105 protein-coding genes and 1 tRNA gene (1 of these 106 cut by a window edge) are annotated in these 113,113 nt (G+C 67.9%); 59 read left to right on the top strand and 47 right to left on the bottom strand.

The features are described 5' to 3' along the window. The 3 genes from C5C07_RS00535 to uvrB form a co-directional block, all read right to left on the bottom strand. Nucleotides 1-587, bottom strand: the 5' portion of a protein-coding gene (locus C5C07_RS00535) for a sulfite exporter TauE/SafE family protein (protein WP_008090981.1). It extends 499 nt beyond the left edge of the window; 587 of the gene's 1,086 nt are visible here — the first part of the coding sequence; it begins with the start codon at nt 585-587; its stop codon lies beyond the left edge, outside the window. Nucleotides 588-995: 408 nt separating this feature from the next. After that, nucleotides 996-1,388, bottom strand: a complete 393-nt coding sequence (locus tag C5C07_RS00525) for an NUDIX hydrolase (RefSeq protein WP_115804361.1) — start codon at nt 1,386-1,388, stop codon at nt 996-998. Between the two features lie 6 nt (nt 1,389-1,394). Next, the gene (gene uvrB, locus C5C07_RS00520) at nt 1,395-3,491 is read right to left on the bottom strand and encodes an excinuclease ABC subunit UvrB (protein ID WP_115804360.1); all 2,097 of its coding nucleotides are present in this window, start codon (nt 3,489-3,491) and stop codon (nt 1,395-1,397) included. Nucleotides 3,492-3,579: 88 nt separating this feature from the next. Between uvrB and C5C07_RS00515 the strand changes: the two genes are divergently transcribed. After that, nucleotides 3,580-3,849 carry a hypothetical protein gene (locus tag C5C07_RS00515; RefSeq protein ID WP_004974013.1) on the top strand — a complete coding sequence of 90 codons (270 nt, stop codon included), beginning with the start codon at nt 3,580-3,582 and terminating at the stop codon, nt 3,847-3,849. Nucleotides 3,850-4,106: 257 nt separating this feature from the next. Here C5C07_RS00515 and C5C07_RS00510 read toward each other — a convergent pair whose 3' ends face one another. After that, nucleotides 4,107-4,706 carry a hypothetical protein gene (locus C5C07_RS00510; RefSeq protein WP_004974015.1) on the bottom strand — a complete coding sequence of 200 codons (600 nt, stop codon included), beginning with the start codon at nt 4,704-4,706 and terminating at the stop codon, nt 4,107-4,109. Nucleotides 4,707-4,891: 185 nt separating this feature from the next. On the opposite strand from C5C07_RS00510, the gene C5C07_RS00505 reads away from it, so the two are divergent. Beyond that, nucleotides 4,892-6,334, top strand: coding sequence for a short-chain fatty acid transporter (locus C5C07_RS00505; RefSeq protein ID WP_004974016.1), 1,443 nt, complete (start codon nt 4,892-4,894; stop codon nt 6,332-6,334). Nucleotides 6,335-6,387: 53 nt separating this feature from the next. Here the strand turns inward: C5C07_RS00505 and C5C07_RS00500 are convergent, their stop codons facing one another. Beyond that, a complete protein-coding gene (locus C5C07_RS00500) occupies nt 6,388-7,248 on the bottom strand; it encodes a sulfurtransferase (RefSeq protein WP_004974017.1) in 861 nt (286 codons plus the stop codon). 251 nt (nt 7,249-7,499) lie between these two features. On the opposite strand from C5C07_RS00500, the gene C5C07_RS00495 reads away from it, so the two are divergent. Then, nucleotides 7,500-8,276: a sulfurtransferase gene (locus C5C07_RS00495; protein ID WP_115804359.1), complete on the top strand. Its 777-nt coding sequence runs from the start codon at nt 7,500-7,502 to the stop codon at nt 8,274-8,276. Between the two features lie 12 nt (nt 8,277-8,288). On the opposite strand, the gene C5C07_RS00490 is transcribed toward C5C07_RS00495, so the two are convergent. Then, nucleotides 8,289-9,323: an AI-2E family transporter gene (locus C5C07_RS00490; RefSeq protein ID WP_049905001.1), complete on the bottom strand. Its 1,035-nt coding sequence runs from the start codon at nt 9,321-9,323 to the stop codon at nt 8,289-8,291. A gap of 130 nt (nt 9,324-9,453) precedes the next feature. Here C5C07_RS00490 and C5C07_RS00485 point away from each other — a divergent pair, with 130 nt between their 5' ends. From C5C07_RS00485 to C5C07_RS00475, 3 genes are all read left to right on the top strand, one after another. After that, entirely contained in the window at nt 9,454-10,596 is a 1,143-nt protein-coding gene (locus tag C5C07_RS00485; RefSeq protein ID WP_004974020.1) for a thiamine ABC transporter substrate binding subunit, read from the top strand. A gap of 9 nt (nt 10,597-10,605) precedes the next feature. Next, nucleotides 10,606-12,321 carry an iron ABC transporter permease gene (locus tag C5C07_RS00480; protein ID WP_115804358.1) on the top strand — a complete coding sequence of 572 codons (1,716 nt, stop codon included), beginning with the start codon at nt 10,606-10,608 and terminating at the stop codon, nt 12,319-12,321. 94 nt (nt 12,322-12,415) lie between these two features. Beyond that, nucleotides 12,416-13,552, top strand: a complete 1,137-nt coding sequence (locus C5C07_RS00475; protein ID WP_115804357.1) for an ABC transporter ATP-binding protein — start codon at nt 12,416-12,418, stop codon at nt 13,550-13,552. A gap of 42 nt (nt 13,553-13,594) precedes the next feature. On the opposite strand, the gene C5C07_RS00470 is transcribed toward C5C07_RS00475, so the two are convergent. Next, on the bottom strand, nt 13,595-14,275 hold the full coding sequence (locus tag C5C07_RS00470; protein ID WP_004974023.1) for a class I SAM-dependent methyltransferase: 681 nt from the start codon (nt 14,273-14,275) through the stop codon (nt 13,595-13,597). Nucleotides 14,276-14,401: 126 nt separating this feature from the next. Between C5C07_RS00470 and C5C07_RS00465 the strand changes: the two genes are divergently transcribed. Both C5C07_RS00465 and C5C07_RS00460 read left to right on the top strand, forming a co-directional pair. Then, nucleotides 14,402-14,860, top strand: coding sequence for a DUF2391 family protein (locus tag C5C07_RS00465; RefSeq protein WP_004974024.1), 459 nt, complete (start codon nt 14,402-14,404; stop codon nt 14,858-14,860). A 98-nt stretch (nt 14,861-14,958) separates the two neighbouring features. After that, nucleotides 14,959-15,537: an ATPase involved in flagella biogenesis gene (locus tag C5C07_RS00460; RefSeq protein WP_050458408.1), complete on the top strand. Its 579-nt coding sequence runs from the start codon at nt 14,959-14,961 to the stop codon at nt 15,535-15,537. Between the two features lie 21 nt (nt 15,538-15,558). Here C5C07_RS00460 and C5C07_RS00455 read toward each other — a convergent pair whose 3' ends face one another. Then, nucleotides 15,559-16,419 (bottom strand): hypothetical protein, encoded by an 861-nt coding sequence (locus C5C07_RS00455; RefSeq protein ID WP_115804356.1) that lies wholly within the window; start codon nt 16,417-16,419, stop codon nt 15,559-15,561. Nucleotides 16,420-16,672: 253 nt separating this feature from the next. Further along, nucleotides 16,673-16,918, bottom strand: a complete 246-nt coding sequence (locus C5C07_RS00450; protein WP_004974040.1) for a ferredoxin — start codon at nt 16,916-16,918, stop codon at nt 16,673-16,675. Between the two features lie 161 nt (nt 16,919-17,079). On the opposite strand from C5C07_RS00450, the gene C5C07_RS00445 reads away from it, so the two are divergent. Continuing rightward, nucleotides 17,080-19,560, top strand: a complete 2,481-nt coding sequence (locus C5C07_RS00445) for an ATP-dependent DNA helicase (RefSeq protein WP_115804355.1) — start codon at nt 17,080-17,082, stop codon at nt 19,558-19,560. Beyond that, nucleotides 19,557-20,051, top strand: coding sequence for a KEOPS complex subunit Cgi121 (gene cgi121 / locus C5C07_RS00440; RefSeq protein WP_004974044.1), 495 nt, complete (start codon nt 19,557-19,559; stop codon nt 20,049-20,051). Before C5C07_RS00445 ends, cgi121 begins: the two co-directional genes overlap by 4 nt. Before the next feature lie 161 nt (nt 20,052-20,212). Here cgi121 and C5C07_RS00435 read toward each other — a convergent pair. Further along, nucleotides 20,213-20,285: transfer RNA gene (locus C5C07_RS00435), tRNA-Gln, on the bottom strand. A 132-nt stretch (nt 20,286-20,417) separates the two neighbouring features. On the opposite strand from C5C07_RS00435, the gene C5C07_RS00430 reads away from it, so the two are divergent. Together C5C07_RS00430 and C5C07_RS00425 are read left to right on the top strand one after the other, a co-directional pair. Then, nucleotides 20,418-20,990 carry an IMP cyclohydrolase gene (locus C5C07_RS00430; protein ID WP_115804354.1) on the top strand — a complete coding sequence of 191 codons (573 nt, stop codon included), beginning with the start codon at nt 20,418-20,420 and terminating at the stop codon, nt 20,988-20,990. An 84-nt stretch (nt 20,991-21,074) separates the two neighbouring features. After that, a complete protein-coding gene (locus tag C5C07_RS00425; RefSeq protein WP_050458403.1) occupies nt 21,075-21,734 on the top strand; it encodes a metallophosphoesterase in 660 nt (219 codons plus the stop codon). A gap of 57 nt (nt 21,735-21,791) precedes the next feature. Here the strand turns inward: C5C07_RS00425 and C5C07_RS00420 are convergent, their stop codons facing one another. Next, nucleotides 21,792-23,138: a tryptophanase gene (locus tag C5C07_RS00420; protein ID WP_115804353.1), complete on the bottom strand. Its 1,347-nt coding sequence runs from the start codon at nt 23,136-23,138 to the stop codon at nt 21,792-21,794. A gap of 216 nt (nt 23,139-23,354) precedes the next feature. Then, nucleotides 23,355-24,533, bottom strand: coding sequence for an aspartate kinase (locus C5C07_RS00415; protein ID WP_004974053.1), 1,179 nt, complete (start codon nt 24,531-24,533; stop codon nt 23,355-23,357). 187 nt (nt 24,534-24,720) lie between these two features. On the opposite strand from C5C07_RS00415, the gene C5C07_RS00410 reads away from it, so the two are divergent. Both C5C07_RS00410 and C5C07_RS00405 read left to right on the top strand, forming a co-directional pair. Beyond that, nucleotides 24,721-25,149: a hypothetical protein gene (locus C5C07_RS00410; RefSeq protein ID WP_004974055.1), complete on the top strand. Its 429-nt coding sequence runs from the start codon at nt 24,721-24,723 to the stop codon at nt 25,147-25,149. A gap of 153 nt (nt 25,150-25,302) precedes the next feature. Then, the gene (locus C5C07_RS00405; RefSeq protein WP_115804352.1) at nt 25,303-26,112 is read left to right on the top strand and encodes a ZIP family metal transporter; all 810 of its coding nucleotides are present in this window, start codon (nt 25,303-25,305) and stop codon (nt 26,110-26,112) included. 124 nt (nt 26,113-26,236) lie between these two features. Here C5C07_RS00405 and C5C07_RS00400 read toward each other — a convergent pair whose 3' ends face one another. Further along, on the bottom strand, nt 26,237-27,364 hold the full coding sequence (locus tag C5C07_RS00400; protein WP_115804351.1) for an NADH:flavin oxidoreductase: 1,128 nt from the start codon (nt 27,362-27,364) through the stop codon (nt 26,237-26,239). 134 nt (nt 27,365-27,498) lie between these two features. Next, complete coding sequence (locus tag C5C07_RS00395) at nt 27,499-29,091, bottom strand: DNA-directed DNA polymerase II small subunit (protein ID WP_050458399.1); 1,593 nt, start codon at nt 29,089-29,091, stop codon at nt 27,499-27,501. A 78-nt stretch (nt 29,092-29,169) separates the two neighbouring features. Here C5C07_RS00395 and C5C07_RS00390 point away from each other — a divergent pair, with 78 nt between their 5' ends. After that, entirely contained in the window at nt 29,170-30,003 is an 834-nt protein-coding gene (locus C5C07_RS00390; protein ID WP_199522714.1) for a S26 family signal peptidase, read from the top strand. A 104-nt stretch (nt 30,004-30,107) separates the two neighbouring features. On the opposite strand, the gene C5C07_RS00385 is transcribed toward C5C07_RS00390, so the two are convergent. After that, entirely contained in the window at nt 30,108-31,781 is a 1,674-nt protein-coding gene (locus tag C5C07_RS00385; protein ID WP_004974065.1) for a Cdc6/Cdc18 family protein, read from the bottom strand. A gap of 1,610 nt (nt 31,782-33,391) precedes the next feature. Between C5C07_RS00385 and C5C07_RS00380 the strand changes: the two genes are divergently transcribed. From C5C07_RS00380 to C5C07_RS00365, 4 genes are all read left to right on the top strand, one after another. Beyond that, nucleotides 33,392-34,033, top strand: a complete 642-nt coding sequence (locus C5C07_RS00380; protein ID WP_004974066.1) for an Era-like GTP-binding protein — start codon at nt 33,392-33,394, stop codon at nt 34,031-34,033. Nucleotides 34,034-34,039: 6 nt separating this feature from the next. Next, nucleotides 34,040-34,432, top strand: coding sequence for a DUF2073 domain-containing protein (locus C5C07_RS00375; protein WP_004044951.1), 393 nt, complete (start codon nt 34,040-34,042; stop codon nt 34,430-34,432). Between the two features lie 48 nt (nt 34,433-34,480). Further along, a complete protein-coding gene (locus C5C07_RS00370; RefSeq protein ID WP_115804350.1) occupies nt 34,481-35,467 on the top strand; it encodes a Zn-ribbon containing protein in 987 nt (328 codons plus the stop codon). Between the two features lie 345 nt (nt 35,468-35,812). Next, nucleotides 35,813-38,380 carry a DEAD/DEAH box helicase gene (locus tag C5C07_RS00365; RefSeq protein ID WP_115804349.1) on the top strand — a complete coding sequence of 856 codons (2,568 nt, stop codon included), beginning with the start codon at nt 35,813-35,815 and terminating at the stop codon, nt 38,378-38,380. 85 nt (nt 38,381-38,465) lie between these two features. Here C5C07_RS00365 and C5C07_RS00360 read toward each other — a convergent pair whose 3' ends face one another. Next, nucleotides 38,466-39,158, bottom strand: coding sequence for an Sjogren's syndrome/scleroderma autoantigen 1 family protein (locus C5C07_RS00360; protein ID WP_004974079.1), 693 nt, complete (start codon nt 39,156-39,158; stop codon nt 38,466-38,468). Between the two features lie 206 nt (nt 39,159-39,364). Between C5C07_RS00360 and mdh the strand changes: the two genes are divergently transcribed. Further along, entirely contained in the window at nt 39,365-40,279 is a 915-nt protein-coding gene (gene mdh, locus C5C07_RS00355; RefSeq protein WP_049905028.1) for a malate dehydrogenase, read from the top strand. 65 nt (nt 40,280-40,344) lie between these two features. Here mdh and C5C07_RS00350 read toward each other — a convergent pair whose 3' ends face one another. Beyond that, on the bottom strand, nt 40,345-42,084 hold the full coding sequence (locus C5C07_RS00350; RefSeq protein ID WP_115804348.1) for an excinuclease ABC subunit C: 1,740 nt from the start codon (nt 42,082-42,084) through the stop codon (nt 40,345-40,347). A gap of 147 nt (nt 42,085-42,231) precedes the next feature. Between C5C07_RS00350 and C5C07_RS00345 the strand changes: the two genes are divergently transcribed. From C5C07_RS00345 to C5C07_RS00330, 4 genes are all read left to right on the top strand, one after another. After that, the gene (locus C5C07_RS00345) at nt 42,232-43,752 is read left to right on the top strand and encodes a methyl-accepting chemotaxis protein (RefSeq protein ID WP_004974085.1); all 1,521 of its coding nucleotides are present in this window, start codon (nt 42,232-42,234) and stop codon (nt 43,750-43,752) included. A gap of 66 nt (nt 43,753-43,818) precedes the next feature. Then, the gene (locus tag C5C07_RS00340; RefSeq protein WP_004974087.1) at nt 43,819-44,094 is read left to right on the top strand and encodes a hypothetical protein; all 276 of its coding nucleotides are present in this window, start codon (nt 43,819-43,821) and stop codon (nt 44,092-44,094) included. A 174-nt stretch (nt 44,095-44,268) separates the two neighbouring features. Beyond that, the gene (locus C5C07_RS00335) at nt 44,269-45,249 is read left to right on the top strand and encodes an ABC transporter ATP-binding protein (RefSeq protein WP_004974090.1); all 981 of its coding nucleotides are present in this window, start codon (nt 44,269-44,271) and stop codon (nt 45,247-45,249) included. After that, the gene (locus tag C5C07_RS00330; protein WP_004974092.1) at nt 45,246-46,169 is read left to right on the top strand and encodes an ABC transporter permease; all 924 of its coding nucleotides are present in this window, start codon (nt 45,246-45,248) and stop codon (nt 46,167-46,169) included. Before C5C07_RS00335 ends, C5C07_RS00330 begins: the two co-directional genes overlap by 4 nt. Before the next feature lie 63 nt (nt 46,170-46,232). Here the strand turns inward: C5C07_RS00330 and ligA are convergent, their stop codons facing one another. The 4 genes from ligA to C5C07_RS00310 form a co-directional block, all read right to left on the bottom strand. Further along, nucleotides 46,233-48,332 carry an NAD-dependent DNA ligase LigA gene (gene ligA, locus C5C07_RS00325; RefSeq protein ID WP_004974095.1) on the bottom strand — a complete coding sequence of 700 codons (2,100 nt, stop codon included), beginning with the start codon at nt 48,330-48,332 and terminating at the stop codon, nt 46,233-46,235. A 96-nt stretch (nt 48,333-48,428) separates the two neighbouring features. After that, a complete protein-coding gene (locus C5C07_RS00320) occupies nt 48,429-48,647 on the bottom strand; it encodes a hypothetical protein (protein WP_004974097.1) in 219 nt (72 codons plus the stop codon). A gap of 100 nt (nt 48,648-48,747) precedes the next feature. Beyond that, nucleotides 48,748-50,100, bottom strand: a complete 1,353-nt coding sequence (locus tag C5C07_RS00315; protein WP_049905029.1) for a cytochrome P450 — start codon at nt 50,098-50,100, stop codon at nt 48,748-48,750. Nucleotides 50,101-50,199: 99 nt separating this feature from the next. Next, nucleotides 50,200-50,853, bottom strand: coding sequence for a helix-turn-helix domain-containing protein (locus C5C07_RS00310; RefSeq protein ID WP_115804347.1), 654 nt, complete (start codon nt 50,851-50,853; stop codon nt 50,200-50,202). Nucleotides 50,854-51,023: 170 nt separating this feature from the next. Here C5C07_RS00310 and C5C07_RS00305 point away from each other — a divergent pair, with 170 nt between their 5' ends. From C5C07_RS00305 to C5C07_RS00265, 9 genes are all read left to right on the top strand, one after another. After that, the gene (locus C5C07_RS00305; RefSeq protein WP_004974102.1) at nt 51,024-52,343 is read left to right on the top strand and encodes an O-acetylhomoserine aminocarboxypropyltransferase/cysteine synthase family protein; all 1,320 of its coding nucleotides are present in this window, start codon (nt 51,024-51,026) and stop codon (nt 52,341-52,343) included. Beyond that, complete coding sequence (metX, locus tag C5C07_RS00300) at nt 52,340-53,587, top strand: homoserine O-acetyltransferase (protein ID WP_004974103.1); 1,248 nt, start codon at nt 52,340-52,342, stop codon at nt 53,585-53,587. Before C5C07_RS00305 ends, metX begins: the two co-directional genes overlap by 4 nt. Nucleotides 53,588-53,713: 126 nt before the next feature. Next, a complete protein-coding gene (locus C5C07_RS00295; protein WP_004974105.1) occupies nt 53,714-55,006 on the top strand; it encodes an O-acetylhomoserine aminocarboxypropyltransferase/cysteine synthase family protein in 1,293 nt (430 codons plus the stop codon). Between the two features lie 143 nt (nt 55,007-55,149). After that, nucleotides 55,150-56,271, top strand: coding sequence for an inorganic phosphate transporter (locus C5C07_RS00290; RefSeq protein ID WP_193493500.1), 1,122 nt, complete (start codon nt 55,150-55,152; stop codon nt 56,269-56,271). Between the two features lie 140 nt (nt 56,272-56,411). Then, on the top strand, nt 56,412-56,801 hold the full coding sequence (fer, locus tag C5C07_RS00285) for a ferredoxin Fer (RefSeq protein ID WP_004974109.1): 390 nt from the start codon (nt 56,412-56,414) through the stop codon (nt 56,799-56,801). Nucleotides 56,802-56,922: 121 nt separating this feature from the next. Continuing rightward, nucleotides 56,923-57,864, top strand: coding sequence for a hypothetical protein (locus tag C5C07_RS00280; RefSeq protein ID WP_115804346.1), 942 nt, complete (start codon nt 56,923-56,925; stop codon nt 57,862-57,864). Nucleotides 57,865-57,937: 73 nt separating this feature from the next. Continuing rightward, nucleotides 57,938-58,987, top strand: a complete 1,050-nt coding sequence (locus C5C07_RS00275; protein WP_115804345.1) for an A24 family peptidase — start codon at nt 57,938-57,940, stop codon at nt 58,985-58,987. A gap of 78 nt (nt 58,988-59,065) precedes the next feature. Beyond that, nucleotides 59,066-59,434 (top strand): phosphoribosyl-AMP cyclohydrolase, encoded by a 369-nt coding sequence (gene hisI, locus C5C07_RS00270; RefSeq protein WP_050459858.1) that lies wholly within the window; start codon nt 59,066-59,068, stop codon nt 59,432-59,434. A gap of 99 nt (nt 59,435-59,533) precedes the next feature. Further along, complete coding sequence (locus tag C5C07_RS00265; RefSeq protein ID WP_004974117.1) at nt 59,534-59,785, top strand: hypothetical protein; 252 nt, start codon at nt 59,534-59,536, stop codon at nt 59,783-59,785. A gap of 45 nt (nt 59,786-59,830) precedes the next feature. On the opposite strand, the gene glmM is transcribed toward C5C07_RS00265, so the two are convergent. Further along, nucleotides 59,831-61,195, bottom strand: a complete 1,365-nt coding sequence (glmM, locus tag C5C07_RS00260; protein WP_004974119.1) for a phosphoglucosamine mutase — start codon at nt 61,193-61,195, stop codon at nt 59,831-59,833. 174 nt (nt 61,196-61,369) lie between these two features. Here glmM and hisA point away from each other — a divergent pair, with 174 nt between their 5' ends. After that, nucleotides 61,370-62,086, top strand: a complete 717-nt coding sequence (gene hisA, locus C5C07_RS00255; RefSeq protein ID WP_008090905.1) for a 1-(5-phosphoribosyl)-5-[(5-phosphoribosylamino)methylideneamino]imidazole-4-carboxamide isomerase — start codon at nt 61,370-61,372, stop codon at nt 62,084-62,086. A 29-nt stretch (nt 62,087-62,115) separates the two neighbouring features. Here the strand turns inward: hisA and C5C07_RS00250 are convergent, their stop codons facing one another. Further along, the gene (locus C5C07_RS00250; RefSeq protein ID WP_115804344.1) at nt 62,116-62,304 is read right to left on the bottom strand and encodes a hypothetical protein; all 189 of its coding nucleotides are present in this window, start codon (nt 62,302-62,304) and stop codon (nt 62,116-62,118) included. A 45-nt stretch (nt 62,305-62,349) separates the two neighbouring features. Continuing rightward, nucleotides 62,350-62,508, bottom strand: coding sequence for a hypothetical protein (locus C5C07_RS21840; protein WP_231608289.1), 159 nt, complete (start codon nt 62,506-62,508; stop codon nt 62,350-62,352). Between the two features lie 121 nt (nt 62,509-62,629). On the opposite strand from C5C07_RS21840, the gene hisB reads away from it, so the two are divergent. After that, nucleotides 62,630-63,223: an imidazoleglycerol-phosphate dehydratase HisB gene (gene hisB / locus C5C07_RS00240; RefSeq protein WP_004974124.1), complete on the top strand. Its 594-nt coding sequence runs from the start codon at nt 62,630-62,632 to the stop codon at nt 63,221-63,223. A gap of 43 nt (nt 63,224-63,266) precedes the next feature. Here the strand turns inward: hisB and C5C07_RS00235 are convergent, their stop codons facing one another. Continuing rightward, a complete protein-coding gene (locus C5C07_RS00235) occupies nt 63,267-63,992 on the bottom strand; it encodes a hypothetical protein (protein ID WP_115804343.1) in 726 nt (241 codons plus the stop codon). 162 nt (nt 63,993-64,154) lie between these two features. Between C5C07_RS00235 and C5C07_RS00230 the strand changes: the two genes are divergently transcribed. Together C5C07_RS00230 and C5C07_RS00225 are read left to right on the top strand one after the other, a co-directional pair. Beyond that, nucleotides 64,155-64,658, top strand: coding sequence for an ACT domain-containing protein (locus tag C5C07_RS00230; protein WP_004974129.1), 504 nt, complete (start codon nt 64,155-64,157; stop codon nt 64,656-64,658). A gap of 323 nt (nt 64,659-64,981) precedes the next feature. Next, complete coding sequence (locus tag C5C07_RS00225) at nt 64,982-65,614, top strand: YigZ family protein (RefSeq protein ID WP_004974131.1); 633 nt, start codon at nt 64,982-64,984, stop codon at nt 65,612-65,614. Between the two features lie 24 nt (nt 65,615-65,638). Here the strand turns inward: C5C07_RS00225 and C5C07_RS00220 are convergent, their stop codons facing one another. From C5C07_RS00220 to C5C07_RS00190, 7 genes are all read right to left on the bottom strand, one after another. Next, nucleotides 65,639-68,518: a TRAP transporter fused permease subunit gene (locus tag C5C07_RS00220; protein WP_004974138.1), complete on the bottom strand. Its 2,880-nt coding sequence runs from the start codon at nt 68,516-68,518 to the stop codon at nt 65,639-65,641. 6 nt (nt 68,519-68,524) lie between these two features. Beyond that, entirely contained in the window at nt 68,525-69,010 is a 486-nt protein-coding gene (locus C5C07_RS00215; protein WP_049905033.1) for a DUF1850 domain-containing protein, read from the bottom strand. Nucleotides 69,011-69,061: 51 nt separating this feature from the next. After that, nucleotides 69,062-70,090, bottom strand: a complete 1,029-nt coding sequence (locus tag C5C07_RS00210; protein ID WP_004974141.1) for a TAXI family TRAP transporter solute-binding subunit — start codon at nt 70,088-70,090, stop codon at nt 69,062-69,064. A gap of 450 nt (nt 70,091-70,540) precedes the next feature. Next, complete coding sequence (locus tag C5C07_RS00205) at nt 70,541-70,744, bottom strand: hypothetical protein (protein ID WP_004974143.1); 204 nt, start codon at nt 70,742-70,744, stop codon at nt 70,541-70,543. Nucleotides 70,745-70,875: 131 nt separating this feature from the next. Next, nucleotides 70,876-71,556, bottom strand: coding sequence for a uracil phosphoribosyltransferase (gene upp / locus C5C07_RS00200; RefSeq protein WP_004974145.1), 681 nt, complete (start codon nt 71,554-71,556; stop codon nt 70,876-70,878). Nucleotides 71,557-71,664: 108 nt separating this feature from the next. Beyond that, nucleotides 71,665-71,901 carry a hypothetical protein gene (locus tag C5C07_RS00195; RefSeq protein ID WP_004974147.1) on the bottom strand — a complete coding sequence of 79 codons (237 nt, stop codon included), beginning with the start codon at nt 71,899-71,901 and terminating at the stop codon, nt 71,665-71,667. Then, nucleotides 71,898-73,220, bottom strand: a complete 1,323-nt coding sequence (locus C5C07_RS00190) for a GTP-binding protein (RefSeq protein ID WP_004974148.1) — start codon at nt 73,218-73,220, stop codon at nt 71,898-71,900. The genes C5C07_RS00195 and C5C07_RS00190 overlap by 4 nt, the downstream gene beginning before the upstream one ends. A gap of 101 nt (nt 73,221-73,321) precedes the next feature. Between C5C07_RS00190 and C5C07_RS00185 the strand changes: the two genes are divergently transcribed. The 3 genes from C5C07_RS00185 to C5C07_RS00175 all read left to right on the top strand — a co-directional run bounded on the left by C5C07_RS00185 (nt 73,322) and on the right by C5C07_RS00175 (nt 76,537). Further along, nucleotides 73,322-73,618 carry a hypothetical protein gene (locus C5C07_RS00185; RefSeq protein WP_004968702.1) on the top strand — a complete coding sequence of 99 codons (297 nt, stop codon included), beginning with the start codon at nt 73,322-73,324 and terminating at the stop codon, nt 73,616-73,618. Between the two features lies 1 nt (nt 73,619). Then, entirely contained in the window at nt 73,620-74,585 is a 966-nt protein-coding gene (locus C5C07_RS00180) for a TRC40/GET3/ArsA family transport-energizing ATPase (RefSeq protein WP_004974149.1), read from the top strand. A 134-nt stretch (nt 74,586-74,719) separates the two neighbouring features. Beyond that, nucleotides 74,720-76,537: a carbon starvation protein A gene (locus C5C07_RS00175; RefSeq protein ID WP_004974150.1), complete on the top strand. Its 1,818-nt coding sequence runs from the start codon at nt 74,720-74,722 to the stop codon at nt 76,535-76,537. Nucleotides 76,538-76,568: 31 nt separating this feature from the next. On the opposite strand, the gene C5C07_RS00170 is transcribed toward C5C07_RS00175, so the two are convergent. Both C5C07_RS00170 and C5C07_RS00165 read right to left on the bottom strand, forming a co-directional pair. Further along, on the bottom strand, nt 76,569-77,222 hold the full coding sequence (locus tag C5C07_RS00170) for a hypothetical protein (protein WP_115804342.1): 654 nt from the start codon (nt 77,220-77,222) through the stop codon (nt 76,569-76,571). Continuing rightward, nucleotides 77,219-77,599: a cupin domain-containing protein gene (locus C5C07_RS00165; RefSeq protein WP_004974156.1), complete on the bottom strand. Its 381-nt coding sequence runs from the start codon at nt 77,597-77,599 to the stop codon at nt 77,219-77,221. Before C5C07_RS00165 ends, C5C07_RS00170 begins: the two co-directional genes overlap by 4 nt. Nucleotides 77,600-77,687: 88 nt before the next feature. On the opposite strand from C5C07_RS00165, the gene C5C07_RS00160 reads away from it, so the two are divergent. From C5C07_RS00160 to C5C07_RS00135, 6 genes are all read left to right on the top strand, one after another. Next, nucleotides 77,688-77,897, top strand: a complete 210-nt coding sequence (locus C5C07_RS00160; protein WP_004974158.1) for a hypothetical protein — start codon at nt 77,688-77,690, stop codon at nt 77,895-77,897. Nucleotides 77,898-77,970: 73 nt separating this feature from the next. Further along, entirely contained in the window at nt 77,971-78,663 is a 693-nt protein-coding gene (locus C5C07_RS00155; protein WP_004974159.1) for a DUF5828 family protein, read from the top strand. Nucleotides 78,664-78,762: 99 nt separating this feature from the next. After that, entirely contained in the window at nt 78,763-79,002 is a 240-nt protein-coding gene (locus C5C07_RS00150; protein ID WP_004974161.1) for a hypothetical protein, read from the top strand. A gap of 78 nt (nt 79,003-79,080) precedes the next feature. After that, entirely contained in the window at nt 79,081-79,452 is a 372-nt protein-coding gene (locus C5C07_RS00145; protein ID WP_004044838.1) for a helix-turn-helix domain-containing protein, read from the top strand. A 96-nt stretch (nt 79,453-79,548) separates the two neighbouring features. Beyond that, complete coding sequence (gene thrC, locus C5C07_RS00140; protein WP_004974165.1) at nt 79,549-80,808, top strand: threonine synthase; 1,260 nt, start codon at nt 79,549-79,551, stop codon at nt 80,806-80,808. Between the two features lie 135 nt (nt 80,809-80,943). Continuing rightward, entirely contained in the window at nt 80,944-81,468 is a 525-nt protein-coding gene (locus tag C5C07_RS00135) for a hypothetical protein (protein ID WP_115804341.1), read from the top strand. Nucleotides 81,469-81,507: 39 nt separating this feature from the next. Here C5C07_RS00135 and serA read toward each other — a convergent pair whose 3' ends face one another. After that, nucleotides 81,508-83,085, bottom strand: coding sequence for a phosphoglycerate dehydrogenase (gene serA, locus C5C07_RS00130; protein WP_004974170.1), 1,578 nt, complete (start codon nt 83,083-83,085; stop codon nt 81,508-81,510). Between the two features lie 139 nt (nt 83,086-83,224). On the opposite strand from serA, the gene C5C07_RS00125 reads away from it, so the two are divergent. Beyond that, nucleotides 83,225-83,890, top strand: coding sequence for a hypothetical protein (locus C5C07_RS00125; RefSeq protein WP_115804340.1), 666 nt, complete (start codon nt 83,225-83,227; stop codon nt 83,888-83,890). A gap of 90 nt (nt 83,891-83,980) precedes the next feature. Here C5C07_RS00125 and C5C07_RS00120 read toward each other — a convergent pair whose 3' ends face one another. Then, a complete protein-coding gene (locus C5C07_RS00120; protein ID WP_004974180.1) occupies nt 83,981-84,418 on the bottom strand; it encodes a hypothetical protein in 438 nt (145 codons plus the stop codon). Between the two features lie 144 nt (nt 84,419-84,562). On the opposite strand from C5C07_RS00120, the gene serB reads away from it, so the two are divergent. Then, a complete protein-coding gene (gene serB, locus C5C07_RS00115; protein ID WP_004968687.1) occupies nt 84,563-85,210 on the top strand; it encodes a phosphoserine phosphatase SerB in 648 nt (215 codons plus the stop codon). Nucleotides 85,211-85,261: 51 nt separating this feature from the next. After that, nucleotides 85,262-85,453, top strand: coding sequence for a hypothetical protein (locus C5C07_RS00110; RefSeq protein ID WP_004974182.1), 192 nt, complete (start codon nt 85,262-85,264; stop codon nt 85,451-85,453). Between the two features lie 27 nt (nt 85,454-85,480). On the opposite strand, the gene lpdA is transcribed toward C5C07_RS00110, so the two are convergent. The 5 genes from lpdA to lipA all read right to left on the bottom strand — a co-directional run bounded on the left by lpdA (nt 85,481) and on the right by lipA (nt 91,795). Next, nucleotides 85,481-86,908 carry a dihydrolipoyl dehydrogenase gene (lpdA, locus tag C5C07_RS00105; protein WP_115804339.1) on the bottom strand — a complete coding sequence of 476 codons (1,428 nt, stop codon included), beginning with the start codon at nt 86,906-86,908 and terminating at the stop codon, nt 85,481-85,483. Beyond that, nucleotides 86,908-88,473 carry a 2-oxo acid dehydrogenase subunit E2 gene (locus C5C07_RS00100; protein ID WP_115804338.1) on the bottom strand — a complete coding sequence of 522 codons (1,566 nt, stop codon included), beginning with the start codon at nt 88,471-88,473 and terminating at the stop codon, nt 86,908-86,910. The genes lpdA and C5C07_RS00100 overlap by 1 nt, the downstream gene beginning before the upstream one ends. Before the next feature lie 3 nt (nt 88,474-88,476). Next, nucleotides 88,477-89,460, bottom strand: coding sequence for an alpha-ketoacid dehydrogenase subunit beta (locus C5C07_RS00095; protein WP_004974191.1), 984 nt, complete (start codon nt 89,458-89,460; stop codon nt 88,477-88,479). Continuing rightward, nucleotides 89,457-90,563: a pyruvate dehydrogenase (acetyl-transferring) E1 component subunit alpha gene (gene pdhA / locus C5C07_RS00090; protein WP_004974193.1), complete on the bottom strand. Its 1,107-nt coding sequence runs from the start codon at nt 90,561-90,563 to the stop codon at nt 89,457-89,459. The genes C5C07_RS00095 and pdhA overlap by 4 nt, the downstream gene beginning before the upstream one ends. 296 nt (nt 90,564-90,859) lie before the next feature. Next, nucleotides 90,860-91,795 (bottom strand): lipoyl synthase, encoded by a 936-nt coding sequence (lipA, locus tag C5C07_RS00085; protein ID WP_049905034.1) that lies wholly within the window; start codon nt 91,793-91,795, stop codon nt 90,860-90,862. Between the two features lie 630 nt (nt 91,796-92,425). On the opposite strand from lipA, the gene C5C07_RS00080 reads away from it, so the two are divergent. Then, entirely contained in the window at nt 92,426-94,765 is a 2,340-nt protein-coding gene (locus C5C07_RS00080; protein ID WP_004974197.1) for a DEAD/DEAH box helicase, read from the top strand. A gap of 49 nt (nt 94,766-94,814) precedes the next feature. On the opposite strand, the gene C5C07_RS00075 is transcribed toward C5C07_RS00080, so the two are convergent. Further along, nucleotides 94,815-95,465, bottom strand: a complete 651-nt coding sequence (locus C5C07_RS00075; RefSeq protein ID WP_004974198.1) for an HAD family phosphatase — start codon at nt 95,463-95,465, stop codon at nt 94,815-94,817. A gap of 102 nt (nt 95,466-95,567) precedes the next feature. On the opposite strand from C5C07_RS00075, the gene C5C07_RS00070 reads away from it, so the two are divergent. The 3 genes from C5C07_RS00070 (at nt 95,568) to C5C07_RS00060 (ending at nt 99,099) form a co-directional block, all read left to right on the top strand. Further along, a complete protein-coding gene (locus C5C07_RS00070; RefSeq protein ID WP_115804337.1) occupies nt 95,568-96,299 on the top strand; it encodes an Sjogren's syndrome/scleroderma autoantigen 1 family protein in 732 nt (243 codons plus the stop codon). Between the two features lie 194 nt (nt 96,300-96,493). Beyond that, on the top strand, nt 96,494-97,513 hold the full coding sequence (endA, locus tag C5C07_RS00065) for a tRNA-intron lyase (RefSeq protein ID WP_004974201.1): 1,020 nt from the start codon (nt 96,494-96,496) through the stop codon (nt 97,511-97,513). Continuing rightward, on the top strand, nt 97,510-99,099 hold the full coding sequence (locus C5C07_RS00060) for a tryptophan--tRNA ligase (protein ID WP_004974203.1): 1,590 nt from the start codon (nt 97,510-97,512) through the stop codon (nt 99,097-99,099). Before endA ends, C5C07_RS00060 begins: the two co-directional genes overlap by 4 nt. 36 nt (nt 99,100-99,135) lie before the next feature. Here C5C07_RS00060 and C5C07_RS00055 read toward each other — a convergent pair whose 3' ends face one another. Then, nucleotides 99,136-100,167, bottom strand: coding sequence for an ornithine cyclodeaminase family protein (locus C5C07_RS00055; RefSeq protein ID WP_115804336.1), 1,032 nt, complete (start codon nt 100,165-100,167; stop codon nt 99,136-99,138). 91 nt (nt 100,168-100,258) lie between these two features. Between C5C07_RS00055 and C5C07_RS00050 the strand changes: the two genes are divergently transcribed. Beyond that, nucleotides 100,259-101,401 carry an FAD-binding oxidoreductase gene (locus tag C5C07_RS00050; RefSeq protein WP_050459844.1) on the top strand — a complete coding sequence of 381 codons (1,143 nt, stop codon included), beginning with the start codon at nt 100,259-100,261 and terminating at the stop codon, nt 101,399-101,401. A 19-nt stretch (nt 101,402-101,420) separates the two neighbouring features. On the opposite strand, the gene C5C07_RS00045 is transcribed toward C5C07_RS00050, so the two are convergent. Continuing rightward, nucleotides 101,421-101,693, bottom strand: a complete 273-nt coding sequence (locus C5C07_RS00045; RefSeq protein ID WP_004974211.1) for a hypothetical protein — start codon at nt 101,691-101,693, stop codon at nt 101,421-101,423. A gap of 319 nt (nt 101,694-102,012) precedes the next feature. On the opposite strand from C5C07_RS00045, the gene C5C07_RS00040 reads away from it, so the two are divergent. From C5C07_RS00040 to C5C07_RS00025, 4 genes are all read left to right on the top strand, one after another. Next, a complete protein-coding gene (locus C5C07_RS00040) occupies nt 102,013-103,512 on the top strand; it encodes a phenylalanine--tRNA ligase subunit alpha (protein ID WP_004974214.1) in 1,500 nt (499 codons plus the stop codon). Then, a complete protein-coding gene (pheT, locus tag C5C07_RS00035; RefSeq protein ID WP_004974215.1) occupies nt 103,512-105,224 on the top strand; it encodes a phenylalanine--tRNA ligase subunit beta in 1,713 nt (570 codons plus the stop codon). The genes C5C07_RS00040 and pheT overlap by 1 nt, the downstream gene beginning before the upstream one ends. A 234-nt stretch (nt 105,225-105,458) precedes the next feature. Beyond that, nucleotides 105,459-106,664, top strand: coding sequence for a PLP-dependent aspartate aminotransferase family protein (locus C5C07_RS00030; RefSeq protein ID WP_049905035.1), 1,206 nt, complete (start codon nt 105,459-105,461; stop codon nt 106,662-106,664). A gap of 90 nt (nt 106,665-106,754) precedes the next feature. Continuing rightward, nucleotides 106,755-109,367 (top strand): valine--tRNA ligase, encoded by a 2,613-nt coding sequence (locus C5C07_RS00025; RefSeq protein WP_115804335.1) that lies wholly within the window; start codon nt 106,755-106,757, stop codon nt 109,365-109,367. Between the two features lie 66 nt (nt 109,368-109,433). Here C5C07_RS00025 and C5C07_RS00020 read toward each other — a convergent pair whose 3' ends face one another. The 3 genes from C5C07_RS00020 to C5C07_RS00010 all read right to left on the bottom strand — a co-directional run bounded on the left by C5C07_RS00020 (nt 109,434) and on the right by C5C07_RS00010 (nt 112,155). Beyond that, entirely contained in the window at nt 109,434-110,744 is a 1,311-nt protein-coding gene (locus C5C07_RS00020) for a DUF6498-containing protein (protein WP_255564052.1), read from the bottom strand. A 97-nt stretch (nt 110,745-110,841) separates the two neighbouring features. Further along, nucleotides 110,842-111,897 (bottom strand): quinone-dependent dihydroorotate dehydrogenase, encoded by a 1,056-nt coding sequence (locus tag C5C07_RS00015; protein ID WP_004974225.1) that lies wholly within the window; start codon nt 111,895-111,897, stop codon nt 110,842-110,844. Between the two features lie 60 nt (nt 111,898-111,957). Beyond that, entirely contained in the window at nt 111,958-112,155 is a 198-nt protein-coding gene (locus tag C5C07_RS00010) for a hypothetical protein (protein ID WP_004044784.1), read from the bottom strand. A gap of 238 nt (nt 112,156-112,393) precedes the next feature. On the opposite strand from C5C07_RS00010, the gene C5C07_RS00005 reads away from it, so the two are divergent. Then, nucleotides 112,394-112,708 carry a non-histone chromosomal MC1 family protein gene (locus tag C5C07_RS00005; RefSeq protein ID WP_004044781.1) on the top strand — a complete coding sequence of 105 codons (315 nt, stop codon included), beginning with the start codon at nt 112,394-112,396 and terminating at the stop codon, nt 112,706-112,708. Nucleotides 112,709-113,113 lie beyond the last annotated feature (405 nt).

The following is a 113,113-nucleotide window of genomic DNA, read 5'->3' as shown; positions in this document are numbered from 1 at the left end:
AGGCTCGCGGAGACGGTGCCGCCGTCGGTGGCCGCGGCGTGGTCGGAGTCCGACGAGCCGGGTTCGTCGTGGCCGAGGTCGGCGTTGAACAGCAGGTAGGACGCGGCGAGCAGCGCGATTCCGAGCAGCGCGTGGAACACCACGTCGGGGATGACGAACGACAGGAGCGCGCCGCCGACGACGAACGGAATCGAGCCGCCGACGAGCGTCAGCGCCAGTCGACGGTCGACGAGGCCGTACTGGATGAAGGCGACGGCCGAACTGGAGAGGCCGAACGCCTCGCTGATGAGGCCCACCTTCACCAGCGTCGACGAGTCGAGCGGGTGCGCGAAGATGGGGAAGATGAAGATGAGGAACGGGACGAAGAGCGCCGACCCGCTGATGCCGACCGTGTTCACGATGGTCGCGCCGGTGAGGAACACCGGGAACAGCCACCAGTACTGGAGCCAGTACTCCATGCCTGCACCCGACGGCGTCGGTGCCATGGTGAACACCGAGGCGAGGAACAGCAGGGGAGCGATGAACACGAGGATGTGTTGGTACTTCAGGAACGACTTCTGGACGTGACTGAGAGACTGAGAGCTCATGGTTCTCGTTGTTATCAGTACGCAGTAGCGTTCGCGTGCACTCGCGTGGAGTGGCACGCCGAAAACAGCCCGTTTGCCGAGTCATCAGCGGCACCGACCCGCGCGTGTTCACCGTCTCCCGAAGATGCGACCGCGTCGCACACCGGGGAGACCGGCGTGCGGTGGTCGCCCGAACTGTCGAGCACGGAGTGCTCGAATCCGCGGACCATTCAGGTAATGCCTCCGTTGGGGTAGGCGTGGTGAACGGTGTGGGTTGCAGGCTCGTCCGCCGAGGTGCGGATCACGGTGGAACGGGCATAGCGAGGTCGGGCTAATAAGTCTTGATGTCGACCCCCCAATTTGGGTACGGTCCACACACCGACGCGCGTCGAAAAACCAGTAACATGTGTTTCTATCCAAAATCTGTGCTCAGTCGTTGGGTTCGAACGCCCGTCTGACCAGCGCCCGTTCGGTCTCGTAGGTGAGCCGTTCGAGCGCTTCGGCGGGGGTGACCCACTGGCGCGCGTCGACCTCGCCGTCGGGTTCGAACGGGCGCTCGTCGGCGACGCGCATGTGCCAGACGAACACGCCCTTCGGGACGCGGTACTCGTAGCGCCCGGCGAACCGGCCGCAGTCGACCTCGCACCTCGTCTCCTCGCGGACCTCTCTGACGGCGGTCTCGACCAGCGTCTCGCCCGGTTCGAGTTTCCCCTTCGGGAGCGACCAGTCGTCGTAGCGCGGCCGGTGGACGAGACAGAGTCGGCCGTCGTCGCGGCGGAGGACCCCGCCGGCCGCGAACGTCAGAGTCGATGGTGAGGACACGACCGGTCAGAACTCGTCCGGGGGCGTCAGGCCGTCGTCGGCCTCGCCGTCGTGTTCGTCGGGGTACTCCGGCGCGACGCCGTCTTCGAGGGCGTCCACGTCGAACTCTCGGCGGAGGTTCTGGATACGGTCGCGGATGTCGGCGGCGAGTTCGAACTCGAGGTTGTCGGCGGCCTCCTGCATCCGGTCTTCGAGGAAGGCGATCTGTTCTACCGCCTCGTCGGCGTCGGCGGGTTCGTCGCCGGAGACGCCGCGGGTGTCGGTCTTGCTCCCCGGCAGGTTCGTCTCGCCGACCTCCTTTTCGATGGTCGTCGGCGTGTAGCCGTGTTCCTCGTTGAACTCCTGTTGGATGCGGCGGCGGCGCTGCGTCTCGGAGATGGCGGCCTCCATCGCGTCCGTCATCTCGTCGGCGTAGAGCACGACCTCGCCGTTGACGTTGCGGGCGGCGCGGCCCATCGTCTGGACGAGCGTGGTCTCGGAGCGCAGGAAGCCCTGCTGGTCGGCGTCGAGAATGGCGACGAGCGAGACTTCGGGGATGTCGAGGCCTTCGCGGAGGAGGTTGATGCCGACGAGCACGTCGATATCGCCGAGGCGGAGCGACCGGATGAGTTCGTGACGTTCGAGCGTGTCGGTCTCGTCGTGCATGTAGGCCACGTCGACGCCGGCCTCTTCGAGGTACTCGGTGAGGTCCTCGGCCATCCGCTTCGTGAGCGTCGTGACGAGCACGCGCTCGTCGCGGTCGATGCGCTCGTCGATGCGGGCCATCAGGTCGTCGACCTGCCCGGTCGCCTCCGTCACCTCGACCTTCGGGTCCACGAGGTGGGTCGGTCGGACGATTTGCTCGACGATTTGGTCGGAGTGCTCGCGCTCGTAGTCGCCGGGGGTCGCGGAGACGAAAAGCGCCTGCCCGACGGTCTCTTCGAACTCCTCGAAGGTGAGCGGGCGGTTGTCGTAGGCCGTCGGAAGGCGGAAGCCGTTTTCGACGAGCGAGTCCTTTCGGGACTTGTCACCGGCGTACTGGCCCTTAATCTGCGGGAGCGTGACGTGCGACTCGTCGATGACGGTGAGGAAGTCGTCGGGGAAGTAGTCGAGGAGGGTGTAGGGCGCGTCGCCCGGCTCGCGGTCCGAGAGGTGGACCGAGTAGTTCTCGATGCCGGAGCAGTGGCCCGTCTCGCGGAGCATCTCGATGTCGAAGGTGGTTCGCTCTTCGATGCGCTGGGCGGCCACGAGGTCGCCCTGTCGCTGGAAGTGCTTCACCCGCTGTTCCATCAGCTCCTCGATTTCCGAGATGGCTCCTTCGAGCTGCTCTTCGGGGATGGAGTAGTGCTCTGCCGGATAGATGAGCACCGCCGGCTCGGACGACTTGACCTCGCCCTCCAGCGGGTCGAGCTTCAGCATCCGGTCGATTTCGTCGCCCCAGAACTCGATGCGGACGGCGTAGCGGCCGTACATCGGGAACACCTCGACGGTGTCGCCGCGGACGCGGAACGTCCCTTGCCGGAAGTCCACGTCGTTGCGCTCGTAGTTGAGGTCGACGAGACCACGGAGGAGTTCGTCGCGGTCCATCTGCTGGCCGACCTCCAGTCGGAGGGACATATCGGCGTAGTTCTTCGGGTCGCCGAGGCCGTAGATAGCCGACACCGAGGCGACGACGATAACGTCGTCGCGGGTGAGAAGCGACCGGGTCGCGGAGTGGCGGAGCCGGTCGATTTCCTCGTTTATCGACATGTCCTTATCGATGTAAGTGTCGGTCTGTTCGATGTACGCCTCGGGCTGGTAGTAGTCGTAGTAGGAGACGAAGTACTCGACCGCGTTGTCGGGGAAGAGACTCTTGAACTCCTCGTACAACTGGGCGGCGAGCGTCTTGTTGTGCGCGAGGACGAGCGTCGGCTTCTGAATCTCCTCGACCACCCACGAGACGGTGTTTGTCTTGCCGGAACCGGTGACACCGAGCAGGGTCTGCACGTCGGCACCCTCGCGGAAGCCGCGGGCCAGCGCCTCGATTGCCTCGGGTTGGTCGCCCGCGGGGTCGAAGGGGGCGTCGACGCGGAATTCGCGGTCTGCGTCGGGTCTGTCGGCGGACAGGGGACCGGACTCGCTCATTGCCCCTCCTTGGGTCGCGGCGTACTTGAGCGAGGCGGTGCTTGTCGCCGGAGGAACGGTTTTGGGCCGGGCTGTCGAACCGTCCAGTATGACGCGAGCCGAACTCGAACGCGCGAGCAACCTGCTCAAGGAAGCCGCCGAGGCGACCGAGGGCGACGTGCAGGAGCGACTCTACGAACAGTCCGACCAGCTCGCGAAGCTGGCGACGCGCGAGCAGGGACCGGACCACGGGCGACTCGCCCGCCACATGACGGTCCTCCACGAACTCGCCGAGGACCTCGACGGCGACGTCGCCGAGACGGTCCGCGAGGCCCGAAGCGAAGTCCTCGAATACCGCAAGGGCGTCCCCGGCGTCTGACGACCGGCTGACAAACCCCCTCGTTTCTACTGGAACTCGCCCGCTACGCCGCGAGTCGTCGCTGTCGGCACTGGGCGAACGAAGACACAAGTTCCGAGCATACCGCACCGCGAGCGGGGCCGAAGTCGAGTCTCGCGACCGGTTTTCTCCACCGTGAGACGCAGCGCGTCTCACGAGCCGTCGTTCCGCTACCGTTCGCGGAGACGGTCTACGCCGGGTCGGTCGCCAACGGCGACCCCTGTGAGTGAAGAGGGGGCTTAGCAGACGTTCTTCGGCTTGACGCCCATGCCTTCCAGCGTCTCGACGTACTCGTCGTAGGCGGCTTCGACCACCGCGTCGGCGGCCTCGCGGGCGACGGCGTCGTCCTCGACGAGGTCGTCGATGGCGGCTTCGAGCGTGTCGAGTTGGTCGTTGAGGTCGGACTTGAGCGTGCGGAAGTCGTTGGCGGCCATCGGGTCCGCGTCGCCGACGAAGAAGCCGACCATCTGCTCGACGGTCTTCAGCGACACGAGCGCGCGGGCGAGCGCGCCGCCGAGGCGGCCGTCGGTCGTCTCGAACTCGGCCAGCACGTCGTAGACGTTCGGCTTCGAGCCGTCGGGCTCCGCGCCGACGGTTTCGGCGTGCTCGCGGGCGGTGTCGGCGAGGTCGGCGAAGAGTGCGGCCGCCTCGTCGTTCGGTTCGTCGTCTGCCCACCAGTCGAACAGGTCGGCGGCGGCGGCGGCCTCGGCGGCGGCCGCGGCGCGGACCGCGTCGCCGTCCATCTCGCCGCCGGTGACGGCGTACAGCGCCTTCGAGGAGCCGAGTCGGGAAAGCGGCGTCTCGTGGTCGTCGCGGAGGGTGTCGAGGAGTTCGGACATACGCCCCCGTATGTCCGTCTCGGGTTTGTACCCATCGGCGGCGGCGAGTCCGGCGCGGGTCTGCGACGACCCGGCTCGACCCGAGACGACGACCGGCGTGTCGGCCGGGTCGTGACATTCTACCGAGTCGAACTAGCACGGATATTAAACATTATATATTGTATTATCATGAGGTTATCCGAGCTATGACAAACGCTATCAGGCAGGCGGCGGAGCGCAGTTCGAAACTGGTCGAACAGTACCTCCCCGACGCGTTCCTGTTCGCCATCATCCTGACCGGAGTGGCGTTCGTGCTGGCGCTGGTATCGGTCGCGCCGGCCGAGGGGGTCGGCGCGGTCGGACACGCCGGGAACCTTCTCATCGACGGCTGGTACGGCGGCTTCTGGAACCTGCTTTCGTTCGGGATGCAGATGACGCTCATCCTGATGACGGGCTACGCGCTCGCGCAGACGAAGCCCGTGGACTGGCTCCTGACGCGCCTCGCGGGCGTCCCGAACACCGAGCGGGGCGCGGCCGCGATGGTGCCTGTCGTCGCCGCCGCGGCGTCGTTCGTTCACTGGGGTCTCGGCCTCGTCGTCGGGGCGCTGTTCGCCCGGAAGATAGCGACCGAGATGCGCGGCATCGACTTCCCCATCGTCGTCGCCGGGGCGTACTCCGGGTTCGTCGTCTGGCACGGCGGTCTCGCGGGGTCGATTCCGCTCCTGTTGAACACCGAGGGGAACTTCCTCATCGAGGCGGGCATCCTCGACACGACGTTCGGCACCGGCGGGACCATCTTCACGGTCGCCAACCTCGTGTTGGTCGTCGCGGTCGGCTTCCTCTTCCTGCCGGCGCTGTTCGCGCTCATGTACCCGGCCGACGACGCGAAGAAGACGCCCATCGACCCCGCGGCGTTCGAGACGGCGACCGACGGTGGCGAGCAAGCGACTGGCGGGTGGGCCTCCACGGACGTCCCCGAGGACGCCTCGCTCGCGACGCGCATCGAGCACTCGCTCGGTATCGGCGTGACAATCGGCGTCGTCGGCCTGCTCGCGGTCGTCCTGTACTTCTGGGAGGGAATCCAGAACGGGACGATGCCGTGGAACAACCTCAACCTGAACATCGTCAACTTCGGCTTCCTCTTCCTCGGCCTGCTGTTCCACGGGACGCCCAAGGCGTACATCGAGGCCATCGTCGAGGCCGTCGAGAACGTCTGGGGAATCATCCTCCAGTTCCCCTTCTACGCGGGTATCATGGGCATCATGGCCTACGCGCCCGAGGGGTCCGTCAGCCTCGCCACGCAGATCGCACAGGGCATGGTCGCCGTCGCGCCCGACGGGACGCTCCCGGCCTTTGCCTTCTTCACCGCCGGTCTCGTGAACTTCTTCGTCCCCTCCGGCGGGGGCGAGTGGGCCGTCATCGGCGAGACGCTCGTCACGGCCGCGAAGGCGTCCGGCGAGTCCATCCCGCGAGTCGCCGTCGCCGCCTCGTGGGGCGACGCGTGGACCAACATGATCCAGCCCTTCTGGGCCATCCCGCTGCTCTCCATCAGCGGCCTGTCGGTCCGCGACATCATGGGCTACTGCGTGATGGTGCTTCTCGGCGCGGGCGTACTCGTCGCCGTCGGCATCAGCGTCCTGCCGATGTGAACCGCAAAAAGAACCGGTCGGTCGGTCTCGAAACGAACTGAGGCCGAGGCGGCTCAGTTACCCTTCTCGACGGGCGCGCCGACGAGGTTGCCCCACTCCGTCCACGAGCCGTCGTAGTTGGTGACGTTCTCGTAGCCGAGGAGTTCGTGGAGGGCGAACCACGCGATGGACGAGCGCTCGCCGATGCGGCAGTAGGCGATGGTGGACTCGTCGCCTTCGATGCCCTGGTCCGCGTAGAGTTCGCGGAGTTCGTCGGCGGACTTGAAGGTGCCGTCGTCGTTGACGGTCGCGGCCCACGAGATGTTGCTCGCGCCGGGGATGTGGCCGCCGCGCTGGGCGGTCTCCTGCAGTCCCGGGGGCGCGAGAATCTCGCCGGAGAACTCTTCGGGCGAGCGAACGTCGACGAGGGGAAGGCCCTTGTCGACCGCCTTCTCGACGTCGTCGCGGTACGCGCGGATGTCCTCGAAGGGACCCTTGGCGCTGTAGTCTTGCTCCGGGAAGGACGGGACTTCGTCGGTCGTCGGATAGTCGTTGTCGACCCAGTAGTCGCGGCCGCCGTTCATCAGGTGAACGTTCTCGTGGCCGTAATACTTGAACTGCCAATAGGTGTAGGCGGCGAACCAGTTGGAGTTGTCGCCGTAGAGGACGACCGTGGAGTCCTCAGAGATGCCGTGGGAACCGAGGAGGTCCTCGAAGTCCTCCTTGGTCAGCACGTCACGGGTCGTCTGGTCCTGCAGCTGGGACTCCCAGTTGAACCCGATGGCACCGGGGGCGTGACTCTCGTCGTACGCCTCGGTGTCCACGTCCACTTCGACGAGTCGGTACGCCGGGTCGTCGCTCTGGAACTCGTCGAGGTGGCTCTCCACCCAGTCCGCAGAGACGAGCACGTCCTTCGCGTAATCGGAGTTTGACATCGCGTTTCTCCGTACAACAGGAAGGCCCATAACTCTCACAGCGACGGCATGTACGGCCTGACCTCGGGTGATGCGGCAATATTGTCCCAGATATGGCGGGGGAGACGGCGAAACTGACTCGGAGAACGGCCGTCTCGGGGACTCTCAGCCCGGTATCCGACGAAACCAGCAACAACATCCGCTACCCCGGACACGTGGCGAGGGGTGCGAGGAGGGGCGGACCTAAACCCGCGGCCCGGAAACGTGGGGACATGGTAGACGTGGTCTCTTCGACGTGGCTCGCGGACCGACTCGGCGACGTTCGCGTGGTGGACGTGCGGGACGGCTGGGAGTTCGACGGCATCGGGCACCTCCCCGGCGCGGTGTCGATACCCTTCGACGAGTTCCGAAGCGCCGACGGCGACGTGGGGATGCTCCCCGGCCGCGACGCGTGGTCCGACCTCCTTTCGGGCGCGGGCGTCGCGGCCGACGACGACGTGGTCGCCTACGACGACACCCACGGCGTCTTCGCCGCCCGCTTTCTCGTGACCGCCCTCCTCTACGGACACGACCCCGAGAAACTCCACCTCCTCGACGGCGACTTCAGCGCGTGGAACCGCGAGCGCGAGACGACGACCGAGGCGACCGAGGTCGAGGGGACGGTCTACGAGATAACCGACCCGACCGAGACGCCGCTCGTGGACTTCGAGGCGGTCGAAGTCGCGCTCGACGACCCCGAGACCGTCATCGTGGACACCCGCGACCCCGCGGAGTACGACGAGGGCCACCTCCCCGGCGCGGTCAACCTCGACTGGCGCGAACTCGTCGACGACGAGACCCGCGGGCTGAAACCGCGGGACGAACTCGACTCGATTCTGGACGCCGCGGGCGTCGCCCCGGACCGTCGGGTCGTCCTCTACTGCAACACCGCCCGGCGCATCAGCCACACCTACGTCGTCCTCTCGCACCTCGGCTACGACGACGTGGCGTTCTACGAGGGCAGCCTCACCGAGTGGGAGGAACGCGACGGCGCGGTCGTCGAGGGCTGACGAGCGGCGCAGTCAGGGAGTCTCGACCGGGTCGTCGCCCGCGGCCTCCTCGCCTCCGCCGTCGTCGACGCGTAACTCCGCACCGAGCAGGTCAACGGACTCCGCGAGGAGCGCGACGACGAGCGGGCCGGCGATGATACCGACCGGACCGAGGCTGAGCAGGCCGCCGACGAAGCCGACGAAGTAGAGGCTCCCCGGCAGGTCGGCGGTCTCCCTGGCGAGTCGCGGGCGAATCAGGATGTCCGGGAGCCACGCGACCGCGAATCCGCCGACGACGACGACGAGCGCGGCGGCGACGAGGTCGCCGACCGCGGCGTGGTAGACGGCCATCGCCGCGAGCAGGACGCTCGGGCCAACGATGGGGATGAACTGGAGGACGGCCGCGACCGTGGCGAGCGTGACGACGTACTCGTAGCCGAGCGCCCAGAAGACGACGAGGCCGATAGCGAACGTGCCGACGGCGGTCGCCGCCTGCAGGACGTAGATGGCGAACAGCGTCTCGCGGGCCCGCTTGTTGAGCGCCGTCGCCGCGTCCCGGTAGTCGGCGGGGACCAGCGCGAGGAGCGTCCGCCCGACGGCGTCGCCGCTGAGGAGCAGCGAGAACACGAGGAACCCGAACAGCGTGAGTTTGATGAGGACCACGGGCGCGGCGGTGGCGGCGGCGCGGCCGAGCGACTGGAGCAGGTTGAGGCCGACCGCAACCACGTCGTCGAGCGTCACCGTCTCGACCATCCCGAGGAACTCGACGGTCACCACGTCGGGCAGGAGCGCCGCGAGCTCGAGGATGTCGCTCAGTCGGAGGAAGACGATGACGACGAGCGGCGCGAGCACGACGCCGACGCCGACCGCCGCGACGACGGTGGCGGCGAGGCTGGCGACCCAGCGGGAGGCCCCGCGCGCTTCGAGGCGTCGCCTGAGCGGCACGAGCAGGTAGGCGACGGTGATGGCGAAAAACACCGTCGCCAACACGTCCGCGAGCATGACCGCCGCGAGCAGCGCGAAGAGGGCGAGCACACCGCCGAGGACGTACGGACGAGAAGCAGTCACCTCCGGTGATACTCCCGCCGAGGATAAAGTCGTTCTCCCGACACGGACCTCGAATCCGACGGATTCGGCCGTTTATTCGTCTCCGAGAACACCACGCCCGTTAAGTACCACAGAGTGCAACAACCGAGTAATGAGACGACGTAGTTTCCTGAAGGCCGCCGGTGCGGGAGGCGTCTCCGCGCTCCTCGCCGGCTGTACCGGGACCGGCGGCGAGCAGACGACGACCGAGGCTTCGGGCGACACGACCGAGACGACCACGGCGACGACGACCGAGGGGACGACCGCGGGCGGCGAGTCGCCGACGCTCACCGTCGGTACCTACGGCTCGTTCGTCGACGCGCCGAGTTCGAGCCCAGGTCCGTGGCTGAAAGAGACGTTCGAGTCCGAGTTCGACGCGACGCTGGAGTGGCAGACGCCCGATTCGGGCGTGAACTACTACATCGAGCGCGCCCTCCAGGGCGTCGAGTCCGGCGCGGACCTCTACGTCGGCCTCGACGCGCAGATGCTCGTCCGCATCGACCAGAAGCTCGACGAGGCGCTGTTCTCGCCCGCCGAGGGACTGTCCCGAGCCGACGAGGTGAACGAGCAACTGAACTTCGACCCGCAGGGCCGCGCGGTCCCCTACGACACGGGCTACATCTCGCTCGTCTACAACGAGACCTACGGCGACGGCGACTTCGTCGCCCCCGAGACGTTCGACGGCCTGCTGGAGTCCGAGTACGCGGGCGCGCTCCTCGCGCAGAATCCCACGTCGTCGGCGACGGGACAGGCGTTCTTACTCCACACCATCGACGCCAAGGGCGAAGACGGCTACCTCGACTACTGGGCGAGTCTGAAGGAAAACGACGTCCGCGTCCTCGGCGACTGGGAGGACTCCTACAACGCCTACTCGAACGGGGAGGCCCCGATGGTCGTCTCGTACTCGACCGACCAGGTGTTCGCCGCCGAGTCCGGCGAGGACATGGCGAAACACCAGATTCGCTTCCTGAACGACGAGGGCTACGCCAACCCCGAGGGGATGGCCCACTTCGCCGACGCGTCGAACCCCGACCTCGCGGCCGAGTTCATGGACTTCATGCTCCGACCCGAGGTGCAGGCCGAAATCGCCGTCCGCAACGTCCAGTTCCCGGCCACGACCACCGCGGAGCTGCCAGAGGACTTCGCGCAGTACGCACAGGAGCCGCCGGAAGCCGTCACGTTCTCCTACGACCGGCTTCAGAACAACCTGAGTGACTGGACCGACGCCTGGGCCCGCGAGTTCGCCAGAAAGTGAGGTGAACCGGTGAGCCGCGTCTCGGTTCGCCGGGTCGCCCGCGTCCTCGAACAGCGACTGCTCACCCTCGTCGCGGCGCTCACCGCCGTCGTCCTCCTGGTCCTGTTTTACTACCCCGTCGCCACCGTCTTCGCCGACGCCGTCCTCGTGGACGGCCGACTCACCGTCGAACCAATCGCGGCGATTCTGACGAGCGAGTTCTACCTCGTCGACATCATCTGGTTCACGGCGAAACAGGCGTTCTACTCGACGCTCGCCAGCCTCGCGCTCGGCCTCCCCGCCGCGTGGCTGTTCTCGCGCTTCGAGTTCCGCGGCCGCGAGACGCTCCGCTCGCTTACCATCCTCCCGTTCGTCATGCCCTCCATCATGGTCGCCATCGGCTTCGTGGCGACGTTCGGCCGCAACGGGACGCTGAACCGCGCGCTCTCCGCCGTCGGCCTCCCGCCGGTCGAACTGCTGTTCACGCTCGAAGCCATCATCGTCGCCCACGCGTTCTACAACGCCCCGCTCGTCGCCCGCGTCGTCACCGCCGCGTGGGAGAGCGTGGACGCCCGGACCGTCGAGACCGCCCGCTCGCTCGGCGCGAACCCGCGGCGGGCCTTCCGCGACGTCGTCCTCCCACAGCTCCTGCCGTCCATCGGCGTCGGCGCGACCCTGACGTTCATCTTCACCTTCGCGTCGTTCCCCATCGTCCTCGCGCTCGGCGGCTTCCAACTGGCGACCATCGAGGTGTTCGTCTACTCGCGGGTCCGGGACCTCGCGTACGCCGAGGCCGCCAGCCTCGCGGTCATCGAGACGGTCATCTCCATCACGCTGACCGCCGTCTACCTCCGGTACGAGGCCAGCCAGCGGTCGGCCGGCGGCGCGGCGAACCCCCTTCCCCGCCGGTCTGTCGTCCCGGCCGACTGGACGCCGAAATCGACGCTTCGGACGGTCGGCATCGCCGGCTACGCCCTCGTCGTCGGACTGGTGTTCGTCGTCCCCATCGCCAGCATGATTCTGGCGAGCGTCACCGGCGGCGACGGCGGCTTCACGCTCGCCAACTACGCCTTCCTCGTCGAGCGACAGGCGACCGGCGCGAGCTTTCAGGTCAAACCACTCCCCGCCATCCTGAACTCGCTGGCCTTCGCCGCGGGGACGCTCGTCGTGGCCGTCCCGATGGGCGTGGTGATGGCCGTCCTCACGACCCGCCGGTACCGCGGGCGCGGCCTCATCGACGTGCTCTCGATGGCCCCCTTCGCCGTCTCGGGCATCGTCGTCGGCCTCGGCCTGCTCCGCGGCCTCGTCTTCGGCGTCGACGTGCTGGGGACGCGAGTCCGCGTCACCGGCGCGCTCGCTATCGTCGCGGCCCACGCCGTCGGCGCGTACCCCTTCGTCACCCGGAACGTCGCGCCGCTTTTCGCCCGACTCGACGGCCGGCTCGTGGAGTCCGCGCGGTCGCTCGGCGCGACCAGAACCCGCGCGCTCGTCGATATCGAACTGCCGCTCGTCTGGACCGGCGTCGTCGCGGGCGCGGCGTTCGCCGTCGCCATCAGCATCGGCGAGTTCGACTCGACCATCATCCTCGCGGAGGGCGCGGGGAGCTACACGATGCCCATCGCGGTCGAGCGGTTCCTCGGGCGACGGCTCGGCCCCGCGACGGCGATGGGCTGTCTCCTGCTTCTCGTCACGTCCGCCAGCTTCCTCGTCGTGGACCGCTTCGGCGGCCGGTGGGGCGAGCTATGAGGGTGCCCGGGGAACGAGACGGGGGCGAGCCGCGGGAAGTGAGAATTATGACCGTCCGCCGGCGAGGGGAGAACGTGACTTCGGAGGCGAACCCGTGAGACTCGAACTCGACGCGGTGTCCAAGCGCTACGGGTCGGCGACGGCGCTCGATTCCGTCTCGCTGTCGGTTGACGACGGCGAGTTTTTCACGCTCGTCGGCCCCTCTGGCTGCGGCAAGACGACCACGCTCCGCTGTATCGCCGGCTTCGAGTCCCCGACCGAGGGGACCGTGCGCTTCGACGGCGAGTCGATGGCCGGCGTCGCGCCCGAGTCTCGGGGCGTCGGCGTCGTGTTCCAGAACTACGCGCTGTTCCCGCACCTCAGCGTCGGCGAGAACGTCGCCTACGGCCTCCGCTTTACCGACCCGCCGGGCGGCGGCACCCGCGACGAGCGCGTCGCGGAACTGCTGGACCTCGTCGACCTCGCGGGGTTCGAAGACCGCGACCCGGACTCGCTTTCGGGCGGGCAGCAACAGCGTGTCGCGCTCGCCCGCGCCCTCGCGCCCGGCCCGGACCTCCTGCTCCTCGACGAGCCGATGTCGGCGCTCGACGCCCGACTCAGGGACCGACTCCGCCGACAGGTAAAGCGCATCCAGTCGGAACTCGGCGTGACGACCGTCTACGTCACCCACGACCAGTCGGAGGCGCTGGCGGTGTCCGACCGGGTGGCCGTCCTCAACCGCGGCCGCGTCGAACAGGTCGGCCGGCCCCGCGAACTCTACCACCGCCCGCGGACGCGGTTCGTCGCGGAGTTCCTCGGCGAGAACAACGTCCTCGACGGGGTCGTCGAGTCTCGACCGGAAACGGGGGGGATTCGCGTCGGCGTCGGCGACGCGGTGTTCACGCTGGCCGAGGGTCGACGCGTCCTCGGCCAAGGTGGTTCGGCGTCCGGCGACCGCGCTGAAACCGACGGGAGGGACGGCGGCCGACCCGCACGTCCCGAGACCGGGGACAGCCTCACCTTCTGCGTCCGACCCGAACAGCTCCGAGTCGGCGCGGAGACGAACCGAGTCCGCGGAACCGTCGTCGACACCGAGTTTCAGGGGGCGACGACGCGGGTGCGACTCGACTGGGGCGGGACGGAACTCGTCGTGGCGGTCGAAGACGGCGGCGAAGAATCAGCGGCCGGATTCGAGGTCGGGACGACGCTGGATATCGGATTCGCCCCGGCGTCGGCTCACATCGTCGACTAGGCCGGAAGCGCGGGTCGGTCGGTTCTGCGGTCCCGTTCCGCGTCAGGGTGCGACGCCGACAGTCAGGAGCGTGCCGAACGTCCGGTAGCGCTCGACCATCGCCTCGCGGGTCTCCCAGTCGTCGGTCGGGAACTCGGCGGCCGCCGGGATGTCGATGTCGAGGTCGGCGATGGAGTCCTGTTCGGCGACGTGGAGGCCGGCGTCGCGGAACGCCTCGCGGTACTCGGCGTGGGACCACCGGGTCATGTCGATGGAGATGAGGTCCTGCCACTCGTGGGAGTGGACGTTCTCCTCGTAATAATTGACCGCGCAGTAGAACGTCCCACCGGGCCTGAGGATACGGGCGATTTCTTCGAGGGTGTGGTGCGGGTCGGCGGCGTAGTAGAACGCCTCCATCGACCAGACGTGGTCGACGCTGTCGTCGTCGAACGGGAGGTCGTCGAAGTCGCCGACGAGAAACGAGAGGTCGTCGGTGTCGGTGTACTCGCGGGCGTTCTGGACCATCTCGGGCGAGCCGTCGAGGCCGAACCCGCGGCCGATGCCCTTCGTGTCGCGAAGCGCGCGCAGGGCGTAGCCGCTCCCAGTCCCGAGGTCGACGACGGTGTCGCCTTCCTCGACCGGCATCCGTGCGAGCGCGTGCTTCGCGGTGTGCCAGTGTCGGTCCTCCATGCCCTTGTCGCGGCCGTCGGCCGCCCAGGCGTCGAACTCGTCGCGGACGCTCATACCGGAGCCTCGCGCGCCGGGGTGAAAATGCGTTCGAACTGGTCCCGCGGGGGCGGCGAATCCGGCGGCGAATCGGCCGCGTCTCCCGTCGCGCCTTTTAATTACCGGCGTCCCGACGACCGGTGTATGGTCGGAGTCCGCCGCCGGTTCGCGCTCGCCGACACCGCTCAGCAGGTCGTCGGCGGGTTCCTCCTCGCGGGGCCGTTCGTCGTCACCGAGGAGGTGTGGGTGCTCGCGCGGAGCATGTCGTTCGCGCAGGCGATTCTCACCCTCTTTATCGTGCTCGCGGTCGGCTACGGCGCGCTCTACAAGGCCGACGACCGCGACCCCGACCGCGAGCGCGAGGTCGGCGGGATTCCCGTCCGGTTCATCTCGCTCATCACTGTCTCGTACCTCTCCGTGTTCATCCTCGCGCTCGCGTTCGACGCGCCGGGGACGTTCCTCTCGGACGTGTCGGGGGAGGTCCTCGTCACCGTGCTGGGGTACGACCTCGACCTCGCGGTGCTCCGCATCACGCTCAAGGCGACGAGCGTCGGCGCGGTGTTCAGCGTCATCGGCGCCGCCACGGCCGACTCGCTGTTCTGACGCCGCCGGCGCGAGGGGAGTGAACACGCACCACGGCTCGGGGACGCCGCGGCCCGAGCGGCATGAAGGATTAAGTCGGCAGGGTAACTGCTTGGGGTATGGATTACGAGCTCGCCATCGAAGACGCGCCCGAGACGATTCCGGGCGGCACAGGTATCTTGCTCCTTCATCCGAGCATCGGCGAGACCGACCGCATCGACACGGACTTCTTCAAAGTCGACACCGACCGCTTCCTCGTCATCTCGACGCGGACCACCGCGCGGGAGGTCGAACAGAAGTTGGAGCACTACGAGGTCGACGAGTCCAGCGCCACCATCCTCGACACGCTCTCTATCGAGCGCGGCTACTCCCGACGCAGTTCGGACAACATCTACTACGTCGCGGCCCCCGACGACCTCGACGCTATCGTCGAGAAGACCCGGCAGTTCCTCGAACGCCACGACGGAAAGCTCCGGCTCAGCGTCGATTCGGTCACGGAGATGGCGTACTACGCCGACGAGGACCGCGCCTTCGAAGCGACGAAGCAGATTCTCGAACTCCTCGACGAGTTCGACGCGGTGGGGCTGTTCCACCTCTCGAAGGAAGTCCACGACCAGGAGACGCTCGACCGCTTCCGCGAACTGTTCGACGGCGTCGTCGACCTCGAAGAGGACGGCACCGTCACGACCGAGTTCTGAGGCGGCACGCGACGCGAGCGGCTACGTCGAATCGGCGGCGTCGTCACCCGAGTCGTCGGCGGTCGGGTCGTCGTCATCGACCGAGTCCGCGTCGTCGTCCGCCGCGAGTTGCGCGAACGTCTTTTCGGCCCACTTGACCGCGTAGCTCGGCCCGTGGTCGCGGTACGCCGCGGTGTCAAGCGCCGAAAACGGCGCGGGGAGGTCGCGGCCGTGTTTGACGGCCGAACACGCGAACTCGGTCGCCTCGGCGAAGGAGAGTCTGCCGAGCGCGACGAGCCGCGGGAGGTTCGCAAGTCGGTCGTCGAGTCGGCCGCCGGCGTCGACCCACGCCTCGTGGAGGCGGTCGTGGTCTCCCTCCCACGACGCGAACGCCTCGCGGGTGTGGAGGCCGACCCAGCCCTCGTAGAGCGCGGCGGCGACCTGATACGTCTCGCTCGGGCCGAGCGGCGTCGCCGCCGCGAGGTCGCGGTACCGCTCGCCGAAGAAGGGCAGGAAGTGCTCCGGAATCTCGTCGTTTCCGGCCTGCACGAACGCCTCGGCGATGAGGAAGTCCAGAAAGTCGTCCGGCGTCCCCTTCGCGCGGTACTTCACCAGCACGACCGGCGGGTCGGTCTGTCGGGACCACGTCACGGTGCCGTCGCCGGGCATCCCGATGGTGAAGTCGGACGAGGCGTAGCGCCGGAGCTGTTGGGGCGAGTCGTCTGGTAGCCACTCCGCGGGGTACGCCGCCGGGGAGAGCGACTCGACCACCAGCCCGAGGTTCTCCGCGGCCTCCGGGGGAATGGTGTCGAAGTCGCCGGCCACGTCCAAGACGAGCGCGCCGGGGGCGTACTCGTCGCGGACCGATTCGAGGTCCGACGGCAGGGTGCGCGTCTCGAACATCCGCTCAGGCGATGCTCATCCCGACGAACACGACGGCCAGCAGGGCCGACACGCCGACGGTACCGAGCACGATTTTCGTCGCTTGGCTCATAGTGGCACGATTAGGGGCCCGCCGCTTAACCTTTACACTCTATCGTCGGCCGAATCTCCAGTCGAAACGGAGGGGTTCGGGGACGCGCCCCACGGTCGTCGGTCACACGGTTCGGTCGCGTCGCGGACGCGAGAGAAAACGGTAGACTCGTCGGCGTCGCGGTCAGGGAACGAGCTGTTCGCCGTCGTCGTCGAGGATGCGGATGGCCTCGACGGGGCAGACGCGGGCGGCGAACTTCGCGTCGAACTCGGCGTCCTCCGGAATCTCGCGGACGAAGACGCCGTCGTCGGTCTCCTCGCCGTCGACGAGGTCGGCCTTGCCGTCGTCGACGTTCTTCTCGAAGCCCTCCCACTCGTCGACACACTGGAACATGCCGATGCAGGTGTCGCGGTCGTACTCGACTCTCATGCGCCATCGTACCGCCGGGCCGTACAAAGCCCTGCCGACGCGGGGACGTGGGTCGGCGTCGCCTCGCGTCGCGGTCGTGCGACCGACGCCGCGGGCGGCGACGCGTCCGCGCCCGAACCGACCCGATGGCTTAAACCGGGGGACGGTCCAAGGGAGATGCAATGCGAACTGCGGACCTGACGGGCCTGCCGACGGGGATTCCCGAGGCCCTCCGCGACGAGGGTATCGAGGAGCTGTACCCGCCGCAGGCCGAGGCCGTCGAGGCCGGCCTGACGGACGGCGAGAGCCTCGTGGCCGCCGTCCCGACGGCGAGCGGGAAGACGCTCATCGCCGAGCTGGCGATGCTGTCGAGCGTCGCGCGCGGCGGGAAGGCGCTGTACATCGTCCCGCTCCGGGCGCTCGCCTCCGAGAAGAAAGCCGAGTTCGAGCGCTGGGAGGAGTACGGCATCGACGTGGGCGTCTCGACCGGCAACTACGAGTCCGACGGCGAGTGGCTCTCCTCGCGCGACATCATCGTCGCCACCTCCGAGAAGGTCGACTCGCTCGTCCGGAACAACGCGGCGTGGATGGACCAACTCACCTGCGTCGTCGCCGACGAGGTCCACCTCGTCGACGACAGACACCGCGGGCCGACGCTGGAGGTCACGCTGGCGAAGCTCCGCCGGCTCAACCCGAACCTGCAGGTCGTCGCGCTCTCGGCGACCGTCGGCAACGCGGGCGTCGTCGCCGACTGGCTCGACGCGGAGCTCGTCAAGTCCGACTGGCGACCCATCGACCTCAAGATGGGCGTCCACTACGGCAACGCCGTCTCCTTCGCCGACGGGAGCCAACGCGAGGTGCCGGTCGGCCGCGGGGAACGACAGACGCCCGCGCTCGTCGCCGACGCGTTGGAGGGCGACGGCGACGGCGACCAGGGCTCCTCGCTCGTCTTCGTGAACTCGCGGCGCAACGCCGAGTCCGCGGCCCGCCGCATGGCCGACGTGACGGAGCGGTACATCACCGGGGACGAGCGCGGTGACCTCGCGGAACTCGCCGCCGAGATACGCGACGTCTCCGACACCGAGACCTCCGAGGACCTCGCCGCGGCGGTCGCCAAGGGCGCGGCGTTCCACCACGCGGGGCTCGCCGCGGAGCACCGAACCCTCGTCGAGGACGCCTTCCGCGACCGACTCATCAAGTGCATCTGCGCCACGCCGACGCTCGCCGCCGGCGTCAACACCCCGAGTCGCCGCGTCGTCGTCCGCGACTGGCAGCGCTACGACGGCGACTACGGCGGGATGAAGCCGCTCGACGTGCTCGAAGTCCACCAGATGATGGGTCGCGCCGGTCGGCCTGGCCTCGACCCCTACGGCGAGGCGGTGCTGCTCGCGAAGGACGCCGACGCCCGCGACGAACTGTTCGAGCGGTACATCTGGGCCGACGCCGAGGACGTGCGGTCGAAGCTCGCGGCCGAGCCCGCGCTGCGGACGCACCTGCTCGCCACCGTCGCCTCCGGCTTCGCCCACACCCGCGAGGGATTGCTCGAATTCCTCGACCAGACGCTGTATGCGACCCAGACCGACGACCCCGAGCGACTCGGGCAGGTGACAGACCGCGTGCTCGACTACCTCGAAGTGAACGGGTTCGTCGAGTTCGAAGGAGAGACGATACGGGCGACGCCCGTCGGCCACACCGTCTCGCGGCTCTACCTCGACCCGATGAGCGCCGCCGAAATCATCGACGGCCTCGAGTGGGCGGCGGACCACCGAACCGAGAAGCTCCGGGCGCTCGCGGGCGAGGCGCCCGAGAAGCCGAAGCGAGCGCGGAGCGAATCCGACGACGAACCCGGCGGCTTCCAGCGGGCCAGCGAGATGGTCGCGGCAGAGAGCGGCGACGCGGGAGACGGAACGGGGGCGGACGACGGCGACGACAGCGACGACGCCAACGAGTTCGAGGCGGACCGGACGTATCCGACGCCGCTCGGCCTCTACCACCTCGTCTGCCGGACGCCGGACATGTATCAGCTCTACCTGAAGTCCGGCGACCGCGAGACCTACACCGAACTGTGCTACGAGCGCGAACCGGAGTTCCTCGGGCGCGTCCCCTCTGAGTACGAGGACGTGGCGTTCGAAGACTGGCTGTCGGCGCTGAAGACCGCGAAGCTCCTCGAAGACTGGGTCGGTGAGGTCGACGAGGACCGCATCACCGAGCGCTACGGCGTCGGCCCCGGCGACATCCGCGGGAAGGTCGAGACGGCCGAGTGGCTCCTCGGCGCGGCCGAGCGACTCGCCTCCGAACTCGACCTCGATTCCGTGTACGCGGTCCGCGAGGCGAAAAAGCGCGTCGAGTACGGCGTCCGCGAGGAGCTGCTCGACCTCGCCGGCGTCCGCGGCGTCGGCCGAAAGCGCGCCCGACGGCTGTTCGAAGCCGGCGTCGAGAGTCGGGCCGACCTCCGCGAGACCGAGAAATCGCGCATCCTCGCCGCGCTCCGGGGTCGCAGGAAGACCGCGGAGAACATCCTCGAAGCCGCGGGTCGGAAGGACCCCTCGATGGACGAGGTGGACGAGGACGACGCGCCGGAAGACGCCGTTCCCGACGACGCCGGCTTCGAGACGGCCAAAGAGCGCGCCGACCAGCAGGCCAGTCTGGGTGATTTCGAATGAGGCTCGTCGAAGCCGAGGCGACCGTCTCGGACCTCGATTCGTTCATCGCGGTCGTCGGCGACGTGGCCGACGAGACGGGCGCGACGGTGCAGGCGTTCGACGCCCGGTACGTCGTGGACCGCGAGCACCTCGAACGGGCGACCGAACTCGCCGACCGGGCCATCGGCCGCGGCAACGAAATCGCCCGCGACCGGGCCGTCGAAATCCTCCTCTACGCCAGCGGCCGCCGGCAGATTAACCGCGCGTTCGAAATCGGCGTCTCGGAGGGGACGCTCCCCGTCGTGATTCTCGTCGACGGCGGCGACGAAGAAGACGCCGAGGCCGCGCTGTTCGACCGACTCGACCTCGAACCCGCGGAGACCCTCGGCGACTACGACGAAGCGCTCGTCCGCGAGGTGTTCGACGTGGGCGAGACGGAATTGCGCGTCGCCGACGGCGACCTCCCCGCACTGGTCAAAGAGCGAGTCGCGCTGCTCGCGGTCGAACGCTAAGCGGTTTTCGCGGCCCGTACCCTCCGTATTCGGACGGTCTGAGAATACGTCAGCAAACACTCCACTCGAAACACACCCCTTGGGTTTCTGAAACCTACCCCTTCGTTTCAACTGGAGAACAGGGGACGGCGCGGCCTCATCGAGAGTAGAATGCTGAGAAGTAGTCCCACCAGGATTCGAACCTGGGTCGTTGCCCCCAGAAGGCAACAGGATTGGCCACTACCCCATGGGACTTCGCATCAGTTCGTACTTCGCGGGTATTTGTAAACGTTGCGTGTCGATTCCGCCGTGCGATTTTATGGCACGGTAACGGACGGACGTGCATAAACCGCCAACTATTTGCCCCTATTCTATCCACTCTCGTGTATGTACGTCGGACGTTTCGTCGTCGTTGGCCCCGGAATCGGTGCGTATCGCGTCTCCTCTCGGTCCTTCCCGAACCGACAGGTCGTCGACCGGGACGGAGCCCTGACCGTCGGGCCGACGCCCGACGCTCCCGAGACCGATAACCCCTACATCGCCTACAACTGCGTCCGCGAGGGCGGCGACTACGTCGTCGTCGGCAACGGTTCGCAGGTCGACCCCATCGCGGAGAAACTCGACCTCGGCTACCCGCCGCGCGACGCCCTCGCCGAGATTCTGCTCGCGCTCGACTACGAGAAAGACGACTACGACACGCCCCGAATCGCGGGCGTCGTCGGCGACGACGAGGCGTTCATCGGCATCGTCCGAAAGGACGCGCTCGTCGTGGAGGCCGTCTCCGAACCCACGCTCGTGGCGACCTACGAGGAAGACGACCCGCGCGCGTTCGACCTCGACGCGGAGACCGCGGCCGACGCGGCCCGCGAACTCTACGACCACGAGTTCGAACACGCCGTCTGCGCCGCCGCCGCGACCGTCGACGACTCGGTCGAGACCGCCTTCCACAACGGCGAGTAACGCAACTGTCGGCGTCCCGCCGCGGGCGAGCGCTCGACCGCGACCGGCCCGGAACTTTTCAGCCGCGCACCCGTACACCGAGCCATGCGTCTGGGCGTCATCTCGGACGTGCACGGGAACCTCCCGGCACTCGACGCGGTGCTCGAATCGATGCCGCCGGTCGACCGACTGGTCTGCGCCGGCGACGTGGTCGGCTACAACCCGTGGCCCGAGGAGTGCGTGTCCGAACTCGCCGAACGGGACGTGCCGACGGTCTCGGGGAACCACGACCGCGCGGTCACGTCGGGGACCGGCTTCCGCTTCAACAGCATGGCGGCCGCGGGCGTCGACTACGCCCGCGACGCGCTCTCCCCGGCGTCGATGGAGTGGCTATCCTCACTTCCGAAAACCCGACACGTCGCCGACGGCCGGGTCAAACTCGCTCACGGCCACCCCGACCACCCCGACCGCTACACCTACCCCGACGACTTCGCGCCGTCGCTCCTCGACGGCGAGGACCTGCTGGTGTTGGGTCACACCCACGTGCAGGGCCACCGAATCTACGACGACGGAATCGTCCTGAACCCCGGAAGCGTCGGCCAGCCCCGCGACGGCGACCCGCGGGCGGCCTACGCGGTCGCCGACCTCGACGCGATGGAAATCGAGGCGGAGCGCGTCAACTACGACATCGACCGCGTCGCCGAGCGTGTGCGCGAGGTCGGCCTGCCGGAGCGACTGGCGAGTCGGCTGTACGAGGGAAAATAGGGAAAATAGGGAAAATAGGGAAAATAGGGACGAAATCGAGTAGGCGTCCTGAAGCCGTCAGTTCGACACCGGTTCGAGCCGCGCCGAGAAGTGCCGAAGCTCCTTCATCGGCGGCTCCTCGACGATTTCGAGACCGCCGTAGTCGCCGGCGGAGTCCATCACCTTCGCGGCCGTCTCGGCGACGTGTTCGAGGTGTTCGCGGCTGTAAGTGCGCCGCGGGAGTGCGAGGCGCACGAGGTCCGGGCGGTCGGTGCCGGGGAACGCGAAGCCACCGAGTTCGACGCCGCGGACGCCGCCTTCGAGATAGAGCGCGCAGACGAGTTCCTGTCCGGGGAACTCGTCTTTCGGGATGTGCGGGAACACCTCGCCGGCGTCGAGATAGACCGCGTGGCCGCCGGTCGGCTGGTAGACGGGGACGCCCGCCTCGACGAGGAGGTCGCCCAGTTCGGCCACCTGCTCGACGCGGTCAGACACGTACGGCGGCGTGACGGCCTCGCGGAGGCCGACGGCCATCGCCTCGATGTCGCGGCCCGAGAGGCCGCCGTAGGTGGGAAAGCCCTCGTAGAGGATGGCGCGCTGCTTCGCGTGTTCGAACACCGTCTCGTCGCGCATCGCGGCGAAGCCGCCGATGTTGACGAGCGCGTCCTTCTTGCCGGACATCGTAATCGCGTCGGCGTGTTCGAACTGCGCGCGGGCGATTTCGGCGACCGAGCGGTTCTCGTAGCCCGCCTCGTGGGTCTTGATGAAGTGGGCGTTCTCGGCGAACCGGCAGGCGTCGATGACGAACATGGCGTCGATGTCGCGTGCGAACTCGGCGGTGGCGCGGATGTTCGCCATCGAGACCGGCTGGCCGGCGACGGAGTTGTTCGTGATGGTGAGGACGACGACGGGAATCGCGTCGGCGCCGACCTCCTCGACGAGCGCGTAGCCCGCGTCGATGTCGAAGTTACCCTTGAACGACTCCGTGGAGTTCGGGTCGCGGGCGGCGGGCGACGGACAGTCGACCGGCTCCGCGCCCTGATTGACGATGTGGGCCCGGGTCGTATCGAAGTGCGAGTTGTTCGGCACCACGTCGCCGTCCTCCAGGAGGACGCCGTAGAGGACGTTCTCCGCGCCGCGGCCCTGATGGGTCGGCACGACGTGCTCGAAGCCCATCACGTCGCGGACCGACTCCGCGAGTCGGGCGAACGACTCGCTGCCCGCGTAGGCCTCGTCGCCGCGAATCATCGCCGCCCACTGCTCTGCGGACATGGTGCCCGTCCCCGAGTCGGTCAAGAGGTCGATGTACACGTCGCGGGCGTCGAGGTTGAACGCGTTGTAGCCGGCCCGTTCGAGGGCGGCCTCGCGCTCCTCGCGCGAGGGGAGTTCGATGGGCTCGACCATCTTCGCCTTGTACGATTTCATGCCCGCAATAGACCCGCGAGCGTGAAGTAATCGGCAGGCGGAAAATCGAGGGACGACGACCGATTTTCTGCGCTCGTGGACGGGAATGTGCATCGGTGTCGCCGGCTGTTCCGCTATCGCCACGAACCGCCCACGCCGACCGTCGGATACTGCCGACTGTTCGGCGTCGCTGGCGGAAACGACTGCGTGAAAACGGAATCGAGCCGAGGAGCGGGCTCAGAACTTGTCTTGGATGATGCCGAGCGTCTCCTCGCGGTCGTCCCACGCCACGAAGATTGCGACGGAGGTCGCGGAGGTGATGGCGTCGTGGATGTTGATGCCGGCGTCGGACAGCGGCTGAACGATGTCGAGGATGACGCCGGGGCGGTTCGGGAGTTCGCCGCCGGTGACGCGGACGACGGCGATGTCGTCTTCGACGGTGACCGAAGACAGCGCGTCGTCGGCGACGACGCGGTCGTGGAGGACGGCCTCGGCCCGGTCGGAGTCGTCTTCGAGGACGTAGAACGTGATAGAGTCCATCCCGGAGGCGACCGAGTCGACGTTGATGTCCTCTTCTCGGAGGGCTGCCGAGAGGTCCGCGAGGATTCCCGGCCGGTTGCGAATCGCTCGCCCGGCGACGGTGAGACACGCGAGGGGCTCTTCCTGCATGTCGATGAGGTTGTGGAACTCGCCTTCGATGAGCGTCCCGCCGGTGAGCAGGTCGCCGTGCTGGTAGTGGACGACCCGAACGTCGAGCGCCGCGTCCTTGTACGAGAGCGCGGACGGCGCGACGACTTCTGCCCCGCGGAACGAGAGGTTCCGGAGCTCGTCGACGGTGATGCGGCCGACGTTGCGCGCGCCTTCGACGACGCGCGGGTCGCCGGTCATGACGCCCTCCACGTCGGTCACGATGACGACCTCGTCGGCGTCCATGTAGTTGCCGAGCATCACGGCGGAGGTGTCGGAGCCGCCGCGGCCGAGCGTCGTGATTTCGCCGTCGTGGTTCTGCGCGAGGAAGCCGGTGATGACCGGGACGACGCCGTCGAGTTCGGCGGCGAGCTTCGCGGCCCGCTCTCGGGTCGCCTCGACGTCGACCTCGCCGAGGTCGTTCGTGATGACCGGCCACTCGTCGGTGCCGGGTTCGACGAACAGGGCGTTGACGCCGCGGGCGGCGAGCGCCGCCTTGAGCATGCGCACGCTGGTCCGCTCGCCCATCGAGACGATTTCGGCTCGGTCGCGGTCGTCGGCCTCGAACTTGATTTCGTCGAGGAGGTCGTCGGTCGTCGAGCCCATCGCGGAGGCGACGACGGCGATTTCGTGGCCGTGTTCGACGGCCGCGGCGATGGAGTCCGCGGCGCGGTTGATTCGGTCGCCGCTACCGAGCGAGGTGCCGCCGAACTTCGCGACTACGCGCATCGTCCCTCCGGTGCGTCGCGTCGCTTCGGGGCTTCGTTGGTAAACATGCGAGGGGCTAACGCGGGGGGACGTATAACTATGTCCTCCGGTTCAACCGTTGCCGTCACCCGCGAATCCGGCGACGAGACGGCTCGTACCGCCGCCTCGCGTGCGGAGATTTATCACCGAAGGCGCGGTACGTTCGGGCATGGATGTCAGAGACGCCGTGGACACCGACGCCGAGGCGCTCGCCGCCGTCGCGGACGCGCCGATACGGGCGATGCGGCGGCTGATACGCGACCGGACGGTCCGTCTCGCCACCGCCGACACGGGCTCCGACCCGAACGCCGACGCGCCGGCCGACGACGAACCGGTGCTCGGGTTCGTCGGCTTCGACGTCCGCGACGGCGTCCTCCACGTCACCCGACTCGGCGGGACCGAGCCGGCGGTGCGACGGCTGCTCGAAGAGCCGCTCCGCTTCGCCAGCGCCGAGAGCCTGCCGGTCGAGGTGCTCGTCCTCGAATCCGAGCGGCCGCTGTGTGACGCGGTCGAGCACGCCGGGTTCGACCGGGTGGGTCACGGCCCCCGGTTCGAGGGTGCGCCGACCGTCCGGTACGTCCTCGACGAGACGGGGTAATCCAGCCCGCGGGTCGCGGCCGCCCAGTTCGCTCCCGTCGCGCGCAACGAGGGCGCGGTCGGCGAGAACCGACGGAGGGCATACATACCTCCCTCTCGTTTGGTGGCCCATGACCGACCGACACGGAAACCAACCGCCGGAAGTGAGACGACCGTGACCGCGGTCGAGGAACTGTTCGTCTCGCTCGCGGGGTCGAACCCCGTGATGCAGGGCCTCCTCGGGGGCATCGTCATCGCCGGCATGAACATGCTGGGCGCGCTTCTCATTCTCGTCTGGCGCGACCCCTCGAAGCGCTCGCTCGACACGCTTCTCGGCTTCGCCGCCGGCGTCATGCTCGCCGCGAGTTTCACGAGCCTCATCCTCCCCGGCATCGAGGCGGCGGGCGGGAGTCCGATTCCCGTCCTCGTCGGCTTCGTCATCGGCGTCGTCGTCCTCGACCAAGCGGACCTGTGGATTCCGCACGTCCACATCCTCGTGACCGGCAAGACCCGGACGGACGCCCCTGAGACGGAAACGAAGATGGCCTCGGTTATCCTGTTTATCGTCGCCATCACCATCCACAACATGCCCGAGGGCCTCGCCGTCGGGGTCGGCTTCGGCTCCGGCGACCTCGGGACGGCAATCCCGCTGATGCTCGCCATCGGCATCCAGAACATCCCCGAGGGACTGGCGGTCTCCATCGCCGCCGTCAACGCCGGCCTCCGGAACACGACCTACGCGACGTTCGCGGGCATCCGCGCCGGCCTCGTGGAGATTCCGCTCTCCGTCTTCGGCGCGTGGGCCATCCAGTACGCCTCGGCGCTGCTCCCCTACGCGATGGGCTTCGCCGCCGGCGCGATGCTGTTCGTCATCTCCGACGAAATCGTCCCCGAGACGCACTCGAACGGCCACGAGCGCGTGGCGACCTTCGGGACGATGGTCGGCGTCGTCGTGATGCTCTACCTCGACGTGACGCTCGGGTAGTCGAGTCGGCGTCGCGGTGTCCGAAACAGGAAACGCCGAGAAACGTCGCAAAGGCGGGAGTTCGAGTGGAAGCGAAGGGGTTCGGTCGTCGGTCCGTCGGCAGAAAACCCGCGTCGAGCGCGCGTCAGTCGTCGGCGACCGGCGAGTCCGACGGAACCTCGTGGTCCGAGAGCCCGGCAGTCGGCGCGAGGAACTTCGCCGGGTCGAAGGCGTCGAGGCCGTCGCCGGCGGCCACGCGCGCCGGCCAGTCCGGATTGGCCAGCGCGCTCGTCCCCAGCGTGAACAGGTCCGCGCCGGCGTCGACGGCGGCCCGCGCCGCGTCGGGGTCGCCGAGACCGCCGTTGGCGATGACGACCGTGTCGTCCGCGACGTGTTCGGCGGCCGCCTCCGCGAGCGAGGGACCGTCCGCGCCGAAGGTCGGGCTCGTCGCGTCGGTCTCGGTCGTGTGGACGTAGTCGGCTCCGGCGGCCGAGAGCGCCTCGAAGAAGACCGCGGCCGCGTCCTCGCCCTCGGGCCACTCGTAGTCGCCGTCGGTCACTTTCTCCTGCGAGACGCGGACGCCGACGACGAACTCCTCGGGGACAGCGTCGGCGACCGCAGAAAGGACCTCGGCGGGGAACTTGACGCGAGACTCGGGCCCGCCGCCGTACTCGTCGTCGCGCTGGTTCGCGTCCGCCGCGAGGAACTCGTTGAGCAGATAGCCGTTCGCGCCGTGGAGTTCCACGCCGTCGAAGCCGGCTTCGACCGCGTTCCTCGCCGCCTGTACGAAGCCCTCACGAGCGGTTTCGAGGTCCGCCTCGTCGGCCGCCTTCGGGACGGCGAACTCGCCGCTTCCGCCGTAGGCCTCCGCCTTCTGGCCGTCGGGCTGGACCGCGGAGGGCGCGAGCGTCCGGTCGCCGTCGAGGTGCGGGTTCCCCTGCGACTGCGCCCCGGCGTGCATCAACTGCGCGAAAATCGGCGTGTCGACCTCGTGGACGGCGTCCGTGACGTTCGTCCACGCCTCGACGTGGTCGTCGGTGACGAGCCCCGGCTGGTTCAGATAGCCCTGGCTGTACGCGTCGTCCGTGTAGACGCCCTCGGTGACGAGGAATCCGAACCCGCCGTCGGCGAACTTCCGGTAGTAGTGGGCCATCTCGTTCGTCGCCAACCCCTCGTCGGTGGCGCTGATACGCGTCATCGGTGCCAACCCGGCCCGGTTAGCGAGCGACAGGTCGTTCAGGCTCGTCGCGTCGAACAGCGCGTCGTCAGTCATCACCGGTTCTGCGCGCGTCGCGGATAAAAACCGACGGCGGAATGGTCCCGACCCCCGCACATCCGGCGTGCTATCAGGGCGCACGAAGGGCGGGAAACGAGTCGACGGCACAGGAAAACCGCGCAGTCGCCGTCTCAGGAGAACTTCCGAACCGTCATGTTCAGCGTGTCGAGGTCGACGATGGGGGCGTAGCCGGCGTCGGGGTCGATGTTGACGGACTTCTGGAAGTCGGTCTGGGCCTGCCAGCAGCCGGAGTTGACCGCGAGAACGTTGTGGTACTTGCCCCACCCGAGCTTGTGGACGTGGCCGGTGTGGAAGATGTCGGGCACGTCCTCCATGACGAGGTAGTCGAGTTCCTCGGGCGCGAGGCGGGTGTGGCCCCCGAACTGCGGCGCGACGTGGCGCTTTTTCAGGAGCTGATACATCGCCTTGTGCGGCTCGTCGTAACTCGCCTTATCCGCCGGCAGCTCGGCGATGACCTCGTCGAGCGAGACGCCGTGGTACATGAGAACGTTGACCCCTTCGAGCGTGATCATCGAGGGATTGCTCGTGATTCGAGCGTCGTGGGCCGACATGATGTCGCGGAGTTCGTCGTCGAAGCCGGGCTGTGGCTCCGCGAGTCGGACGGCGTCGTGGTTGCCCGGAATCATCACGATGTCGAGGTCGCCGGGCACCGATTTGAGGTGCTCCGAGAACGACTCGTACTGCTCGTAGATGTCGATGACGTCGAGTTCCTCGTCCTGATTCGGATAGACGCCGACGCCCTCGACCATGTCGCCGGCGATGAGGAGGTACTCGATGCGCTCCGCCTCCTCGGTGTGGAGCCAGTCCGCGAACCGGTTCCACGCGTCGGCCATGAACTCCTGGCTGCCGACGTGGACGTCCGAGATGAGCGCCGCCTGCACGTCCCTGTCGGCGGTGTTGGGGCGGTGGCTCCGCGGCACGTCGGGGAAGTGCATCGAGTCGACGAAGAGGATGCCCGCGTCGCCCGAGAGCGTCCCCTGCACCGCGATGCACTCGTCCATGAGGAGTTCGTCGACGTAGCCCGCGATGTCCTTGTCCTTCATCACGAGACAGGGGAACGTCCCCGTCGTGTCTTCGAGTTCGATAATCCAGTGGCCGCTCTTGGTGGAGCGAACGTCGTCGACGAGGCCGATGAGCTCCGCATCCTCGCCGCCGGACATGTTCGAGATGGCCTTCGCGGGGCGGTGGTTGACGCGCCCGCGGAGCATCTTCGAGAGTTTCTCGTAGCGGTCGCGGAACACCTTCACGAAGTCGTCGTACTCGCCGGTTCCCGTCGACTGGCCCGTCATGTCGTTGGCGATTTCGAGGGACCGAAGCGCCGGGTCGACGTTTCGTCCGGTCGGCTCTCCCTCGGCTTCGGCTGGAGTCGATTGAGCGGTGTGGTCCGCGTTGTCGTGCGATGTTGCAGCGGAAACAGGGGGGTCTGACGCGGCGGTGGCAGACGCGTCGGCGTCCGTAGCCCGCGCGGCGGCCGGGCCGGTCGATTCCGTTCCCGGCGGGTCCGCGGCGGGGGCGGACGCGAGCACCTCGCGGACGTGGTCGGCGGTGATGCGAAGCGCGTCGTCCGGGACGGCTTCGACGACGCGGGCGAGGGTTCGGCCGGGGTCGTCGGAGCCGGCGATGAGGGTCACGGCCTCGCGTTCGGCGTTGTAGCCGCGACCGACGAGCGCCCGGACGATGCGCGCCGGCGTCTCCAGTGGCACACCCGGAGTGTGCGACACGCGGCAAAAAGGATGCCGAAACCCAGAACGTTGAAACCCAGTCCGGGTAAACTGGGAGTGATGAGTGACGACGACGGTCGCCCGCCCTCCCCCGAACCGCGGCGCGGTCCCGCCTCCGACGAAGGCGTACTAACTCGGCTCCGGACGGCAGAGGAGGGGCCGCTGCTGTTCGTCCGCGAAGTCCTGACGAGCGCGCTCGCCGTGTTGGCCGTCGGGTTGTTCCTGTTCGCGGTGAGCGGCGTGTGGCCGCCGATGGTCGCCGTCGAAAGCGGGAGCATGGAACCGCACATGCACAAAGGCGACCTCGTGTTCATCACGGGACCGGACCGGTACGCCCCGGACGCGTCCGTCGAGGGAACTGCCGTCGTCACCGCCGAGACGGGCGCGGAGGTCGACTATCGGAAGTTCGGCGGCCCCGGCAGCGTCATCGTCTACGACGACCCCGGGTCGGCAGGGCCCCCGATTATCCACCGGGCGATGTTCTGGGTCGACGAAGGGGAGAACTGGTACGACCGGGCGAACCCCGAGTACATGTCGGCCGACAACTGTCGAGAACTCGCCAACTGTCCCGCGGAGTACGCCGGCTTCATCACGAAAGGCGACAACAACCCGCGGTACGACCAGGTGAGCGGCATCGCCGACCCGGTCCGACCCGAGTGGGTTCAAGGCGTCGCGCGGGTCCGCATCCCGCTTCTCGGCTGGGTCCGCCTGACGCTCGCCAACTCGATGGCGACGACGACGCCGGTCGCGCCCGTGTCGATTGATTCCGTTGATTCCGTCGAATCCGTCGACGTGACGACGGCGGAGCCGACGGTCGCCAACGTAGCGACGACGGCACCGCTTCCGGTCGAGACGTCGAAGACAGCAGTGCACGGCGACGCGGTCGCGGCGTGACCCGGGTTCGGTAAGCAGGACTAAGCAGAGCAGAACTAAGCAGAGAAGAACTAAGCAGAGCAGAACTTCTACGACGGCTCCGGTCAGAGAGCGACGGTTGTCGTTTAGTTGTCGAACCGCGCCTGCACGAACGGCTGTGCGCTCTCGATGTCGCCGAGCCGGGAGTCCGTCAGCAGGACGGCCTCGGTCTCGTCGATGGGGACAGAAAGGCTGATTTCCTTGGTCCGGCCGTAGCGACCCTTCGAGACGACGACGGCGTTGACGATGCCGAGCATGTCGAGTTCCGAGATGAGGTCGGTGACGCGGCGCTGGGTGAGTACGTCGGCGTCGATCTCCTCGCAGAGGCGCTTGTAGATGTTGAACACCTCGCCGGTGTTGATGTTGCGGACGCCGTTTTTCTCCAGGAGGATGATGGCGAAGAGGACGATTTTCGACTGCGTGGGGAGGGTACGGACGACCTCGACCACCCGGTCGAGTTCGATTTTGTCCTGCGCCTGCCGGACGTGTGCCTCCTCGACGGTGTCGGCCTGCCCGCGCTCTGCGAGCTCGCCGGCCGTGCGGAGCAGGTCGAGCGCGCGCCGGGCGTCACCGTGTTCCTGCGCGGCGAAGGCGGCGCACAGCGGAATCACGTCGTCGGTGAGCGCGCCGGGCTTGAACGCCACGTCGGCGCGGTGCTGGAGGATGTCGCGGAGCTGGTTCGCGTCGTACGGCGGGAAGACGATTTCCTCCTCGCCGAGGCTCGACTTGACCCGGGGGTCGAGGAAGTCGGTGAACTTCAGGTCGTTCGAGATACCCATGATGGAGATGCGGGAGTTGTCGAGTTCGGAGTTCATCCGCGAGAGGTTGTAGAGGGTGTCGTCGCCCGACTTCTCGACCAGTTTGTCGATTTCGTCGAGCATGATGACGACCACGCGCTCCTTGTAGTCGACGGCGTCGAAGAACGTCGTGTAGACCCGGTCGGTCGGCCACCCGGTCATCGGCACCGTCTCCATCTCGTCGGCGTCGTCGTCGAGTTCCGCCGCGCGCTCGTCTATCTCGGCGATGGAGTCGTAGGGCGTGTCCGCGAGGGCGTTCGGGTCTTCCGTCGCCCGGGTTCGCATCTCGTCGAGGCGTTCCTGTTCGGCCTCGATGCGCTCGACGTTCTTCTCGATGAACTTGTTCGCCAACTGCGCGAGCACGCGGTACTGCGTGTCCGTCACCTCGCAGTTGATGTACTCGACCTCGCAGGGCACGTCGTACTTCTGGGAGGTGGATTCGAGTTCCTGGCTGACGAACTTCGCGCTCGCGGTCTTCCCGGTCCCCGTCTTCCCGTAGATGAGGATGTTCGACGGCGTCTCCCCGCGCAGGGCGGAGACGAGAATCGTCGCCATCTGGTTTATCTGGTCGGTCCGGTGAGGGAGTTCGTGCGGGGTGTACGACGGGCGAAGGACTTCCTTGTTCTCGAAAATCGGCTCGCCGGCGAGGAGGTCGTCGAACAGTCCCTTCGAACCCTCGTCGTCGTTGAGGACGACCTTGTCGAGACCGACGTCGGGGTCTTTGTGCTGGTCGAGGTCCTCGTCGGGCGCGTCGGCGTCGGGGCCGATGCTCGCCTGAATGTCGATGTCTTCGGGGGAGACGTCGTCCTCGGCGGCTGGTGTCGGTGTCTCGGAGGACGCATCGTCAGCGGACGCGTCGGTACTGGGTGCATCGCCGGAGTCGCCGTCGACGGCGCTGTCGTCCGACGTGCTGTTCCCGACTTCTCCTCGTGCGCCGCCTCGCGGATTCTCTTCCTCGTCCATCGTGAATACCCCTTTGTTTCAAGTGGAATAGTCGCCCGCAGCGGCGCATACGGTGCGTGAGGCCGGTGGTAGTCGGCATCTGCGCGTCACGCCGAAGAAGGCGATTCCAGATGATGCAAAGGAACCAAACGAACAGTCGGTACAAAAATCTTACTTCTCCGACTCGTCTGCCGTCGTTCGACCGGAACTCGGCCGGACGGGACCGTTTCAACACGAGCGCTCGATTCGCTCGGGGGACGGAGACTCCTCGCGACCACTGTCCGGAAGCGCCGGTTGGAGTCGTCAGTCGGTCGAGGTCGTCACTCGTCAGACGATTGGGGTCGTCGGTTGGAAGTCGGGAGTCAGCTGAGGGTCAGCCGGGGGTCAGTCGATGGGGTCGGCAGGTCGTATCGACACCGAGAGCGGAACGTCTCGGAGTCGAAACCACGGCCGGGAGTCAGGGATGGGTGAGGAAGGGTTCGGATGAGACGAGTAGTTCGAGTCGATCGGAGAACGTAGTCGGATGGGGTCGGGAGTCGGATAGAGCTGATCGAATGAGTCGGCTGGCTGGGACGGAGGGAATTGGGTACAGTGGCATCGAGGTGAAACGGATCGGTTCGAACAATCGCACTCTGTCGAATCGAACCGCGGGACGCGTCGAGACTCCGAGCGATAGTGGTGGATTTCGACGAACGGCAGTTGCGCACCGGACACCCGGGCGGCACCACACCGGACTCCCGGTCGACGCGAAACCCACCGGTCCGCGTGGGTGGAGTGGAACTCGGAGTTGAGTGGACGTCCGACGAGAAAAATCGGTCCCCGAGACCCCTTCGTTTCGTGTGGAAACGGGCAAAACACGCTTCCGGAGAAATCGAGGGTCTGAGGATTTTAGCGACCGTCCTAACCCCTTGGTTTCCTCTGCAATTAAGTGGGTGTTCTCCAGTTCGACGGGAAACCCCTGGGGCTCGAATCCCCCACACCCCTTCGTTTCGGGTGGAGGCGTGAGAGGGTGGGGAGGGGGTCTCGGTGGTCTTTAGATACAGATAGTTTTATTACTTATATTGTCATACCGTAACCGTACTGGGCCAAAAAGAGATATTATTGTACTCCCCTAGAATAGAATTAACGTCCCACCGCCGTCTAGCGGTCTCCCCCCACCCACCCCTTCGGGCCGTTCCACCCGAAACGAAGGGGTGGGGGTGTTCCCCCGACCGTTTCGCGTCTACCAAATAGTGTCAACCCCGTGTCTTGTCCGCAGAGACTAAGGTGACGACAGATCGGGGGAGAGACCGGCTCGGTGTTTTCAGGAACTGTTCGGCACATTCAGGAGATTCTCCGTTCGTCGTATGTCCAAGTTACGCACGTGTGCGCGCAAAGTAACCATAAACTGCAATACGGATTCGGCTCGAACCGTTTTAGTATCAGTTACATTATACTCGGTGAACAAGCGCTCGTCTCTCGTTTCTCGTTGCCCGACCTCGTTTTATCGAACTGACCCTCGTCCACGACGCTCCTTTCTGTCGTCTTGTCTCCCACGTGACTGGTGTCTGACGTAGTGCTTAAGTGAGTCCGGTTGGGTGATACCTCCATACGCCCTCCACGACGCGTTCGGGAGGTGCGGGAGGCCCAGGATGGGACTGCTCACAGATTTAAGAGACAGCATCTCACGAGTCGTCGACCGGCTCTTTTCGGAGAGCGAGCCGAAGCGGATCGGTATATATGGCCCGCCCAACGCCGGGAAGACGACTCTCGCAAACCGTATCGCCCGTGACTGGACCGGTGACGCCATCGGTCCCGAGAGCCACATCCCTCACGAGACTCGCCGCGCCAGGCGGAAAGAGAACGTCGAAATCGAGCGGAACGGCAAGAAAGTCACCATCGACATCGTCGACACGCCGGGTGTCACGACGAAGGTCGATTACAAGGAATTCCTCGAACACGACATGGAGAAAGACGACGCCGTCCGCCGGTCCCGCGAGGCGACCGAGGGCGTCGCCGAGGCCATGCACTGGCTCCGCGAGGACGTCGACGGCGTCATCTACGTGCTCGACAGCACGAAGGACCCGATATCGCAGGTCAACACGATGCTCATCGGCATCATCGAGAGCCAGGACCTGCCCGTGCTCATCTTCGCGAACAAGATCGACCTCGAAGACTCGAACGTCGAGCGCATCGCGAACGCGTACCCACAGCACGAAACAGTCGAGTTGTCGGCGCTCGAAGGGGAGAACATGGACGAAGTGTACGCCAAAATCGCGGAGTACTTCGCGTGATTCACCATGCCTGAAGCAACCGCCTCCGACAACGGCTCCGACGGGGTCCAGATAGACCTCTTCAGCGGGAATCGGATGGCAAACCTCACGAGCATGGAGAAGATTCGGCTCATCCTCGACGGCGTCCGCGACGGCAACATCGTCATCCTCGAGGAGGGCCTTTCGCCCGACGAGGAGTCGAAGCTCATCGAGGTCACGATGGCCGAGATAAGCCCCGACGAGTTCAACGGAATCGAAATCGAGACGTACCCGCGTTCGCAGACCGCAGACCAGAGCTTCCTCGACCGGCTCATGGGCCGACAGTCGACCCAGAAGCTCACCGTCATCGGTCCCGCGAACCAGATTCAGACGCTACACAAGGACGAGAATCTCATCAGCGCGCTCGTCTCGCGAAAGTAGGGGGTCCCACGAACGCCCTCACGCGCCATCCGGCGTCAACATCTATCAATGCCACATCAATGCACCACGTGCGGTAAGGTGTTCCCCGACGGCTCGAAGGAGATGCTCTCGGGGTGCCCGAGCTGCGGCGGCAACAAGTTTCAGTTCAAGCCCGCATCGAGCGGGAGCGCTCCCGCGAGCGCGAGCGACGACGCGACGTCGACGGGCGGCGCCGGAACGCGGGACCTGACCTCCTCGGCGGCCGACGCCGTCCGAGACCGCGCGCAGCAGCAGTCCCACCCCGACACGACCGACGAGGAGTCGATGACCGTCAGCGACTGGGCGAACGCGAATGCGGACGCGGACGCCTCACAGCGAACCGAGACTGTCGATGCCGCCGGCTCGACCCAGAACGAGCCGTCGCCGACCGACGCGGCCGACGCAAGCGACGCGGTCGACGACCCCGAAGCCAAACCCCGCGGTTGGGGCGAATGGCCGTCTGCGCCCGGCGAGTCTCCGGGGGCAGACCCGCAGGATCCGGAAGCATCGCGGAACGAATCGCGGGCCCAATCGGCCTCGGAGCAGGCCAGCCGCTCGCGGGGACCGGATTCGCCCCCGAACCGCGAGCCGGGGAAAATCAACGCGCGCGAGACGGACGAAGACAACTCCCAGAAGAGCGCGCGGAGCGACGTCGTCACCCCCGAGGAACTCGCCGCTGCCGACGCGAACCGGCGCGACTCGCCGGCGGAGACGCCGTCCGAAGCGCCTTCCGGCCCCGACCCCGACGCGGCCGCCGGTCAGCCCGCGGACGCCGCACCCACGGACGCGGACGGTACGGTCATCGAGCCGTCGTCAGACGACCGACCCAACCTGGACCAGCTCCGCGAGGAGCTCAACGACCAGTTCGAGAGCATCAAAATCGTCAATCCCGGTCAGTACGAACTCAATCTCATGGAACTGTACGACCGCGACGAGTACATCATCTCGCTCCGCGAGGACGGCCGCTACGTCATCGAAGTCCCGGACTCGTGGGGACCGGGTAACCGCGAAGACTGAGCGCGTTCCTCGCGTCGAACTGATTTTCCGACCCCGTTGTTTCCGGTGGAACGCCGGCCGTTCGGTCCCGCGGACGAGTCCGTCCGTCGAATCGGCACAATCGTTATATACGATAGTTGAGAGTATATCTCCTTGGGGAAGCGCTATGTCCAATCCGCACAACGAAAAGGTCGCCGAGTGGGCGTCGCTCCTCGGAGCGTCGCTCCCGTCCGCGCGACCAGACGACCCCGACCTCGACACCGCCGACAGCGCGGGGTAACGACCGCCGCGGTTTCCACCGGCGGACCGCTTTACTTTCACCCCGCTCTGCGAACCCTTATCGGCGAGGACGAGTAATCGTCACCGATGCCGGCCTCCGAGGACGTTGCGTACGTGGACCACCCGCTACTCGCGCCGTCGTTCATCGAGCGACGGCTCTACCAGATTCGCCTCGCCGGTACCGCGCGCAACGGCCACACGCTGGTCTGTCTTCCCACCGGCCTCGGGAAGACGACCGTCAGCCTGCTCGTCACGGCCCAGCGGCTCCACGACGTCGGCGGGAAGTCGCTGTTTCTCGCGCCCACGAAGCCGCTCGTCCAGCAGCACGCCGACTTCTACCGCGAGGCGCTGAACGTCCCGGACGACGAAATCGTCGTCTTCACCGGCGACGTTCGGCCCGACGACCGGGCCGAACTCTGGCAGGAGGCCCAGATAGTTATCGCCACGCCGCAGGTCATCGAAAACGACCTCATCGGCAACCGTATTTCGCTTCGGGACGTGACGCACCTCACCTTCGACGAGTGCCACCGCGCGAGCGGCGACTACGCCTACGTCTACATCGCGGAGCGTTACCACGCCGACGCCGAAGACCCGCTCGTCACGGGGATGAGCGCCTCGCCGGGCGGCGACGAGGAGGCCATCCTCGAAGTCTGTGAGAACCTCGGCATCGTCGACGTGGAGGTGATGACCGAGGAGGACGCCGACGTGTCGGAGTACACCCACGACACGGACGTGGAGTGGAACCGCATCCAGCTCCCCGACGAGATTCTGGAGATACGCGACGCCCTCAACGAGGTCATCACCGACCGCCTGGAGAAACTCAAGCAGTTGGGCGTCACCAAGTCGACGAAGCCCGATATCTCCCAGAAGAAGCTCAACCGGATGCGCGCGGAGCTACAGCGACTGATGAACGCCGACAAGTCGGAGGGCTACAAGGGTATGTCCACGCACGCGGAGGTGATGAAGCTCCGCCGGGCGGTCGAGCTCGTCGAGACCCAGTCGGTCGAGTCGGTCCGGCGGTACTTCGAGCGCCAGCGCAACGCCGCCCGGTCGTCGGGCGCGTCGAAGGCCAGCCAGCGACTCGTCGCCGAACCGAAGGTCCGCGAGGCGATGCGGAAAGCCGAGTCGTTCGACGGCCTCCACCCGAAGTTCAGGAAGACGCGCATCCTCCTCGCGGAGACGCTCGGCATTCAGGACGGCGAGCGCGTCATCGTCTTCACCGAGTCCCGCGACACGGCCGAGGCGCTCACGGAGTTCCTCTCGGAGAGCTTCTCGGTCCGGCGGTTCGTCGGACAGGGCGACCGCGAGGGCTCCGACGGGATGACGCAGAAGGAACAGCAGGAGACCCTCGACAAGTTCCGAAGCGGCGAGTTCGAGGTGCTGGTCTCGACCTCCGTCGCGGAGGAGGGCCTCGACGTGCCCGAGGTCGACCTCGTGCTCTTTTTCGAACCCGTGCCGACGGCCATCCGGTCCATCCAGCGGAAGGGTCGGACCGGTCGTCAGGCCGACGGTCGCGTGGTCGTCCTCCTCGCGGAGGACACCCGCGACGAGGCGTACTTCTGGATATCGCGCCGCCGCGAGAAGACGATGCAAAACGAGCTTCGCGACCTCAAGGGCGCGGCCGACGACCTCGAAGCCGAACTCGACCCCTCCCAGCGCGACCTCTCGGCGTTCGCGGGCGACGACGGCAGTTCCGCCGGCAACGCCGGGAGTTCCACCGGAAACGAGGGGGTTGACGCCGCGGCCGGTGACGATGCAAACGTGGCGTCGGACGCGGAATCGGCCGCTGAATCAGCCGCCGCGTCGACCGCCACGAACGGAGAGACCGCGGTCGCCGCGGCGACCGACTCGGACGGGCAGTCGGGCCTCGCCGACTTCGGTCCCTCCGACGAGGAGTTGGCGCGGGCGGACGGCGACGACGACGACGGCGACGATGAAAACGACGGCGACGGCGACGAGGCGGACGACCCGGCCACCGTCGCCGCGGCGGGAACGGACGACGAGGAGACCGTCGAAATCGTCGTCGACCAGCGCGAACTCGACTCCAACATCGCCCGCACTCTCTCGAAGCGCGAGGACCTGACGACCCGGTTGGAGACGCTCGCGGTCGGCGACTACGTCCTCTCGGACCGCGTCGCGGTCGAGCGAAAGAGCGTCTCGGACTTCCTCGACACGCTCACGGGCGGCGACCGCTCGATATTCGAGCAGATAGCGGACCTCACGCGTCACTACGCCCGGCCGCTTCTCATCATCGAGGGTCGTGGTCTCTACGAGGAGCGGAACATCCACCCCGGCGCGATTCGCGGGGCGCTGTCGTCGGTCGCGGTCGATTTCAACGTGAGCGTGCTGTTCACGGAGGACGAAGACGACACCGCGGAGATGCTGGCGACCATCGCCACCCGCGAGCAGACGGACCGCGAGCGCACCGTGAGCGTCCACGGCGGCAAGAGCGCGAAGACGCTCGACGAGCAACAGGAGTACGTCGTCTCGGCCATCGCCGACATCGGCCCGGTCACGGCGCGGACGCTGCTCGAAGCGTTCGGGAGCGTCGAGGCGGTCATGACCGCCAACGAGGACGACCTCAAAGAGGTCCGCGGCGTCGGCCAAGTCACCGCCGAGCGAATCCGCGAGGTCGTCGGGGCGGAGTATCGCTGAGCGCGGATGAGTGCGCTTCTCCGAAACAGAGGGACCGAAGCGTGTTGATTTCAACCGCCGAGAGCGATAGCGGTGCGCCGGTCGGTTATCGGTCGAGCGCGGAGATGGCCTCGGCGGCCTCGCGCGCGGCGGTCAGATACTCGGTCGCCCGCCGCGGGTCGTCGGTCGACTCGGCGCGCTCGGCGGCCCACGTCAGCGTCCGCACGAGCGACTCGCGCGCGTCGGTGACGTCGCCGGCGACCTCGCGGCGTGCACGCTGCCCGGTCGCCCGCTGCTCGCCTGCGGTTCGCGCTGACGGGGTCGCAGCGCGCCCGTTCGCGCCGGTGGGGTCACGGCGCGCCTCGTCGGCGACGCGGGTTCCTTGGCCCTGCGCCGGCTGTCGCGTTCCGGCCTGCGGTCGCTCGGAGTCCGACGCCTCGGCGGTGACCGCCGCAGGGTCGGCCGCCGCATCGGCGCGCTCTACGGACTCGGTCGCTCCGCCGGACGAGGCCTCGACCCCGCCTTCGACCGGGTCGGCTTCGACGGCCGCCTCGGCGGCCTGCTCGGCGTCTTGGTCCGCATTCGCCGCGACCTGCCCCTCGGCCTGACAGGTCGGACAGAACACCTGTCCCTCGTAGCGGAACAGCGGGTCGCCGCAGTTGTCGCAGTGCTTGTTCGTCATCGTCGCGCCCTTGAGGAGCAACTCGCTCATGCGCTGGGTCGAACGGCGCTTCGTCTCGTCTCGCTCGTACTTCTCCCGAAGTCGCTGCCGCTCTGCTTCCTTATCGAAGTCGCTCATGTGCGTGTGGACGCGACGTGCGTCGAAAAACCCCACGGCGTCGCTCGGGTGGTTTCGTCACCGGCGGTCTCACCGGCTCTCGCGGCCGAGGACACCCCGCCGCTGTCGGTCGAAATTCGACGACTGACGAACAGATAATCGACAGACGGCGCTTCGGTGCCCGTTTCGAAACGTTTACTCGGAATCCACAGCCTGGTTAATGTGGTATGACGAAAGTTAGCGTGATTGGTGCGGCCGGGACGGTCGGCGCCGCGGCTGGGTACAACCTCGCGCTTCGCGATGTCTGTGACGAACTCGTGTTCGTCGACATCCCGAAGATGGAAGACAAGACGGTCGGACAGGCGGCGGACACGAACCACGGCATCGCGTACGACTCCAACACGGTCGTGACGCAGGGCGGCTACGAGGACACCGCCGGCTCCGACGTGGTCGTCATCACGGCGGGCATCCCGCGGCAGCCGGGACAGACCCGCATCGACCTCGCGGGCGACAACGCCCCCATCATGGACGACATCGGCTCCTCGCTCGCAGAGCACAACGACGACTTCGTCTCCATCACCACGTCGAACCCCGTCGACCTGCTCAACCGCCACCTCTACGAGACGGGCGACCGCGACCGCCACAAAGTCATCGGCTTCGGCGGCCGACTCGACTCCGCCCGCTTCCGCTACGTGCTGAGCCAGCGCTTCGACGTGCCGGTCAAGAACGTCGAAGCGACCATCCTCGGCGAGCACGGCGACGCGCAGGTGCCCGTCTTCTCGAAGGTCCGCGTCGACGGCAACGACCCCGCCTTCTCCGGCGACGAGAAAGACGAGATTCTCGGCGACCTCCAGGAGTCCGCCATGGACGTCATCGAGCGCAAGGGCGCGACCCAGTGGGGCCCGGCGACCGGCGTCGCCCACATGGTCGAGGCCGTCCTGCACGACACCGGCGAAGTGCTTCCCGGCTCGCTCGTCCTCGACGGCGAGTTCGGCTACGAGGACACCGCCTTCGGCGTCCCCGTCAAGCTCGGCTCGAACGGCATCGAGGAGGTCGTCGAGTGGGACCTCGACGACTACGAGGCCGACCTCATGGACGACGCGGCCGAGAAGCTCCGCGACCAGTACAACAAAATCGCGTAAGCCGCTCCGGCTCGCTCGCGCGACGAATCCAATCCGTCTTTTTCACCCGACGCGGCCGACCCCGCTCAGAGCCGTCGCTTCAGCTCCGCGGCCGTCTTCTCGCCGACGCCGGGCACATCCGTCAGGTCCTCGACCGACGCCTCGCGGACGCCCTCGACGCTGCCGAACCGCGTGAGCAGCGCCCGGCGGGTCTTCTCGCCGACGCCGGGCACGTCGTCGAGGACGGTCTTCACCTCGTCGCGGAGCGTCTGGTGGTACTGGACGGCGAAGCGGTGGGCCTCGTCGCGGACGCGCTGGAGGACGTGCAGGTGCGGCGCGTCGTCCGGCCAGTCGAACGTCCGGTCGGGCGTGACGACCAGTTCGCGGTCCTTGGCGATGCCGACGGCGGGCACGTCCCAGCCGGTCTCCTCGAGGGCGTCCAGCGCGGCGTTCAACTGTCCCTTCCCGCCGTCGATGAGGAGTAAGTCGGGGTCCGGGCGGTCGTCGCGGCCTTCCAGCGCGCGGGTCGCCCGCCAGCGGACGAGTTCTCGCATGTTCGCGTAGTCGTCGTTGCGCTCGGGGAGTCGCCGCCGGCGGTAGTCCGAGGTTTCGGCGCTCCCCTCGACGAAGCACACGTCGCTGCCGACGACGGCCTTGCCCTGCGCGTGGCTCACGTCGAAGCCCTCGATGCGGGAGACGCGTCGCACGTCGAGGTCGAGTTCGCGGGCGAGCGTGGCGAGCCCGTCGTCGCGGCCGGCGCGCCGGCGGGCGTTCTTCAGGGCGAGTTCGATCAGTTTCGCCTCGCGGCCCGCGCCGGGGACGCGGACGCCCACGCCCTCCGATTCGAGCCACGCGACCACGTCCTCGTCGTCGGGATGCTCCGAGAGGACGACCGCGTCGGGGAGTTCGCGTTCGGCGTAGAACTGCGCGAGGAACGCCGAGAGGACGGCGGCCGTGCGGTCTTCGCCCTCGGGGGCGTCGAGGTGGTGCCGCGTCCGGTCGACCAGTTGCCCGCGCTCGGCGTGGAGCCGGGCGACGGTCGCCGAGTCGCCGCGGAGCGAGACGCCGAGCACGTCGATGGCGCGCTCGTCGGACTGCGACGAGACGGCGTCCTCGCCCGCGCCGTGGAACGACTCGACGACTTCCAACCGGTCGCGGAGGTTGGCGGCGCGCTCGAACTCCGCGTCCTGTGAGGCCGCCTCCATCTCCCGGCGGAGCGGGTCGGCGAGGACGCCCGTCTCGCCCTCGAAGAAGCGGACCGCCGACTCCACGTCCTCGCGGTAGTCGCGCTCCGCGATTTCGCCGGTACAGGGGGCCGTACACAGCCCCATCTCGTAGTCGAGACACGGCCGCGAGCGGTTCGAGTACTTGTGGTCAGAACAGCCGCGGAGGCCGTAGGTCTCCCGAATCGCCTTCACGACCGTCTCGACGCGGCCCTTGTCGGTGTACGGTCCGAAGACGGTCGCGGAGTCCTCGGGTTCGCGGGTGACCTCGATGCGCGGGACCGCGTGGGCCGTCAGTTGGACGAGCGGGTAGGACTTGTCGTCCTTCAGGCGGACGTTGTAGCGCGGCTGGTGGCGCTTGATGAGGTTGGCTTCGAGGAGGAGCGCCTGCGTTTCAGTGTCGGTAACGGCGAAGTCGATGTGCTCCGCGCGGTCGACCATCCGGGAGATACGCTCCGACCGCGGGTCGGCGTACGACCGAACCCGCGCGCGGATGTCGACGGCCTTCCCGACGTACAGCACCGTGTCGCCGGCGACGAACTGGTACACGCCGGGGTCCGACGGAAGCGCGCTGGCTCGTTCGCTGACCGCGGCAGGGTCCATCTGGGGTGGCTTACCGCGCGAAGGGCTTGAGGCTGACGCGTCGAGCCAGCGGGGCGGCCGATTCGGCCGTCTCGCCGCCCCGAAAATTATCTGATTTGATAATCTGCTCGAAAGATACTCCTGTGATGCTCTGAAACGTGGCCTCTAATGTCACTTGGTATACTCTCACGCGTCCGCTCGTGGTTCGGTGAGGAGACTCCGTTACCGGACGGCGGAATCGTCGCCGGTTCCGCCACGGACGCGCCGGACTTGAACGTCGACGACGACGTACTGCTCGACGGCGTCGGCCTCCCGGCGTTCGTCCTCGACGAGCAGGGTCGCATCGCGGCGTGGAACGCCGGCGTCGAGTCGTTGACCGGCACGTCCGCGGACGCCGCGCTGGGCCGACGCGACCTCGGTGATGCCTTCTACGGCGACTCCGCGGCCAGCGTGCTCGCGGGGCAGGTCCTCGACAACCCACTCGACGCCGCGGCGCTCGACGGCGTGGAACTCGACGACCCCGACCGCCTGCTCTACGCCGTAGAAGAGACGTTTGCGGACGTGAACGGCGACGACTGCCACGCCCGGCACACGGCGATGCCGCTCTACGAGGGCGACGAGCTCGTCGGCGTTCTCCAGACCGTCCGCAACCGGACGACGGAAGTCGAGCGCCACCGCGAGGTCGCCGCGCTCGTCTCCGAGGTCGAATCGACGCTGACCCAGTTGAGCGGGGGCAACCTCGACGCGCGGGCGACGATAGACGAGAGCGGGGCCGTCGACGACCAGCTCTATCTCGTCGTCGACGCGGTCAACGAGACGGCGCGCAACCTCTCGACGCTGGCGTCGAACGTCGAAGACGAGACGGAGACGGCGACCGCGGCGGTCACGCGGGCCGCCTCGGCGGCCGACGCCATCGTCGATAACGTCGAAGAGCAGCGCGACCTCCTCGACGAGGGCGCGACCCAGATGCAGCAGTTCAGCGCGACGATGGAGGAGGTCGCCGCGACCGCCGACGAGGTCGACACGGCGGCCACGGAGGCGCGGCAGGCGACCGCCGAGGGCCGCGAGGCCAACAGCGAGGCGCGAGCGGCGACCGAGAGCGTCGTCACGATGGGCGACGAGCTCGTCGACCGCGTGACCGAACTCGGCGGCCGCATGGACGACATCGAGGCGGTCGTCGAGGTCATCTCCGAGGTGGCCGAACAGACGAACCTGCTCGCGCTCAACGCGAACATCGAGGCCGCCCGCGCCGGCGAGGACGGCGACGGGTTCGCCGTCGTCGCGGAGGAGGTCAAGTCGCTCGCCGACGAGACGCGCCAGCACACCGAAGACATCACCGCGCAGATAGAGGACATCCAGTCGCAGACCGGCGAGGCGGTCCACGCGGCGACGGAGTCGAACGACCGCATCGAGCACGCCGACGACCGCATCTCCGAGATGCTGGCGGCGTTCGAGGAAATCGCCACCTCCATCGACACCGCCGCGGACGGCGTCGCGGAGGTCTCCCGCGCGACCGACGAGCAGGCCGAGGCGGTCGAAGAACTGACCGCGACCATCGAGGACGTGCGCGACCGGACCGTCGAGACCGAGGGCGCGGTCGACAGCATCGTCAGCGCGACCGACGAGAGCACGCAGGCGCTGTCGTCGCTCGCCATGGAAGTCGAGGAACTGACGGGCAATCGCTCCTGAGCCGGGTTCCGAACGGCCGGCGTCGATGCCGGCACGCGTAAGGGAACCCCGTCCGAACCACGGGGCATGAGCGACGACGACACGACGCGGCTCTGGTTGGTCGAGCGGTCCTACGACGACCGGGACCTCATCATCCTCATCTACGCGACGCCGGACGGCGAGTACGAACTCCGGAAGGAGCTCGCCGCGGCCGTGATGCACCAGCGCCGGATGACCGTGACCGCCGCCATCGACGCGCCGACCGAGAACCTCGAACCAGTAAGTGACGACGACCTGCGCGAGCGGTACGCGACGGAGGCCACGAAGATGGCCGACTCCCACGAACCCGACGAAGAGGTCTGAGGCGGCACAGCCGACCGTCGACATCGACCGCCGATACCGGCCGTCGAACCCGACCGAATCGCACGACTGCGGCGATGTGACTCCTCCGTCTGACCCTCCGCTCGGCGCGGGAATGTTATCGCCCGTGATTTTTGCACCTAAAACCCTTTAACCCAGTACGACGCAGGCCCGCCCATGGCCGCCATCGAACTGAACGGGGTGACGAAACGGTTCGAAGACGACGAGGGACTGTTCGATTCTCTCCTCCCGTCGTCCGACGCCGACGCCGTCACCGCCGTCGACGACCTCACGTTCTCCGTCGCGGAGGGTGAGGTCTTCGGGTTCCTCGGTCCCAACGGTGCCGGAAAATCGACGACTATCAACATGCTTCTCGACTTCGTGCGCCCGACGAGCGGGTCCGTCCGCGTGCTCGGACACGACGCGCAAGCCGAGAGCGTGGCCGTCCGGCGTCGGACCGGCGTACTCCCCGAGGGGTACGACGTGTACGACCGGCTGACCGGGCGCGAACACGTCGAGTTCGCCATCGAGTCCAAGGAAGCCGACGACGACCCCGACGAACTGCTCTCCCGCGTCGGCCTCGACCCCGACGAGGCGGACCGCCGCGCCGGCGGCTACTCCAAGGGGATGTCCCAGCGCCTCGCGCTCGCGATGGCGCTCGCCGGGAGTCCCGACCTCCTCGTCCTCGACGAGCCATCCTCCGGTCTCGACCCCGCCGGCGCGCGCGAGATGCGCGACATCGTCCGCACCGAGGCCGACCGCGGCGCGACGGTGTTCTTCTCCAGCCACGTCCTCGGACAGGTCGAAGCGGTCTGTGACCGCGTCGGCATCATGCGCGACGGCGAACTCATCGCCGAGGACACCATCGAGGGGCTCCGGAGCCGAATCGAGACCGACTCGGTTCTCCGCATCGACGTCGACGGCGACGCCGCCCTCGACGCTGTCCGCGCCCTCGACGGCGTCTCGTCGGTCGAGACCGACGGCGACCGCCTCATCGTCGGCTGTACCGACGACGCCAAGTCGCGCGTCATCGAGGCCGTCGAGGCCGGCGGCGCGACCGTGGCCGACTTCGAGACTGACTCCGCGTCGCTGGAGGACATCTTCCTCGCGTACACCGAGGGCGACGACTCCGCAGGCGAACCGGAGGTGACAGCATGACGCTCGAATCGGTCGCGCGCAAGGACTTCCGCGACGCTCTCCGGTCGCGGTGGCTCCTCGGCCTGACGCTGTTTTTCGCCCTCCTCATCGGCGGGTCGACGGCGCTGTTCTACGGCGTCCTGCTCTCTGGCGCGGGCGCGAACTCCGAGACGCTGTTCGGCCTCACCACCGCGCCCGGCGGGCTGTTCAACTTCTCCTACGCGGGCATGCTCGGGTTCGTCCTCGCGCTCATCGCGCTCGTGACGGCCCACGGCTCGCTCATCGACGAGCGCGAGTCGGGCACCATCAAGCTCCTGCTGTCGCTGCCGAACTCTCGGCGCGACGTGGTGTTCGGAAAGCTCGTCGGCCGCACGCTCGTCGTCATCATCTCGATGCTCGTCGGCTTCGTCGTCGCCCTCTTCGCGATGCTGTTCACCGGCGGGCAGGTCATGTTCGTCTCCTACGCGGGACAGGTCGCCCTCTCGGGGCTCCTCGCCACGGCGTTCGTCTCCATCGGCGTCTGGCTCTCCGCGACCTCGGCGTCCCAGCGACAGGCGCTGTTCGGCACCGTCGGGCTGTACTTCATCTTCGCCGTCCTCTGGTCGACGGTCGCCACGGGCGTCCCGCGGCTCGTCAACTGGGTCATCGAGCAGCTCGGTCTCACCGCGCTGACCGCGCCGCAAATCGTCCAGATGCGCCTTTTCATCAAGTACCTGAACCCGCTTCGAGCCTACGAGACGCTGGTCGCGGAACTGTACGGCCCCGCGGTCGCCGCCCGCCTGTTCAAGGCCGGACTCGGCGAGCGACTCGCCATCGAGGCGACCTTCAGCGAGGCACTTCCGTTCTACTTCACCGGGCCGTTCATCCTCGCCATCCTCCTCGCGTGGATCGTCGTCCCGCCGCTGCTCGGCTACCGCGCGTTCCAGAAGGCGGACCTCTGAGGCGGAGACGCGGGCCGCAGAGGCGGTAACGACCGCTTTCGCGACTCTCCCACCGACTGTCGACTATTCTGGTGGGTACGCCACGCCGCGCTCTGCGAGCAGGTCCTTGAACTCGGCTTCCGTGAGCGTCGGTACGTCGTTCGCGTCGGCGTCGTCGCGCTTCGACTGGCCGGGGTTCTCGCCGACGACGAGGTAGTCGGTGTTGCCCGAGACGGAGCCGGTAACGCTGCCACCGTGAGATTCGACGAGGTCCTTCACGTCGCCCCGGCTCGCGGCGAGCGTCCCGGTCACGACGAACGTCAGGCCGTCGAGTTCGTCGCCGCCCGATTCGACGGGTTCGGGGTCGACGCCGCGGTCGAGGAGCGCGCGAATCACGGCGCGGTTGTCCGCGTTCTCGAAGAAGTCGCGGACGCGGCGCGCGACCGTCTCGCCCACGTCGGGGACCGTCGTCAGGCGCTCTTCGAACGCGTCGAACTCGCCTTCGTCGGCGTCGGATTCGATGGGAAACGCCTCGATTGACCCGAACTCGCGGGCGAGACCGCGGGCGGTCGCTTCTCCGACCTCGGGGATGCTCAGGCCGACGAGGAACGAGTCGAGAGCGGGGTTCGTCGAGTTCTCGACGGCGGTCACGAGGTTCTCGGCGCTCGTCTCGCCCCACCCTTCTAACTCGGCGAGGTCGTCGGCCGTCAGGCCGTACAGGTCGGCGACCGTCTCGACGAGGCCGGCGTCGACGAGCTGGGAGACGCGCTCCCCGCCGAGGCCGTCGATGTCCATCGCGCCCTTGACCGCGAAGTGGCCGATAGAGGCCTCCCGTTGGGCCGGACACGAAAGCCCGCCCGAGCAGAACGCCAGCGGGCCGTCGCGGTCCACCGCGCTCCCGCAGACCGGACACTGGTCGGGGAACTCGTAGCTCCCGCCGCCGTCCTCCGTGACTTCGACCACCTGCGGAATCACGTCGCCGGCGCGCTTGACTCGGACTCGGTCGCCGACCGCGACGCCGAGGTCGGCTATCTCGTCGGGGTTGTGGAGCGTCGCCCGCGAGACGGTGACGCCGCCCACGTCGACGGGGTCGAGGATGGCGACCGGCGTGAGTCGGCCCGTTCGTCCGACCTGCACGACGATGTCGCGGACGGTCGTCACCTCGTGGCGCGCGGGGAACTTGTAGGCGAACGCCCAGCGGACCGAGCGACTCTTTTCGCCCAAGCGCTCGCGGGCCTCCCGCGAGTCCACCTTGATGACCGTCCCATCGATTTCGTAGTCGAGGTCGTCGCGGGCCGCCTGCATCCGGTTTCGGTAGTCGATGGCTCCCTCCACGTCTTCGGCGCGCTCGACGCGGTCGGCGACGCGGAGGCCCCACTCGCGCAGGCGGTCGAGCGCCGCCCACTGGCTGTCGGGGCGCGCGCTCGCGTCGAGGATGTCGTAGAAGAAGACCGCGAGCGGCCTGTCGGCGACGACCGAGGGGTCGAGGTTGCGGAGCGTCCCGGCGGCCGCGTTCCGGGGGTTGGCGAAGGCGTCCTCGCCGGCCTCGACGCGCCGGGCGTTGAGGTCGCTGAAGTCGGACTTCGGCATGTAAATCTCGCCGCGGACGGCCAGTCGGTCGGGGTGGTCGCCGCGGAGCGACAGCGGCACGGTCGGAATCGTCTTCACCTGCGCGCTCACGTCGTCGCCGCGTCGGCCGTCACCGCGGGTGGCCGCGCGGGCGAACTCGCCGCCCTCGTAGACGACTTCGACCGAGAGGCCGTCGAACTTGGGCTCGCAGACGTAGTCGACCGCGCCGACCTCGCGGCGGACGCGCTCGTCGAACTCCCGGAGGTCGTCGGCCTCGGTGCTCTGGTCGATAGAGAGCATTGGCGCGACGTGTTCGACCGTCTCCAGCGCGTCGATCGGCTCGCCGCCGACGCGGTTCGTCGGGCTGTTGGTCGTGTCGAGGTCGAACGCGCCTTCGAGCGCGACGAGGCGGGAGAACAGCGCGTCGTAGGCCGCGTCGGAGACGAGTGGGTCGGCCTCGACGTAGTAGCGGTGGTCGTGCTCGCGGACGGCTTCGCGGAGGAGCGCGGCCTGTTCTTCGGCCGCTTCGCGCGAGAGCGACTCGGCGGGTTCGAACTCGGTCGGCGGGTCGCGGAGGTACGGGTTCGACTCGGCGTCGATGTCGGCGTCGCTCATTGGTTCGGGTGTCGGCGGGACGGCGGGTAAACGCTCCGGGGTGACGGCGAACGGCGACGTTCCGGCCGCGACGACTCCCGCCCGAACCGCGCCGCGTCACGCGAACAGGTAGGCGACGCCGAGCGCGGACATGAAGACGCCGACGAACCGCGTGAGCGTCACGTTCCACTCGGCGGGTTCGACCTCGTCGTTGGGGGTCTTGCTCCCGATGGCGTCGACCCGCTCGCCGAGTTTCGACACGCGGTAGGGGAACGCCGCCGCCGGGAGGCCGACTGCGAGAAAGACGGCGGCGACGAGGAGGAAGTCTCCGGCCATGAAACCGGTCTTCGGTCTCGGGGAATAAGCGTGTTGGCGACGACGGTAGGCGAAGCCGGGGATGAGACTGTGCGCCGACGATTCGGCTCTCGCCGACCGCTCACCTGCGGTTCACGACCATCTCGACCGACCCCTCGGGTCGGAGCGTAATCGAGGGGTCGAACGACAGGTCGTGGGTCGGGTCGACCGTCCACGACCGGGCAATCGTCGCCAGCGCGAGACGCGCTTCCAGCATGGCGAAGCGGTCGCCGATACACCGCCGCGGGCCGCCGCCGAACGGGAAGTAGGCGTACTTCGGGAGGTCGCGCTCGAACGCTTTCGTCCACCGGCTCGGCCGGAAGTCGAGGGGGTCGTCGTAGAACCGCGGGTCGCGGTGGAGCACCCACTGCTGGACCGAGACGGTCTGTCCGGGTTCGACGCGGTAGCCGCCGACTGCGTCGGGTTCGGCGGCCTCGCGGATGAGTTCCCACACCGGCGGATAGACCCGCATCCCCTCCTTGACGACCTGCTCGGTGTAGGTCAGATCGTCGAGGTCGCCGAAGCCGGGGCGCTCGCCGTCGAGGACGGCGTCGAGCTCCTCGCGGAGCGTCGACGCCTGCTCGGGGTTCGTCCCGAGGAGGTGGAGCGTGTAGGTGAGCGCCAGCGCGGTCGTCTCGTGGCCGGCGAGGAGGATGGTCACGAGTTCGTCGCGTATCTGCTCGTCCGACAGGGAATCGCCGTCGTCGTCGCGGAACGTCAACAGGAGCGAGACGACGTCGTTGGCCTCGGGGTCGGGGTCGTCGTCGCGGTGCTCGGTCACGATGCGGCCGACGACCTCGGTGAGGTCGTCCAGCGCCTGCTGATACCGACGGTTGCGCGGAGTGGGGACCCACCGCGGCACGTCCACCGGGCGCTTCATCGAGGTCGACGAGTAGTCCATGACGGTTTCGAGGGCGTCGCCGACGGCGGACTCCTCCTCGCGGATGTCCACGTCGAACAGCGTCTTCGCGGCGATTTCGACGGTGAGGCTCATCATGTCCTCGTGGATGTCGCGTGTCTCGCCGTCCTCCCACGACGACAGCATGCGCTCCGTGTAGTCGACCATCACCTCGCTGTAGCGCCGGAGCATCTGCGGGAGGAACGCCGGCTGCATCAGGTGGCGCTGCTGCCGCCAGAACTCGCCCTCGCTCGTGAGCAGGCCGTCGCCGAGGACCGTCCCGAGCGATTCCTGAAACAGCTCGCCTTTGATATACCGCTGGTTCTCCTGTACGAGGACGTGCTCGACGAGTTCGGGGTCGCTCAGCTGGTAAAACGAGATGCCGCCGATGTCGTACTCGGCGACCGGACCGTACTCGCGGGCGACCTCGGTGACGAACGCGAGCGGGTCGTCCGCGTACCGAAGGGTGTGGTGGACCACGGGCTTCGACGGGGGACTCGGCGGTCGTTCTCGACCGCCTTGCGTCGCTTCTGACATGGATGAAGCTACGGGCGGAACCGGGATGGCGCTACTGCCGATGCCGGCCGGCCCTTTATATCGTGGTCCACCAAGTCGGCGACGCGACGCCGGCGGCCGTCACCCGAGCCGGTTCATCACGCGCGATTCGACCTTCCGGAGGTGTTCCGAGACGGTGCTCTGCGAGCAGCCGAGTTCGGCGGCGAGTTCCTCGACCGACACCCGACGCGGGATGTCGTAGTAGCCGCGCTCGACGGCGGCGTCGAGGACTTCGCGCTGGCGGGTGGTGAGGTCCGCGCGGACGCCGCCGCGGACCGGTTCGTAGTCCGAGAGGCCGTCCACGCAGAACGCGTCGGTGAGCGAGTCGGGCAGCGACGCGACCGCGCCCGAGAGCTGCGCGTGGCTCCCGAGGACGTTGACGACGACGCCCTCGCGGGTGAGCCGAATCGGCGTGTCGAGAAGCAGGTCGTGTTCGTCCACGAGTTCGAGGAGGCGGCGCACGTCGTCGTCGGGGACGAGATGAACGTGGCAGACGACGCCGCCGTCGGCCGTCTCGCCCGCGTCGAAATCGACGATATCGGGGTGGTCGGCCAGCCGCGCCTCGATGTCCGGCGGCGCGTCTTCGAGGACGCAGAGTTCGACCACGGTTCCGTCGGGCCGGAGCCGCAGGTCGCGAAGCTCCCCGCGCGGGTGTCGGCCGTCGACCGCGAACACGTCGTACGGGCTCCCGAACGGGTTCTCGTCGGCGTCGAAGTGGGCCCGGAGACACTTCATGCGTTACATCCTCCCTCGCGCCGCCGAGGTATGCAAGTTACTCTCCGACGCGGACTGTCCCGTTTCCCCGCGCTCTCCTCCGGACCGGCCGCCGCTCCCCGACCGCAACCACGGGCAACGCTTGCCGTAACTGACGGTTATTCCTCTGTCGAAGATTATGCACCTCATACATGAATCGAGGCTTCCGCACGCTCGGCCTCCACGCCGGACAGGACCCGGACCCGGCGACAGGGGCCCGCGCCCCGCCGCTCTATCAGACCACGTCGTACGTCTTCGACGACGCGGACCACGCCGCGGACCTGTACGCCCTCGAAGCCGACGGCGACGTCTACTCCCGCATCTCCAACCCGACGACCCGCATCCTCGAACGCCGCCTCGCCGCCCTCGAATCGGGCGTCGACGCGGTCGCCACCGCCTCCGGGATGGGCGCGCTCGACGCGCTCACGACCGTCCTCGCGTCGGTCGGCGACAACGTCGTCCTCTCGGAGGACATGTACGGCGGCACGGCCTCGTACTTCTCGAAGACCGCCGTCAGGCGCGGCGTCGAATCTCGGACCGTCGAGACGCTCGACGTGGACGCCTACGAGGACGCCATCGACGAGGACACCGCCTTCGTCCACGTCGAGACGGTGGCGAACCCCTCGCTGAAGACGCCGGACTTCGAGGCCATCGCCGAGGTCGCCCACGAGAACCGCGTCCCGCTCGTCGTTGACAACACGTTCGCCACGCCCGCGCTCTGTCGCCCCATCGAACACGGCGCGGACATCGTCTGGGAGTCGACGACGAAGTGGCTCCACGGCTCCGGCACGACCGTCGGCGGCGTCGTCGTCGACGGCGGCACCTTCCCGTGGGACGCGGCCGACTACGACGAGCTCTCCGGCGAGAACCCCGCCTTCGGCGTCGATTTCGTCGAGCGGTTCGGCGAGCGCGCCTTCGCCGAGGCCGTCCGCCAGCGCGCCGTCCGGAGCACCGGTAGTTGCCAGTCGCCGTTCGACGCCTGGCAGACGCTTCAGGGCGTCGAGACGCTCGCGCTCCGGATGCGCGCCCACTGCGAGAACGCCCGGCAGGTCGCCGAGTTCCTCCGCGACCGCGACGGCGTCGCGTGGGTCACCTACCCCGGCTTCGAGGACCACGAGACCCACGACCTCGCCTCGGAGTACCTGCAGGGCGGCTACGCCGGCATGGTCACCTTCGGCCTCGACGGCGCGGACGACGAGGCGGCCTACGGAGCCGCCAAGACCGTCTGCGAGTCGGTCGACCTCGTGAGCTTCCTCGCCAACATCGGCGACGCGAAGACGCTTCTCATCCACCCCGCGTCGACCACGCACGCCCAGCTCTCGATGGACGAACAGCGCGCCGCGGGCGTCGCGCCCGACATGCTCCGACTGTCGGTCGGCATCGAGGACGCCGCCGACATCATCGCCGACCTCGACCAGGCAATCGAACACGCCCTGCGTCAGCAGGCCGACGGGGGGTCGGAGGAGCCATGAGCCGCACGCGAACCACGCCCGGTCGCCGGGTCGAATCCGACGTGGTCGACATCGGCGAACACGAGTTCGAGTCGGGCGAGATACTGCCCGACCTGCAGGTCGCCTACGAGGCCTACGGCGAGTTCGACGGGCAGAACGCGGTCCTCGTCTGTCACGGTCTCACCGGGAGCCAGCACGTCGCCGGCCACGGCACCGAGTCGGGCGTCTCCGGGCAGGCCCGCGCGTGGTGGGGCGACATCGTCGGACCGGGCAAGGCGCTCGACACCAACGACTACTACGTCATCTGCGTGAACGTCCCGGGGTCGTGTTACGGCACGAGCGGTCCGGCGAGCGAGGGTCCCGACGGCGAGCCGTGGGGCACGGACTTCCCGCCGGTCACCGTCCACGACTGGACCCGCGCCCAGCGCCGCCTGCTCGACCACCTCGGCGTCGGCCGCCTCCACGCCGTCGTCGGCGGCTCCGTCGGCGGCATGAACGCCCTCGACTGGGCCGTGCAGTTCCCCGACGACGTGGAGCGCCTCGCCGTCGTCGCCTCGGCGGCCCGCCTCGATTCGCAGTGCCTCGGCATCGACGCCGTCGCCCGCCGCGCCATCACCTCGGACCCGAACTGGAACGGCGGCGACTACTACGGCGAGGACCGCGCCTCGCCCGACGCGGGCCTCGGACTCGCCCGCCAACTCGGCCACCTGATGTACCTCTCGAAGGACTCGATGGAGCGCAAGTTCGGCCGGCGCTCCGCGGGCCGCGGCGACCGCGGCGACGCCTTCCCGTCGGACCCCGCGGCCGCGTTCTTCCCGTACCGCGAGGTCGAGTCCTACCTCGACTACCAGGCCGAGAAGTTCGCCGAGCGCTTCGACGCCAACTCGTACCTGTACCTCACGCGCGCCATGGACGACTTCGACCTCTCGGAGGGTTACGAGTCCGACGCGGCCGCCCTCGCCGCCTTCGAGGGCGAGTCGCTCCTCGTCTCCTTCACCGGCGACTGGCACTTCACGACCGAGCAGTCGGAGTCGCTGGCGGGCGCGTTCCGCCGCGTCGACGCGCCGGTCGCCCACCACGTCGTCGAGTCCGACCACGGCCACGACGCCTTCCTCGTCGAACCCGAGAAGGTCGGGCCGCCGCTCGGCGACTTCGTCGACGAGGGCGTCGCGGGCCGCGCCGTGACCGACACCGCGACCGACGGCGGCGAACCCGACGAGGAGAAGGACTTCGCACCGGTTCACTCCTCTTTGTTCTCGCGCTGACGGTCCGGCCGTCGTCCCGCCTGCTGCCCGGCAGTCTTCCTCTTTCGCGTCGGTCCCGCGTCGCAGAAGCCGGCGGGAATTGCGACCGACACCCCGCTTTACCCCCGTTCGATTCGACGTTCGGGTATGAGCGACGACAGTCCGGGCTTCCACACTCGGAGTCTCCACGCCGGACAGAGCCCCGATTCCGCGACGGGCGCGCGCGCCCCGCCGCTGTACCAGACCACCTCGTACGTCTTCGAGGACGCCGCCGACGCCGCCGCGCAGTTCGCCCTCGAAAAGCCGGGACACATCTACTCGCGGCTGATGAACCCGACCGTCGGGATGCTGCAGGAGCGCCTCGCGTCGCTCGAAGGCGGCGTGGGCGCGGTCGCGACCTCGTCCGGGATGGCCGCGTTCGACCTCGCGACCTTCCTGCTCGCCTCTGCCGGCGACAACATCGTCTCCGCGTCGTCGCTGTACGGCGGGACCTACACCTACCTCACCCACACCGTCGAGCGCCGCGGCGTCACGACCCGGTTCGTGGACACGCTCGACGTTGACGCCTACGAGGAAGCCATCGACGACGACACCGCGTTCGTCCACCTCGAGACCATCGGCAACCCGGCGCTCGTGACGCCGGACATCGAGGCCATCGCCGAGGTCGCCCACGACCACGGGACGCCGCTGTTCGTGGACAACACGTTCGCCACGCCGTACCTCTGTAACCCCATCGAGCACGGCGCGGACCTCGTCTGGCAGTCCACGACGAAGTGGATTCACGGGGCCGGAACGACCATCGGCGGCATCCTCATCGACGGCGGCACCTTCCCGTGGGACGAGTACGCCGACGACTACCCCGAAATCGCGAAGCCGAACCCGGCGTACCACGGCGTCAACTTCGACGAGACGTTCGGCCCCGCCGGCTTCACCTACGCCGGTATCGCCCGCGGCCTGCGCGACCTCGGCAACTCCCAGTCGCCGTTCGACGCGTGGCAGACGCTCGAAAAGCTCGAATCGCTCCCGCTTCGGATGCGCGCGCACTGCGAGAACGCGCAGGCTGTCGCGGAGTTCCTCGACGACCACGAGAAGGTGTCGTGGGTGAACTACCCCGGCCTCGAATCCCACGAGACCCACGAGGAGGCCTCGAAGTACCTCGACGGCGGCTACGGCGGCATGATTACCTTCGGCCTCACCGACGGCTACGAGGCGGCCAAGGGCACCGTCAACAACGTCGAACTCGCGTCGCTCCTTGCCAACGTCGGCGACGCGAAGACGCTCGTCATCCACCCGTCGTCCACCACCCACCAGCAGCTCACGGAAGACGAACAGGCCGCCGCGGGCGTCACGCCCGACATGGTCCGCCTGTCGGTCGGCATCGAGGACGTCGACGACATCATCGACGACCTCGACCAGGCGATTCGCGCCGCGTCGAACTGAACTGAGGGCGCTCCCCTCGGGCGAGTCGTTTCCGGCCGCCGCGTCGGCGGACTGGCCGACCACCGACCGCCGTTCCTTTTATTCCCGCGCCAGTAGGTACCTCCGTGGTAGAAGCACTCCTCTTCGTCGGTCTCCTGGTGGCAGTGTTCGTCGGGTTCAACATCGGCGGCTCGTCCACGGGGGTCGCCTTCGGTCCCGCGGTCGGGAGCGGTGTGCTCGGCAAACTCGCCGCAGCGGCCCTGATGACGGGGTTCGCGCTCCTCGGCGGGTGGACGCTCGGGAGGGAGGTCGTCGCCAAGATGGGCGGCGAAATCGTCCCGCAAAGCGAGTTCACCCTCGCGGCGAGCGTCGCCGTCCTCTTTTTCGTCGGCCTCGCGCTGTTGGTCTCTAACACCTTCGGCGTCCCCGCCTCCACGTCGATGACGGCGGTCGGGGCCATCGCGGGCCTCGGCCTCGCCAACGGGTCGCTCGACTCCGGCGTGATGCTCGAAATCATCTCGTGGTGGATCGTCGCGCCCGTCATCGCCTTCTGGATCTGCGCGGTCATCGGGCGGTACATCTACCCGTATCTCGACGCGTGGCTCAAACTCGACCAGAGCCCCGGTGCCCTCGTCAGGCTCGACCGCGACGGCGGCGTTCCGCGACCGCGACTCGGGCCGAACACGACGTACCGCGAGTTCGGAAGCACCGTCCTCGTCGTCGTCGTCGCCTGTTACATGGCGTTCTCCGCGGGCGCGTCGAACGTCGCCAACGCGGTCGCCCCGCTCGTCGGCAACGGCGCGCTCGAGATGAACACGGGCATCCTCGTCGCCGGCGGCGCCATCGGTCTCGGCGCGTTCACCATCGCCCGTCGGACGCTCGACACCGTCGGCAACGACCTCACGCAGTTGCCCATCCTCGCGGCGCTCATCGTCGAGACGGTGAGCGCGTCGCTCATCTCCTTCCTGTCGGCCATCGGTATCCCCGCCAGCCTCGCCGTGAGCGCGACGATGTGCATCGTCGGCCTCGGCTGGGGACGGGCGACCCGAACCGTCACTCTCGGCGAGGCCCTGAGCGGCGGCGAGGCCCCGCAGGTATCGGTCAACGCACTCACCGTCGAGCGCGAGGACGAGGTGCCGAAGATGGGCGAGGAAGCGCCCGACGAACTCTCCGCGCAGGACCTGTTCGACCCCGGCACGACCGGGCGAGTCATCTTCTTCTGGATGCTCACGCCCTCGCTTTCGGCCCTCGCGTCGTACGCGCTGTTCTCCGCTGGCGTTATCTGAAGCGTTCAATCGCCGCGTCCGTCAATCCGGAACTATCACGGTCAACAATGTAACAAACGGGCGGCCGCCGCCGCGGCGCGGGTCGAATTCGGCGCACGGAACAGCAAAGTCTAATGGGGTGGCCTTCGAATCCTCTGTCGATGCCCACGGTAACCTACCTCAACTACGAAGTTCTCGACGACAACGGCTGGGACCTCGACGACGACGACCTCTTCGAGCAGGCCGCGGACGCCGGTCTCGACGCCGAAGACTACGGTGAGATGGAAGTCAACCAGGGCGAGTACATCCTGGAAGCCGCCGAGGCCCAGGGCTACGACTGGCCCTTCAGCTGCCGCGCAGGTGCCTGTGCGAACTGTGCGTCCATCCTGAAGGAGGGCGAAATCGAGATGGACATGCAGCAGATTCTCTCCGACGAGGAGGTCAACGACAAGAACGTCCGTCTCACCTGCATCGGTTCGCCGGTCGAGGACGAGGTCAAGATCGTCTACAACGCGAAGCACCTCGACTACCTGCAGAACCGCGTCATCTAAGGCGCTATCCCGAACATTTCTTTCGACGCGTCGCACCCGTGACCGACGGGTACGCCGTTTCCGCCCCCGTCCGAGCCGAGAGGCCGACAGCGATTTGTCCCGCCGACCGGTCGCTCCACCCGTGTCGAGAGTCACGACCGTCGTCCGCGAACTCCGCCCCGACGATTCGCTCCCGAGCGAAGCGACCGAACTCGGTCGACTCGGGCTCTTTCTCGCCTGTCTCACGGTGGCGAGCGCGGCCAGCTACTGGGTCGCGCTCAGGCTCCGCGGCGTCCCGATAGTCGGCACGCTCGCGTCGCCGAACGTCGCCGGCCTCGCGGTTCCGACGCTGGTCTACGCGCGCCATCGCGGCGTCTCGCTCTCGTTCGGGCTTCCCGGGCGCTCCCGACTCGCCGACGCGGCGGCGACGGTTCTCGCTCCCGCGCTCGCCGTCGTCGCGACGAGCGTTCTCTTCGCGGCCGGGTTCGACGCCTCGCTCGCCGCGCTCCTCGGGTGGACGTACCACCCGGAAGCGTCGGTCGCGACGGCGGCGGTTCGGACCGCCGAAGACGCGGCACTCGCCGGCCTCGGGTTCGGGATTCTCGTCGCGGCGGTGTTCGACCTCGTCTCGTCGCGGGTCGGACTCTCGTCCGCGCGCGCCGTCGCTGCGACGGCCGCGCTCGCGACGTTCTTTCGTTCGGTGCTCCGCGACGCCGCCTTCACGCTCGTCGTCTTCCCGAAACCCTGGCGGGTCGGCGTCGTCTCACTTCTCCTCGTCGCCGCCGTCTGCGGCTGTGTCGCGGTCGGCGTGACGTATCGAAGCGCGGTCGAGCGGTCGATTCGACCCCTCTCGCGCCCGACGCTCGCTCCCGCGTTCGCCTTCGGACTGCTCGCCGTGGCCGCGCTCGGAACCGTCTTCGCCGACGTTCCCGGCAGCGTCGAACACGCCCTGTGGGCGCTCGCGTTCGGCGTGGCCGCCCTCGGCTTCGGCCGCTCGAAGTCGGCGTGGGTTCCCGCGGCCGCGATGGCACTGTTCTCGCTTTCGATTCGGCTCGTCGGCTTCGTCGAACTCGCGTTGTTCTGACCCGCCGCCGGGGTCGGTTTCAGGATTGATACCCGTCCCGAACACCTAACTCCCCTGCCCCCAGTCTGCGGGTATGTTCGGTATCGGAACGCTCCCCGACCTCCTGCGGTTGGTGGTGCTCCCCGTCCTCGCGTGGACCGCGGTACGCGACGTCCGCACGCGGCGCGTCCCCAACGTCGTCTGGTATCCGCTCGCGGCGCTGGGGCTCGTCCTGCTCGCGTGGGAACTCCTCGGCCACCTGCCGCCGGAGACGGTGCTCGACCGGCTGTACCTGATTCGCGTCGGCGTGAGCGTCTGTTTCGTCGTCCCGCTTTCGTACCTGTTCTGGCGGCTCGGCGGCTTCGGCGGCGCGGACGCGAAGGCGCTCATGGTGTTCGCCGTCCTGCTCCCGACGTTCCCCAGTTACGTCGTCGCCGGGACGGAGTTCCCGCTCGCCGCCACCCGCCTCGGCGTCTTCTCGATGACGATTCTCACGAACACGGTCATCGTCGGCCTCGCCTACCCGCTGTTCCTCGCCGCCAGGAACCTCGCCGACGGCGAATTCGAGTTCCCCATCTCGTTCGTCGGCCGCCGCGTCTCCGTGGGGTCGCTCTCGGCGGCCCACGGCCGCCTGTTCGAGTCGCCCGAGGGAATCACGCGGAACGGACTGGACCTCGACGCGCTCCGGATGTACCTCCGCTGGCGCGGCCTCACGCTCGCGGACCTGCGTTCGGACCCGGACGCCCTCCGCGACCCCGACAGCATCGGCGAGACGTTCGACCCGACGGACGGCGCGGTCCACCGCGCGGCAACCGACGGCGGCACGTCGCCCGACCTCGACGACGAGGATGCGGTAGACGGCGATACGGACGCCGGCGCTGGAGGCGACACCGCCGCAGCCGACCCGGACGCGTCGTTCGACGACCCGTGGGGCGCGGCCCGCTTCCTCGACAGCATCGAGGGCACCGCCTACGGCACCTCGCCCGAGAAACTCCGCGGCGGACTGGAACTCGTGACGACTCGCGAGTCGGTGTGGATTTCGCCGGGCATCCCGTTTCTCGTTCCCATGTTCGTCGGTCTCGTCGTTGCGTTCGTCTACGGCGACATCCTCTTCGGCGTCCTCGGCGCGCTCGGTATCGTCTGAGCACGCGGGGGAGAGTCGGGCGTCGTTTCCACGCGGCGACGCACAAGAGATAACCCCGGCCACCGCGTGACCCGAATCATGACCGTCGATGTCGACTTCGGCGAGGACGGCCTCGTCCCCGCCGTGGCGCAGGACGCCGACTCCGGAGAGGTGCTCATGCTGGCGTACGTCTCGCCCGAGGCGCTCGACCGAACCGTCGAGACGGGCCGGGCGCACTACTACTCGCGGAGCCGCGACGAACTCTGGGAGAAAGGGGCTTCGAGCGGCCACACACAGGAGATTCGGGAGGTCCGCGTCGACTGCGACGCCGACACCCTGCTGTACCTCGTCGACCAGAACGTCGGCGCGTGCCACACCGGCCACCGGTCGTGTTTCTACCGCACCGTCGAGGGCGAGAACGTCGGCGAGCGCGTCTTCGACCCCGACGCGGTCTACGGCGACGAGTGACCGATGCGAGCCGAGCGATGACGGGCGCGACCGCTCCGCCGACCGTCGCCACGACCGCGACCGACGGGTCGACCGACCGATGACCGCGGTCGCCGGCCGATGCTGAACGTCAATCCGGTTTCCGTGGTCGCCATCGTCGTGGGGCTGGGCTGTTTCGCCCTCGGCGGCCGGCTGCTCAAGAGCGCCGCGGCCGCCCGTCGGGTCGCCCGCTCCGACGACCCGGAGTTCGTCCTCGACCCGACCCGCGAGGACCCGCCGGACGACGAACTCGGCGGCGACGACCTCGAACGCGGCTTCATGCTGTTGGTGTTCGGCGCGCTGGCGCTCCTGTTCGCGGCGATTAGCCTGTGAGTGGCGCGCGAAAAGAGACTCCTTCTCCCCGGTGCTATCGCCGAGTTACAGCGTCGCAACCGCGGTTCGAAGCGCGTCGGCGGCGTCCTCGGCGAGTTCGGTCGCGCGTTCCTCGGAGCGACCCTCGGCGTAGACGCGGACTTTCGGCTCGGTTCCCGAGGGGCGGACGAGCACCCACGCGTCGCCGTAGTCGAGGCGGTAGCCGTCGGTCGTGTTCGGCGTCGCGTCGGCGGATTCCGCGTAGTCGGCGGCGGCGTTGAGCATCGCCGTCAACTCGGCTTCCTCGTCGTATTCGAGGTTGATGCGGACGTTGTAGTAGTCCTCGTAGGGCGCGACGAGTTCGCTCGGCGGGCGCTCGGCGACGAGTTCGAGGAACTTCGCCGCGATGTACGCGCCGTCGCGGACGAGGCGGTAGTTGGGGTAGAACACTCCCCCGTTACCCTCGCCCGCGATGGGGACGTTCCGACCCTCGCGCCAGAGTTCGCGGATGCGGGTGATGAGGTTCGTCGCGCCGATGGGCGTGAGTTCGAGGTCGGCTCCGACCTCCTCGCAGACGTCGACGAGGCGCTGGGAGACGTTCACCGCGGAGACGGTCGCGTCGCCCGGTTCGAGGGCGGCGGCCGCGAGGGCGGCCAGCGACGCCTCACCGGAGATGCACTCGCCGCGCTCGTTCACGAAGACGGCCCGGTCGGCGTCGCCGTCGTGGGCGATTCCCACGTCGGCGTCGGTCGCGCGGACGAGTCGTTCGAGGTCGCTGAGGTTCTCGGGGACCGGCTCGGACTGGCGGCCGGGGAAGTGGCCGTCTGGCTGGGCGTTGACCGTGCGGACCTCGCAGCCGAGTTCGCGGAGGAAGTCGGGCGTGACGAGCGACCCGGCGCCGTGGCCGGGATCGAGCGCGACCGTGAGGTTCGCGTCGGCGATTTTCTCGCGGTCGACGCTGGCGAGGAGGTCCTCGCGGTAGTCGTCGTTCGCCGTCTCGACGCGCCGGGTCTTCCCGACGGCGTCCCACTCGGCCACGTCGAACTCCTCGGCGAGGATGTGGTCTTCGATGCGCTCTAACTCCTCGACGGCGAGTTCGACGCCGTCGTCGCCGACGAGTTTGACGCCGTTGAACTCCGGGGGGTTGTGCGAGGCCGTGATGACGACGCCCGGAACGCCCTGGTTCTCGCAGTACCGGACCGCGGCGGGGGTGGGGACGACGCCGAGGTCGTCCACGTCGACGCCGACGCTCGCCAGCCCGGACTCGGCGGCGTTGACGAACATCTCACCCGTCGTTCGGGTGTCGCGTGCGATGGCGACCCGGTCTGCGTTCCAGACCGTGCCGGCGGCCTTGGCGACGCGGAGGACGAACTCCGGTGTGAGGCTCTCACCCACCACGCCGCGGGTGCCGCTGGAACCGAAGAGTTTCATTGAGTGTGTGTGCACCCCGGCGCGACAAAGCCGTTCCGAACTGGTGGCTCGCTCGGTCCGTTCGTCGCCCGATTCGCGTCGCCCACTTCGGGGTGTCGCACCCGGGTCGTCGTATTCGGTATCTCGGTCGCCGTATCCGGTGCGTTTACGCACGTCGCTCGCCCACGGTGGCGTATGTTCCCGGAGTTCGAAGTCGTCCCCGCGGTCGACATGCAAGACGGCGAGGTCGTCCAGCTCGTACAGGGCGAACGCGGCACCGAGAAGACCTACGGCGACCCGGTCGAGGCCGCCCGCCGCTGGGTCGACGCCGGCGCGGAGACGCTCCACCTCGTCGACCTCGACGGCGCGTTCGAGGGCGAGCGGAAGAACGCCCCGGCGGTCGACGCCGTCCTCGACGCGGTCGACGTGCCGCTCCAACTCGGCGGCGGCATCCGCACCGCCGACGACGCCCGCGACCTGCTGGACCGCGGCGTCGACCGCGTCATCCTCGGCACCGCGGCCGTCGAGAACCCCGACATCGTCGCCGAACTCGCCGACGACTACCCCGACGGCGTGATGGTCAGCCTCGACGCGAAAGACGGCGAGGTCGTCGTCTCCGGCTGGACCGAGGGAACCGGCCTGGACCCCGCCGAGGCGGCCGCCCGGTACGAGGAACTCGGCGCGGCGGCCATCCTCTTCACCGACGTGGACGTCGAGGGACAGCTCGAAGGCGTCCACCTCGAGACGACCTCGGCGGTCGTCGACGCGGTCGACATCCCCGTCGTCGCCTCCGGCGGCGTCGCCTCGCTCGACGACGTCCGCGCGCTCCGCGAGGCGGGCGCGGCGGCGACCGTCGTCGGCACCGCGCTCTACGAGGGGCGGTTCACGCTCGAAGAGGCGATGGAGGCGTAGTCGCCGACGAGACGCGCCGCACCGAGGCGCTATCCGTCCAGATACGCGATAACGGCCGCGGCGAGGCTCTCGACGGTCCCGTAGACGCCGACGGCGACGAACAGCGCGCCGATAATCGCGGTCTCGGGACGCGAGGTCGCGAGGAACGGCCCCGAGAGGACGAGCATACTGACAGTCACCACGTCGCGTTTCGGGCTGGCGGTCGCTCCGCGCCGCATCAGTCGCTCGCCTCCGGACGACTCGATTCCAGTCGCATCGGTCGGTTATCGCCCACTCAGGACGCCTCCGCCGAGTACCGCCGCGCCGACCGCGAGCGTCACCAGTGCGACGCCGAGCGCGACAGCCACCCCGGACCGGGCGGTGAGCAGGAGTCCCCCGACGCAGATGGTGTAGCCCACCACCAGCGCTCCCTTTCGCTGCATACCCCACGGTACACGTCCGAAACCATGAACGTCCGTCAGACGCGCGTCTGACGCTGCGGCGGGCTGCGGTCGCCTCCGCACGACGAGAATCCCTATATGCGCGGCCCGCTTCGAACGCGACATGAGCGACGCCGACCGACGCGCGGCCGTCTCCCGCGAGACGTCCGAGACGACCATCGACGTGACGCTGTCCATCGACGGCGACGGCGACGCGGTCGTCGACACCGGTATCGGGTTCTTCGACCACATGCTGGAGGCCTTCGCCAAACACGGCCTGTTCGACCTGACCGTCCAGTGCGACGGCGACCTCCACATCGACGACCACCACACCGTCGAGGACGTGGCCATCGTCCTCGGCGAGGCGTTCACCGAGGCGCTCGGCGACAAGCGCGGCATCGTCCGCTACGCCGACCGCAAGGTCCCGCTCGACGAGGCCGTCGCCTCCGTCGTCGTGGACGTGTCGGGCCGCCCCTTCTTCGAGTTCTCCGGGGAGTTCTCACAGCCCTACGTCGGCGAGTTCACCAGCCACATGGCCGAACACTTCGCGATGTCGCTGTCGATGAACGCCGGACTCACGCTCCACGCGGGCGTCGAGGGCGACAACGCCCACCACGAGGTCGAGGCGCTGTTCAAGGCGCTCGCGCGCTCGCTCGACGACGCGACCCGCGTGGACCCGCGGCGCTCCGACACGCCGAGTACCAAAGGAAAACTGTAGTCGCCAGTCCGCCCCGTTCTCCCCGACCTCCCGCACTCGACTCTCAGGGTCGCCGGAGCGTCCCCGAGTCGTCGACGAGCAGACCGCGTTCGACCGCGTAGTCGAAGATATCGGCGACCTCGTCGTCCTCGAGGTCGTACGCGCCGGACGCCAGCGCCTCGACTTCCGCCCGCTCGACGGGGAACTCGCGGTTCTGGAGGATGCGAATGACCTTTCGGAACTTCGGCGGCTCCTCGCTCCGGTCGGGCGACCCGCCGCTGGTTTCAGTCTCATCGTCGGCGTCCGACTCGGCCTCCCCGTCGGTCGCTTCGGCTTCGTCGGCGGTCTCGTCGGTCTCCCGGGCGGCACCGTCGGACTCCTCGGTTTCGGTCTCGGTTTCGGTGTCGCCGTCGTCGTCCGCGTCGTCTCCCGAGACCCCGTGGTCGTCGGCCTCGTCGGTCGAGTCGTGATCGGCCGGCTCCGGCGGCGTCGGCGCGGGGTCGACCGCGTTCACGTCGACCGAGGCGGCCTCGCCGCCCGACCCGCTCGCGGTCCGCTCCGGTGCCGCGGACGCGCCCGTCTCGGCCCGCGCGTCGTCGGGTACGTCGACGCCGGCGTCGACGCCGAGTCGGGAGAGAAGCGGCGCGATGACCTCGCTCAGCGTCTCCTCGCAGTGTTCGCAGAGGACGACGCGGCGCTGGTCGTCGGCCGGCGTCAACTCCGGCGGCAGTACCTCGAACACGCCGACGGCGTCGGTCCCACAGAAATCACAGGTGCGTAGCTCGCGCATGCACGACGGGTATCCGCGCCGACGGTTAAACCCACTCCCCGGCCGCGGCGTCGGTCGCCTGCCCGCGGCGTCGTCCACCCGACGCCCGCGCGACGCCTCCAGTCAGCCGCCGTCGGCGACGTACCACTTAATGCACCCGCCCGCAAATCCCCCGACCAACGAATGTTCGACGAGATTATGGAGAAGTTCGAGGGCAGCCCGAGCCAGCAGGCCGTCATCCGGCTCCTCTTGGAGCGGGGCTTTTCCGTCAACGACCAGGGACGGGTCGTTTCGGGCGGCATCGAGATACCGAACACCGGCATCGCCCGCGAGGCCGACGTGGACAGGCGAGTCGTCGACTCGACCACCGACGCCATCCTCGCCGACGAGGAGCTTCGGCGAATCTTCCAGAACATCTCGTCGATTCCGAGTCTGATGGACCTCGCGCCGGTGCTCAACCTCTCCGTGCTCACCGTCGAGGTGGCCGACGCCGACGAGCCCGGCATCGTCGCCACCGTCACCTCGAAGCTCGCCGACGCGGGCATCTCGATTCGCCAGACGATAAGCGAGGACCCCGAGTTCACCGACGACCCGAAGCTCTACATCATCACCGACGAGCCGATTCCCGGCGACCTGCTCAACGACCTGTCGAACCTCGAATTCGTCCGCCGCATCATCATCGCCTGAGCCGCCCCGTCGGCTCGCGAATGTTCTGTCAACGCAGCAATAAGATTCTTGTAACTTCACGTGGTAGCTGTTCGCATGGTGTCCATGCGCAGTTGCATGTGCTGTGGTGAGCCGATTTCCGAGACGCGCCACCTCTGCGGCGTCTGCATCCAAAACGGGTGTACGTCGTACGCGGACGCCTGCGGACAGTAGCAGTCGCGCGTCGTCTCCCGCCCGAACACCCGTCGCCCTCGGCCGGCCCTCGCCGACCCCATGCCGTCCGGGCCGGGCCGACGACGCCCCGGTGCGAACGCTTTTCCACGCCGCGACGCCAACTCGGTGGCATGACCGACGCCTATCGAACCGTCGCCGGCCGGGCCGACGCCCGCTTCGAGGTCAACGGCTCGGAGTTCATCGGCTACGTCTCCCCCGCGGAGACGGTCGAGGAGGCGGAGGCGTTCGTCGCCGAAATCGAGGAGCGCCACCCCGACGCCACCCACAACGTCCCCGCCTACCGGGTGCCCGCCGGGTCGGCCTCGTCGTCGGTTCCCGGCGGGGGGAACGTCATGCTCCGCGAGTACCAGAGCGACGACGGCGAGCCGAGCGGCTCGTCGGGAAAACCGGCGCTCAACGTTCTCGTCCAGCAGGACGTGCGCAACGTCGCCGCCGTCGTGACGCGCTACTACGGCGGCACCAACCTCGGCGTCGGCGGCCTCGCCCGCGCGTACTCCCGGGCCGTCAAGGAGGCGCTCGACGCGGCGGGCGTCGTCGAGGAGATTCCCCACGAGCGGTTCACCGCGACCGTCGAGTACGACGATTCGGGGAGCGTCCGCGGGCTCCTAGAGAGCGCGGGCGTCGAGTTCGAAGCCGCCTACGAGGCCGACGTGTCGTTCGAGGTCCGCGTTCCCGTCGAGGACGGGGCGGACCTCCGCGACCGCATCAGAAGCGCGACCAGCGGCCGCGCGGACATCGAGTAGCGCGGTCGCGGGCTTCTTTTCGGTTCAGTTGGTCGGTTCTACCTGTTCCGGCGGCGTCGGTGCGGCCCGCTCGCGCGTCTCGCGGCGGTTCTTCACGGCGAGCGCGCCGAACAGCACCCCACCGACCGCGCGCATGGCGAGGTCGACGGCGACCGTGTCCGGGACGGTCCCGACGAGTCCGAGGAAGCTCCCGAGGTCGAACGCGGCGTTCAACAGGAGCATCGGGGCCATGAGCAGGAACGCCGAGAGGGCGAACAGGGCCCGTTCGGTCTGCGATACGCGGCCGTAGAGGTAGCCGATGACGGTCGCGCCGAGTCCGATGACCCCGATGAAGACGCCCGCGACCGGGATGACCACCTCGGGAACGAAGTAGCCGACCTCGGCCACGTCGGCGAACGTGATGACCGCCGCGGACTCGCCCCGTCCGCGGAGGAGCAGGATGCCCGGGGTGAGGGCGAAGGCGAACGGTACGATGGCCTTGTTGAGCGACAGCGAGAACGCCTTCGTCCCGGTCCGGAACGGATTGGACCGGGCGATGCCCGAGGCGGCGTACGCCGCGACCGCCACCGGCGGTGTGATGTCCGCTATCACCCCGAAGTAGAGGATGAACAGGTGGGCCGCGAGCAGCGGGATGTCGGAGGACTGCGCGATAGCCGGCCCGAGCAGCGAGACGAGGATGATGTACGTCACCGTCGTCGGCATGCCCATGCCGAGGATGATGGAGGCGATGGCGGTGAAAAGCAACAGGAGGACGATAGAGCCGCCGGCGACCGCCTTGATGAGCGCGGTCAGGTTCGGGCCGAGGCCGGTCGCGCTGACGACGCCGGGGATGATGCCCGCGGCGGCGACGGCGACGACGACCTCGGTCGAGGTGCGCGCGCCGGAGTCCATCGACTTCCCGATGAACGTCACGTAGCGGAAGACGTTCAGGTCGGACAGCGACGGCCGCGAGACGGCGTTGGCGACGTTGTCGGCCGCCTCGTCGACCGCGTCGTCGAACTCCAACAGCGGCGAGTCGAGCGCCGGTCGGACGAGCATCACGACGAGGCTGACGAAGATGGCGATGACGCCGAGGTCGCCCGCGGCGGCGAAGAGCGCGGCGGTCGCGCCGAGCGGCTCGCCGCTTCCGCCCGTGACCGCGTCGATGACGCCGACGCCGGTGGTGACGTACGACCCGAGTTGCGCGACGAACGCCGCCGCGATAGCGCCCAAGAGGGGCACGCGGGTCCGCTCGCTGTACGCCGCGACGACGGACAGGAGCGCCATGATGGCGATGAGCGTGAACCACGCCGAGCGCGCGACCGTCAGGCGCTCGACCAGCAGGTAGTACATGAGCAACACGAGCGGGATGAGGTAGAACCACCCGCGGACGAGGTGCTTTCCGAGGTCGACGACCTCGGAGCGGTCGAGGCCACCGATGCCGGCCCGCGTCGCTTCGAGGTGGACCATCACCCACACGCCGAAGAAGAACACCACGGCGGGGATGGCCGCCGCGATGATGATGTCGGAGAAGGGGACGCCGATGAACTCGATCATGAGGAAGGCCGCCGCGCCCATCACCGGCGGGAGAATCTGCCCGCCGGAGGACGCGGAGGCCTCGACGGCCCCGGCGAACTCGGAGCGGTAGCCGGAGCGCTTCATCAGCGGGATGGTGAACGCGCCGGTCGTCACCGTGTTGGCGATGGAAGAGCCCGAAATGGTCCCCATGAAGCCGGACGCGAGGATGGACGCCTTCGCCGGGCCGCCCTTGCGGGTCCCGGTCGCGGCGTACGCGAGGTCGATGAACCACTGGCCGGCCCCCGACATCTCCAGGAACGCCCCGAACAGGATGAAGATGTAGATGAACTGCACGGAGACGGTGACCGGGATGCCGAAGACGCCGTTTTCGGTGTTGTACCAGAGGTTCTGGATGATGTTCGCCCACGACCCCTCGGGGATGGAGAGGACGCCGACCAGCGGCATCGACGGCGAGATGAGGTAGCCGAACCTCGCGTAGACGATGAACGAGGCGACGATGACCATCAGGTAGAACCCGAGCGAGCGGCGGGTCGCCTCCAGGACGAGGAGGACGCCGACCGCGCCGAGGAAGAACGGGTAGGACACGTCCGCGAAGGGGAGGACGCCGATGGCCGCGACGACCGCGTCGGCGAGGAAGCCGAGCGGGCCGAGCGTCTCGGACAGCGAGACGAACGGCGCGCCGAGGTACTCGGCGACCGTCCGGCCGGCTTCGAGGCCGAACACGCGGAGCCGCTGAATCTCGGACCACTCGAACACCATGTAGGCCGCCGTGGCGACGGCGAACACGATAAACAGCAGGTCGAGCGGCGTCACGCGCTCGCGCTCCGGGTCGATCGCGAGCCATCGGACGAACCGGCGGATTCCCGCGGCACCGCGGGTGACCGGGTGGTCCTCACCGAGGTTCGACGCGAGGGTCGGAACGACGCGACTGAGTGCCGCGGCGAACCGACCGTGGCCGGTCGTCGCCGGGAAGAGGACGAACGCCAGCACGAGCGCGAAGGCGACGTGAATCGAGTTCACCTGCAGGAGTTGGAGCGAACCGAGCGACACCTCGCCGACGAGCGGTATCGTCGCGGCGAACTCGAAGCCGCGGGCGGCCAGCCACGACTGGAAGACGGAAAAGGAGATGGCGACGAGCGACGTGAGAATCGCCGCCCACCCCGAGAGCGTCCGCTTCCGGTCGATGCCCTCCAGCATCTCCTGTGCCTCTTCTTCGGATAGTTCTTCGTCGGTACTCGCTGCCTCGCGGTCGTCGTCTGCGGGCGACTCGCCGCCGTCGGTTCGAATCGGCGGGTCGGCCGCCAGCGCGTCGGTCTCCGGGACGGACCGGGAGGCGTCTTCGTCGTCGGGGTCGTCGGGTCGACCCTCGTCGTGTGTTCGGTTCATCGTTGGTCAGTGGAGGGCGGCGTCGAGGACGGAGCGGTGCGTGACGTACAGGCGGACCGAGCGCGCGTCGGAGAGCGCCACGAGGTCGTAGGTCCGGTCACCGACGTGTAGCTTGTGGCCGGCGATGCGGCCGGGCTTGACGTACAGGTCCTCGTAGCTCCCCTCGGGGTCGAAGACGAACGAGCCGTTTTCGGTCGTCACGTTCGCCCGAGCGGGCAGCCCCGCGCCGTAGGACTTGAACTCCATCTTGGTCATGACGAGTTCGCCGTCCTGAACCGCGTAGGCGTCGAGGACGCGCGTCTTCTCGACGCTGTGGGTGTATTCGAGCGCGACGGTCGTGTTCTCTTCGACCGGCATCGTCTGTAGTCGCTCGCCGGTCTCGGCGTCTTCGACGACGAGCACCTGTCCGGCCGGAACGGCGGCGCTCCCGCCGACGGCGACCGCCAGCACCGCGACTACGACGAGGAGACGTGTGGGAGTCGAATCAAGCATCGAAAGATGGGTAGGAAACCGCTGTTCGAAAGCGAAGCGAAGCGCCCGGGCTCAGCCGAAGTAGGCCTGCGCGCCGGGGTGGAGCTCGATGGACATGCCGTCCTGCGCGCTCTCCTTGGAGATGAAGTCCGTCTTGATGGTGAGTTCGTCGACGTTCTCGAAGATGGCGCTGGTGACCGATTCGACGGTCGATTCGGGCTGTTCGGCGTTGGTCGCAATCATCGCCTGAACGGAGACGGTCGGAGCGGGGTTCTCCAGTCCGTAGGTGCCCGACGGAACCTCGTCGTCGGCGTAGAACGGCGCGGCGTCCTTGACGGCCGTGCGGTTCTCGCCCTCGATGGGGACGATGCGCACGTCCTCGGTCGCGGCGAGTTCCTCGATAGCGCCGACCGGCCAGCCGCCGACGACGAACGCGGCGTCGATGTCGCCGTTCTTCAGCTGGTCGGAGGCCTGCGAGAAGCCGGTGTTCTGCTCGCTGTAGTCCGAGATGCCGAGGGCTTCGAGAATCTGGGTCGCGTTGACCTGCGTCCCGGAGCCGAGGTCGCCGGTGTTGATGGTCGCACCGGAGAGGTCGGACGGCGTCTCGATGCCCGTGTCGGCGAGCGTGACGACGTGAATCGTCTCGGGGTAGAGCGTGGCGACGCCGCGGAGGTTCTCGACGGGGCTACCCTGGAACGCCTCGATGCCCTCGCCGTTGCGGGCGAAGTAGGCGACGTCGTTCTGAATCAGCGCGAAGTCCGCGTCGCCGCGGGCGAGGCTGCCGACGTTCTCGACGGACGCGCCGGTGGACTGCACCTGAATCGTGAAGTCGGTCTGTCCCTCGATGACGGACTTGAACTCGTTCGAGAGGGGGTAGTACGTGCCGCCCGTCCCGCCGGCGTGCCACGAGAGTCGGCTCTCGGTGCCGCCGTTACCGCCGGATTCGGTCGTCGTCTCCTCGGCGGTGGTGGTATCTTCGCCACCGGATTCGGTCGTCGTCGTCGTCTCTTCGCCGCCGCCACCGGAACAGCCGGCGAGGCCGGCCAGACCGACGGCACCTGTCGCAGCGATAAACTGTCGGCGGTCAAGCTTCCGAGTCATACATCACTATTCGTCACGATACGTATTTATGGCTGTTCATGTCAACGGCCAACATATCTCTATTTACACACTAATTGTAGTAAATTCTTATCAATGTTAGAATATTAATTCGCCAACGATACACATACCTGAACCCGCCCTTCTGGAGAGAAATACAATCCTCCGCGGTTCTGATTTCACTTCGACCCGCGTGCCCACCGCTGTCGGTTTCTCGTTTCTCTGTTCCGTCCGACTCCGGAGTTCGCGGCGGACTTCGACCCGAAACGAAGGGGTTCGGCGAGTTGGGTGCCGACCCCGATGCACCCCGTGCAAACGTCTCTCACAGTAGTCTACGGGGGTACGGTTCGGGACGTTCGACTCGAACTACAGTCGGCCGCCGGCGGGCGACTTTCGACCCGAAAAGAGGGGGTTCGGACGGCGTTCAGGGGAGTGCGCTCGCGCCCGCGGTCGTCAGTCGACGATTATCTCGGAGTCCGTCGAGTCGTCCGACGACTGCTTGGGCGACATCTGTTCTTCGTACCGGGTTATCCAGTCGGCGAAACAGGTCGGACAGAGTCGCTGGTCGTCCACGGTCGAGCCGTCGACCTGCAACTGGACCGCGCGGGCGAGGGCGTCTTCGACCGCCCGCCCGCAGCCGTCGCACGGGTCGCTCATCGTCGGGTTCCTCCGGTGGCGCGAGGTTCGTCCATGCGTCGGAGGTGCGCGGGCGGTAACTTAGTCGTTACCCGAATTCGGGTCGGCGGCCGGGACGTCCCGCCCGCGAGCCGCGGTGCGAGGAGACCGAGCTACGTCGTGCGGAACGCCCGGTCGCCGGCGTCGCCCAGCCCGGGGACGATGTAGCCGTCGTCGTCGAGGTAGTCGTCGATGGAGACCGTCAGCAGGTCGACCTCGGGGAACTCGCTGTCGACGCGGAGCAGACCGTCGGGCGCGGAGACGGCAGAGAGGACGAACAGCTTCTCGGGGTCGACGCCCGCGTTCTCGAGGATGTGGTCGAGGACCGAGCACATCGTCGAACCGGTCGCGAGCATCGGGTCGGCCACGATGACCGTGTCTTTCTCCGTGATTTCGGGGAGCTTCACGTAGTCGATGGTGATGGGGAAGCCGCCGTCGTCGTCCATCCCCGCCTCCTCGTCGCGGCCGGCGGAGATGACTCCCTGCTTCGCCCGCGGGAACGCCTTGAGCAGTCCCTCCACGAACGGCGTCGCGGCGCGGAGCACGTTGATGATGACGACGTTGTCGAGCCCTTTCACGTGCTCGCCGGTCGTCTCGGCCAGCGGGGTCTGGATGGTGACGTACTCGGTCTCCATCGCGCCGTCGATTATCTCGTAGCCACAGATGCGGCCGAGTTTGACGAGGCCTTTCCGGAAGGCGACCTGCGTCGTCTCCACGTCCCGGAGGCGCGAGAGCGTGTCCTTCGCCAGCGCGTGCGTGATGAGGTACGCGTCGTCTCGGTCTTCGATGGGCATCTTACTGAGAAGGCGGTTTCCCGAAGGACATAAATGCGGCTATCGGCCGCCAGCGGTGCCCTGCGGGTAGTTCACGCGTAGAATGGTTCGGCGGCGCATCCCGCGGTTTCAGTTCGTCACGAGGTACGTGACGGCCGTGAGCACGAGCGCCGCGGACGCGACGTTGACGACCGAGAAGGCCGCGAGGTCGAGGTACGACAGGCCGTAGACGACGACCGCCGCGAACGCCGTCGAGAGGACGAGGTTCATGACGAACAGCACCCGCGGGTCGCCCTCGCCCCACTCTATCTCGTCGGCTCCGCGCCCCTCGTCGTCGCTCCCGGCCCCTTCGGCTTCGCCGCTCATCGCCCGCCCTCCGAGGCCGCGCCCGTGGTCGGCACCGACTCGCGCTCCCGGGTCGGCTCCGCGAGCGCGACTTCCTCGCCGGGGTCGGTCGGGAAGTCGCCGGCGTCCGCGGACGCGCCGGGGTCGAGCAGGTGGGCGTCGAGCGCGGCCGCGAGCGCGTCTTCGTCCATCCCGCGGCCGATGAACACCAGTTCGGTCCGCCTGTCGCCGTGGTCGTCGTGCCAGTCGAGTTCGGGGTGATTGCGGCGGTAGGTGTCCTGTTCGAACTCGGGGCGCGAGGCGACCCACGGGCCGGCGGCGGCGACGTACGCCGACGGGCCGGCCTGACTGTAGGTGAAGTGTACGTCCTCGGCCCCGGCGACCCACAGCGAGCCTTTCGCCCGGACGACCGAGTCGGGGAGGTCACCGAGGACAGCGGCCGCACCCTCGGGGTCGAGCGGCGCCCGGCGGCGGTAGACGAACGAGGTGACGCCGTAGGTCGCTTCCGCGTGTGTGGTGTCGTCGTGGTCGTGGTCGCCGTAGCCGCCGTGGTCGTGGTCGCTGTGGTCGCTGTGGTCGTGGTCGCCGTGGCCGCCGTGGCCGTCTCGGTCGCTCTCGTCTCCTCCCGTATCATTTTCCAACGCCGCCCGCCAGCCGACGGGCGCGTCGGGGTCGTGGAGGTCAGAGAGGAGCAGGTCCGCGTCCACGTCGCCGCGGGTCGTCTCCACCACGGTCGCGCCGGGACGGAGCGCCTCGACCGCGTCGCGGACCGCGGCGAGTTCCGCGTCGGAGACGAGGTCGCGCTTGTTGAGGACGACGAGGTCGGCGCTCTCGACCTGCTCGACGAGGAGGTCCGAGAGGGGGCGCACCGAGCCGTCTCCCTCCTCGGCCACGGTCCGGTCGGGGTCGCCGTCGCCGAAGGTGTCCGCGAAGAGTCTGGCGTCGACGACCGTCGCGAGGCCGGCCACGTCGTAGCGGGCGGCCGCCCGCGAGGCGACGAACAGCCGGGCGACCGGGCCGGGCTCCGAGACGCCCGAGGCCTCGACGACGAGGTGGTCGAACGACCGCTCGCGCGCGAGGCGGACGACCGCGGTTTCGAGGTCGTCCTGTAGCTCGCAGCAGATACAGCCGTTCGAGAGTTCGGTCACGCCGTCGCCGACCGCGAGGTCGGACTCCTCGGCGACGAGTTCGGCGTCGACGTTCACGGAACCCATGTCGTTGACGAGCACGGCGATGTCCCGGTCGCCGGCGTGTGTCAACAGGTGGTTGAGAAGCGTCGTCTTGCCCGCCCCGAGGCTCCCGCCGAGCACCGTCACCGGAATCGTCTCCCCCGCGTTCATGGGCGGGCCTACCGGGGCCGCACATATGAAAGCGCAGGTAACCCATGCGGACGTTCGTGAACGATACCCTTTTGTCCGAAAGCGGGTGAGTGTGTAAACTGATGACGCTCGCCGCGCGCATCGAATCCTTTCGCGAACTCGTCGAAGAGTGGCTCCGCGGCCTCTACCACGGGATGATTTCGCACCCCGCCTACGAGAAGATAGAAAAGCAGGCCGAGGACGACGAGGACGCGTTCATGCTCGCGTGCTTCCCCGACGCGTTCGGCATCCCCTCGCCGATCTCGTACTACACCGCCGAGCTGCTTCCGTACCTCGAAGACGAGTTCGAGGCGTGGGAGCGGCGGATGTGGGACCGCGGGTCGCTCCTCGAACGCAAGGGTCACCAGTACCACTTCTAACATGCGCAAATTCGTCTTCTTCGGCGGCAAAGGCGGCGTGGGCAAGACGACGATGTCGAGCGCCTACGCGGTCAAGTGCGCCCGCGACGGCGTCCGGACGCTCCTCGTCTCGACCGACCCGGCCCACAGCACGAGCGACGTGTTCGACCAGTCGTTCACCGACGAGCCCGCGGCCGTCGCCGGTGAGCCCAACCTCGACGCGATGGAAATCGACCCCGAGACCGAGGTCCGCGAGCACCTCATGGAGACCAAGCGGGCGATGGGCGACCAGGTCAGCCCCGCGATGGTCAACGAAATCGACCGGCAGATAGAGATGGCCCACCAGACGCCCGGCGCGTACGAGTCGGCGCTGTTCGACCGCTTCATCGACGTGATGCGCTCCGCGGACGACTACGACCGGGTCGTCTTCGACACCTCGCCGACCGGCGGGACGCTCCGACTGCTCTCGCTGCCGGAGTACCTCGACGGCTGGATTCAGCGGCTCCTCCACAAGCGAAAGGAGTCGGTCAAACTGTTCGAGCGCGCGGCCATCGGCAACAACGAACCCCGGCGGATGATGGACGGCGACCCCATCATCGCCCGCCTCGAACAGCGCCGCGACGACTTCTCGTTCGCCAAGGAGACGCTTCGGGACGACGCCGCGTTCTTCCTCGTCGTGAACCCCGACGAACTCTCGCTCCGGGAGACCGAGCGCGCCATCGACCAACTCGACGACTACGGCCTCGACGTGCGCGGCCTCGCGGTCAACCGCCTCACGCCCGAACCCGACCCCGAGGAGTCCGGGCGGGGCGCGACGTTCTTGCGCGAGCGAGTCAAGACAGAGCGAGCGCGCCTCGACGACCTCCGCGAGAATTTTTCACCGCCGCTCGTCGCCGCGGTCGAGACGCGGGTCGCCGAGGTCAAAGGCGACTTCCTCGGCGAGGTCGCCGCCGAACTCGACGTCGACACCGCACCCGACGTTCAGTGAGCCGGTAAACCGACCGCGCGGTGAGAATTTTCGGCTACTCCGCCGATTGAACGTGTCGTTCGAACACGATACATTCCTATCTATCGTTAACGTTAAGGTGAGCATTTTCGTGTCACCGAATGGGGCAGCGTACCATGGTACAAGTCATTTGGTTGGTCGTCACGGTACTCGCGTTGTTTACCGTCGGGTATCTCGGTTACTCCCGATATCTCGCGCAGTTCGTCGAACTCGACGACAGTCGTGAGACGCCAGCGCACAAGTACGAAGACGGTCAAGAATACGTTCCGGCGAAAAAGCCGGTGTTACTGGGGCATCACTATTCGAGCATCGCAGGCGGCGCGCCGATTGTCGGTCCGATTACGGCGGGCGTGGTGTGGGGCTGGGTCCCCGCGCTCGCGTGGATCGCCATCGGCAACCCGCTTCTCGGGAGCGTTCACGACTTCGTGTCGCTGTCGAGCAGTCTGCGACACGACGGGAAGTCCATCGGCTACATCATCGGCGAGTACGTCGGCGAGCGCGGCAAGAACATGCTGTTGTGGTTCGCGTTTCTCACCATCGTCCTCGTCGTCGCGGTGTTCGCCCTCGTGGTGGCCATCGTGTTCAACGCCTATCCGGAGGCCGCCACGGCGAGTCTGGTGTACATCGTCCTCGCGGTGCTGTTCGGCATCTACCTCTACCAACTGAACCTCCCGTTCCTGCTGGGGACGTTCGCCTTCGTCGTGGCGATGTTCGTCGGCGTCTACGCGGGGATTCAGTACCCGATTGCGCTGTTCGAACCCGCGGCCCGCGCGCCCGCCGAGACGTTCGTCCTGTTCTCCGGCTCCGGCGCGTGGCTCCCCGGTGCGAGTTCGTTCAACGGGAACACCGCGGCGTGGGTGCCGCTCATCCTCGTCTACGGGGCGGTCGCCAGCGCCCTCCCGGTCTGGGTGCTCCTGCAACCGCGCGACTACCTCTCGTCGTTCCTGCTGTACGCGGGCGTCGGCGGCGCGCTCGTCGCCATCGTCGTGGGCACGTTCTTCACGAACCCGACTCAGCCGCTCGTGACGAACCTCGAACCGTACTACGGGTTCATCGGCCGCTCCGGCGCGCCGCTGTTCCCGCTCCTGTTCATCACTATCGCCTGCGGGACCATCAGCGGGTTCCACTCGCTCGTCTCGTCGGGCACGACCTCGAAGCAGCTGAACAAGGAGTCCGACGCGCGCGTCATCGGCTACGGCGGAATGCTCGGCGAGGGACTCCTCGCCACCGTCGCGCTGGCGACGGTCGCCATCATCGCGCCCGACGTGGGCGGCGGCATCGGCCTCGCGCTGCCGACGTTCGCCGCGGGCGGCGGCGTCATCCTGTCGAGCTTCGGCATCCCGACTTCCTTCGGCGGGCCGTTCATGGCCCTCGTGCTCGTGAGCTTCCTGCTCACGTCGACCGACACGGCCGTGCGTCTCGGTCGCTACATGATGGAGGAAATCGTCGGGACGCCCGAGACGCCGGTCGAGGAGTTCGCGACCAACCGCTACGGCAACGCGTTCGTGCAGTCGCTGCCGGCGTACATCCTCATCACGAGCGGCTCGTGGCTGACGCTCTGGCAGCTGTTCGGCGGCGCGAACCAGTTGCTCGCCGCGCTGGCGCTCCTGACCGCGACCGTCTGGCTGGCTAACTGGGACGACTCCAAGCAGCTCCTCAGCACGGGGCTACCGATGGCCCTCATGACGACGATCACGTCGCTGGGTCTGCTCTGGCTCGCGTTCCACGACAACCTCTACGCGAAGTTCCTGAACGCCGAGTGGATGGCCTCGGCGGGCACCTTCGCGATGGTGTCGGCGGCCGTCCAAATCGTCCTCGCGCTGGTGCTCGTCTACCTCGCGCTGTCGCTGGCGAAAATCGGCTACGACAACATCAAAGACGCCCGGAGTTCGGGCGGCGGTGGCGGCGGTCGTCCGCAGCCGAGCGACGACTGACGCGCCGGCCGCGCGACCACTCCGTTTTCTCTTATCGACGCAACTTCCCGAGGAGCCGACCTAACAGTCCGCCGGAGACGGCCGGCGAGCCGTCGCTCCAGAGCGTGAACGCGGCGACCGAGTCGGCGTTCCGGCTGGCGACGGCGTCCTCGTCGGTCGGCGCGACGACGGCGAGGTTCACCTCGTAGTGGCCGTAGTAGCCGAACTTCAGGAGCGTCCGGTCCGCGAAGTCGGAAACGAACGACCGGACCTCGTCCGACACCGCGTCGGCGACGACCACGAAGGTGAAGTCCGTCCCGTAGTGTTCCTCGTCGGGTTCTATCCACTCGTCGGCGAGCGCGTGGCCCAGTTCGACGAGCCGTTCGAGTTCGGCGACCGTCGCCGACTCGACCCGCCGCGCGAACATGTACTCCATCGCGTGGTGGTTGGCGTAGTTGATAGACTGATGGAGGAACTGCTTTTGGCTCTCCATGCGCATCGAGCCGAACAGGTCGAACCGCTCGCCGCGGACGGCGTGCTCCCGCTCCAAGTCGTAGTTGTACATGAGCCGTTCGGCGACCCGGTCGAGGTACTCGTCGTCCCACTCGGGGCGGTCGAGGGCCGGACCCGGAGCCGACGCGTTAGCCTCGGTCGACTCCCCCGACGTTCCGGCTCCCTCGGCGTCCTCGGACTCGGCGCGCTTCATTCCTCGTCGGGGTCGTAGACCACCGCGTCGCCCGACACGGCCGGCGAGCCGAGCGCGAGCAGTTCGACCGGCTCGTCGGCTTCTTCGGGGTTGTACGCCCGGTGGGGGCTCTCGGGGTCGGCGACGAACAGGCCGTCAGCGCCGACTTCGAACGTCTCGTCGGGCGTCTCGACGAACAGCGTGCCCGAGAGGACGTAGAACGCCTCTTCCTGTTCGGTGTGGTAGTGGTACGAAAGCGGCACCTGCTCGCCGGGGGCGGCCCGGAAGCGGTTGAGCGCGACGGTCTCCAAGCCGCCCTCGCCGCCGATGCGGCGGAGTTCGCACGGGCGGTCGTCGGCGGGTTCGACGGCGGTTGCGTCCACGACGCGATATCCCATGAGACGGAGCAACACGTTCGACCGTATAAGCCCGTCGCGACCCGTCCGAAAACCAAGATTTATTCGTGAAGGTTCCGAACCGCGGCGCATGGCAGACTCGTCCCGCGAGGCCTGCGGTCGGTGTTCGATGACCACCGTCGTGGACGCCACCGCGAGCGAGGACCGCGACCCGCTCGGCGACGACCGAATCGAACTCGACGAGTCGGCGCTCCGACTCGCGTCGCCGGCGGCGTGGCTCGGTCGGGTGTCGGCCCGCCTCGACGCGGCCGCCGAGCGGTTCGTCTACCGCGACCGCTAGGCGTTCTCATGGGTGTGCGAACCTGTCCCCTCGTAGAATTTATACCGTCTGGCACGTACACCCGTCAACGACAATGGAAGAGAGCATCTCCGGGTTCAAGCGCCGCGGCACCTGGGACGAGGTCGTCGAACACGGGGAGCGAATCACCCGAGCGCTCCGCGACGCCGACGTCGACGGCGCCGCCTTCGACGACTGGGACGAGTGGCGACCGAAGTCCCACGAGCGCCTCGGCGAGGACGTCAACGAGAAGACGGCCCAGCAGGCCAGCGTCGGCGAGGGCGAGGGCGAGAAGGCGGGCAAGACGCCCAACGACGACCTCAAGACGGCGGGCGAGAAGCTCTCTCGGTCCTACGAGCGCGTCGAGGAGGGCGACAACGAGGGGGCCGTCGAGTCGTGGCAGGACTCCATCAACTACGTCGCCCGCGCGGCGGACTCCGCCGGCCGGAAGGCGCTGCGGAAGGTCGAGGACACGGTCTACCGCAACGTGATGACCCAGTTGGCACCGTACTACTTCGACAACGAACTCGTGAGCGCGAACATCCAGCAGGTCGGTCGCGGCACCGGCGACGAGCGGTTCGTCTTCGAGGTGAACGTCAACGACGACGAACTGAAGTCGATGGTGTCGGAGACGCTGCGGGACTTCGAGGACGAAATCGACCGCTGGCACATCGACACGCCGAAAGAGACCGAGGTCGCGGAGGTCGTCGAGGGCGTGGAGGTGCCGGTGACGGACGACGAACAGCGGTCCAAGTCCACGACGAACTGACGCACGTCCCGCGCTGCTTCGACTCGTCGAGCGCGGTCGCCGTCGTCGGCGTCCGCCGTCATCGACAATACTGATACCGTTCGCCCGCGACCCTCCGGTATGCCCGAGCCGCTTCGAGTCGAGTCCGGCGAACTGACCGCAGACGAAATCCTCGACGCGCTCCGCGAGGGCCGCCGCGTCGTCGTCCAGGCGGAGATGCTCGGCGGTATCCACGAGGTGACGCTCCGACACGACGGGACGGTCTTTTACTGCGACACGCCGACGACGCTCCACAAACACGACGACGAAGACGGCATGCGGGACTGCGTGCTGAAGATGGGCTACGCGAAATCGGAGTAGCCGCGGCGTCCCGTCCGGGACGACCGCTCGCTCGCCTGTAGGTGAGGGTTTAATCCGGCGCACGGCGAACAGGTGTGCATGGCCGACGCACCGGACATGGGCGAACTGATGGAGACCGAGGACCCGAACTTCGGACAGGTCCTCGCGTGCGTCTTCGGCATCCAGAGCCACGAGAGCCGGACGTACCTCGCACTACTCGACAACCCCGGCAGCACCGTCGCCGAACTCGCGGAGGTGCTCGACCGCGACCGGAGCAACGTCAACCGCTCGCTGACGACGCTCCTCGACAAGGGACTCACCGAGCGCAAGCGCCGCCTGCTCGACCCCGGCGGCTACGTCTACCAGTACACGGCGACCCCGCTCCCCGAGGCCAAGGAGATGATGCACGCCGCGCTCGACGAGTGGGCCGAAGACGTGCACGCCCGCATCGACGCCTTCGGCGAGTCGTAACCCTCCCCGACCGACCGCGTTCCCGACGAGGTCGTCGCCCGGCAGGTGCCGCCCAAACCCGCCCGCTTTTGTCCCTCTGGTGCCACCGCCCGAGCAATGAGCCTCGAACTCACGGCACCCGCCCCCGAGGAGCCATCCGTCGCCGACGACGGCACCTGGCTCGAATGTATCGCGTGCGGCGCGCAGTTCGCGCCGTTCGAGGACGTTCGGTACACCTGCGACGACTGCGACGGCCTCCTCGAGGTCCGCTACGCGTCCCCGCCGACGTGGGACGACTTCGAGGGCCGCGGCGTCTGGCGCTACAACGCCGCGCTCCCCTTCGAGGAGGGCGTCTCGCTCCCCGAGGGCGCGACGCCCCTGCACGAAGTACCCCGCCTCGAAGCCGACGTCGGCGTCGAGACCCTCCGCGTCAAACACGAGGGGATGAACCCCACCGGCTCGTTCAAGGACCGCGGCATGACCGTCGGCGTCCGCGTGGCGAAGGAACTCGGCGTCGGCCGCCTCGCCTGCGCCTCGACCGGGAACACCTCGGCCGCGCTCGCCGCCTACGGCGCGCGCGGCGGGATGGAGACGCTCGTGCTCCTCCCCGCCGGCAAGGTCGCCGCCGGGAAAATCGCGCAGGCGTCGCTCCACGACGCGCGCATCCTCGAAGTTGACGGCAACTTCGATTCCTGTCTGGACATCGTACAGGACCTCGCCGCCCGCGGCGAGGCGTACCTCCTCAACTCCCTGAACCCCTTCCGCCTGGAGGGCCAGAAGACCATCGGCCTCGAAATCTTAGAGGAGTTCCACGAGGACTACGGCACCTACCCGGACCGCATCGTCCTCCCCGTCGGCAACGCGGGCAACACCTCCGCGCTCTACAAGGCGTTCCGGGAACTCGTCCAGTCGGGCGCGCTCGACGTCGACGACGTGCCGAAACTGACCGGCGTGCAGGCCGAGGGCGCGGCCCCGATGGTCGAGGCTATCGAGAACGGCTGGGACGAGACCCGCCGCTGGGACGAGGTCGAGACGCGCGCGACCGCTATCCGCATCGGCAACCCGGTCAACGCGCCGAAGGCGCTCCCCGGCATCCGCGAGACGGACGGCACGGCCGTCGCCGTCTCCGACGAGGAAATCACCGAGGCGCAGCGCGATCTCGCGGGTGAGGGCGTCGGCGTCGAACCCGCCTCCGCCGCCTCCGTCGCCGGCCTCCGCAAACTCCGCGCCGAGGGCGTCGTCTCCGAGGACGAACAGGTCGTCTGTCTCACGACGGGCCACCTGCTGAAGGACCCCGACGCGGCGTTCGAGGCGGGCGACGACCCCGAACCCGTCCCGAACGACACCGAAGCGGTCCTCGAACACCTCGCCGAGTAGGCGCGACCGGTCCGGTCCGACCGTCGCCGGCGGTCGCGAATATCGGCGGGCGGAGCCGTCTGACCGCGGACGATGACGCGCGTCGGGTGCGCGTCTGACGCATCCTTTTCATTCTGTGGTACGTCGTGGCACACGATGTCGCTCAGCAGTATGCCGACCGGAACCGTCAGTCGGGACGGGGCCGGGTCGAGAACGTACCCGCCGGACGAGCCCGAGCGAGGGTCGTCCACCGCCGCGGCCTCGTCCGCACCCGCGGCCTCGTCCGCACCCGCGTCTTCGGCCTCGTCCGCGTCTTCACCCGCACGCGCGTCGTCACCCGCGTCCACGTCCGCTCCACCCCGCGGTCACCGCCAGTCACCCGCGGGCGACGCTCGCGGTCGAGACGCCCTCCAACGCGAGAACGAGGCGCTCCGTCGCGCCAACGCCCGACTCAACGCCCGTCTCGACAGCGCCGACGCGGACCGACAGGAGATAATCGACCGCTACGAACGACTGTTAGCCGAGAGCCGGAGTCGCGGTCGGCAGCGGACGCACGGCCGCTCGGGTCGGCGGACCGACCGGTCCCGTCGCTCGGGCTCGGAATCGAACGCGGTCGCCGCGGTCCGGGCGGTCGCCGACCGCGTGGTCGACCGGGTCGCGTCGGCGCTCGGCCGACGGTAGTCCGGCTTTTCTTTCAGAAAGAGGTGCGGTTCGTCCGCTTCAGAGCGTGATGAGGTCCACGTCGATGATGCGGTCGTCGGCGAGGAGCTTCTCGCGGACGCTGTCCGGCACGTCGTCGTCGAGGTTGTAGACGGTCAGCGCCTCGCCGCCGGCCTTCGCGCGGCGGGCGTTGAACATCCCGGCGATGTTCACGTCGTTCTCGCCGAGGACGGTTCCGATGAAGCCGATGACGCCCGGCTTGTCGTAGTTGCGGGCGACGAGCATCTGGCCGTGCGGGATGGCGTCGAGACGGTAGCCGTTGATGCGGACGATGCGCGGGTCCTCGCCGGTGAACAGCGTCCCGGAGACGGTCATCTCCTCGTCGCCGTTGCGGACGGTGACGGTCACGAGGCTCTGGAAGTCGTCCGACTGGCGGGACTTCGACTCGACGACCTCGATACCGCGTTCCTTCGCGACCTGCGGGGCGTTGACGGCGTTGACCTGCCATTCGAGCGGCGCGAAGACGCCCTTCAGCGCGGACGCCGTGACGAGTTCGACGTCCTCGGCGGCGATGTCGCCGGTGTAGGTGACCTCGACTTCGTTGAGGCGGCCGTCGAGCAGTTGGGCGGCGATTTTGCCGGCGGTCTCGGCGAGGCCGATGTACGGCTGGATGCGCGGGAAGGCGCTCTCGTCGACCGAGGGCGCGTTGAGCGCGTTGATGACGGGCTCGTCGCGGAACGCGGCGACGATTTGGTCGGCCGTCGAGACGGCGACGTTCTCCTGTGCGGCCGAGGTGGACGCGCCGAGGTGCGGCGTGACGACCACGTCGTCGACGGAGAGAAGCGGGTTGTCGGGCGAGACCGGCTCGTCGGCGAACACGTCGACCGCGGCCCCGTCGATGACGCCGGCGTCGACGGCCTCGGCGAGGGCGGCCTCGTCGACGACGCCGCCGCGGGCGCAGTTGACGAGGTAGCCGCTGCCCATCGTTTCGAGTTCGTCGGTGGAGATGAGCCCCTCCGTCTCGGGGGTCAGCGGCGTGTGGACGGTGAGGAAGTCGGCGCGGGAGAGACAGGCGTCGAACTCGACGAGTTCGGCACCGAGCTGGTCGGCGCGCTCCTCGCCGATGTAGGGGTCGTAGGCGACGATGTCCATCCCGAGCGACGAGAACTTCTTTGCGACCTCTTGGCCGACGCGGCCGAGGCCGACGACGCCGAGGGTCTTGCCGTTGACCTCGTTGCCGAGGTAGTCGGACTTGGCCCACTCGCCGTCTTTCAGGCGGGCGTGGGCCTGCGGAATCGAGCGCGCGGCGGCGAAGCCCATCGCCACCGTGTGTTCGGCGGCGGCGCGGACGTTCCCCTCGGGCGCGTTGGCGACGATGACGCCGTGTTGGGTCGCGGCGTCGATGTCGATGTTGTCGACGCCGATGCCGGCGCGTCCGACGATGACGAGGTCGGGTGCCGCCTCGAACACCTCGGCGGTCACCTGCGTTCCGGAGCGGACGATGAGCCCGTTCGCGTCGGAGACGGCTTCGAGCAGCGCGTCACCTTCGACATCGTACGCGGTCTCTACCTCGTAACCGGCCTCGCGTAACCGGTCCAGACCCGCGTCGGCGATCGGGTCCGTGACGAGTACCTTCATGCGCGTAGGGTCAGACCCGTGCGGGTTAAGGGTTGTCACAACGGCCGATATCGTGACATTGAGACTGTCTCGCACGGTTCGGGTCGCCCGACGTTCTCGCCCACTAGTATTATCTTGGCGAGTCCGATAGATTCTGTAGATGGTCTTCCGTCCCGAGAACGCTTCGCCGGCGACGCAACCGCCCGAGGTGTCGCTTCCGGACACCGGGTCCGTGCTCATCGCCGGCCCGACGATGACGCGGAAGCGACGGCTCATGCTCTCGATGCTCGCGCCCGGCGAGCGCGACGACGTGGGGACGGTCGTCGTGACGACCAAGAAGCCCGCCCCGAGCATCGCACAGGAACTGTCGCACATCAGCGGCTCGCCCCCGGAGCAGTTCGAGGTCATCGACACGACGAGCGTCGCCGACCTCCTCGGCGACCGCGCCGACGCGGAGAACCTCCGGTACGTCTCCAGCCCCGGCGACCTGACCGGCATCGGCATCCACCTGACGGAGTCGCTCCGACAGCACTACGAGGCGAGTCGGGCGGCCCGCGTCGGCCTGCACGTCCTCTCGACGCTCGTGATGTACGTCGACCTCAAGCGGCTGTTCCAGTTCCTTCACGTCATCACGGGTCGCATCTCGGCGGCGGGCTTTTCGGGCGTCTTCACGCTCGACACCGGCTTCGTCGACGAGCGCGAACTCGCGCTCCTCAAGCAGCCGTTCGACGGGTTCGTCGAGACGCGCGACACCGACGGCGACCCGGAGTTCCGGGTCCGCGGCCTCGACGACGGCCCGCGGTCGTGGACGCCGCTTCGACTCTGACTCTGACTCTGACTCTGACTCTGACTCTGACTCTGACTCTGACTCTGACTCTGACTGTGGGGGCGCGCCGCGGTCGCCCCGCGAACGTTCTCACGACAGGTGCTTCGACGCGAGGTCGACCAGCGGCGAGTTCGCCCGGTCGAACGTCGCGATGGCCCCCGACCACTCGTCGTGCGGGTAGATGGCGACGACGACCTCGTCGAACCACCTGATGACGGCGTTCAAATCGCCGTAGCCGTCGAGTTCGGGTTCGTTGACGGGTTCGCCGAGCGCCTTCAGCACGAGCGTCTTCACGCGCTCGGTGCGCGCGTCCGGTTCGAGCGCCGCTTCGATGTCGTCCCGGAGGTAGAGCAACTCGAACGACTCGCCGTCGTACTGCCCGACCGCGCGCACGTCGGCCTCGTCGAGGTCGCGCAGGCCCCGGACGAACCGTCGGAGCGGGGTGTCGCCTTCCTCGCCGAAGTCGTCGGCGAGGTCGGCTTCGACGTCGCTGAGCCTCTCGTGTTCGGCGTCGTGGAGGTCGTCCATACGTGCTTGTCATGGAGACGACCGGTAAATAGCTGTGCGCGGCGCGACGCTGCTTTCCTCCGGCGGCCGACTCGGTCGCTGTCTCCCTCGCCCGATAACTGCCGACGCGGAAGCTTTGAAACCCCGCGGCGACGACGGGCAGATATGCGCATCATCGCCTTCGACTTCGACGGCACGCTCTCGGACTCCGAGATGACGGTTCTCCTCGGCAAGAAGAACGGCACGGCCGACGAGATGGCCGACATCACCGAGCGAGCCATGAACGACGAGATGAGCTACGCGGAGAGCCTCCGGTCGCGCGCCCGCCTCCTCGAAGGCCTCGAAGAGGAACTCGCCGAGGAGGCCTACGGCGAGGTCGAACTCCGCCCCGGCGCGGCCGACCTCATCCGGCGCCTCCGCGACTACGGCCACCACGTCGCCATCTTCACCGGCGGGTTCGAACGCGGCGTCGAGCGCGCGCTGGAAAAGGAGGGCGTCGAGGTCGACGACATCGTCTCGAACCGCCTGCCCGTGAAGGGCGGCCGACTCACCGGCGACGTCGAGGGGTCGCTCATCGAGGGCACGAAGGACACGGCGCTGGAGAACCACGCGGCCGAACACGACGTCCCGATGGACCGAACGGTCGCGGTCGGCGACGGCGCGAACGACCTCCCGATGCTCGAAGTCGCCGGCCTCTCGGTCGGATTCGTCCCCAAGGACGCGGTTCGCCCGGCCTGCGACGCCGTCGTCGCCTCCATGGACCGACTCGGAAAGCTCTTCGAGAGCCACGGGATTCTCGACGCCGACGAGTAGTCTGATTGTGGTCTGCTAACACTTATCATATTTCGGCCCGTAGCACCGCGCATGCCAATCAGCGACGTCAACACGCCCGAAATCTGGGTGGCGGGCTTCGTCTTCGTGGCCCTCGCGCTCGCCGCCCTGTTCGAGGGCGTCGTCCTCTTCGACGTCCGAACACTCGGCGTCGACGAGTCGATTCCCGCGGCCGTGGCAGTCGTGGGGACGATGCTGGCGCTGTGGTGGTTCGACGACGGGTGAAAAAAGACCGGTCCGGTTCTGCGGCGCTTACCGATTCAGCGTGTGAATCGCCTGCCTGAGCGCGTTCTCGGCGGCCTCCATGACCGCTTCCGCGAGCGTCGGGTGGGTGTGGATGGTCGACGCCACGTCTTCGAGCGTCGCGCCCATCTCGATGGCGAACGCCAGTTCGGCGATTAGCTCCGAGGCCTCGGGGCCGACGATTTGCGCCCCGAGGACGAAGCCGGACTCCTCGTCGGCGACGATGCGGACGAAGCCGTCGGCGTGGTTCGTCGTCAGCGCGCGGCCGGACGCCCGGAAGGGCATCTGGCCGACGACGGGCGAAAAGCCGGCCTCCTCGGCGTCGGCCTCGGTCATGCCGACCGTGCCGATTTCGGGGTCGGTGAACACCGCCGCGGGGACGGCCTGGCTGTCGAAGGCGACCGGCTCGCCGGCGATGTGTTCGGCGGCGACGATGCCCTCTTTCGAGGCGACGTGCGCGAGCATCGGCGTGTCCTCGACCACGTCGCCGACGGCGTAGATGTGCTCCACGTCGGTTCGGCGGCGGTCGTCGACCGAGAGGAAGCCGCGGTCGTCGGCTTCGAGACCGGCGCTCTCGATGTCCATCGTGTCGGTGACGGGCGAGCGCCCGACGGCGACGAGCACCTTGTCGGCGCGGTACTCGTTTTCCTCGCCGTCTTCGGTCTCGGTGGTCACCATGATGCCGTCGTCCTCCTCGCGCCAGCCGCTTGCTCCCTCGCCGAAGTGCATGTCGATGCCGAGGTCCTCGGCGCGCTTGCGGACGACGCGGGCCACGTCGGACTCGTAGCCCGGCAGGATGTCGTCGAGCATCTCCACGACGGTCACGTCTGCGCCGAGCTTGGCGAACGTCGTGGACAGCTCCATCCCGATGTAGCCGCCGCCGACGACGACCAGCCGCTCCGGGACGGTGTCGGCTTCGAGGGCGTCGCGCGACGACCACACCGGCTCGTCGCCGAAGTCGAAGCCGGGTATCTGGATGACGCGCGAGCCGGTGGCGATGATGCAGTGTTCGAACTCGATGGTCTCCGAGCCCTGTCCCTCGCCGCCGTGGGCGATGCGGACGGCGTTCTCGTCTTTGAACCGGGCGGTGCCCTCGACGAGGTTGACGCCGTTGGCCTTACAGAGCTTCTCGACGCCGCCGGTCAGTTGGTCCACGACGCCGCTCTTCCAGTCGCGCAGCTGCGACATGTCGACGACGGGGTCGGCGTGGATGCCCATCTCCTCGGCGTGGCCCGCCTCGTGGGCGAGGTTCGCGCCCGTGATGAGCGCCTTCGAGGGGATACAGCCGTAGTTGAGGCAGGTGCCCCCGTAGGCGTCCTTCTCGACGAGCGTCGTGTCGATTCCATTCTGTGCGGCGCGGATGGCGGCGACGTAGCCGCCCGGCCCCGCGCCGATGACGAGCAGGTCGGTTCCGGTCGCGATGTCTCCGACGACCATTATTCTAACACCAACAGCTTGGGGTCTTCGAGCAGTTCCTTCACGCGGTTCGTGAAGCGAGCGCCCTGCGCGCCGTCGACGATGCGGTGGTCGAACGACAGCGAGAGGGTGAGGACTTTTCGCGGCACGACCTCACCGTCGACGACCCGCGGCTTGTCTTTGATGGCTCCGAGCGCGAGAATCGCCACCTCGGGGTAGTTGACGATGGGCGTCGCGTACTCGCCGCCGATGCCGCCGATGTTGGTGATGGTGAAGGTGCCGCCGCGCATCTCGCCGGGCGAAATCTTGCGGTTTCGGGCCTTCTCGACCTTCTCGTTCATCTCGTCGGCGAGTTCGAGCATGCCCTTGCGGTCCGCGTCGTGGACGACGGGGACGAGCAGGCCGGCGTCGGTCGCGGCCGCGACGCCGATGTTGTACTCGTCGCGCAGGACGATTTCCTCGTTCTCCTCGTCGAGCTGCGAGTTGAGGTACGGGAAGTCCTTCAGCGCCGCGATGACGGCCTTCATCACGAACGGCATGTAGGTCAGCCGCGAGCCGCGCTCCTCGGCGACCGGCTTGAGCCGTTCGCGCAGTTCGACGAGCTCCGTCACGTCCACCTCGTCGTGGTGGGTGACGTGCGGCGCGGTGTACTTCGAGCGCTGCATCTGGTCGCCGATGGCCTTGCGGACGCCCTTGTAGGGGACGCGCTCGCCGGCACCGGGGCCGGTTTCGGCTTCGGCGCGTTCGGCCGCTTCCGACTCGCTCGTCGCCTCGGCGGTCGCGGTTCCGGCGTCGGCCTCGGCGGACACCGCTTCGGCGTCCGCGGCCTGCGCCTCGCGCTGGGCCTGCGCGTACTCTTGGACAGCCTCGGGCGAGACGAACGCCTCGCCGTCACGCATCTCGGTCGCGGGGACGGTGTTGATATCGACGCCTTCCTCCTTGGCCAGCGCGCGGGTCGCGGGCGCGGCGAGCGTCTGTTCTCGGTCGGCGCTCTCGGCCGACGCGGACGCGCCCGACGCCCCCTCGTCGCGCTTCGCGGTCGCGGACTTCCCGTTGCTCTGGACGGTCCGCGGGCCGCTGGGCTCGTCGTCGTCGCCGTCGTCTTCCGCGGCGGCGCGAACGTCGCCTTCGGTCACGCGGCCGCTCGGGCCGCTGCCGTCGACGGAGTCGAGACTGACGCCGAGTTCGCGGGCGAGTCGTCGGACGCTCGGCGGGGCGAACACGCGTCCGCCGGAACCGGCGTCGTCGGCGGCGTCGCCGGTGTCGTCCGACGCCTGCGCGTCGTCGCTCTCGGCCGTCTCCTCGGCGTCCGCGTCGGCTGTCTCGGCGGCCTCCTCGTCGTCGCCACCCACCCGGATGGTGATGATGACGTTGCCGACGGGGACGACCTCGCCCTCCTCGGCGAGGAGTTCCTCAACCGTCCCGTTGAACGGCGAGGGCACGTCGACGAGCGCCTTGTCCGTCTCGACCTCCGCGAGCACCTGGTCTTCTGTCACCTCGTCGCCCGGCGCGACGTGCCACGTTACGAGTTCGCCTTCCGCGACGCCTTCGCCGACGTCGGGGAGTTTGAATTCCTTGAGCGCCATCGTTCAGAAGTTCACCGCCTCACGAATACCTTCTTCGACGCGGGCGACCGAGGGGAGGTAGTAGTCCTCCAACGCGTACAGCGGGTACGGCACGTCGTAGCCCGCGACGCGCTTGACCGGCGCTTCCTGGTAGAGCAGCGCCTCCTCCTGAATCGTCGCCGTGATTTCGGCCCCGAGACCGCCGTTCTTCGGGGCCTCGTGGACGACCACCGCGCGGCCGGTCTTCTTGAACGACTCCACGATGGTCTCGCGGTCGAGCGGCGAGATGGTGCGGATGTCCACGACCTCGGCGTCGATGCCCTCCGCTTCGAGGTTCTCGACGGCTTCGAGCGTCGGGCGCGTCATCGCGCCGAAAGTGAACACGGACACGTCCGTGCCCTCGCGGCGGACGGCGGCCTCGCCGATGGGGACCGTGTACTCCTCTTCGGGGACCTCGCCGCGGAACGCCCGGTAGATGAGCTTCGGTTCCATGAAGATGACCGGGTCGGGGTCGCGGATGGCGGAGATGAGCAGTCCCTTCGTGTCGTACGGCGTCGAGGGGATGACGACCTTCAGGCCGGCCTCGTGCGCGTAGAACATCTCCTTGGACTCCGAGTGCGACTCGGGGGCGCGGATGCCGCCGCCGTAGGGCGCGCGGAGCACCATGGGGAGGGTGTATCGGCCGCGGGTGCGGTTGCGGAACCGCGACATGTGGCTCACGATTTGGTCGAAGCCGGGGTACATGAAACCGGAGAACTGAATCTCGGGGACCGGTTTCAGCCCCATCGCGGCCATGCCGACGGCCGTGCCGACGATGCCCGATTCGGCAAGCGGCGTGTCGATGACGCGGTCGTCGCCGAACTCGTCCCAGAGGCCCTCCGTGGCCCGGAAGACGCCGCCGTTCTTGCCGACGTCTTCGCCCATGACGAGCACCTCGTCGTCGAGGTTCATCTCGGTGTAGAGACCGTCCCGTACCGCCTGCACGATGGTGAGGTTCTGACTGCTCATTCTCTGAGGAATCCTTCGTCGCCGAACTTCTCGCGGAGCGCCTCGAACTCCTCGTACTGCGCTTGAATCTCCGGGGTTCGCTCGGCGTATGCGTGGTTGAACATCTCGCTCGGGTCCGGACGCGGGTCGGACTCGGCCGCCTCGATGGCGTCGGCGACCCGCTGTTTCACGTCCGCCTCGATGGCCTCGACGCCCTCGTCGTCGATGCGGCCCGTCTCGCGGAGGAACGACTCCAGCCGCGGGATGGGGTCTTTCGCCTTCCACTTCTCGACTTCCTCGTCGTCGCGGTAGACGGTCGGGTCGTCGGCGGTCGTGTGCGCGCCGAAGCGGTACTGGACCGCCTCGATGAGCGTCGGCCGGCCCTCGCCCTCGGCGGGGTTCTTCGCCTTGTCGAGCGCCGCCTTCGTCACCGAGTAGACCGCGAGCGGGTCCATCCCGTCGACCTGCACGCCGTCGATGCCGTAGGCGGTCGCCTTCTGCGCCAGCGTCTCGGAGGCGGTCTGTCGCTCCCGCGGCACCGAGATGGCCCACTGGTTGTTGTTACAGAAGAAGACGTTCGGGGTGTCGAAGACGCCCGCGAAGTTCAGCCCCTCGTGGAAGTCGCCCTCGGAGGTCGCGCCGTCGCCGAAGTAACAGATGACGGCCGTGTCGTCCTCGCCGCGGAGCTTCTTCGCCCACGCCGCGCCGGTCGCGTGGGGAATCTGCGAGGCGATGGGGACCGCGGGCGGAAAGATGTTCACGCCCTCGGGCATCTCGTTGCCCTTCTCGTGGCCCATCCAGTACAGAAGCGTCTGTTTCAGCGGGAGGCCCCGGAGCAGCGACGCGCCGTGTTCGCGATAGCTCGGGACCATCCAATCCTGTTCGTCGAGCGCGATTGCGCTGCCGATCTGTGCGCCTTCCTGTCCCGACAGCGGCGGATACGTCCCCATCCGCCCCTGCCGCTGGAGACTCACCGCCCGCGTGTCGAAGTGTCGGGCGAGACGCATGTACCGGTACATCTCGACGAGCGTCTCGTCGTCGATGTCGGGAACCTCGCCGACGACGGTCCCGTCCTCGTCGAGCACTCGTACCTGGTCCTGCGGGTCGCGCTGAAGCACGCTCACGGGAGAACCCTCCTGTTCATGGCAAAATCGACACCCGCCGGCGTTATATTGTTTTCGTATATAATTTACTTTGGCTCGGAATATTGCGGCTCGCGTCGTGCTATGTAAACTCACGCGAGGTAAAATTGGACATTTTCGCTTCTAAACGATTCTTCCTGACGTTCATTAGTGTGAACCCACACATCACCGAGAAATAATCGGAAATATCGACAGCATTGCAGGACCGTTTCGGGGCGGGAACGGGGTCGGACCCGGTCGGTCGAGTCGCGCGGAGCGGGGTGGGATGGCGGCGGAACTTACTGTCCGGCGGCCGCGCGCGCGGCCTGCCGCGCCTCCTCGACGCTCGACCCCTCGCGGAGGAGCGCGTCCACGAACAGTTCGCCGGCCTTGTACGACGACCGGACCATCGGGCCGGACGCGCAGTAGAGGAAGCCCAGTTCGTCTTCCGCGACGCGCCGCCACGTCTCGAAGGCGTCGGGGTGGACGTACTCGAACACGTCGAGGTGGCTCCGAGAGGGTTGGAGGTACTGACCGAAGGTGACGATGTCCACGTCGGCCTCGCGGAGGTCGGAGAGCGTCTGGTAGACCTCGTGGGCGTGCTCGCCGAGGCCGAGCATGACCGAGGTCTTCGTGTGGATGTCGGACTCGTCCGTCACCTGCTGGAGCACCGAAAGCGACTGCTCGTAGCCGGCGCGGCGGTCCCGAATCGGCCACTGGAGGCGCTCGACGGTCTCGATGTTGTGGGCGATGACGTCGGGCCCGGCGTCGATTATCTTCCGGACGTGCTCGGGTTCGCCCTGGAAGTCGGGAATCAGCACCTCGACGAGCACCTCGGGGTCGCGGCGCTTGATTTCGCGGATGGTCTCGGCGAAGTGGGCCGCGCCCTGGTCCGGCAGGTCGTCGCGGTCCACGGAGGTCAACACGACGTAGTCGAGGCCGATTTCGGCCACCGCGTCGGCGACGTTCGCCGGCTCCTCGGGGTCGAGCGGCTCCATCCCGCCGGTCGTCACGTCGCAGAAGTTACACCCGCGCGAGCACCGGTCGCCCATGAGCATGAACGTGGCCGTCCCGGGGCCGTCGCGGCCGCTCCAACACTCTCCGAGGTTCGGGCAGTTCGCCTCCTCGCAGACGGTGTTGAGGTTCCGGTCCCGGAGCGTCGATTTGATATCGGTGAAACGCCGGCCCGATGGCGGTCGCATCTTCAACCAGTCTGGCTTCCGCCGCGTGCGCATAGGCAGTTCTTGCGAGGCGACGGGCAAAAACGTGAGGATTGGTCCGCCGTCTGTCGGGTCGCCGATGGAATCTCCCGCCGAGTCAACCGAAACCGCGTCCCCGCGACGTTAGCCATCGCATACACGTCCCGTGCTACCACGCCTTGTTCAGAATCGTTCAAACGAACACTACTATCGCGAGAAACGAAACGTTCAGGCCGAATACATCACAACTTTCCATCAAACAGCATGTACGACCGTGCTAGATGTATCATCTAAATGAAAAACTTATATTCGAGTAAAGACTTCTATCGAGTATGAACTGGAAACACCGCCGCAACATGACGAAGGCCGAATCGAAGAAGCACGAGGCCACCGCGGGGACGAACTGGTCGTTCATCGCCGCGCTCGCCGGCGCCGCGTAAGCGCTCGGCACTTCGGTCCTCGACTCCGCCCCCCACTCTACCACACCACACCGCGTTCCGCCGGAACGCGCCACCAACCTCAGTCCCTCCGTTTTCCGCTCGTTCGACGCCCGCGAGCCGCCGCGCCGGATGGAGAAACGCCTTTCCCCACGGACGACTCGGCTTCGTGTATGACGCTCGTCTTCGTCTCGTCCCCGACGCCAGCGCGCACCCGGAGGTGCGCCCAGTGAAAGTCGCCGAGGCGGTCCCCGAGTTCGCAGACGCCTTCGGGTTCGAGGAGTTCAACCGGATGCAGCGCGAGGCGCTGCCCGCCATCCTCGACACCGACCACAACGTCGTCGCCTCCGCGCCCACCGCCAGCGGGAAGACGGCGCTCGCCGAACTCGCCATCTGTCGGACCCTCCGCGACGAGGGGACGGCGCTTTTCATCGCGCCGCTCCGCGCGCTCACCACCGAGAAGGAGACCGAGTGGGAGCGCTTCGAGGACCTCGGCTACTCGGTGTACGTCGTCACCGGCGAGCGCGACCTGAACCCGCGGCGGGCCGCCCGCGCCGACATCCTCGTGATGACGCCCGAGAAGACCGACTCCGCGACCCGGAAACACGACTCGGCGCGCTACTCCTTCATCGAGGACGTGGACTGCGTCGTCATCGACGAGGTCCACCTGCTGGACTCCGAGACTCGCGGCGGCGTCCTCGAAGTCACCGTCTCGCGGATGCGACGCATCTGCGACCCCCGCATCGTCGCGCTGTCCGCGACCATGCCCAACATCGACGACGTGGCGGCGTGGCTCGACGCGCCGGACGAGACGACCTTCGAGTTCGGCGACGACTACCGCCCCGTCGACCTCCACGCGGGCGTCAAAACCTACACCCACGGCGAGAACTCCTTCGCCGACAAGTACCGCCGCCTGTACCGGGCGTTCGACCTCGCGGAGCCCCACATCCGCGACGGCGGCCAGTCGCTCGTCTTCGTCTCCTCGCGGCAGGACGCCGTCCGCGCGGCCGCCAAGGCCCGCGACGAACTCGCCAAGCGCGACGTGCCGATCGGCGCGCGCGGCGACTACGACTTCCACAACGAGGCGAAGGAACTGAGCAACGACTCGCTCGCCAAGGGCGTCTTAGACGGCGTCGGCTTCCACCACGCCGGCCTCTCCCGCGACGACCGCGAGGCGGTCGAAGAATGGTTCAAGGAGGGGAAGATTCAGCTCCTGTTTTCGACCTCCACGCTCGCGTGGGGCGTGAACCTCCCCGCCCGCTGCGTCGTCATCCGCGACACGAAACACCACGACCCACTCGAAGGCGAGGTGGACATCTCGCCGCTCGACATCCTCCAGATGCTCGGCCGCGCGGGCCGCCCCGGCTACGACGACGTGGGCTACGGGTGGGTCGTCTGCGACCGCTCGGACCAGAACAAGTACCGCCGCCTGCTCCGCGAGGGCAAGGAAATCGAGTCGCGCCTCGCCGAGGACCTCGACTCGCACCTCAACGCCGAAATCGCCATGGGCACCATCCGCGACCTCGACGACGTGCTGTCGTGGCTGGAGACGACGTTCTACTACCGCCGGGCGCAGTCGAACCCGGCGGCCTACGACTTCGAGGACCTCCGCGAGCGCGTCCGCGACGTGCTCGACCGCCTCGTCTCCCGCGGCTTCGTCGAGATGGACGACGACCTCTCTATCGACGCGACACCGCTCGGGCGACTCACCTCGAAGTACTACCTCCGCCTCGGGACCGCCTCCCGTTTCGCCGACCTCGCCGAGCGCGACCGCATCACCGCCGACGACATCCTCGAAACCGTCGCGGGCGCGGCCGACTTCCGGCAGGTGTCGGCGCGTCAGTCCGAGGTCGACGCCGTCGACTCGGTGTTGACGGGCGTCTCGACCACGCTCGAAGACGGCCCGAAGAAGGTGCTCGCCATCCTCCACGCCAGCATGGCGAACTCGACGCCGAGCGAGCTCCGGAGCGACGCGTGGGTCATCAAGCAGAACGCGCTCCGACTCCTCTCCGCGCTCCGCGAGTTCCTCGACACCTTCGCGGACGCCCGCGCCGCCAACCTCGCAAAGCGCGTCGAGGCCCGCGTCGACAACGGCGTCAGCAGCGACGCCGCGGCGCTCACGGCCGTCGACGGCATCGGTCCCGGTCGCGCGCGAAAGCTCGCCACCGGCGGGCTCTCCACCCCGGCCGACGTGGTCGACGCCGGCGTGAAGGAACTCACCCGCGCGGGCCTCTCGCAGGGCGTCGCCGAGCGCGTCATCAAGAGCGCGAGAGACCTCCCCGCGCCCGACATCGACTGGGGTGACTTCCCCGAGTCGGTCGCTCGCGGCGAGAGCGACATGCACGACATCCGCGTGCGGAACGACGGCGGCGGCGGCTCGGTCGGGATCCGCGTCACCGTCAACGACGTGGAGATGTCGGCGAAGACGTGCTACCTCTCGGACGAGGTGACGGTCCCCGTCGGCGTCTTCGGCGCGACGGACGACGAACTGGAGTTCGTCGTGGAGGTCACGTTCCCCGACCTGCCGCTGCTCCCGATTCGGGAGTCGCGGACGGTCCGAGTCGAATAGAAGAAAACGCGGGGTCAGCCGCCCTTCGGTCGGTTTTGGTCGATTTTGCCTACTCCTCGCCGAGCAACGCCGCCCGCAACTCCGCCGGTCCGTTCACGATTTCGTCCGCCCGCGAGAGGTCGAGGTCGGCGTTCTGTTCGCCGCGGTAGGCGATGGTGTACGCGCCGGACCGCACGGCGGCCTCGATGCCGTTTATCGAGTCCTCGATGACGACGCACTCCTCGGGGGCGACGCCGAACTCGGCGGCGGCGTGCTCGTAGATGTGCGGTTCGGGCTTCCCCGGTCTGTCGATGTCGTCGGCCGAGAGCACGAGGTCGAGCGGGTCGAGGTCGAACCGCTCGCGGACGGTCGAAATCCAGGCCTGCGGGGCCGACGAGACGATGGCGACCTTCTTGCCCGCCGCGCGGAGGTCCGAAAACAGTTCCTCCGCGCCGTCCATCAGGACGACGTGCTCGCCGTAGACGCCCTCTGAGTTCTCGTGGTACGCCGCGACGAACTCGTCTTTCGTGACGGTCGTCCCGTACTCCGCGTCGAGGTAGTCGTATATCTCGCGGAAGTTCATCCCCGTTATCTCCTCGTGGTCGGGGTCGCCGGACTCGATGGCGTCGGCGAACACCCACTCGTCCTCGAAGGCGTGCCAGTACTGTTCGGAATCGACCAACACTCCGTCCATGTCGAACAGCACGACGTTCGCGTCCATGGTTCGCCCTCGGCCGCGACCGACCAAAGAGCTTCGTGCCGCGGCATGGCTGATGAACCCCCGTACGAAGGTTCAAATCGCAATTGGCGGCCATTCCGCCGCATGGATTCGATACGCGTCTTCGCCGGCGACTGCACCGTCAGCTTCGAGGGCTCCCGCGACCGCACCCAGCGCGGCCGGGTCGTCGTCGTGGCCAAACCCGACCGCACCGTCCTCGTCCACGACGCCGGGGGCTACCAACCCGTCGCGTGGCTGACCCGCGCCGACTCGCTGACCGTCGAGTCGGGGCCGGGGTCGTTCGGCCTCGTGGCCCGCGCCGGCGACCAGACCCTCACGGTCGAGTCGAACGACGTGACCGGCCGCGCCGAGTACCCCGCGAGCGACGCGGGCGTCCCGGTCGGTTCACACCCCGACACCGGCGACCCGCTCGTCAGGACTAACGGGTCCGCCGTCGCCCTCGACTCGGGGACCGAGTATCGCCTGCCGGCGGGCGCGACCGTCCTCGACGAGACGTGTGACGACTGCGGCCTGCCGCTGATGCGCGTCGAGCGCGGCGCGCCGTTCGAGGTGTGTATCGACCGCCGGTGCGACCCGCTTGACGACCATGTGAGAGACCGCTTCGACGGCGAGTGGTCCTGTCCGGACTGCGGGTCGCCGCTCCGCATCATCCGACGGGGCGGCCGGCTGCTCGCCGGCTGTGACGCCTACCCCGAGTGCGAAACGGCGTTTTCCCTCCCCGCGGGCGTCGTCGGCGACGACTGCGAGTGCGGCCTCCCGATATTCGAGACGAGTCGCGGCCGGCGGTGTCTCGACTCCACCTGCGAGGTCGCATGAGCCGACGCCCACGCGCAGGGCAGCAAGACGGGGGGCGACGACCGTGGCCCCGCCGCTGGCGACACGGCCGGCCGAGCGGTGCGCGTCCGGAACCGCGGCCGCGACGAGTCGACGCTGGCGGTCACCCCGACGCTCCCGCGGGCCGCGCCGCCGGCATCGCAGGCCCTTTGTCGTCGCCGCGCCCCGATTCGGGTATGCAAGGACGCCTCGAAGACGGCGTCGTCCACCTCCCGGGCGACGCTCGACAGCGGTTCCACGACTCGCGCGGCTACGGGAGACCCACCGGCGGCGACGACCTCGAGGTCGCGCCCGTCGAGGCCGCCCACCTGCTCTCGCGGGACGACATCGACGGCGTGGACGGGATGGGCCTGCGCGAACTCCTCGCGCGAACGGGGACCACCCTCGACTTCGTCGTCTACAAGGACCTCCGCGACCGCGGGTTCTACCTCTCGCCCGCCCGGGAGGGCTGGCCCGGCGTCGGCGACGCCGCGGGCGCGGACTTCCTCGTCTACCCCCGCGGGAAGGGCCCGTGGGACGGCGAGGTCGAACACCGGGTCCGCGTCGTCGGCGAGCGCGAGAGCATCCCCGTCTCGTCGCTCGGGGACGTGGTGCTCGCCATCGTCGACGAGGACGGCGACCTGACCTACTTCGACACCGAGGGCTACTCCCCCGAGGGCACGGCCGCGGAGGACCTCCCGGCCGACCTCGACGCGGAGCTCCTCTCGGACCGCGCGCTCGTCTGGGACGGCGTCGACCGCCTCTACCAGCGCGGCTTCTTCGGTCAGCGACTCTACGGGAGAAACGCCGACAGCGGCCCGCTCCAACTGTCGCTCCTCGAAGCCGCCTACCTCGCCCGCGCCGACGCGCTCGCCACCGACGAGGCCGACGTGGTCTCCCGCGGCCGCGACGTCGAGGGCGACCGATTCGACCGCCGGCTCGCGGTCTACGCCGCGCTCCGGGGGGCCAAGACGGTCCCCAAGAGCGGCTTCAAGTTCGGCTCGGACTTCCGCGTCTACACGGAGTTCGAGTCGGTGTCTGACCTCTCGCACTCCGAGTTCCTCGTGCGCGTGGTCGCGCCCGACCACACGTTCGTCCCGCGGGACCTCTCGCTCGACGTTCGCCTCGCCGGCGGTGTCCGCAAGCGAATGGTTTTTGCGCTGACCGACGACAACGGAGAGATAGACTGGCTTTCGGTCAGTCGGCTCACGCCATGACAGACGACGAACCCGCGGAGCGCATCCGCACCGATGGAGGCACAGCAGAGGGAGCAGATGACGTCGCCCTCGACCCGTGGGGCTCGTCGACCGTCTCCGACTACCGGAAGCTGTTCGAGGAGTTCGGCATCGAGGAGTTCGACGAGGTGCTCGACGAGGTTCCGAACCCGCACTACCTGATGCGCCGCGGGGTCATCTTCGGCCACCGCGACTACCGACCGGTCCTCGACGCCATGCGCGACGGCGACGACTTCGCCGTCCTCTCGGGCTTCATGCCGACGGGCGACCCCCACATCGGCCACAAGCTAGTCTTCGACGAGATAATCTGGCATCAAGAGCAGGGCGGCGACGCCTACGGCCTCATCGCCGACATGGAGGCGCACTCCGCCCGCGGCATCCCGTGGGACGAAATCAACGAGCACAGCCGCGACTACCTGCTGTCGCTCATCGCGCTCGGGTTCGACCCCGAGGCGGGCGAACTCTACCGACAGTCCGACAACGACCGGCTCCAGCGGCTCGCGTTCGAACTCGGCGGGAAGGCCAACTTCTCGGAGTTCCAGTCCATCTACGGCTTCGACGGCGAGACCAACGTCTCGCACATGCAGTCGGTCGTCACGCAGATGGCCGACATCCTCTACCCGCAGTTGGACGACCCCAAGCCGACGGTCATCCCGGTCGGCCCCGACCAGGACCCCCACGTCCGCTTCGCCCGCGACCTCGCCACCCGGATGCGATTCTTCAAGGTGACCGAGGCGTTCGCGAGCTTCGAACTCGACGACGCCGAGCGCCCGCTCGTCGCGGCCGCCCACGACGCCCGCGAGGCGTACGCCGAGGACGCCGACATGCCGCGGTGCGGCGAGGCGGCCGAGTGGCTCGCCGACGCCGACCTCGACGCGGCCGGCGTGCTCGTTTCCGAGTCGGTCCGCGAATCGGCGGTCGAGAAGCTCGAAAACGCCGGGATGGAACCGCTCCGCCCGCGGATTCGCTTCTTCGCCCGACAGGCGACCGACGAGGCGTTCGAGGCGCTCATCGAGGATATCGAGGGCGAAAAGCGCCGGTACGACCAGCACATCGACGCGTTCGACATGGGCGTCGACGAGGCCGAAGACCTCGCCCGCGAGGTCGAGGCCCACCACGGCGGCTACGGATTCATCCCGCCGTCCTCTATCTACCACCGTTTCATGACCGGTCTCACCGGCGGCAAGATGTCGTCGTCGATTCCGGCGAGCCACATCTCGCTTCTCGACGCGCCCGAGGAGGGCTACGACAAGGTGAAGTCGGCGACGACCGGCGGCCGCGACACCGCCGACGAACAGCGCGAACTCGGCGGCGAGGCCGACAAGTGTCCGGTGTACGAGCTGTACGCCTACCTGCTGACGGGCGACGACGACGACCTCGCCAAGGAGGTCTACGACGAGTGCGTCGGCGGCGAGCGCCTCTGCGGCGGCTGCAAGGAGCAGGCGGCGACGATGATGCGGGAGTTCCTCGAAGACCACCACGAAAAGCGCGAGGAGGCCGAGGAGGTCCTCGACTCGCTGGACATCGACTTAGAGACGGAGCGGCGGGGGGTTGCCGCGGAGCACTAGTGAGGCGGTAACGCCACCCATCGCCCACACGACCGCTCACAACCCCACTTCTTCTCCCACGCCGCGCGCGTTCGACTTCTCGTAGAGGTACTCGGCGGTCGCGGCGTCGAGCACCGCCGAGCCGACGCTCTCGACCACCAGAATCTCGTCGTCGTCGTCGCGACCGGCGTCGCCCTCGAACACCGCCGAGAGCGGAATCAGGTCGGACTCGTCGATGTCGGCCCCGCGCACGTCGCCGATGTCGGCGACTTCCTCGGGTACGTCGGCGAACACCCGCGCGGCCCGCTCGAACGTCTCGGCGTCGAGTTCCCGCATCTCGGGCGTGTAGGCCCCGACGGCGACGACGAGGCTTCCGGGTTCGAGCCGCGAGCCGTCGAAGACGGGCGTCTCGCTCGTCGTCGCGGTGACGACGACGTTCGCCCCGGAGACGGCCGCCTCGGGGGAGTCGACCGCTTCGGCGGGGAGGCCGTCCTCGCGGAGGTCGGCGGCGCACGCCTCGCGGGAGTCGCTCGGGGAGTAGACCCGGACTGACTCGACCGCGGAGCCGACGGCGACGGCGCGGCTCTGCCAGCGGGCCTGCGTGCCCGCGCCGAGGACGCCGAGTCGGACCGGTTCGGAGGCGAGGTACTCCGCGGCGAGCCCGCCGATACAGCCCGTGCGGGCGCTGGTAATCGTCGTCCCATCGAGGAGCGCGAGCGGGAGGCCGGTCGTCGCGTCGGTGAGGACGACCTGCGCGTTCACCGTCGAAAGGCCGTGCGAGACGTTCTCGGGATGGACCGACGCGAGCTTCGTCGCGTACACCTCGCGGCCGTGGATGTACGCCGGCATGGTGAGGGCGGTGCCGAGCGGGCCGTCCCGCCCTGCCGGTTCCACACCCGCGCCCGCGACACCCTCGCCGCCGGTCCCGTCCCGAACCCTGTCGATGTCGATGCCGACCGGGAAGTGCGGTCTCGGGGGCCGTTCGACCTCGCCGCGACCCTGCTTGACGAACGCCTCTTCGACGACGGGAAACAGCTCCGCGAGCGACAGTAACTCGCCGACGGCGTCGGCGGAGAGTATACGGACCATACCCGGACGACTCGTCGCGGTCGGGTGAAAACATTGCGCCTCGCTAGTGTGTGACAGACAAACTCATGTCGGTGGCGAATCAGACAGGACCATGCACGTCCTCATCGTCGGCGGCGGGGTCGTCGGACTCGCCTGCGCCCACGCGCTGGCCGACCGCGGAGCCGAGGTCACCGTCTGCGAGGCGGGGACGCTCGGCGGCGGCAGCACGGGTCGCGCGGCGGGCGGCATCCGAACGCAGTTCTCCACGCGCGTGAACGTCGAACTCTCGCTCGCCAGCGTCCCCGTCTGGGAGTCCTTCGCGGACGACTTCGGCGTCGACATCGACTACCGTCGGTCGGGCTACCTCTTTCTGGCCCGGACCGAGGAGACCGCCGCGGCGTTCCGGGAGAACGTCGCCATGCAGACCGACGCGGGCGCGCCGAGTCGCGTCCTCTCGCCCGAGGAGGCCGCCGAGTACCTCCCGGAGCTCCGGGCCGAGTCGTTCGTCGCGGCGACCTTCTCGGCCGCCGACGGCGTCGCCGACCCGCACTCCGCGGTTCAGGGCTACTCGGACGCGGTCCGCGCCGCCGGCGTCGACGTTCGGACGAAGACGCCCGTGACCGACCTCGCTCGCGTCGGCGGCTGGCGGGCCGAGACGCCGGACGGACCCATCGACGCCGACGCCGTGGTCGTCGCCGCGGGCGCGTGGTCCGGTCGGGTCGCGGCGCTCGCGGGCGTCGACCTCCCACTCGCACCGCGCCGCCGACAGATAGCCGTCGTGGAGCCCGAGGGCGACCTTCCGGCGGACGCCCCGCTCACCATCGACCTCGACACGGGTGCGTACTTCCGGCCGGAGCGGGAGGGGACCGCCATCGTCGGCGGCCACTTCTCGGCGTCGGACCCCGACGTGGACCCGGACCGGTTCGACGAGTCGATGGATATCGAGTGGGCCGTGGAGGCGACGGAGCGGGCCGACGACGCCGCGGCCTACTTCGGTCCGGAGACGCGGATTCGAAACGGCTGGGCCGGACTGTACGCCGTGACGCCGGACCACCACGCGGTTCTGGACGAGGTCGAACCCGGTCTCGTCGTCGCCGCGGGCTTTTCGGGCCACGGATTCCAGCACGCGCCCGCCACGGGCGAGGCCGTCGCCGACCTGTGTCTCGGCGAGGACGCCTGCGGGGTGGACGTGTCGGCGCTGTCGCTCGACCGGTTCGAGTCGGGCGAGACGCTCCGCGAGCGGAACGTGGCGTGAGAGAAATCGAACGCTCGGCTCAGGCGCTCATATCGACGACGGCGCGGAGTTCGCCGAGGACGCGAACGGGGTCGGCGACGTCGCGCGACGCGAGGACGCGAAAGCCGGTGTCGCCCTCGTCTTCGACGACGCGGTAGGTCCGTTCGCCGTCGTCGAACTCGTAGGGCGGCGAGGCCCGGACGAGGACGGCCTCGACGTCGTCTCTGTCGTCCGGTCGGTTCGGGGGTTTGACGATGAGCGACGCCTCGTGGCCGAGGCGAATCGCCGAGAGGGTCGTGTCCAGGTCTCGCATTCGTCTTCGCCGTCTCTCCGTCGGCCGGTACCAAGAACGTATCTGCGTTCGGACTGGCTCGGGACGGACGCGCAACGCTTTTACTCGGCACTCACAATCGGTCGCATATGGTATCCGAACCCAAACGCGGGACGCGAGCGAGCGAACCGACCACCGACGGGTTCGGATTTTTCTTCCTGACCGCCTGAGGTCGGCGGACTCCGTGCGGGCGTCATCGCGCCCGCCGGACGAAACCGACCCCGCCGGTCAGCCCCGCCAGCGCGGCGAGGCTTCGAAACTGCTAACCGACCACCAGACGGCTAACGCCACAACGAACCAGATGCGACTTCCGGAATCACAGGTCGCGGTGTTGAACGCCGCGAGCGCCACCGACGAACGAACGATTGCACAGCTCGCGGAGGCGACGGACCAGAAGCCCGAGACGGTGACGGGCGCGGTCTTCGACCTCCGCGACGAGGGACTCGTCTCGGTCACCGAGACCACGGCGGAGTCCGTCGAACTGACCGACGAGGGCGTCCAGTACGCCGAGGAGGACCTTCCCGAGGTCCGGCTCTACCGCGCCGCGCTCGACGTGGGCGACGGCGACGCGGTCCCGATGGGGCAGGTCATCGGCGCGTCCTCCCTCGGCGGCCCGCAGGTCGACATCGCGCTGTCGAACTTCGCGCGCAAGGGCTACGGGACCATCGATTCGGGCGAACTCGCGCCCGACGCGGACGCCGACCCCGACGCCGACGAGGAGGCCGCCGCGCTCGCGGCCCTCGCCGCGGGCGAGTCCGTCGACGCCGACGTGCTCGACCAGCTCGAATCGCGACAGCTCGTGGTCCGCCACGAGCGCACCATCCGCGCCGTCACCCTCACAGACGAGGGCGTCACGGCGCTGATGGAGGGCGTCGAGGCCGCGGAGACGGTCGACCGCCTCACGCCCGAACTGCTCACCTCCGGCGAGTGGGAAGACGTGGAGTTCACGGAGTACAACGTCGAGGCCGACGCGCCCGAGGCCCGCGGCGGTAAGAAGCACATCCTCCGGCAGACCGCCGACCGCGTGAAGGACGTGCTCACCGGCATGGGCTTCGCCGAGATGGAAGGCCCGCACGCCGACGCGGACTTCTGGATTAACGACTGTCTGTTCATGCCGCAGGACCACCCGGCGCGCACCCACTGGGACCGCTTCGCCCTCGACGTGCCGCCGATGGAGGACATCCCCGAGGACCTCATCGACCGCGTCCGCGACGCCCACCTCAACGGCGTCGGCGAGGACGGCGACGGCTACCACTCGCCGTGGTCCGAGGACTTCGCGCGGGCCATCGCGCTCCGCGGCCACACCACGTCGCTGTCGATGCGCTACCTCTCGGGCCACGAGGTCGGCGAGTTAGAGCCGCCGCAGCGGTACTTCTCGGTCGAGAAGGTGTACCGCAACGACACGCTCGACCCGACGCACCTGCTGGAGTTCTACCAGATAGAGGGCTGGGTGATGGCCGAGGACCTCTCGGTGCGCGACCTGATGGGCACCTTCGAGGAGTTCTACTCCCACTTCGGCATCACGGACATCCAGTTCAAGCCGCACTACAACCCCTACACGGAACCGTCGTTCGAGCTGTTCGGCCGACACCCCGAGACGGGCGAGCTCATCGAAATCGGTAACTCCGGCATGTTCCGCGAGGAAGTGCTTCGCCCGCTCGGCGTCGAGTGCGATGTGATGGCGTGGGGCCTCGCTCTGGAGCGTCTCCTGATGCTCATGTACGGCTTCGACGACATCCGCGACGTGCACGGAACGCTGTGCGACCTCGACCTGCTCCGCGAGACGGAGGTGCTCAAGTAATGCCCGTAGTCGACGTTCAACCCGACGAACTGCGCCGCCTGACCGGCCACGAAGACAAGTCCGACGAGGAGTTCAAAGACGACCTGTTCGCGCTCGGACTGGAGTTCGAGGGCGTCACCGACGACGGGGCGTTCCAACTGGAGTTCGGTCCCGACCGCCTCGACCGCCTGTCGGTCGAAGGCGTCGCCCGCTCGCTTCGCTACCAGTACGGCGACGCCCGCGGCGTCTCGGTGCCGAACACGAACGACCCCGACTGGACCTTCGTCGTCGACGACGACGTCCCCGAGGAGCGACCCTACGTCACGGGCGCGGTCGTCCGCGGGGTCGACCTGGACGACGCGGCGCTCGACTCGCTCATCCAGTTGCAGGAGAAACTCCACGCGACGATGGGCCGCAAGCGCGCCAAGGGAGCCATCGGCATCCACGACCTGACGATGCTGAAAGGCGACGTGCTCTCGGAGAACGCCTCCGGCAACTCCATCACGTACACGGGTATCGAACCCGACGGCGACACCTTCGTCGCGCTCGACTCGAACGACGAACTCACGCCCGCCGAGGTGCTCGAACAGCACGACACCGGGCGGAAGTACGCCGACCTCGTGAGCGAGTACGACCGCTATCCGGCCATCTACGACGAAATCGGTCTGTTCTCGTTCCCGCCGGTCATCAACGGCCGCCGGACCGAGGTCTCGACGGACTCCCGCGACCTGCTCGTCGAACTCACCGGCACCGACCAGTGGACCATCGACCGGATGTGCAACATCATCTGCTACGCGCTGGCCGCCCGCGGGGCGACCATCGAGGACGTCGAGGTCCAGTACGGGGGTGGAACCGTCGTCAAGCCCGACTTCGAAGTCGAGACGAAACACGTCTCCCACGACCGCATCGAGACGGTCCTCGGCGTCGAGTTGGAGATGGACGAGGTCATCGACCTGTTCGAGCGCTCCGGGCTGGACGCGGACGCCGAGTTAGGTGAGGAGACCGTCTACGAGGTCTCTATCCCGCCGTACCGCGTGGACGTGCTCCACCCGCTCGACCTCGTCGACGACGTGGGTCGCGCCTACGGCTTCAACGAACTCGAACCGCGCTACCCCGACGTGGGGACGGTCGGCCAGCGCCACGAGCGCTCCCGACTCGAAGACGCCGTCCGCACCTCGCTCGTCGGCCTCGGCTTCGAGGACCTGCTCAACTTCCACATGATTTCGGAGGAGGAGAACTACGAGCGCATGGACGTCGAGGTCGGCTCCGAGTATCTCGGCGGCGGCGAACCGGCCTCCATCACCGAGCCGTACAGCGAGGACTACACCATGCTCCGGACGTGGGTGCTGCCCTCGCTGACGATGGTGCTGGAGAACAACACCCACCGGGCGTACCCGCAGGACCTCGCGGAAATCGGCCACGTGGCCCACCGCGACGACGGCGAGAACACCCGCGTCGCCGAGGCCCGGCACGTCGCGGCCGTCCTCGCCCGCCACGATGCGACCTACGAGGACGCGAAGGCTCGCCTCGCGGCGCTCTGCCGCGATTACGACGCGGAACTGGAGACGCCCGCGACCGAGCATCCGTCGTTCATCGACGGCCGCACCGCCGCGGTCGTCATCGACGGCGAGGAAGTCGGCGTCGTCGGCGAACTCCACCCGAAAGTCATCGTCGACCACGACCTCGAACTGCCGGTCGCGGCGTTCGAGTTCGACCTGTCGGCGCTGGCGTAGGAGTTTCGGCGGTCGTTTTTGGTCCAGATTTTTGCGTGACGAGCGGAGCGAGTCGCGGAAAACGGTGGGAGCTTCGACCTGTTGGCGTTGGTACAGGTGGCCGGGAATATTTTTGAGGGTCTACGAACCGAAATCGGATAACTTGAGGTAATTTAACGACGCCAGTAATTCTTTTCGTGCATTTGGTCAGAACGCGATAGAAACCTTTAGGACGCGAGTCGTCGCCTTTCCTGTATGAACGATAATGATGTACGCCGCGAGACGCTGGCGGTGACCCACGGCGAGCGCGGGCAGACCCCGGCCCCTGGCGTCGAGGACGTCGTCGTTCCGGTCCATCTCTCGTCGACCTACGCGGTGCCGACCATCGACCCCGACGCGGACCTGGAGACGCTCGACCCCGACGCGGGCGAGTACCTCTACTCGCGGCTGTCGAACCCGACGCGGAACGCGCTGGAACACCGGCTCGCGGCGCTCGAAGGTGCCGACCACGCGCTGGCGTTCGTCTCCGGCACGGCGGCCATCGCCGCGACGATGACCGCGGTGGTCCGGCCGGGCGACCACATCGTCGCGTTCGAGGACCTCTACGGCGGGACGAAGACGATGCTCAACCGGCTGTTCGCCGACCGGCTGAACGTGGACGTGTCGTTCGTCGACGCCACCGACCCGGAGAACGTCGCGGCCGCGATGCGCGAGGAGACGGCGCTCGTCTGGATGGAGACGCCGACGAACCCGCTCATGCACCTCTGCGACATCGAGGCCATCGCGGCCATCGCCGACGAGGGCGACGCGGTGTTCGGGGTGGACAACACCTTCCTCAGCCCGCAGTTCCAGAATCCGCTTTCGCTCGGGGCCGACGTGGTCGTCCACAGCACCACGAAGTACCTCAACGGTCACTCCGACTCCATCGGCGGCGCGGTCGTCACCGACCGCGAGGACGTACTGGAGGAGATTACCTTCCTCCAGCGCGTCGGGATGGGGTCGATGCTCTCGCCGTTCGACTCCTACCTGACGCTCCGGGGAATCAAGACGCTCCCGCTGCGGATGCGCCAGCACGAGGCCAACGCGATGGAAATCGCCGAGTTCCTCGAATCCCACGAGGCCGTGACGCGAGTGCTGTACCCGGGGCTGGAGTCCCATCCGCAACACGACCTCGCGGCGCGCCAGCAGTCGGGCTTCGGCGGGGTGCTGTCGTTCGAACTCGACACCGACCTCGACGGGACCGCCGAATTCCTCGGCGAACTCCGGGAGTTCCCGCTGGCGGTGAGTCTCGGCGGCGTCGAGAGTCTCATCGAGCACCCGGCGACGATGACCCACTCGCCGCTCTCGCAGACCGAACGCGACGCGCTCGGCATCTCCGATTCGTTGCTTCGGATGTCCGTGGGCGTCGAGCACGTCGACGACCTTCGTTCGGACCTCGAATCGGCGCTTTCGGTCCTGTAGGTAGTCACCGCTCTCGCGCCCGAATTCCGTTCCCTCGGGCACTTAACCGAGGCGTTTAACAGTCCGCCCGGCTGTAGGTACGCCAACGCAATGCCGAGCGGAGAATACGATCCGGAAACCGTCGAGGCGAAGTGGCAAGAGAGGTGGGTCGACGAAGACCTGTACGCGTACCCGGAGCGTGCGGTAGACCCCGACACCGTCTTCTCTATCGACTCACCGCCGCCGACGGTGTCCGGGAGCCTCCACTGGGGCCACGTCTACGGCTTCACCCTCCAGGACTTCGTCGCCCGGTTCAACCGGATGCGTGGCGACGAGGTGTACTTCCCGTTCGGTTACGACGACAACGGCATCGCGTCGGAGCTCCTGACCGAGGATGAACTCGGAATCAAACACCAGGACTACGAGCGACGCGAGTTCCAGAAGCTCTGCCGCGAGGTCACGGCGGAGTACGAAGGGGAGTTCACGGAGAAGATGCAGAACCTCGGCATCTCCATCGACTGGGACCAGACGTACCAGACGATTTCGCCCGAGGTCCAGCGCGTCTCCCAGCTCTCTTTCGTCGACCTCTACGACAAGGGTCGGCAGTACCGCCAGCGCGCCCCCGCCATCTGGTGTCCCGAGTGCGAGACCGCAATCTCGCAGGTCGAGACCGAAGACGACGAGCAGGGCTCGCACTTCCACGACATCGAGTTCGGCGTGGCCGATTCCGAGGAGTCGTTCGTCATCTCCACGACGCGACCCGAACTGCTCCCCGCCTGCGTCGCCGTCTTCGTCCATCCCGACGACGACGACAACGAGCACCTCGTCGGGCAGGAAGCGGAGGTTCCGCTGTTCGGACAGCGGGTTCCCATCCTCGAAGACGAGCGCGTCGACCTGGAGACCGGCACGGGTCTCGTCATGTGCTGTACCTTCGGCGACCAGACCGACATCGAGTGGTATCAGGCCCACGACCTGCCGCTCCGCGTCGCCATCGACGAGTCCGGCACGATGACCGAGGAGGCCGACGAGTACGCCGGTCTCTCCGCCGACGAGGCGCGGGAGGCCATCGTCGCCGACCTCGACGACGCCGGGGCGCTCCTCGACAAGCGCGCCATCACGCACACGGTCAACGTCCACGAGCGGTGTGGCACGAGCGTCGAGTTCCTCGTCAAGGACCAGTGGTACATCAAACTGCTCGACAAGCGCGAGGAGTACCTCGAAGCCGGCGAGCAGATGGACTGGTACCCCGAGAAGATGTTCACGCGGTACAAGAACTGGATTGAGGGTCTCCAGTGGGACTGGGCCATCTCGCGGCAGCGCTCCTCGGGGATTCCGTTCCCCGTCTGGTACTGCGAGGACTGCGAGCACGTGGTCGTCGCCGACCGCGAGGACCTGCCGGTCGACCCGCTCTCGGACGACCCGCCGGTCGATGCCTGTCCCGAGTGCGGCCACGACGAGTTCGCCGCCGAGGACGACGTGTTCGACACGTGGGCGACCTCGTCGCTCACGCCCCTCATCAACGGCGGCTGGGACTGGAATCCAGAGACGGAGGCGATGGAACTCGAACGGCCCGAACTCTACCCGTTCGACATGCGCCCGCAGGGCCACGACATCATCTCCTTTTGGCTGTTCCACACGGTCGTCAAGTGCTACGAGCACACCGGCGAGGTCCCGTTCGACAGCGTCATGATAAACGGGATGGTCCTCGACGAGAACCGCGAGAAGATGTCGAAGTCCGTCGGTAACGTCGTCTCGCCCGACGAGGTCTTAGAGAAGTTCCCGGTCGACGCCGCCCGCTACTGGGCCGCCGGGAGCGCCGTCGGCGACGACCTGCCGTACCAGGAGAAGGGCCTCGTCGCGGGCGAGAAACTCATGCGGAAGCTCTGGAACGCCTCGAAGCTCGTCGAGAGCCTCACCGAGGACGCGCCCGCCGAGTTCGACCACGACGACCTGAAGGCCATCGACCGCTGGCTTCTGGCCTCGCTCGACCGCGAACTCGAGTTCGTCACGGAGAAACTGGAGAACCGCGAGTTCTCGAAGGCGCGCGACCGCCTGCGTAGTTTCTTCTGGCACACGTTCTGCGACGACTACCTCGAAATCGCCAAACAGCGCGTCCGCGAGGGCGACGACCCCTCGGCGGCGTACACGCTCCAGACCGCTCACAAGCGGTTCCTGACCTGCTTCGCGCCCATCCTCGCACACGTCACGGAGGAACTCTGGCGCGACATGTACGACGAAACGAGCGTCCACGACCAGTCGTGGCCCGAACCGCTCGGACTCGACGCCGACGTCGCGGCCGGCGAAACCGCGATGGCCGTCGTCGGCGCGCTCCGCAAGTACAAAAGCGACAACCAGCTCTCGATGAACGCCCCCGTCGACCTCGTGCAGGTGTACGGCGACATCCACGGCTTCGAGGAGGACGTGAGCGGCGTCATGCACATCGAGGCGCTCGAACTGCTCGACGAGGAGCCCGAAATCGAGTCGGTCGTGACCGGCGTCGACCTCGACTACTCGCTCGTCGGCCCCGAGTACGGCGCGCAGGTCCCGGACATCGAGGCCGCCCTCGAAAGCGACGACTACGAGGTCGAAGACGGCGTCATGCACGTCGCGGGTGTCGAACTCGACCCCGAGATGTTCACCATCGAGGAGTCCCGCGAGTACGTCGGCGAAGGCGACATGCTCGAAGCCGGCGACGCCATCGTCATCGTCCAGCACGCCGACTGAGACGGCCACTCGGTCGTTTCCGTCCGCGTTCTTTTCCCGGTATTCGGTCGCTTAGCGGGCGGCCCGTCAGTCGTCGCCGCTCGGCACCGTCGTCTCGACCTCTGTCTCCGGCCCAGTCTCAGTCTCATCTACGTCGCCGAAGGCGTCCAGCACCGCCGCCGCGTCTTCGACGTGGGGAATCGTCATCGGATGATTCGCGTTCGCGTCGTCGGTGCGAGCCTCCTCGGGGTCGGGGACGGTGAGTCCCACGTCGGGACTCGTGTCCACACCCGTCTCGAAGCGTATCGTCTCCGTGCCGAACAGGCGGTCGACGGCGTCGGTGGACACGCTGACGTCGGTGACCGCGTCGCGTTCGAGGCGTGCTTGCGGCTCGTCCAACAGCGCGTCGTGGGCGACGAGCACGTCCCCGTAGCACCGGAACTCGACGGGTCCGTAGGCGAGGTAGCGTGAGGTCCCTCGGATAGTCCCGAACGCGGCGGCGAGGGCGAGCGGCGCGAGCGCGAACGTCCACGCGCCGAAGAAGACGAGCGCGGCGGCGACGCCGTAGCACCACAGCACGCCGCTGGTGACCGTGTACCGGAGGCTTTGGGAGACCGCGTCGGTGAGGGCGACCGAACGGGCGGGCGTGGTTCGATAGGTCGGCGCTCCTGCAGGCACCTCCACCGGGATCGGTTCGATTTCGGTCTCCTCGCTCCCGTAGAGTCGGTAGAAGACGCCCCGCGTTTCGCTCCGTTCGAGTTGGAGCGCGCGGAGGTCGTAGAGGAACTTCAGGCCGACGAGGATCACGAGGAACACGTCGTTTTCGAGTTCGATCGCGAACGGTCCGAAGACGAACAACAGCAGTCCGACGGCGAACAGGAGTTTGAACGGGGGGAGCAACACCGACCGCGCGGAGTGGTCGCGGTAGCCGCCCGCCGCGAAGTAGCCGGTGACCGTTTCGACGCCCCGCCCGACGAACACGCTCACGCCGCCCAGAAGGATTTGTCCGGCGACCACGTCGGTGACGACCGGGTCGGTCAGGCCGAAGGCGACGAAGGCGACGGCGAGTTCGAGCGGGACGAGCAGGAACGCCGCGATGAGGAGCGTCGGAACGTTCCGCGGGTAGATCCGCGGGAGGGACCGGGGCAGCGAGACCCCCCCTCGCTTGGCTTGCAACGGGCCGAACAGTCGGTCCCCGTCGCCGATGGCGTTGTTGGGGCGCTTCGCTGCGAAGGGTATCTTCACGAGCGTCCAGCACAGCACGGCGGCGATTTCGGCGACGAACACGCCGAAGAGCACGGTCGGAGACCAGTCGAGGAACAGGACGCCGACGGGCGCGACGGCGTTCGAGGCGAGGACCGCCAGCACGCCGGAGTCACGAGGTGAGGGAGGGCGCACGACTTTTCAACCGGATGGGAAGAAAATCAGTCTTCGGTTCGCTATCAGCGCGCAGGTCCTCGGTCGTTGCGGCCGCGGTCGGCGAGATTTCGGGCCGCTACAGTCCCGACCCGACGGCGTCGGCCACGTCGTCGAAGCCGTCGCGGTCGAGCAGGTCGAGGAGGCCGCGGTTGATGTCGCGGGCGATAGACGGTCCCTCGTAGACCATGCCCGTGTAGAGTTGGACCATCTCGGCCCCGGCGCGAATCTTTCTGTAGGCGCTTTCGGCGTCCGAGACGCCGCCGACGCCGACGATGGGCACGTCGGTCCGCTCGGCGATGAAGCGAATCATGTTCGTGGCCTCGGCCTCGATCGGCTTCCCGGAGAGACCGCCGCGTTCTGCCCGGTTTGGGTTCCGCAGGGTGTCGGGCCGAGAGGTGGTCGTGTTGCTGGCGATGACGCCGTCGAGACCGAGTTCGTCGACGACTTCGAGCGCGTCCTCCACGGCGGGGTCCGGGAGGTCGGGCGAGAGTTTCACGAGAAGCGGGTCGGCGCCGGCGTCGACGAGCGTCCCGAGAATCGCTTCGAGCGAGTCGCGGTTCTGCAGGTCGCGGAAGCCCTCGCTGTTGGGACACGAGACGTTGACGACGAAGTAGTCCGCGCCGTCGGCGACGCGCTCGTAGGTGTAGCGGTAGTCGTCGGGGGCCTCCTCTGTGGGCGTTACCTCCGAGAGCGCGAGGTTGACGCCGACGGGGATGTCCGGGAGGGGTCCGGCGGCGAGGCGCTCTCCGACCGCGTCCGCGCCCTCGTTGTTGAGGCCCATGCGGTTGATGAGCGCCTCGTCTTCGGGGAGGCGGAACATCCGGGGGCGCGGGTTTCCGGGCTGGGGCTCCGCGGTGACGCCGCCGACTTCCACGTGGCCGAAGCCGAGCGCCGAAAGAACGGTGGGTATCTCGGCGTTCTTGTCGAACCCGGCCGCGACGCCGACCGGGTTCGGGAAGTCGAGGCCGAACGCGTTCGTCGCGAGTCGGGAGTCGTCGACTCGGTAGCGCCGCTCTAAGAGCGGTTCGACCGGAGTGCCGCGAGCGGTCGCGAGCAGTCCGTGGATGGTCCGGTGGGCGGTCTCCGGTGGAAACGAAAAGAGGAGTGGTTTGGCGAGGTGATAGGGGTTCATTGCTGTCTGTCGTGCCTTCCGCTGGTGACGGGTCGGTTCGAGACGATACGTATCACGCGCTCAGAAGTCGTGTTCGACCTGGTCTGGGTCCGCTTTTTGGATGATGATTTTACCGTCCCGAACGCGGACGAACACCTCGTCGCCGATCTCCATTCCGGCGACCGCGAGTTCGTCTTCGTGGAGGTTGACATGGACGTTGTGGTACTCGCCGTTCTCGTCTTTGGCGCCACTCGGACTGAGCTTCTTTTTCCGGACCATCTGGGGGTCTATCCGTTGGTTCGCCGCAGGGGATACATAAGTGTTGTCTCCGTCCTCCCGGAGAGTGGTGATTTTCGCCGGAACCCGACCGTCTCGCAGCGAAGTCCGTCGCATCGTCGGCGAGGTGAGTCGGCGCGTCGAACCGGTCGAGTATATAAGTAACACGGCGTCGTCGGTCGAAATTCGTCGATATATTTATCATGTGCCATGTGGTTCATTGGCATAGAGGTGGAAAATCATGGTACGCGAGGACGGTAAGCGGAACTTCGTGCTCCGAGAGGAGGACGGTACAGAGACGAGCGTGTTTTCGGGCAGCATGCCGAGGCAAGCGGCGCTCAAGGCGGCCCGACGACTCGACCCCGCCGGGTCCGAAGACGACGCGAAGTCGGACGCGGTCGAGATTCGACTCCGGGAGAAGGGGACTGACAAGGTCCACATCTTCGACGCGTGGGCGTGGAACAGCAGCGCCCCGGAGGACAAGCCCGGCTGGATGGAGGGGAAGATTACCAAAGGAAACGTTTCCAAGAAGGGAATCGAGCACCTCGACGAGTAGCGCGACCGACGTTCACATTCTTATCGTGCGCACGCACGTGTAGCACCCCGAGTCGTAGTGCAGTCGATACGCCTTTCAAACAGCGCCGCCAGCGTCTGCTTGCGCGACCGACACCCGGTCAGACCGAACGTACGACGCGGGGGATGACCGACCGGCCTCCAGTCGCGCGATATCTACGTCCTCGAGAGTTATCCGTGTCTCCGAGAGTCTATCATTATTTTATGAATAATCCCGCCATGAAACCGCATGACGAAGCGCCATCGGTTCGACGGCCTTTTATGTATCCCCGGCATTCGGATTAATGCGAAGAAGCGCACGGGGGCACTCCCCCCGAAGGCTTCCACCGAACGCCCCGACCCCAAGGTCGTCAGGCGCCCACCGGGATGACACACCTTCCCGGGGGTC

Source organism: Haloferax sp. Atlit-4N (assembly GCF_003383025.1).
GTDB lineage: Archaea > Halobacteriota > Halobacteria > Halobacteriales > Haloferacaceae > Haloferax > Haloferax gibbonsii.
The sequence above is the reverse complement of the archived record's forward strand: the minus strand, read 5'-3'. Positions and strand labels throughout refer to the sequence as shown.

Coding starts and splice junctions, on each gene's coding strand:
- fer (WP_004974109.1), top strand. CDS start 56,412: ATGCCCACGGTAACCTACCTCAACTACGAAGTTCTCGACGACAACGGC.
- C5C07_RS00250 (WP_115804344.1), bottom strand. CDS start 62,304: ATGCGGCGCGGAGCGACCGCCAGCCCGAAACGCGACGTGGTGACTGTC.
- C5C07_RS00500 (WP_004974017.1), bottom strand. CDS start 7,248: ATGTCAAACTCCGATTACGCGAAGGACGTGCTCGTCTCTGCGGACTGG.
- serB (WP_004968687.1), top strand. CDS start 84,563: ATGCGCATCATCGCCTTCGACTTCGACGGCACGCTCTCGGACTCCGAG.
- C5C07_RS00410 (WP_004974055.1), top strand. CDS start 24,721: ATGGATGTCAGAGACGCCGTGGACACCGACGCCGAGGCGCTCGCCGCC.
- C5C07_RS00150 (WP_004974161.1), top strand. CDS start 78,763: ATGCCCGAGCCGCTTCGAGTCGAGTCCGGCGAACTGACCGCAGACGAA.
- C5C07_RS00135 (WP_115804341.1), top strand. CDS start 80,944: ATGTCGCTCAGCAGTATGCCGACCGGAACCGTCAGTCGGGACGGGGCC.
- C5C07_RS00165 (WP_004974156.1), bottom strand. CDS start 77,599: ATGGGATATCGCGTCGTGGACGCAACCGCCGTCGAACCCGCCGACGAC.
- C5C07_RS00010 (WP_004044784.1), bottom strand. CDS start 112,155: ATGGTCCGGAAAAAGAAGCTCAGTCCGAGTGGCGCCAAAGACGAGAAC.
- C5C07_RS21840 (WP_231608289.1), bottom strand. CDS start 62,508: ATGCAGCGAAAGGGAGCGCTGGTGGTGGGCTACACCATCTGCGTCGGG.
- C5C07_RS00320 (WP_004974097.1), bottom strand. CDS start 48,647: ATGGCCGGAGACTTCCTCCTCGTCGCCGCCGTCTTTCTCGCAGTCGGC.
- hisA (WP_008090905.1), top strand. CDS start 61,370: ATGTTCCCGGAGTTCGAAGTCGTCCCCGCGGTCGACATGCAAGACGGC.
- C5C07_RS00450 (WP_004974040.1), bottom strand. CDS start 16,918: ATGAGAGTCGAGTACGACCGCGACACCTGCATCGGCATGTTCCAGTGT.
- C5C07_RS00175 (WP_004974150.1), top strand. CDS start 74,720: ATGGTACAAGTCATTTGGTTGGTCGTCACGGTACTCGCGTTGTTTACC.
- C5C07_RS00315 (WP_049905029.1), bottom strand. CDS start 50,100: ATGTCAGAAGCGACGCAAGGCGGTCGAGAACGACCGCCGAGTCCCCCG.
- C5C07_RS00120 (WP_004974180.1), bottom strand. CDS start 84,418: ATGGACGACCTCCACGACGCCGAACACGAGAGGCTCAGCGACGTCGAA.
- C5C07_RS00330 (WP_004974092.1), top strand. CDS start 45,246: ATGACGCTCGAATCGGTCGCGCGCAAGGACTTCCGCGACGCTCTCCGG.
- C5C07_RS00185 (WP_004968702.1), top strand. CDS start 73,322: ATGACGCTCGCCGCGCGCATCGAATCCTTTCGCGAACTCGTCGAAGAG.
- C5C07_RS00510 (WP_004974015.1), bottom strand. CDS start 4,706: ATGTCCGAACTCCTCGACACCCTCCGCGACGACCACGAGACGCCGCTT.
- C5C07_RS00515 (WP_004974013.1), top strand. CDS start 3,580: ATGACGCGAGCCGAACTCGAACGCGCGAGCAACCTGCTCAAGGAAGCC.
- upp (WP_004974145.1), bottom strand. CDS start 71,556: ATGCCCATCGAAGACCGAGACGACGCGTACCTCATCACGCACGCGCTG.
- C5C07_RS00075 (WP_004974198.1), bottom strand. CDS start 95,465: ATGGACGCGAACGTCGTGCTGTTCGACATGGACGGAGTGTTGGTCGAT.
- C5C07_RS00155 (WP_004974159.1), top strand. CDS start 77,971: ATGGAAGAGAGCATCTCCGGGTTCAAGCGCCGCGGCACCTGGGACGAG.
- ligA (WP_004974095.1), bottom strand. CDS start 48,332: ATGAGCGACGCCGACATCGACGCCGAGTCGAACCCGTACCTCCGCGAC.
- C5C07_RS00375 (WP_004044951.1), top strand. CDS start 34,040: ATGCCTGAAGCAACCGCCTCCGACAACGGCTCCGACGGGGTCCAGATA.
- lpdA (WP_115804339.1), bottom strand. CDS start 86,908: ATGGTCGTCGGAGACATCGCGACCGGAACCGACCTGCTCGTCATCGGC.
- uvrB (WP_115804360.1), bottom strand. CDS start 3,491: ATGAGCGAGTCCGGTCCCCTGTCCGCCGACAGACCCGACGCAGACCGC.
- C5C07_RS00265 (WP_004974117.1), top strand. CDS start 59,534: ATGCTGAACGTCAATCCGGTTTCCGTGGTCGCCATCGTCGTGGGGCTG.
- C5C07_RS00005 (WP_004044781.1), top strand. CDS start 112,394: ATGGTACGCGAGGACGGTAAGCGGAACTTCGTGCTCCGAGAGGAGGAC.
- C5C07_RS00100 (WP_115804338.1), bottom strand. CDS start 88,473: ATGGCGCTCAAGGAATTCAAACTCCCCGACGTCGGCGAAGGCGTCGCG.
- C5C07_RS00385 (WP_004974065.1), bottom strand. CDS start 31,781: ATGGACGAGGAAGAGAATCCGCGAGGCGGCGCACGAGGAGAAGTCGGG.
- C5C07_RS00125 (WP_115804340.1), top strand. CDS start 83,225: ATGGTCTTCCGTCCCGAGAACGCTTCGCCGGCGACGCAACCGCCCGAG.
- C5C07_RS00365 (WP_115804349.1), top strand. CDS start 35,813: ATGCCGGCCTCCGAGGACGTTGCGTACGTGGACCACCCGCTACTCGCG.
- C5C07_RS00030 (WP_049905035.1), top strand. CDS start 105,459: ATGAACGATAATGATGTACGCCGCGAGACGCTGGCGGTGACCCACGGC.
- C5C07_RS00430 (WP_115804354.1), top strand. CDS start 20,418: ATGTACGTCGGACGTTTCGTCGTCGTTGGCCCCGGAATCGGTGCGTAT.
- C5C07_RS00335 (WP_004974090.1), top strand. CDS start 44,269: ATGGCCGCCATCGAACTGAACGGGGTGACGAAACGGTTCGAAGACGAC.
- C5C07_RS00145 (WP_004044838.1), top strand. CDS start 79,081: ATGGCCGACGCACCGGACATGGGCGAACTGATGGAGACCGAGGACCCG.
- C5C07_RS00225 (WP_004974131.1), top strand. CDS start 64,982: ATGACCGACGCCTATCGAACCGTCGCCGGCCGGGCCGACGCCCGCTTC.
- C5C07_RS00350 (WP_115804348.1), bottom strand. CDS start 42,084: ATGGACCCTGCCGCGGTCAGCGAACGAGCCAGCGCGCTTCCGTCGGAC.
- C5C07_RS00390 (WP_199522714.1), top strand. CDS start 29,170: ATGAGTGACGACGACGGTCGCCCGCCCTCCCCCGAACCGCGGCGCGGT.
- C5C07_RS00370 (WP_115804350.1), top strand. CDS start 34,481: ATGCCACATCAATGCACCACGTGCGGTAAGGTGTTCCCCGACGGCTCG.
- pheT (WP_004974215.1), top strand. CDS start 103,512: ATGCCCGTAGTCGACGTTCAACCCGACGAACTGCGCCGCCTGACCGGC.
- C5C07_RS00190 (WP_004974148.1), bottom strand. CDS start 73,220: ATGAACGCGGGGGAGACGATTCCGGTGACGGTGCTCGGCGGGAGCCTC.
- C5C07_RS00275 (WP_115804345.1), top strand. CDS start 57,938: ATGTTCGGTATCGGAACGCTCCCCGACCTCCTGCGGTTGGTGGTGCTC.
- C5C07_RS00415 (WP_004974053.1), bottom strand. CDS start 24,533: ATGCGCGTAGTCGCGAAGTTCGGCGGCACCTCGCTCGGTAGCGGCGAC.
- C5C07_RS00215 (WP_049905033.1), bottom strand. CDS start 69,010: ATGCTTGATTCGACTCCCACACGTCTCCTCGTCGTAGTCGCGGTGCTG.
- C5C07_RS00095 (WP_004974191.1), bottom strand. CDS start 89,460: ATGAGCAGTCAGAACCTCACCATCGTGCAGGCGGTACGGGACGGTCTC.
- metX (WP_004974103.1), top strand. CDS start 52,340: ATGAGCCGCACGCGAACCACGCCCGGTCGCCGGGTCGAATCCGACGTG.
- C5C07_RS00045 (WP_004974211.1), bottom strand. CDS start 101,693: ATGCGAGACCTGGACACGACCCTCTCGGCGATTCGCCTCGGCCACGAG.
- C5C07_RS00345 (WP_004974085.1), top strand. CDS start 42,232: ATGTCACTTGGTATACTCTCACGCGTCCGCTCGTGGTTCGGTGAGGAG.
- C5C07_RS00110 (WP_004974182.1), top strand. CDS start 85,262: ATGCCAATCAGCGACGTCAACACGCCCGAAATCTGGGTGGCGGGCTTC.
- serA (WP_004974170.1), bottom strand. CDS start 83,085: ATGAAGGTACTCGTCACGGACCCGATCGCCGACGCGGGTCTGGACCGG.
- cgi121 (WP_004974044.1), top strand. CDS start 19,557: ATGAGGCTCGTCGAAGCCGAGGCGACCGTCTCGGACCTCGATTCGTTC.
- C5C07_RS00505 (WP_004974016.1), top strand. CDS start 4,892: ATGACAAACGCTATCAGGCAGGCGGCGGAGCGCAGTTCGAAACTGGTC.
- C5C07_RS00420 (WP_115804353.1), bottom strand. CDS start 23,138: ATGAAATCGTACAAGGCGAAGATGGTCGAGCCCATCGAACTCCCCTCG.
- C5C07_RS00025 (WP_115804335.1), top strand. CDS start 106,755: ATGCCGAGCGGAGAATACGATCCGGAAACCGTCGAGGCGAAGTGGCAA.
- C5C07_RS00060 (WP_004974203.1), top strand. CDS start 97,510: ATGACAGACGACGAACCCGCGGAGCGCATCCGCACCGATGGAGGCACA.
- C5C07_RS00470 (WP_004974023.1), bottom strand. CDS start 14,275: ATGAGCGTCCGCGACGAGTTCGACGCCTGGGCGGCCGACGGCCGCGAC.
- hisI (WP_050459858.1), top strand. CDS start 59,066: ATGACCGTCGATGTCGACTTCGGCGAGGACGGCCTCGTCCCCGCCGTG.
- C5C07_RS00485 (WP_004974020.1), top strand. CDS start 9,454: ATGAGACGACGTAGTTTCCTGAAGGCCGCCGGTGCGGGAGGCGTCTCC.
- C5C07_RS00055 (WP_115804336.1), bottom strand. CDS start 100,167: ATGGTCCGTATACTCTCCGCCGACGCCGTCGGCGAGTTACTGTCGCTC.
- C5C07_RS00235 (WP_115804343.1), bottom strand. CDS start 63,992: ATGCGCGAGCTACGCACCTGTGATTTCTGTGGGACCGACGCCGTCGGC.
- C5C07_RS00465 (WP_004974024.1), top strand. CDS start 14,402: ATGGTCGGAGTCCGCCGCCGGTTCGCGCTCGCCGACACCGCTCAGCAG.
- C5C07_RS00445 (WP_115804355.1), top strand. CDS start 17,080: ATGCGAACTGCGGACCTGACGGGCCTGCCGACGGGGATTCCCGAGGCC.
- C5C07_RS00295 (WP_004974105.1), top strand. CDS start 53,714: ATGAGCGACGACAGTCCGGGCTTCCACACTCGGAGTCTCCACGCCGGA.
- C5C07_RS00495 (WP_115804359.1), top strand. CDS start 7,500: ATGGTAGACGTGGTCTCTTCGACGTGGCTCGCGGACCGACTCGGCGAC.
- C5C07_RS00360 (WP_004974079.1), bottom strand. CDS start 39,158: ATGAGCGACTTCGATAAGGAAGCAGAGCGGCAGCGACTTCGGGAGAAG.
- C5C07_RS00015 (WP_004974225.1), bottom strand. CDS start 111,897: ATGAACCCCTATCACCTCGCCAAACCACTCCTCTTTTCGTTTCCACCG.
- C5C07_RS00425 (WP_050458403.1), top strand. CDS start 21,075: ATGCGTCTGGGCGTCATCTCGGACGTGCACGGGAACCTCCCGGCACTC.
- C5C07_RS00340 (WP_004974087.1), top strand. CDS start 43,819: ATGAGCGACGACGACACGACGCGGCTCTGGTTGGTCGAGCGGTCCTAC.
- C5C07_RS00195 (WP_004974147.1), bottom strand. CDS start 71,901: ATGAGCGGCGAAGCCGAAGGGGCCGGGAGCGACGACGAGGGGCGCGGA.
- C5C07_RS00400 (WP_115804351.1), bottom strand. CDS start 27,364: ATGACTGACGACGCGCTGTTCGACGCGACGAGCCTGAACGACCTGTCG.
- lipA (WP_049905034.1), bottom strand. CDS start 91,795: ATGCGCACGCGGCGGAAGCCAGACTGGTTGAAGATGCGACCGCCATCG.
- C5C07_RS00230 (WP_004974129.1), top strand. CDS start 64,155: ATGTTCGACGAGATTATGGAGAAGTTCGAGGGCAGCCCGAGCCAGCAG.
- C5C07_RS00460 (WP_050458408.1), top strand. CDS start 14,959: ATGGATTACGAGCTCGCCATCGAAGACGCGCCCGAGACGATTCCGGGC.
- C5C07_RS00180 (WP_004974149.1), top strand. CDS start 73,620: ATGCGCAAATTCGTCTTCTTCGGCGGCAAAGGCGGCGTGGGCAAGACG.
- thrC (WP_004974165.1), top strand. CDS start 79,549: ATGAGCCTCGAACTCACGGCACCCGCCCCCGAGGAGCCATCCGTCGCC.
- hisB (WP_004974124.1), top strand. CDS start 62,630: ATGAGCGACGCCGACCGACGCGCGGCCGTCTCCCGCGAGACGTCCGAG.
- C5C07_RS00170 (WP_115804342.1), bottom strand. CDS start 77,222: ATGAAGCGCGCCGAGTCCGAGGACGCCGAGGGAGCCGGAACGTCGGGG.
- C5C07_RS00220 (WP_004974138.1), bottom strand. CDS start 68,518: ATGAACCGAACACACGACGAGGGTCGACCCGACGACCCCGACGACGAA.
- glmM (WP_004974119.1), bottom strand. CDS start 61,195: ATGAAACTCTTCGGTTCCAGCGGCACCCGCGGCGTGGTGGGTGAGAGC.
- C5C07_RS00050 (WP_050459844.1), top strand. CDS start 100,259: ATGCACGTCCTCATCGTCGGCGGCGGGGTCGTCGGACTCGCCTGCGCC.
- C5C07_RS00210 (WP_004974141.1), bottom strand. CDS start 70,090: ATGACTCGGAAGCTTGACCGCCGACAGTTTATCGCTGCGACAGGTGCC.
- C5C07_RS00205 (WP_004974143.1), bottom strand. CDS start 70,744: ATGAGCGACCCGTGCGACGGCTGCGGGCGGGCGGTCGAAGACGCCCTC.
- C5C07_RS00160 (WP_004974158.1), top strand. CDS start 77,688: ATGGCAGACTCGTCCCGCGAGGCCTGCGGTCGGTGTTCGATGACCACC.
- C5C07_RS00040 (WP_004974214.1), top strand. CDS start 102,013: ATGCGACTTCCGGAATCACAGGTCGCGGTGTTGAACGCCGCGAGCGCC.
- mdh (WP_049905028.1), top strand. CDS start 39,365: ATGACGAAAGTTAGCGTGATTGGTGCGGCCGGGACGGTCGGCGCCGCG.
- C5C07_RS00070 (WP_115804337.1), top strand. CDS start 95,568: ATGGATTCGATACGCGTCTTCGCCGGCGACTGCACCGTCAGCTTCGAG.
- endA (WP_004974201.1), top strand. CDS start 96,494: ATGCAAGGACGCCTCGAAGACGGCGTCGTCCACCTCCCGGGCGACGCT.
- C5C07_RS00380 (WP_004974066.1), top strand. CDS start 33,392: ATGGGACTGCTCACAGATTTAAGAGACAGCATCTCACGAGTCGTCGAC.
- C5C07_RS00305 (WP_004974102.1), top strand. CDS start 51,024: ATGAATCGAGGCTTCCGCACGCTCGGCCTCCACGCCGGACAGGACCCG.
- C5C07_RS00310 (WP_115804347.1), bottom strand. CDS start 50,853: ATGAAGTGTCTCCGGGCCCACTTCGACGCCGACGAGAACCCGTTCGGG.
- C5C07_RS00455 (WP_115804356.1), bottom strand. CDS start 16,419: ATGTTCGAGACGCGCACCCTGCCGTCGGACCTCGAATCGGTCCGCGAC.